General features: G+C 67.1%; 103 protein-coding genes (1 of these 103 running past the window's edge). 61 read left to right on the plus strand and 42 right to left on the minus strand.

Going from position 1 to position 115,343, the window contains the following annotated elements; genetic code table 11:
• Positions 1-12: 12 nt before the first annotated feature.
• The 5 genes from NC7_RS13270 to NC7_RS13290 form a co-directional block, all read right to left on the minus strand.
• A complete protein-coding gene (locus tag NC7_RS13270) occupies positions 13-1,152 on the minus strand; it encodes a low temperature requirement protein A (RefSeq protein ID WP_067982768.1) in 1,140 nt (379 codons plus the stop codon).
• 133 nt (positions 1,153-1,285) lie between these two features.
• Complete coding sequence (locus NC7_RS13275) at positions 1,286-2,380, minus strand: Zn-dependent alcohol dehydrogenase (protein WP_067982771.1); 1,095 nt, start codon at positions 2,378-2,380, stop codon at positions 1,286-1,288.
• Entirely contained in the window at positions 2,377-3,951 is a 1,575-nt protein-coding gene (locus tag NC7_RS13280; RefSeq protein ID WP_084458467.1) for a class I adenylate-forming enzyme family protein, read from the minus strand. Before NC7_RS13280 ends, NC7_RS13275 begins: the two co-directional genes overlap by 4 nt.
• A 52-nt stretch (positions 3,952-4,003) precedes the next feature.
• Positions 4,004-5,164 (minus strand): CaiB/BaiF CoA transferase family protein, encoded by a 1,161-nt coding sequence (locus NC7_RS13285; protein WP_084458468.1) that lies wholly within the window; start codon positions 5,162-5,164, stop codon positions 4,004-4,006.
• 37 nt (positions 5,165-5,201) lie between these two features.
• On the minus strand, positions 5,202-6,650 hold the full coding sequence (locus NC7_RS13290) for an aldehyde dehydrogenase family protein (protein WP_157101983.1): 1,449 nt from the start codon (positions 6,648-6,650) through the stop codon (positions 5,202-5,204).
• A 284-nt stretch (positions 6,651-6,934) separates the two neighbouring features.
• Here NC7_RS13290 and NC7_RS13295 point away from each other — a divergent pair, with 284 nt between their 5' ends.
• Positions 6,935-7,588, plus strand: a complete 654-nt coding sequence (locus NC7_RS13295; RefSeq protein ID WP_218017648.1) for a TetR/AcrR family transcriptional regulator — start codon at positions 6,935-6,937, stop codon at positions 7,586-7,588.
• Between the two features lie 24 nt (positions 7,589-7,612).
• Here the strand turns inward: NC7_RS13295 and NC7_RS13300 are convergent, their stop codons facing one another.
• Positions 7,613-8,890, minus strand: coding sequence for an MFS transporter (locus NC7_RS13300; protein ID WP_067982784.1), 1,278 nt, complete (start codon positions 8,888-8,890; stop codon positions 7,613-7,615).
• 506 nt (positions 8,891-9,396) lie between these two features.
• Here NC7_RS13300 and NC7_RS13305 point away from each other — a divergent pair.
• The 3 genes from NC7_RS13305 (at position 9,397) to NC7_RS13315 (ending at position 12,404) form a co-directional block, all read left to right on the plus strand.
• Entirely contained in the window at positions 9,397-10,239 is an 843-nt protein-coding gene (locus NC7_RS13305; RefSeq protein WP_067982787.1) for an N-acyl homoserine lactonase family protein, read from the plus strand.
• A gap of 152 nt (positions 10,240-10,391) precedes the next feature.
• Complete coding sequence (locus NC7_RS13310; protein ID WP_201449880.1) at positions 10,392-11,411, plus strand: SDR family oxidoreductase; 1,020 nt, start codon at positions 10,392-10,394, stop codon at positions 11,409-11,411.
• A 57-nt stretch (positions 11,412-11,468) separates the two neighbouring features.
• A complete protein-coding gene (locus tag NC7_RS13315; RefSeq protein ID WP_067982791.1) occupies positions 11,469-12,404 on the plus strand; it encodes an alpha/beta hydrolase in 936 nt (311 codons plus the stop codon).
• 48 nt (positions 12,405-12,452) lie between these two features.
• Here NC7_RS13315 and NC7_RS13320 read toward each other — a convergent pair whose 3' ends face one another.
• A complete protein-coding gene (locus tag NC7_RS13320; RefSeq protein ID WP_067982794.1) occupies positions 12,453-13,394 on the minus strand; it encodes a LysR family transcriptional regulator in 942 nt (313 codons plus the stop codon).
• 78 nt (positions 13,395-13,472) lie between these two features.
• On the minus strand, positions 13,473-14,828 hold the full coding sequence (locus NC7_RS13325) for a phenylacetate--CoA ligase family protein (RefSeq protein WP_067982797.1): 1,356 nt from the start codon (positions 14,826-14,828) through the stop codon (positions 13,473-13,475).
• 344 nt (positions 14,829-15,172) lie between these two features.
• Between NC7_RS13325 and NC7_RS13330 the strand changes: the two genes are divergently transcribed.
• From NC7_RS13330 to NC7_RS13360, 7 genes are all read left to right on the plus strand, one after another.
• Positions 15,173-16,318 (plus strand): acyl-CoA dehydrogenase family protein, encoded by a 1,146-nt coding sequence (locus tag NC7_RS13330; protein WP_067982800.1) that lies wholly within the window; start codon positions 15,173-15,175, stop codon positions 16,316-16,318.
• 36 nt (positions 16,319-16,354) lie between these two features.
• Positions 16,355-16,858, plus strand: a complete 504-nt coding sequence (locus NC7_RS13335; RefSeq protein ID WP_067488624.1) for a MaoC family dehydratase — start codon at positions 16,355-16,357, stop codon at positions 16,856-16,858.
• A gap of 4 nt (positions 16,859-16,862) precedes the next feature.
• Positions 16,863-18,068 (plus strand): thiolase family protein, encoded by a 1,206-nt coding sequence (locus NC7_RS13340; protein ID WP_067982803.1) that lies wholly within the window; start codon positions 16,863-16,865, stop codon positions 18,066-18,068.
• A gap of 18 nt (positions 18,069-18,086) precedes the next feature.
• Positions 18,087-18,506 carry a Zn-ribbon domain-containing OB-fold protein gene (locus NC7_RS13345; RefSeq protein ID WP_067982806.1) on the plus strand — a complete coding sequence of 140 codons (420 nt, stop codon included), beginning with the start codon at positions 18,087-18,089 and terminating at the stop codon, positions 18,504-18,506.
• Between the two features lie 9 nt (positions 18,507-18,515).
• Positions 18,516-19,694 (plus strand): CaiB/BaiF CoA transferase family protein, encoded by a 1,179-nt coding sequence (locus NC7_RS13350; RefSeq protein WP_067982808.1) that lies wholly within the window; start codon positions 18,516-18,518, stop codon positions 19,692-19,694.
• Positions 19,687-20,841 carry a CaiB/BaiF CoA transferase family protein gene (locus tag NC7_RS13355; RefSeq protein ID WP_067982811.1) on the plus strand — a complete coding sequence of 385 codons (1,155 nt, stop codon included), beginning with the start codon at positions 19,687-19,689 and terminating at the stop codon, positions 20,839-20,841. Before NC7_RS13350 ends, NC7_RS13355 begins: the two co-directional genes overlap by 8 nt.
• A gap of 297 nt (positions 20,842-21,138) precedes the next feature.
• The gene (locus NC7_RS13360; protein WP_328821109.1) at positions 21,139-22,191 is read left to right on the plus strand and encodes an FAD-dependent monooxygenase; all 1,053 of its coding nucleotides are present in this window, start codon (positions 21,139-21,141) and stop codon (positions 22,189-22,191) included.
• 44 nt (positions 22,192-22,235) lie between these two features.
• Here the strand turns inward: NC7_RS13360 and NC7_RS13365 are convergent, their stop codons facing one another.
• The gene (locus NC7_RS13365) at positions 22,236-23,444 is read right to left on the minus strand and encodes a CaiB/BaiF CoA transferase family protein (protein ID WP_067982816.1); all 1,209 of its coding nucleotides are present in this window, start codon (positions 23,442-23,444) and stop codon (positions 22,236-22,238) included.
• 316 nt (positions 23,445-23,760) lie between these two features.
• Here NC7_RS13365 and NC7_RS13370 point away from each other — a divergent pair, with 316 nt between their 5' ends.
• The gene (locus tag NC7_RS13370; RefSeq protein ID WP_067982818.1) at positions 23,761-24,675 is read left to right on the plus strand and encodes an alpha/beta hydrolase; all 915 of its coding nucleotides are present in this window, start codon (positions 23,761-23,763) and stop codon (positions 24,673-24,675) included.
• A gap of 67 nt (positions 24,676-24,742) precedes the next feature.
• Here NC7_RS13370 and NC7_RS13375 read toward each other — a convergent pair whose 3' ends face one another.
• The gene (locus NC7_RS13375) at positions 24,743-24,931 is read right to left on the minus strand and encodes a hypothetical protein (RefSeq protein WP_067982821.1); all 189 of its coding nucleotides are present in this window, start codon (positions 24,929-24,931) and stop codon (positions 24,743-24,745) included.
• Positions 24,932-25,047: 116 nt separating this feature from the next.
• Positions 25,048-25,545 carry a putative quinol monooxygenase gene (locus tag NC7_RS28545; RefSeq protein WP_084458471.1) on the minus strand — a complete coding sequence of 166 codons (498 nt, stop codon included), beginning with the start codon at positions 25,543-25,545 and terminating at the stop codon, positions 25,048-25,050.
• A 434-nt stretch (positions 25,546-25,979) separates the two neighbouring features.
• On the opposite strand from NC7_RS28545, the gene NC7_RS13385 reads away from it, so the two are divergent.
• The 5 genes from NC7_RS13385 (at position 25,980) to NC7_RS13400 (ending at position 30,330) form a co-directional block, all read left to right on the plus strand.
• Positions 25,980-27,533, plus strand: a complete 1,554-nt coding sequence (locus tag NC7_RS13385; RefSeq protein ID WP_067982827.1) for an aldehyde dehydrogenase family protein — start codon at positions 25,980-25,982, stop codon at positions 27,531-27,533.
• A 68-nt stretch (positions 27,534-27,601) separates the two neighbouring features.
• On the plus strand, positions 27,602-27,769 hold the full coding sequence (locus NC7_RS29110; RefSeq protein ID WP_157101985.1) for a hypothetical protein: 168 nt from the start codon (positions 27,602-27,604) through the stop codon (positions 27,767-27,769).
• On the plus strand, positions 27,766-29,256 hold the full coding sequence (locus NC7_RS13390; RefSeq protein ID WP_067982830.1) for an aldehyde dehydrogenase family protein: 1,491 nt from the start codon (positions 27,766-27,768) through the stop codon (positions 29,254-29,256). The genes NC7_RS29110 and NC7_RS13390 overlap by 4 nt, the downstream gene beginning before the upstream one ends.
• Positions 29,257-29,302: 46 nt before the next feature.
• Positions 29,303-29,743 carry a nuclear transport factor 2 family protein gene (locus NC7_RS13395; RefSeq protein ID WP_067982834.1) on the plus strand — a complete coding sequence of 147 codons (441 nt, stop codon included), beginning with the start codon at positions 29,303-29,305 and terminating at the stop codon, positions 29,741-29,743.
• A 221-nt stretch (positions 29,744-29,964) separates the two neighbouring features.
• Entirely contained in the window at positions 29,965-30,330 is a 366-nt protein-coding gene (locus NC7_RS13400) for a nuclear transport factor 2 family protein (RefSeq protein WP_159372865.1), read from the plus strand.
• Positions 30,331-30,373: 43 nt separating this feature from the next.
• On the opposite strand, the gene NC7_RS13405 is transcribed toward NC7_RS13400, so the two are convergent.
• On the minus strand, positions 30,374-31,471 hold the full coding sequence (locus tag NC7_RS13405) for a PucR family transcriptional regulator (RefSeq protein ID WP_159372866.1): 1,098 nt from the start codon (positions 31,469-31,471) through the stop codon (positions 30,374-30,376).
• A 249-nt stretch (positions 31,472-31,720) separates the two neighbouring features.
• Between NC7_RS13405 and NC7_RS13410 the strand changes: the two genes are divergently transcribed.
• From NC7_RS13410 to NC7_RS13425, 4 genes are all read left to right on the plus strand, one after another.
• Positions 31,721-32,434, plus strand: a complete 714-nt coding sequence (locus tag NC7_RS13410; protein WP_067982841.1) for a GntR family transcriptional regulator — start codon at positions 31,721-31,723, stop codon at positions 32,432-32,434.
• A 130-nt stretch (positions 32,435-32,564) separates the two neighbouring features.
• A complete protein-coding gene (locus NC7_RS13415) occupies positions 32,565-34,064 on the plus strand; it encodes an aldehyde dehydrogenase (RefSeq protein ID WP_067982845.1) in 1,500 nt (499 codons plus the stop codon).
• A 275-nt stretch (positions 34,065-34,339) separates the two neighbouring features.
• Positions 34,340-35,476: a lactonase family protein gene (locus NC7_RS13420; RefSeq protein ID WP_157101986.1), complete on the plus strand. Its 1,137-nt coding sequence runs from the start codon at positions 34,340-34,342 to the stop codon at positions 35,474-35,476.
• Between the two features lie 53 nt (positions 35,477-35,529).
• Entirely contained in the window at positions 35,530-36,423 is an 894-nt protein-coding gene (locus NC7_RS13425) for an HpcH/HpaI aldolase/citrate lyase family protein (protein WP_067982851.1), read from the plus strand.
• Positions 36,424-36,478: 55 nt separating this feature from the next.
• Here NC7_RS13425 and NC7_RS13430 read toward each other — a convergent pair whose 3' ends face one another.
• Genes NC7_RS13430 through NC7_RS13450 form a run of 5 tightly spaced genes read right to left on the minus strand, consistent with a single transcriptional unit; the run spans position 36,479 to position 40,615 of the window.
• Positions 36,479-36,931: a MaoC family dehydratase gene (locus NC7_RS13430; protein ID WP_067982854.1), complete on the minus strand. Its 453-nt coding sequence runs from the start codon at positions 36,929-36,931 to the stop codon at positions 36,479-36,481.
• A gap of 12 nt (positions 36,932-36,943) precedes the next feature.
• The gene (locus NC7_RS13435; RefSeq protein WP_067982857.1) at positions 36,944-37,816 is read right to left on the minus strand and encodes an HTD2 family dehydratase; all 873 of its coding nucleotides are present in this window, start codon (positions 37,814-37,816) and stop codon (positions 36,944-36,946) included.
• Positions 37,813-38,559: a 3-oxoacyl-ACP reductase FabG gene (fabG, locus tag NC7_RS13440; protein ID WP_067488557.1), complete on the minus strand. Its 747-nt coding sequence runs from the start codon at positions 38,557-38,559 to the stop codon at positions 37,813-37,815. The genes NC7_RS13435 and fabG overlap by 4 nt, the downstream gene beginning before the upstream one ends.
• Positions 38,556-39,455 carry an HpcH/HpaI aldolase/citrate lyase family protein gene (locus tag NC7_RS13445; protein WP_236573422.1) on the minus strand — a complete coding sequence of 300 codons (900 nt, stop codon included), beginning with the start codon at positions 39,453-39,455 and terminating at the stop codon, positions 38,556-38,558. The genes fabG and NC7_RS13445 overlap by 4 nt, the downstream gene beginning before the upstream one ends.
• On the minus strand, positions 39,452-40,615 hold the full coding sequence (locus NC7_RS13450) for an acyl-CoA dehydrogenase family protein (RefSeq protein ID WP_067488555.1): 1,164 nt from the start codon (positions 40,613-40,615) through the stop codon (positions 39,452-39,454). Before NC7_RS13450 ends, NC7_RS13445 begins: the two co-directional genes overlap by 4 nt.
• 130 nt (positions 40,616-40,745) lie before the next feature.
• On the opposite strand from NC7_RS13450, the gene NC7_RS13455 reads away from it, so the two are divergent.
• The 10 genes from NC7_RS13455 (at position 40,746) to NC7_RS29115 (ending at position 50,906) form a co-directional block, all read left to right on the plus strand.
• Positions 40,746-41,207: a MaoC family dehydratase gene (locus NC7_RS13455; RefSeq protein WP_067982860.1), complete on the plus strand. Its 462-nt coding sequence runs from the start codon at positions 40,746-40,748 to the stop codon at positions 41,205-41,207.
• A 38-nt stretch (positions 41,208-41,245) separates the two neighbouring features.
• Complete coding sequence (locus NC7_RS13460; RefSeq protein WP_067982863.1) at positions 41,246-43,201, plus strand: AMP-binding protein; 1,956 nt, start codon at positions 41,246-41,248, stop codon at positions 43,199-43,201.
• 2 nt (positions 43,202-43,203) lie between these two features.
• Entirely contained in the window at positions 43,204-44,373 is a 1,170-nt protein-coding gene (locus tag NC7_RS13465) for an acyl-CoA dehydrogenase family protein (protein WP_067982866.1), read from the plus strand.
• A 14-nt stretch (positions 44,374-44,387) separates the two neighbouring features.
• Positions 44,388-45,545, plus strand: a complete 1,158-nt coding sequence (locus NC7_RS13470) for a CaiB/BaiF CoA transferase family protein (protein WP_067982870.1) — start codon at positions 44,388-44,390, stop codon at positions 45,543-45,545.
• 11 nt (positions 45,546-45,556) lie between these two features.
• Positions 45,557-46,348 carry an enoyl-CoA hydratase/isomerase family protein gene (locus NC7_RS13475; protein ID WP_157102025.1) on the plus strand — a complete coding sequence of 264 codons (792 nt, stop codon included), beginning with the start codon at positions 45,557-45,559 and terminating at the stop codon, positions 46,346-46,348.
• Positions 46,345-47,520, plus strand: coding sequence for a CaiB/BaiF CoA transferase family protein (locus NC7_RS13480; RefSeq protein ID WP_067982873.1), 1,176 nt, complete (start codon positions 46,345-46,347; stop codon positions 47,518-47,520). Before NC7_RS13475 ends, NC7_RS13480 begins: the two co-directional genes overlap by 4 nt.
• Complete coding sequence (locus NC7_RS13485; protein ID WP_067982876.1) at positions 47,520-48,176, plus strand: GntR family transcriptional regulator; 657 nt, start codon at positions 47,520-47,522, stop codon at positions 48,174-48,176. Before NC7_RS13480 ends, NC7_RS13485 begins: the two co-directional genes overlap by 1 nt.
• A gap of 36 nt (positions 48,177-48,212) precedes the next feature.
• On the plus strand, positions 48,213-49,361 hold the full coding sequence (locus NC7_RS13490) for an acyl-CoA dehydrogenase family protein (RefSeq protein ID WP_067982880.1): 1,149 nt from the start codon (positions 48,213-48,215) through the stop codon (positions 49,359-49,361).
• A 13-nt stretch (positions 49,362-49,374) separates the two neighbouring features.
• Positions 49,375-50,592, plus strand: coding sequence for an acetyl-CoA C-acetyltransferase (locus NC7_RS13495; protein WP_201449881.1), 1,218 nt, complete (start codon positions 49,375-49,377; stop codon positions 50,590-50,592).
• Between the two features lie 95 nt (positions 50,593-50,687).
• Entirely contained in the window at positions 50,688-50,906 is a 219-nt protein-coding gene (locus NC7_RS29115) for a hypothetical protein (RefSeq protein ID WP_157101987.1), read from the plus strand.
• Positions 50,907-50,962: 56 nt separating this feature from the next.
• Here the strand turns inward: NC7_RS29115 and NC7_RS13500 are convergent, their stop codons facing one another.
• A complete protein-coding gene (locus NC7_RS13500) occupies positions 50,963-52,357 on the minus strand; it encodes an MmgE/PrpD family protein (protein WP_067982884.1) in 1,395 nt (464 codons plus the stop codon).
• Positions 52,358-52,383: 26 nt separating this feature from the next.
• On the minus strand, positions 52,384-53,865 hold the full coding sequence (locus NC7_RS13505; RefSeq protein WP_067982886.1) for an aldehyde dehydrogenase: 1,482 nt from the start codon (positions 53,863-53,865) through the stop codon (positions 52,384-52,386).
• Between the two features lie 278 nt (positions 53,866-54,143).
• Between NC7_RS13505 and NC7_RS13510 the strand changes: the two genes are divergently transcribed.
• Positions 54,144-55,316 (plus strand): CaiB/BaiF CoA transferase family protein, encoded by a 1,173-nt coding sequence (locus tag NC7_RS13510; RefSeq protein WP_067982888.1) that lies wholly within the window; start codon positions 54,144-54,146, stop codon positions 55,314-55,316.
• Positions 55,316-56,041: a nitroreductase gene (locus NC7_RS13515; protein WP_084458472.1), complete on the plus strand. Its 726-nt coding sequence runs from the start codon at positions 55,316-55,318 to the stop codon at positions 56,039-56,041. Before NC7_RS13510 ends, NC7_RS13515 begins: the two co-directional genes overlap by 1 nt.
• Positions 56,042-56,156: 115 nt before the next feature.
• Here NC7_RS13515 and NC7_RS13520 read toward each other — a convergent pair whose 3' ends face one another.
• From NC7_RS13520 to NC7_RS13530, 4 genes are all read right to left on the minus strand, one after another.
• Positions 56,157-57,371 (minus strand): CoA transferase, encoded by a 1,215-nt coding sequence (locus tag NC7_RS13520; RefSeq protein ID WP_067982894.1) that lies wholly within the window; start codon positions 57,369-57,371, stop codon positions 56,157-56,159.
• A 98-nt stretch (positions 57,372-57,469) separates the two neighbouring features.
• Positions 57,470-58,606 (minus strand): lactonase family protein, encoded by a 1,137-nt coding sequence (locus NC7_RS13525; RefSeq protein ID WP_084458473.1) that lies wholly within the window; start codon positions 58,604-58,606, stop codon positions 57,470-57,472.
• 134 nt (positions 58,607-58,740) lie between these two features.
• The gene (locus NC7_RS29120; RefSeq protein ID WP_157101988.1) at positions 58,741-59,001 is read right to left on the minus strand and encodes a hypothetical protein; all 261 of its coding nucleotides are present in this window, start codon (positions 58,999-59,001) and stop codon (positions 58,741-58,743) included.
• Between the two features lie 61 nt (positions 59,002-59,062).
• Entirely contained in the window at positions 59,063-59,941 is an 879-nt protein-coding gene (locus NC7_RS13530; protein ID WP_067982901.1) for a helix-turn-helix transcriptional regulator, read from the minus strand.
• Between the two features lie 196 nt (positions 59,942-60,137).
• On the opposite strand from NC7_RS13530, the gene NC7_RS13535 reads away from it, so the two are divergent.
• Positions 60,138-61,739, plus strand: coding sequence for a sigma-54-dependent Fis family transcriptional regulator (locus tag NC7_RS13535; protein ID WP_067982905.1), 1,602 nt, complete (start codon positions 60,138-60,140; stop codon positions 61,737-61,739).
• A 154-nt stretch (positions 61,740-61,893) separates the two neighbouring features.
• Here the strand turns inward: NC7_RS13535 and NC7_RS13540 are convergent, their stop codons facing one another.
• Complete coding sequence (locus NC7_RS13540; RefSeq protein ID WP_067982908.1) at positions 61,894-63,321, minus strand: MmgE/PrpD family protein; 1,428 nt, start codon at positions 63,319-63,321, stop codon at positions 61,894-61,896.
• 103 nt (positions 63,322-63,424) lie between these two features.
• The gene (locus tag NC7_RS13545) at positions 63,425-64,465 is read right to left on the minus strand and encodes a helix-turn-helix transcriptional regulator (protein ID WP_084458474.1); all 1,041 of its coding nucleotides are present in this window, start codon (positions 64,463-64,465) and stop codon (positions 63,425-63,427) included.
• A 256-nt stretch (positions 64,466-64,721) separates the two neighbouring features.
• On the opposite strand from NC7_RS13545, the gene NC7_RS13550 reads away from it, so the two are divergent.
• From NC7_RS13550 to NC7_RS13585, 8 genes are all read left to right on the plus strand, one after another.
• Positions 64,722-65,741: an ABC transporter permease gene (locus NC7_RS13550; protein WP_067982912.1), complete on the plus strand. Its 1,020-nt coding sequence runs from the start codon at positions 64,722-64,724 to the stop codon at positions 65,739-65,741.
• A gap of 42 nt (positions 65,742-65,783) precedes the next feature.
• Positions 65,784-66,854: a sugar ABC transporter substrate-binding protein gene (locus NC7_RS13555; RefSeq protein ID WP_067982914.1), complete on the plus strand. Its 1,071-nt coding sequence runs from the start codon at positions 65,784-65,786 to the stop codon at positions 66,852-66,854.
• A 6-nt stretch (positions 66,855-66,860) separates the two neighbouring features.
• Positions 66,861-69,029 (plus strand): ABC transporter permease, encoded by a 2,169-nt coding sequence (locus NC7_RS13560; protein ID WP_084458475.1) that lies wholly within the window; start codon positions 66,861-66,863, stop codon positions 69,027-69,029.
• Positions 69,026-70,108, plus strand: a complete 1,083-nt coding sequence (locus tag NC7_RS13565) for a hypothetical protein (RefSeq protein ID WP_067982918.1) — start codon at positions 69,026-69,028, stop codon at positions 70,106-70,108. Before NC7_RS13560 ends, NC7_RS13565 begins: the two co-directional genes overlap by 4 nt.
• 5 nt (positions 70,109-70,113) lie before the next feature.
• On the plus strand, positions 70,114-71,619 hold the full coding sequence (locus NC7_RS13570; protein WP_067983681.1) for a sugar ABC transporter ATP-binding protein: 1,506 nt from the start codon (positions 70,114-70,116) through the stop codon (positions 71,617-71,619).
• A gap of 51 nt (positions 71,620-71,670) precedes the next feature.
• A complete protein-coding gene (locus tag NC7_RS13575) occupies positions 71,671-72,630 on the plus strand; it encodes an alpha/beta hydrolase (RefSeq protein ID WP_236573425.1) in 960 nt (319 codons plus the stop codon).
• Positions 72,631-72,721: 91 nt separating this feature from the next.
• Complete coding sequence (locus NC7_RS13580; RefSeq protein ID WP_067982920.1) at positions 72,722-73,249, plus strand: cupin domain-containing protein; 528 nt, start codon at positions 72,722-72,724, stop codon at positions 73,247-73,249.
• A gap of 170 nt (positions 73,250-73,419) precedes the next feature.
• Complete coding sequence (locus NC7_RS13585; protein ID WP_067982923.1) at positions 73,420-74,775, plus strand: MFS transporter; 1,356 nt, start codon at positions 73,420-73,422, stop codon at positions 74,773-74,775.
• 24 nt (positions 74,776-74,799) lie between these two features.
• Here NC7_RS13585 and NC7_RS13590 read toward each other — a convergent pair whose 3' ends face one another.
• The 5 genes from NC7_RS13590 to NC7_RS13610 all read right to left on the minus strand — a co-directional run bounded on the left by NC7_RS13590 (position 74,800) and on the right by NC7_RS13610 (position 80,732).
• Positions 74,800-78,087, minus strand: a complete 3,288-nt coding sequence (locus NC7_RS13590) for a serine/threonine-protein kinase (RefSeq protein WP_067982924.1) — start codon at positions 78,085-78,087, stop codon at positions 74,800-74,802.
• 92 nt (positions 78,088-78,179) lie between these two features.
• The gene (locus tag NC7_RS13595) at positions 78,180-78,404 is read right to left on the minus strand and encodes a WhiB family transcriptional regulator (protein ID WP_236573427.1); all 225 of its coding nucleotides are present in this window, start codon (positions 78,402-78,404) and stop codon (positions 78,180-78,182) included.
• A 62-nt stretch (positions 78,405-78,466) separates the two neighbouring features.
• Positions 78,467-78,676, minus strand: coding sequence for a hypothetical protein (locus NC7_RS13600; RefSeq protein ID WP_067982928.1), 210 nt, complete (start codon positions 78,674-78,676; stop codon positions 78,467-78,469).
• Between the two features lie 24 nt (positions 78,677-78,700).
• The gene (locus NC7_RS13605; RefSeq protein WP_067982930.1) at positions 78,701-79,819 is read right to left on the minus strand and encodes an NDMA-dependent alcohol dehydrogenase; all 1,119 of its coding nucleotides are present in this window, start codon (positions 79,817-79,819) and stop codon (positions 78,701-78,703) included.
• Positions 79,820-79,910: 91 nt separating this feature from the next.
• Positions 79,911-80,732, minus strand: a complete 822-nt coding sequence (locus NC7_RS13610; protein ID WP_067982932.1) for an acyl-CoA thioesterase domain-containing protein — start codon at positions 80,730-80,732, stop codon at positions 79,911-79,913.
• Between the two features lie 242 nt (positions 80,733-80,974).
• On the opposite strand from NC7_RS13610, the gene NC7_RS13615 reads away from it, so the two are divergent.
• Together NC7_RS13615 and NC7_RS13620 are read left to right on the plus strand one after the other, a co-directional pair.
• Positions 80,975-81,694 (plus strand): GntR family transcriptional regulator, encoded by a 720-nt coding sequence (locus tag NC7_RS13615; RefSeq protein WP_067983685.1) that lies wholly within the window; start codon positions 80,975-80,977, stop codon positions 81,692-81,694.
• A gap of 106 nt (positions 81,695-81,800) precedes the next feature.
• On the plus strand, positions 81,801-82,172 hold the full coding sequence (locus NC7_RS13620; protein WP_067982934.1) for a hypothetical protein: 372 nt from the start codon (positions 81,801-81,803) through the stop codon (positions 82,170-82,172).
• 75 nt (positions 82,173-82,247) lie between these two features.
• Here NC7_RS13620 and NC7_RS13625 read toward each other — a convergent pair whose 3' ends face one another.
• Positions 82,248-83,351 (minus strand): lactonase family protein, encoded by a 1,104-nt coding sequence (locus NC7_RS13625; protein WP_067982936.1) that lies wholly within the window; start codon positions 83,349-83,351, stop codon positions 82,248-82,250.
• A gap of 287 nt (positions 83,352-83,638) precedes the next feature.
• Between NC7_RS13625 and NC7_RS13630 the strand changes: the two genes are divergently transcribed.
• The 9 genes from NC7_RS13630 (at position 83,639) to NC7_RS13670 (ending at position 92,360) form a co-directional block, all read left to right on the plus strand.
• Positions 83,639-84,772 (plus strand): lactonase family protein, encoded by a 1,134-nt coding sequence (locus tag NC7_RS13630; protein ID WP_067982938.1) that lies wholly within the window; start codon positions 83,639-83,641, stop codon positions 84,770-84,772.
• A gap of 127 nt (positions 84,773-84,899) precedes the next feature.
• Entirely contained in the window at positions 84,900-87,215 is a 2,316-nt protein-coding gene (locus NC7_RS13635; protein WP_067982939.1) for a sensor histidine kinase, read from the plus strand.
• Between the two features lie 12 nt (positions 87,216-87,227).
• Positions 87,228-87,659, plus strand: a complete 432-nt coding sequence (locus tag NC7_RS13640) for a roadblock/LC7 domain-containing protein (RefSeq protein WP_157101989.1) — start codon at positions 87,228-87,230, stop codon at positions 87,657-87,659.
• Positions 87,656-88,039: a DUF742 domain-containing protein gene (locus tag NC7_RS13645; protein WP_067982944.1), complete on the plus strand. Its 384-nt coding sequence runs from the start codon at positions 87,656-87,658 to the stop codon at positions 88,037-88,039. Before NC7_RS13640 ends, NC7_RS13645 begins: the two co-directional genes overlap by 4 nt.
• Positions 88,020-88,628 (plus strand): GTP-binding protein, encoded by a 609-nt coding sequence (locus NC7_RS13650; protein ID WP_067982946.1) that lies wholly within the window; start codon positions 88,020-88,022, stop codon positions 88,626-88,628. Before NC7_RS13645 ends, NC7_RS13650 begins: the two co-directional genes overlap by 20 nt.
• 102 nt (positions 88,629-88,730) lie before the next feature.
• Positions 88,731-89,153, plus strand: a complete 423-nt coding sequence (locus NC7_RS13655) for an ester cyclase (RefSeq protein ID WP_067982948.1) — start codon at positions 88,731-88,733, stop codon at positions 89,151-89,153.
• Between the two features lie 121 nt (positions 89,154-89,274).
• Positions 89,275-90,432: a lactonase family protein gene (locus NC7_RS13660; RefSeq protein WP_084458478.1), complete on the plus strand. Its 1,158-nt coding sequence runs from the start codon at positions 89,275-89,277 to the stop codon at positions 90,430-90,432.
• A gap of 117 nt (positions 90,433-90,549) precedes the next feature.
• Positions 90,550-90,978 (plus strand): MarR family winged helix-turn-helix transcriptional regulator, encoded by a 429-nt coding sequence (locus NC7_RS13665; protein WP_067982952.1) that lies wholly within the window; start codon positions 90,550-90,552, stop codon positions 90,976-90,978.
• Positions 90,975-92,360 (plus strand): MFS transporter, encoded by a 1,386-nt coding sequence (locus tag NC7_RS13670; RefSeq protein ID WP_067982954.1) that lies wholly within the window; start codon positions 90,975-90,977, stop codon positions 92,358-92,360. Before NC7_RS13665 ends, NC7_RS13670 begins: the two co-directional genes overlap by 4 nt.
• 64 nt (positions 92,361-92,424) lie before the next feature.
• Here NC7_RS13670 and NC7_RS13675 read toward each other — a convergent pair whose 3' ends face one another.
• From NC7_RS13675 to NC7_RS13710, 8 genes are all read right to left on the minus strand, one after another.
• On the minus strand, positions 92,425-93,261 hold the full coding sequence (locus NC7_RS13675) for an SDR family NAD(P)-dependent oxidoreductase (RefSeq protein ID WP_157101990.1): 837 nt from the start codon (positions 93,259-93,261) through the stop codon (positions 92,425-92,427).
• On the minus strand, positions 93,258-94,721 hold the full coding sequence (locus tag NC7_RS13680) for an aldehyde dehydrogenase family protein (RefSeq protein WP_067982957.1): 1,464 nt from the start codon (positions 94,719-94,721) through the stop codon (positions 93,258-93,260). The genes NC7_RS13675 and NC7_RS13680 overlap by 4 nt, the downstream gene beginning before the upstream one ends.
• 45 nt (positions 94,722-94,766) lie before the next feature.
• On the minus strand, positions 94,767-95,525 hold the full coding sequence (locus tag NC7_RS13685) for an SDR family NAD(P)-dependent oxidoreductase (protein ID WP_067982959.1): 759 nt from the start codon (positions 95,523-95,525) through the stop codon (positions 94,767-94,769).
• Positions 95,526-95,562: 37 nt separating this feature from the next.
• On the minus strand, positions 95,563-95,823 hold the full coding sequence (locus tag NC7_RS13690) for a hypothetical protein (protein ID WP_067982961.1): 261 nt from the start codon (positions 95,821-95,823) through the stop codon (positions 95,563-95,565).
• 18 nt (positions 95,824-95,841) lie between these two features.
• Entirely contained in the window at positions 95,842-97,758 is a 1,917-nt protein-coding gene (locus tag NC7_RS13695) for a hydantoinase B/oxoprolinase family protein (protein WP_067982964.1), read from the minus strand.
• A gap of 9 nt (positions 97,759-97,767) precedes the next feature.
• Positions 97,768-99,834 (minus strand): hydantoinase/oxoprolinase family protein, encoded by a 2,067-nt coding sequence (locus tag NC7_RS13700; protein ID WP_067982965.1) that lies wholly within the window; start codon positions 99,832-99,834, stop codon positions 97,768-97,770.
• 131 nt (positions 99,835-99,965) lie between these two features.
• On the minus strand, positions 99,966-101,060 hold the full coding sequence (locus NC7_RS13705; protein ID WP_067982968.1) for a LuxR C-terminal-related transcriptional regulator: 1,095 nt from the start codon (positions 101,058-101,060) through the stop codon (positions 99,966-99,968).
• Positions 101,061-101,086: 26 nt separating this feature from the next.
• Positions 101,087-102,067 carry an AraC family transcriptional regulator gene (locus NC7_RS13710; RefSeq protein WP_236573429.1) on the minus strand — a complete coding sequence of 327 codons (981 nt, stop codon included), beginning with the start codon at positions 102,065-102,067 and terminating at the stop codon, positions 101,087-101,089.
• 190 nt (positions 102,068-102,257) lie between these two features.
• Between NC7_RS13710 and NC7_RS13715 the strand changes: the two genes are divergently transcribed.
• The 5 genes from NC7_RS13715 to NC7_RS13735 are packed head-to-tail and all read left to right on the plus strand — an operon-like array spanning position 102,258 to position 109,037.
• Positions 102,258-102,467, plus strand: a complete 210-nt coding sequence (locus NC7_RS13715; RefSeq protein ID WP_067982972.1) for a hypothetical protein — start codon at positions 102,258-102,260, stop codon at positions 102,465-102,467.
• A gap of 25 nt (positions 102,468-102,492) precedes the next feature.
• Positions 102,493-104,535 (plus strand): hydantoinase/oxoprolinase family protein, encoded by a 2,043-nt coding sequence (locus tag NC7_RS13720; protein WP_067982974.1) that lies wholly within the window; start codon positions 102,493-102,495, stop codon positions 104,533-104,535.
• 1 nt (position 104,536) lies between these two features.
• Complete coding sequence (locus NC7_RS13725; protein ID WP_067982977.1) at positions 104,537-106,483, plus strand: hydantoinase B/oxoprolinase family protein; 1,947 nt, start codon at positions 104,537-104,539, stop codon at positions 106,481-106,483.
• Positions 106,484-106,511: 28 nt separating this feature from the next.
• Complete coding sequence (locus NC7_RS13730) at positions 106,512-107,528, plus strand: zinc-binding dehydrogenase (RefSeq protein ID WP_067982979.1); 1,017 nt, start codon at positions 106,512-106,514, stop codon at positions 107,526-107,528.
• A gap of 33 nt (positions 107,529-107,561) precedes the next feature.
• Positions 107,562-109,037, plus strand: a complete 1,476-nt coding sequence (locus NC7_RS13735) for an aldehyde dehydrogenase family protein (protein ID WP_067982981.1) — start codon at positions 107,562-107,564, stop codon at positions 109,035-109,037.
• A 64-nt stretch (positions 109,038-109,101) separates the two neighbouring features.
• Here the strand turns inward: NC7_RS13735 and NC7_RS13740 are convergent, their stop codons facing one another.
• Both NC7_RS13740 and NC7_RS13745 read right to left on the minus strand, forming a co-directional pair.
• Positions 109,102-110,412 (minus strand): MFS transporter, encoded by a 1,311-nt coding sequence (locus NC7_RS13740; RefSeq protein WP_067982983.1) that lies wholly within the window; start codon positions 110,410-110,412, stop codon positions 109,102-109,104.
• A gap of 77 nt (positions 110,413-110,489) precedes the next feature.
• Positions 110,490-111,188: a DUF8020 domain-containing protein gene (locus tag NC7_RS13745; RefSeq protein WP_067982985.1), complete on the minus strand. Its 699-nt coding sequence runs from the start codon at positions 111,186-111,188 to the stop codon at positions 110,490-110,492.
• Between the two features lie 420 nt (positions 111,189-111,608).
• Here NC7_RS13745 and dctP point away from each other — a divergent pair, with 420 nt between their 5' ends.
• Genes dctP through NC7_RS13760 form a run of 3 tightly spaced genes read left to right on the plus strand, consistent with a single transcriptional unit; the run spans position 111,609 to position 114,597 of the window.
• Positions 111,609-112,661 carry a TRAP transporter substrate-binding protein DctP gene (gene dctP, locus NC7_RS13750; RefSeq protein ID WP_067982987.1) on the plus strand — a complete coding sequence of 351 codons (1,053 nt, stop codon included), beginning with the start codon at positions 111,609-111,611 and terminating at the stop codon, positions 112,659-112,661.
• Positions 112,658-113,317 (plus strand): TRAP transporter small permease, encoded by a 660-nt coding sequence (locus NC7_RS13755; protein ID WP_067982990.1) that lies wholly within the window; start codon positions 112,658-112,660, stop codon positions 113,315-113,317. The genes dctP and NC7_RS13755 overlap by 4 nt, the downstream gene beginning before the upstream one ends.
• Positions 113,314-114,597, plus strand: coding sequence for a TRAP transporter large permease (locus NC7_RS13760; RefSeq protein ID WP_067982991.1), 1,284 nt, complete (start codon positions 113,314-113,316; stop codon positions 114,595-114,597). Before NC7_RS13755 ends, NC7_RS13760 begins: the two co-directional genes overlap by 4 nt.
• 4 nt (positions 114,598-114,601) lie before the next feature.
• Here the strand turns inward: NC7_RS13760 and NC7_RS13765 are convergent, their stop codons facing one another.
• Positions 114,602-115,343 carry the 3' portion of an SDR family oxidoreductase gene (locus NC7_RS13765; RefSeq protein ID WP_067983687.1) on the minus strand. It continues 122 nt past the right edge of the window, so 742 of the gene's 864 nt are visible here — the last part of the coding sequence; its start codon lies off the right edge, out of view; the stop codon is at positions 114,602-114,604.

Here is a 115,343-nt window from a genome sequence, read left to right on the forward strand (position 1 = left end):
CGGGGCTGTGATTCATGGGGAGGTGGTTCTCGCAGACGAGCGTGACAGTCGAACGGCCAGGCCGCCGAGGCCGAGCACGAGCAGCACCACCACTGACCACGGCGGCAGGTGGTAGGCCACGATCGAGGCCGCGACCAGCACAGCCGCGCCGACCACGCGCGGCGCCCAATCGCGTCGCGTCTCCCGGTAGAAATAGAAGGCCTGCGAGAGCAGGTAGACAGCAGGGCCGGTCAGGACGAGCACGCCCGCGACACCGGCGGGGGCCGTGTGGGCGTGGCCGAGCAGCATTTCCGCGCCCGCGGCGAACATCACCAGCCCCGCCACCACCCCGTAGATCGCGCTGAGCCCGAGATGCACGGCGGCGATCGGGTCGGCGGTGCGCGTGATGTGCCGGACCACCTGACGCTCGGCCCGCGCGAAGTACATCTGCCACAGACACACCAGCGCCACGAAACAGCCGAAAGCCATGGTCAGCACCAGGGCGTCGGCATGGTGTTCGGTGATGACCCGGCCCAGCGTCAACACGGTCTCGCCGAGCATGATGATGAGGAACAGCCGCATTCGCTCCACGATGTGTTCGGCGTCGAAGGCCAGTTCGCGCGAATGGATCCGCCGCCCGGGGATCGGGTGCGCCGCCCACGTGCCGATCAAGTCGATCGCGGCCGCGGCTGCCCAGAACCACAGGCGGCTCTCGGGTTCCACCGCCGCGCCGATCAGCCACAGGGGAGTGGAGACCGCGAACCACACCAACACCCGCAGGAAGTGCTCACGCAGAGCTTCGCCGGGCGCGGTCACCGCGGCGTAGACGCAGGGCCCGATCAACGCGGCCAACATGGGCACCACGAACAGCCACGGACTGTCGTCGAACGCGTGCGCGATTCCGGCGTTGGCGAACAGACCGAACGCCATCGCCACCACGGTGATGATCTGGGTGGTCTTGCGTTCGACGTCGAGCATGGTGATCTCGAACGTGGTGAACGTCCAGATACCGACCACCGCGATCAACGCGACCAGCGTCTCGGCCGCGCCCCGCCAGCTCAGATGCGACACCAGGTGATGAGTGAGCTGGCCCAACGCCAGGACGAAGACCAGGTCGAAGAACAGTTCGAGCGGCGACACCGCGCGTGCGAGCGGAAGACGCGGTGCGCTCATGGCTTCCTCCGTAGCTGTTCTCCAGCGGTGCCCAGCGAAGTGTCAGCATACCGATCGGTGCGGTCCGGAGCCGCTTGTCGGCACGCCGGTGGGCGCGCGTATCGCGGAACCGGTCGCGCTCCGACCGCGACCTTCAAGAGAGGACGACCGCTCGGGCGCCGTTCTCCCCGACGCAGTAGTCCACCGCCTTGGCGATGTCGTCGAAACCGAATGTCTCGGTGACCAATTCGTCCAGCAGCAACGCGCCGCGTTCGTAGAGCTCGACCAACTGTGGGATGTCGCGCTTGACATAGGCAGAGCCGTAGAGGCAGCCCTTGACCGTCTTGCCGGACATGACCACATTGTTGAACACTTCGACCACGCCCACACCGGGCCCCGCGCCGACGAGAACCGCGGTGCCACCGCGCCGGGCCATCGCCACCGCCTGATCGACGGTCTCCTGGCGTCCCGCGACTTCGATCACGACGTCGGCACCGCGGCGGCCGGTGAGCCGCTGCACCTGTTTGACGACGTCCGGGCCTGCGGTGAGGGTGTGGGTCGCACCGAGTCGGGTGGCGAGTGCGAGCCGGTCGGTGTGGACATCGATGGCGATGATGGTGGTGGCGCCTGCGATCCGGGCACCCTGTACTGCGTTCAAGCCGACCCCACCGCAACCGATGACCGCGACGGCGTCGCCTACCCGGACGCCGCCCGTCTTGACTGCGGCGCCGAATCCGGTGAGCACGCCACATCCGAGCAGGGCAGCGGAGGCGATCGGCACCCGGTCGGAGATCCGGATGGCCGCGCCAGCAGGCACGACGGTGCGTTGGGAGAATGTGCCGAGCCCGCAGAACTGGCGCACCGGTGTGCCGTCGAGACTCATCCGGGTGCTGCCGTCGGGCAGCGTGTGGGCGCCGAGCATGGTTCGCGGGCGGCCGCACAGGTGCTGTTCGGCGCGCTGACAGTAGTAGCAGGTGCCGCAATTCGCGAGCCACGACAACACGACATGATCGCCGACGGCCAGATCGTCCACGCCCGCCCCGACCTCGGCGACGACACCGGCACCCTCGTGGCCGAGCACCAATGGCACGGGTGCGGGGAGCTTCCCGGAGAACACCCCCACGTCGGAATGGCAGACACCGGTGGCGGCGACATCGACGACCACCTCGCCGGGACCGGGTGACGCGACCTCGATCTCGGCCAGCCGCAGTGGCGCACCAGCCTGTTCGAACAGCGCTGCTCGTGTCATGTGTTCGTCTCCGTTGTCATGGGCTGTGCGTAGGTGTCGCGCAGCACGTTCTTGAGGACCTTGCCGTTGGCGTTACGTGGCAATTCGCCGACGACGTAGAAGTGTTTGGGCACTTTGTATTTGGCGAGACGTTCACCGAGCCAGCCGCGCAGTTCCTCGGTGTCGATGCAGCTGCCTTCGGTCGCGACGACGAGTGCGGCACCCACTTCGACGTAACGCTGATCCGGCACGCCGATCACGGCGGCGTCGGCGACATCGCGGTGTCCGGTGAGCACCATCTCGATCTCGGCGGGGTAGACGTTCTCACCGCCGCTGCGGTACATGTCCTTGGCCCGTCCGGCGATGGTCAGAAAGCCCTCGGCATCGACGCTGCCGAGGTCACCGGAGTGGCACCAGCCATCGATGAAGGTGGCGCGGTCGGCGTCGGGCCGGTTCCAGTAGCCGATGCTCACACCGCCGCTGCGCACACAGATCTCACCGACCTCGCCGACAGCGGTGCGTGAGCCGTCCGGTCGGACGACCTTGATCTCGGTCATGGCCTGTGGGGTGCCGATACTGCTCTCGTGGCCTCTGGCCTGATCGAACTCGAGGCTGGTGCTGACCGCGCCGCCTTCGGTGAGACTGTAGGACTGCACCAGTTCGACACCGGGAAGGCGGTTTTCGAGTTCGTCATAGACCCACGGCATCACGATGTCACCGCCGGTGACGATGCGCCGCAGCGTCTGCGGTACGCGTTCGACGATGTCCTCGTCGCCACGCAGCAGATCGAACAGCATGAAGGGGTAGAGCAAAACATCGGTGGCACCGTGCCGGTCGGCGACGTCCAGGAAGTTCTCGAGCGTGAAGTTGCCCGACGGGAAGGTGATGGCGGTGCCGTGGGAGGTCAGCGCCGGCAGCAACAGGACCTCGAAGCCGCCCGCGTGGAACAGCGGCCCACTGGTCTGGCTCACGGTGTCGCTGCCGATGCGCCAGCGTTGCGCCTGGATCGATCCGATCCACAGGGCGTTGCCGTGGGAGAACAACGCGCCCTTGGGTCGTCCGGTGGTGCCCGATGAATACATCAGCGACACCGGGTCTTCGGCGCTCACGACCGGGAAACCACTGGCATCGGAGTCCTCGGCGGCGAATTCGGCAAGTGCGACAGCTCCATCGAGGGAACCGGAATCGCTTCGCGCGACATAGGTTGTCACCGCGATGTCGTCGCGGATACCGGCCAATGTGGCGCCGAATTCGGGATCGAACACGAGCACGCCGGGATCGGAATCATCGAGCGCGAAAAGCAATTCCGGTGCGGTGAGCCGCCAGTTGAGGCGTACCGCGATCGCGCCGACCCGACCGATGGCCAGATAGAGGGCGATGTAATCGGTGCAGTTGCGCAGCAGCAGACCCACCCGGTCACCTTTGCGCACCCCTGCCTGTTGCAGCGCGCGCGCGTAGCGCAGCTCGGCGGCGCGCAGTTCGAGCCAGCTCAACGCGGGCTCGTCACCGAGGGCCACCGCGGGCCGGTTCGGATCGACGGCGGGCATCTGCGCGGCGATGGCGTCGGTGATGTAGTTCAGGCTCATCCCCATCGGATGCTCCGGCGAGTGAGGCGGCAGTGACTCATTCGTTGTTCCTTGTCTCTCAGTGGACCGCGCCCGCGGCACGGAGGGCGTCGAGCTCGGGTGGATCGAAACCCCAGTCGAGGAGTGCGCCAGTGGTATTCGTCCCCGCCGGTACCGACGGACCTTGGACCCGGCCGGGAGTACGGCTGAACCGCGGCGCAGGCGCGGGCTGCAGCACACCGTCGACCGGGACGAAACTGTGTCGTGCCAGGGCATGCTCGTGCTTCAGCGCTTCGTCGAGGTCGAGAACCGGTGTGGTGCAGGCTTCCCGCCCGGCGAAGGCGGTTTCCCATTGCGCGCGGGTGCGGGAGAAGAACACCTCCGCGAACCGGTCACGCATCGACGTCCAGCCCGCGCGATCCCATTGGGTATCGGCGAGTTCGGGCTCCAGTCCGAGGACGTCGAGGAGTTCGGCGAAGAACTTGGACTCGATGGCGCCGACCGCCATCCATCCACCGTCGGCGGTTTCGTACACGCGGTAGAACGGTGCGCCGCCGTCGAGCATGTTCGTACCGCGCTCGAGCTCGAGCATCCCTGCCTGACGTTGGCCGTAGAAGACGCCGCCGAGCAGTGCGATGCCGTCGACCATCGCGGCGTCGACCACCTGTCCGCGTCCGCTGCCGCGAGCCTCCCACAGCGCCGACAGCAGCCCCATGGCCAGCATCAGGCCACCGCCGGCGTAGTCGCCGAGCAGGTTGAGCGGGATCGCAGGGGCGCCACCGCGCGGGCCCATCGCGGCGAGCAGGCCGGTCAGGGACAGATAGTTGAGATCGTGTCCGGCCGTCTGACTGAGCGGTCCGTCCTGACCCCACCCCGTCGCCCGGCCGTAGACCAGGCGGGGATTGCGCGCCCAGCATGCCTGCGGCCCCACGCCCAGTCGTTCGGTGACACCCGGCCGGTTGCCCTCGATGAGGGCGTCGGCCTGTTCGACCAGGCGCAGAACGGTTTTCACGCCGTCGGGGTGTTTGAGATCGATGGCCACCGATCGTCGTCCGCGATCGTTGACGAAGGCCGGTTGACGGCCGTTGCTCGCGCCCAGGTCGGTGCGCAGGGCACCGACGGCATCCGGTCGGTCGACGCGCAGGACCTCGGCGCCGAGGTCGCTGAGCAGCATCCCGCACCACGGCCCCGGCCCGAGCCCGGCCAGCTCGATGATCTTGAGTCCGGTCAACGGTCCCATGGGTTGCCTTTCGGTCGAAGTCGCTCGATCCATGACTTCACGACCCGACGAGAATCTGTTGGAGCTCGGTGAACCCGAGGATTCCCTCTGGGCCCGATTCCCGGCCCCATCCGGACGCGCCGACACCGCCGAACGGCGCGCTCATCACGGGACCGAAGGTGTTGACGGCGACCGCGCCGGCCCGGATCCGACGCGCCACCTCGACGCCGAGGTCGGTGTCGGCGGTGAACACCGCACCCGACAATCCGAAGACGGTCGCATTGGCCAGGCGAACGGCGTCGTCGAGATCGCGGTACACCTGCACCGCGGTCACCGGGCCGAACACTTCGCGCTGGACCAGCGCGGAGTCCTCGGACACGTGGGTGAACAAGGTCGGCTCGTAGAACCACCCGGCATCGAGGTGCGGTGGCCGTTTGCCGCCGGTGACCAGCTGCGCACCGTCGGCCGTGGCTTCGGCGACAAAGCCCTCGGTGCGGTGCCGCGCGGCCTCGTTGATCAACGGACCGAGATGGGTTCTCGGGTCGAGCGGATCGCCGATGGTCAAGCGCTCCCAGCCTGTCCGGAGCTTGTCGATCAGTTCGTCGTGTCTGCGCTCGGACACCAGGATCCGCGACAGCAGCGCGCACACCTGGCCCGCGCCGTTCGTCGCGCCGGGAACCAAGGCCCGCAGCGCCCGGTCGAGCGGCGCGTCGTCGAGGATCAGCGCGGGCGACTTGCCGCCGAGTTCGAGCTGGGTCCGGGCATAGCGGTCGTGGGTCGCGGCCAGCACGTCCTGGGCGGCGACATGCCCGCCGGTCAGTGACACCAGGTCGACCCTGGGATCACGAGTCAATGCCTTACCGATCTCCACCGGACCGCAGACGATGTTGACCACGCCTGGCGGGAAGCCCGCGCTCACCGCGCACTCGGCGACCAGCGCCATCGTCAGATGCGATTCGGGCGCGCCCTTGACGACGACGGGACAGCCGGCCAGCAGGGCGGGCACCACTTTGGACGCGATCGTGACGACGGGCCCGTTGTAGGGCAGGATCGCCACCACCACGCCCACCGGTTCCCGGCGCAACAGCACCTGCCCCAGCTCGGACGGCCGATGCTGTTCGCTCAACATCTCCTCGGCTTTGTCGAGCGCGGACCGCCATGCCGCCGTGGTGCCGAACCGGTGCAGTGCGCGCCCATGACGCAGCGGCATCCCCGCTTCGACGGCCCACACCACGTCCAGTTCGTTCGATCGCGCGTCGACGAGGTCGAACCAGCGAGCCGTCGCGGCCATCCGTTCGGGCAGGGGAGTGCGGGCCCAGGTCTCGCGCGCGGCGTCGGCGGCGTCGACGGCCGCGATCGCGTCGGCTACGGAGGGCTGTCGGACAACGGCGACGGGCTCACCGGTGGCAGGCGCGATGACGGTCCAACTGTCGCCCATGGCGGGACCGAGTGCGCCGCCCACCAGCACATCATCGGCATGGGCGACCTCCACTCCGGAGATTTTCACTATTCCACCTTCAGTCGACGATCTGTGTTCTGCCCAGGCTGCGGCCGGGCTGTTCTCGCGCCCTGGCAGAAATTCTATTCGGCTGTAGAATATATATAAGGTTGTTGAAGTGCAATGGGTTGCCGGGCTCCCGGGTGACCCGGGACCGGACGGCGCGGGCACGGGCGGGGCTACTGCTGTTCCGGCTGCGTGAGCGGCTTCCCGGGACGGGGCTTCGGGTTCGTTAGAATCGCCGCGGTGTCGGGACGGCCATGGCCTCAGGCGCACGGAGTTCGACAGGGAGGATGACGATGGGTGCGCCAAGCGCAGATAGCGATTCGGTCCACAGTGCCGAACCCACGACGCGGGCGATGCGAAAGCGTGCCGATCGCGTTCGGCTGATCGAACACACCGCGGCACGCTTGTTCGCCGAATATGGTTACGAGGCAACGAATTTCGAGGCCATCGGGGCGGCGCTGGACATGCGCGGCTCCAGCCTCTACTACTACTTCCCCTCGAAGGAAGAACTCTTCCTGCGCTGTATGGAGCACGCGGCCGCCGAGGTGTTTCCCCGACTGCGGGTGATCGCCGAGTCGGTAGGGGCGCCGTTGGACCGGCTCCGCGCGATGTTCCGCGAGGAAGCTGTCATCACGCTGGTGGAATACCCGGAGTTCATTCCGCTCTTCCTCAAGGTGCAGGTTCCGGTCGACTCGCTCGAACAGCGGCGCGACGAGCTGCGGCGCGAGCAGACCGCGATCTTCCGCCGAGTGGTCGACGAGCTCGTCACCGCACCACAGGCTATCCCGGCCGATCGCCTGCACGTGACATTGAATCTCGCCCTGGGTGGGCTGGCCCTGATCGGCGAATGGTTCAAGCCCGGCAGTGATCTCGGGGTCGAAGAATTCGCCGACCAGGTGTCGCAGACTCTGATCAGGATGTTTGTGGCCGATGGCGGCTAGCGGGTTTCATCGGCCTGTCTGGCGCTAGTCCGCAACAGCCGCTCGCGATGTCTGCGTCGCGGGCTCGGGTTCACTCGGCGGACGTACCCGCATCAGGACCAGCGCGACGAGCGCGGCGATCGTCAGGGGAACGATGACCGCGAGGTACATCGAGCGCGGCGTCAGCACGCTCGACGCGTAGCCGGCGACGATCGGCGACAGAATCGCACCGGCCCGGCCGACTCCCATCATCACGCCGTAACCCTTGGCCCGAGCGAGCACCGGATAGACGGCGGTGGACGTCGCGGTGTATCCGGTGAGCGCCGCGAAGACCGCCGCGCCGAGCACGGCCGCCATGGTCAAGGCGATGGGGCCGCGCAGTGTCACCGCGAACACGGCGATCGCGACCGCTGCCACCAGCGAGGTGACGGCGGCGATCCGCGCGCCGGCGAATTTCAGGCCGACCGCACCGAAAAGGGTGCCACCGATGACCGCGCCCAAGCCGATCATGATGCCTGCCATCGCACCGCTGCCTGCATCCCCGCTGGCGTTCTTGATCAACTGCGGAGTCCAGGTGCCGACGAAGTAGTAAGCGGCCGTCAGCATCGAATAGCCACCGGCCAGCAGGATCGTCCGCGTCCGCAGCGTCTGGCCCAACAGCCGGGTTTCGGCGATGGTGGCCCCGTGTCGCGTCGGCTCGCCGGTGGCCTTGCGCTGGAGGAACTCGTCGGATTCACGGAGGAAGACCGCCGTGACGACCAGAGAGACGGCACCGAAGGCCGCGCCGATCCAGAACATGCCCTGCCACGCGCCACCGACCCACGTGAGCAGCCCGGCTCCGGCGAAACCGGCCAGCATCGTACCGAGCGGATAACCGATCATGACCACACCCAGCGCGATACTGCGCCGATTCGCCGGCGCGCTCTCCTGGCCGAGCACGATGATCACCACGCTGATCGTGCCGATGGCGATACCGGTGACGAACCGGGTGAGCAACAACGTCTCGAAGTTGGTCGACAGGGCCGAGGTCGCCAGTCCGATCGTGTTGACCGCCAAACCGATCAACAGAACTTTGCGACGCCCGTAGACGTCGGCGAAGCGGGCGAGCCCGATCGCGCCGACGGCCATGCCTGCCAGGGCGGCGCTGACCAGGTATCCCTTCTGGGCGTTGGACGCGAATCCCTCCGGGAGGTACGGCATCGCGAAGCCCATCACCAGGACGTCGTATCCGTCGAGCATGTTCAGGAACGCGCAGAACAGGACGACAGCTATTTGATTGGGGCGCATGCCGATCGTGGCTACCCAGGACTTTTGTGAATTCATCGGATCTCTCTTGTTCTGCGCGAAGGAACGCTGCTCCTCGGGGCGCCGTCGCGGGCTGTCGGGGCCGGCGACGGGTGTGGGGGGAGTGGCGGTGCGGAATGGGGGCACCGGGGCCATCGGGGAGGGGACCGCAGGAGCTTTTCCCAGCAGCAGGATACGAGAAGATGCATGAAACATAATGCATTTTCGTCGAACGGTCCTGCGAGGAGATCTCTCGGATGTGCGCCGGATCGCTAGCCCACCGCGCCATGCTGCCGCGCTCGGGGCAACCTGCACGGGGGCTGCATTGTGAACTATCGATGCAGGTGACGCCATAAATCTAGTCATCTGTTGAATCTCGACGCATCTGACGATAGTATTCACACCACCCTGTGATCCACGGCACACACGGGCGGTCGGGGCAACTCGACTCTCCTTCGATCCACTACCTGTGAACGCACGCGATATTTAATGCTGAGAAGTCTTCTGAATTCTCGGCGCCGCACTTGCAAGACATTGGAGTCCCCATGGCAGCAACAAAGACGATCCGACGTGTATGGGCGCTCGACGCCCCTCGCCTCACTGTCGACTGCGGCATCTTGATGCTCGGCTCGGGCGGCGTGCAGGAGACGATCCCCGCGCCCACATTCCTCATCGAGCACGACGAGGGGCTGATGGTGTTCGACGCGGGCCTGGCGACCACCGGCGCCGGCGATCCCGCTGCCGCCTACGGCGAAATGGCCGCAGCGTTCCAGATCGATTTCCCCGCACACTACCGGCTCGACCGGCAGATCGAGGCCATCGGCTACACCACCCGCGACGTCCGTCGGATCGTGTTGTCGCACATGCACTTCGATCACACCGGTGGGCTCGACCTTTTCCCGCACGCACAGGGATTCATCGGCGCGGGCGAGCTGCGGTACGCCAAGACCCCGTCGAACCTCGACGCCGCCTTCTTCCGGGAGGAGGACATCGCGGCCGCCCAGAAGATCGCCTGGAACGAGGTGCCCGCCGGATACGATCACGACCTGTTCGGCGACGGCAGCGTCACCCTCCTCTCCTTGCACGGGCACACCCCCGGCACCCTCGGCCTGAAGTTGCGCATGCCCGACGAGAGCACACTCGTCCTCACCAGCGACGCCGCGCACAAATGGGACAACGTCGACCTGACCATCGGCATGCCGTTCGACGTCGACCGGCCGAGCAAGAACAACTCGCTGCAGAAGATCAAACTGCTCTCCACCCAACCCGGAACCACCGTGTGGATCAGCCACGATCCCACGGACTGGTCCGAGCTGCGAGCAGGAGGTTCGGAGATCACCAGCGCCGCGACGCTGCGAGCTCGCACGGCGGGCTCGGTATCTGTGTGAAGAGGCCGACGCCGTCCTGTGCACCGTTCGGGAGGCCGCTGCGGAAATTCTCGGCCCGCTGATTCGGCGTCGCCGAATCGGGTAGGCGCACCGTGGCCTCAGCTAAGCATAATGCGTAATTCTCGCTGAACGCCGAACTGAAGGGATCACGGATGTCAAGGATCAAGCTTCGACCACTCGAGCAGCAGGTTGCCGTCGTTGCCGGCGGATCGAGCGGTATCGGTCGAGAGACCGCGCTTCGGCTTGCCGCCGCAGGGACGAAGGTGGTGGTGGCGGCGCGCAACGAAGCGGGGCTGTCGACGCTGGTGCGTGAGATCGAGGACGGCGGTGGGGAGGCGGTGTATGTCGTCTGCGATGTGAGCGACCGGGCTCAGGTCGAGTCCGTCGCCGAGGCGGCCGTCGCGAAGTTCGGTCGTATCGATACCTGGGTCGCTGTCGCGGCCGTGGTGGTCTACGCGGACTTCGAACACACCACACCCGAGGAGTTCCGTCGGTTGATGGAAGTCAACTTCATGGGACAGGTGCACGGCTTCCAAGTGGCGCTGCCGCACCTGCGCCGGGCAGGCGGCGGTGCGCTGGTGTCGGTGGGGTCGGGTGAGACGGTGATCTCCATGCCGCTCAACAGCGCCTACGCCGCGTCCAAGCACGCCGTCGAAGGAATGCTCGACGCTCTGCGGCGGGAACTGCAAGCCTCGGGTACACCGATTTCGGTCACCAGTATCAAACCGGCCGCTATCAATACGCCGTTCTTCGACAACGGCCGCAACAAGATGGACGTGAAGCCGAAGGGCGCCCCGCCGTTCTACGACCCGGCGGTGGTCGCCGAGTGCGTCCTGTTCGCCGCCACCCACCCGGTCCGCGATCTCTACGCGGGCGGCGCGGCCAAGCTCATGAAGCTGACGCAGCACCTCACCCCGCGAGTGGCCGATGTCGTGCTGGCCAAGTTCGGGATTCCGATGGAACAAACCAAGGACGCGGCGACCGACACCGACGGCAATCTCTACGAGCCGAGCGGGGACGCACGCGTCCAAGGGGACTTCGGAAAACAAGCGCTGCCGTTCAGCCCCTACACCTGGCTGGCGACCCATCCCACCGCGCGCCGCCTGCTCTTGGCGGGCGCGGTAGGCGGGCTGGGAACACGATGGGCCGCCCGCGCGCGGTCCGTTGCCTAACAACCGACGCCAGTCGCGGACAGATCCACGAATCCCACCTGACGAGAGAGGAAGCTCATGACAACCGACAACATCGAACACGTTCGTATCAAGGCCCTGGCTTGGGACCTCGCGGCAGATATCTACTATCCGCCGGGATTCGACGCCGGACGGAAATACACCACGATCATCAGTGCCCACCCGACCGGCAGCTGTAAAGAACAGACCTCGGGCAATATCTACGCCACCGCGCTGGCCGAGCGGGGATTCGTGGCGATCGCCTTCGACGCGAGCTTCCAAGGTGACAGCGGGGGCGAACCGCGCCTGATCGAGGACCCCGGGTTCCGTGCGGAGGACTTCAGCTACGTCATCGACTATCTGGTCACCCAGCCCTGGGTGGACGAGAACCGGATCGGTGTACTGGCCATCTGCGGTGGCGGTGGCTACGCCGTCAGCGCCACCATGACCGAACGACGCATCAAAGCCCTCGGCACGGTGACGGGCGCGAATGTCGGGCGGCGAATGCTCGAGGGCTTCACCGAGTACGACCCGCTCGGCGCGCTCCAGGCGATGGCCGCGCAGCGCACCGCCGAGGCTCGCGGCAAGGACGAGCAGGTCAACGATCTGTTGCCACCGTCCCCGGAAGCGGCCGAGCAGGCGGGTCTGACGGATGTCGACCTGGTCGAGGCAACCGAGTACTACAAGACCGACCGCGGGCGTAAACCCAATGGCCGCACCAGCTTTCTGTTCTCCCGGCAGGCACGCCTCGTCGGATGGGATGCCTACACCCGCGCGGAGATCCTGCTCACCCAGCCGTTGTGCCTCGTCGTCGGCGACAAGCCCGGCGCGTTCGGCGCCTACCGCGACGCGTTCGAGCTCTACCAGCGCGCCGCGTCCAAGGACAAGGAACTCGTCGTCTTGGAGGGCGTGACGCACTACGACCTCTACGACCAGCCCGAAGCGGTATCGCAGGCGCTGGACCGCCTCGTGCCCTTCTTCACCAAACATCTCTGACGGACCGTCCGCACGGTGAGTCGGGTCGGCGAGCCTTCCCGGCCCGACTCACCGGCCCGGCGTCGGTTCGTCCCCATCGATCGGGCGGGTCAGCAGCTGTTCGATGAGAACCTTTGCGGCCGGGCTGAATTCGCGACCGCGGGCAGTGGCGAGATGGATCCGTCGTTCCGCCCAGGGTTCGGCGAGTTCCAGCACGGCGACGCGGCCGGTCCATTCGTGGCCGACCAGGCATTCCGGTTGCACGGTGACGCCGAGCCCGGCATGGACCAGGCTGATGGCGGCACCGCCGCTGCGTAGCACGTGCTTCGGGGTGTATTCCTCACCGATTCGGTGCGCTGCGGCGCGCAGCGCACCGACCAGTGCGCGCGGCGCGATCAGGTTCTCGGGCAGCAGGTCCCGGATCGTCACGCTCGATTGCCCGCTGAGCGGGTGCTCCAGGGGAACAACAGCGACGATGCGGTCGCGCCGGTACGGTGTCACCTCCACGCCGTCCAGATCCAGGCCATACGCCGAGACGAAGACGCCGAGGTCGGCCTCACCGCGCGCCACCTCCTGCACGATATCGGCGTTCTCCACCTCGTGCACCACCAGGTCGACCAGCGGGTATTCGCGGCTGAACTCGCCCAGCTCACGAGCCAGGAACGGCACGATCACCGACCGGGCCGAAACGATGCGCAACTCGCCCTGCACGCCCTCGGTGAGCGAGGCGAATTCGGTGCGCATGTCGTCGAGGCTGTCGAAGATCATCCGGGCGTGCCGGGCCAGGATCGCCCCGGCCGGGCTCGGCACCACCCCTTTCGGGGTCCGCTCCAGCAGTTTGACGCCCGCGATGTTCTCGAGCACCTGAATGCGTTTGGTCGCGGTGGACGCGGCGATGTTCTCGCGGATCGCGGCCAGGCCGATCTGCTGTTCTTCGATCGCGGAGAGGAACAGGCGCAAAGTGAACAGGTCGACCTGCCTGATCAGGTGCAACCGGTTGAGCGTGCCCATCTCACCTCCGCTGTCGGGCCGGACCGGTGACTCCGATCATAGTGCGATTCCATGCGGAGAATATTTGATATCACGCATTCAGGCAGTCGGCACCCGCTCGATGAGTGCGACCTTGACATGGTCGGGCCGCTTCAGGGTGCCGTCGGGCACGAGCTCGACTGTCGTCTTCACGTTGAGCGCCGAGCGCACCCGGCCTTCGATGGTGGCGCGCAGGTCGTCGCGCTGTTCGGTTGTCAGGTGCAATGCGTACTCCACCACCAAGGGTAGTGGGCGTTGGGTGGAGTGGCCCTCGAAGTCGGCGCGGATGCGCATCTCCCCGGTCGTCGCGGGCGCCAGTTCCATGACCAGCTCCTTGACCGCGGACGGGAACAGGTTGATGCCACGCACGATCAACATGTCATCCGTCCGCCCGACGCAGCGCACCTTGTAACCCGTTCGGCCGCAAGCACAATCGGTGCCGGTGACAACCACATGGTCACGGGTGCGGAAGCGCAGCAGGGGAGAGGCCTGGCGCCGCAACGCCGTGTAAACGAGTTCACCGCTGGCGCCCTCGACGGGCGCCACCTGGTCGCCGGTCTCGGGGTCGATGAGTTCGGCGATCATCAGATCCGGTGACAGGAAGTGCATGCCGTCGCCGACCTCACACTCGCCCCAGTAGGTGCACGCGATGTCGGTGCCGCCCAGCATTTCCCGTGCCGTGGCGCCCCAGAGCGATTCGAGCTTCTCGCGCACCGCGGGCAGCCCACCGCCGGGTTCGCCACCCACACTGATCGCGCGCACGCCCAGTTCGGCGGCGGCGCGACCGACGATCTGCGGTGCCTGCTCGGCCAGGTGGGTGAGGAAGTAGGGGGTGCCGATCAGGGCGTTGGGACGCTGATCGGCCTGCACGCGCAGCAGCCGTTCGGCGCCCGCTTCCGCGCCGATCGGGATGTCCACGATGCCCATGTACTGCAGGATCTGCACGACCGGCAGACCACCGACGAAGCCTTTGCTCATGCCGAAGCCGTGCAGCAGGCGATCGCCGGGCCGGAATCCGTTGGCGTAGAGGGCACGTGCGCCCAGCTCACTCCAGGTGCGGATGTCGCTTTCCGTCAGACCGACATACGACGGTGAGCCCGTGGTCCCCGACGACGCCTGAATCTGCACGATGTCGGCATCGGACGCGGCGACGTGCGTGCCAAGCGGTGGGGCGGAGGCGAGGCTGTCGCGCAGTTCCTGCTTCTCGGTGAACGGCAGACCGGCCAGGTCGTCGACGGTTTCGATGCTGTCGACGTCGACGCCGTGTTCGGCGAACTTCGCCTGATAGAAGGCGCTGTGCGCGGCCAGGTAGGTGAGCTGCTCGCGGAGCCGCTCGTCCTGCACTCGGCGCGCCTCCTGCGCCGACAAGGTCTCGACAGCACTCCAGTACCGCGCCGAGAAAGGAACACTTCTCATGATGACTCCCGAATGGCCGTTGCAACGTCGTCGCGCTACCGTCATGGTCCGGTGACGATTCTTCCCGACCATAGTTCGGCCTTTACCGCTATTCAATTCGCCGTCTTCGAATCACCGATTCGGTATTTTTCACTTGCTAACTTCCGGTCCGACGCTCAGCCTTGAGATGTTTAGCGCTGGACGCGCTGACCTGCTGGTTTTCTGACTGGCACGATGTCCTGACCGGGATTCGGAGCTGTCGAAAAGGCGATTCGAAGATCATCACTTGGCGCATCGGCCGAGCGGAATTAACGTACTTCTCGGCGAACAATTCATCCGAACTCATCGCATACGGAGCACAAAGAATGAATTCGAACTTCCTGGACGATGCGCAGGCCGACTGGCTCGACACCGTGAACAAATTCATGGACAACGAGATCACCGTCGAATATGTGCGCAAGTGCGACAGCGGCCGGGAGTACCCGTACGAGGCCTACGAGAAGATCGCCGCCCAGGGCTGGCTCGGCATCCTCATCGACGAGGCAGACGGCGGCTCCGGCGGCGACATCTTCGACTACTCGCTGATGGCCGAAGGCCTCGGCAAGTTCGGTTTCGACTTCGCCTGCTCGGTGCTGGTCCCCACCTTCACCGCGATGAACATTCTCAAATACGGCACCGACGAGCAGAAGGCGCGCTACGTCAAGCCGTTCATCGACGGGCAGATCCGCTTCTCGGTCTCGATCTCCGAGCCCGACGCCGGCTCGGACGCCTCCAACACCAAGACCCGCGCGCGTCGCGACGAGAACGGTGACTGGATCGTCACCGGGCAGAAGCTGTGGTGCTCGGGTGCGGCGGCCAAGGACACCGTCATCGCGATGCTGGTGCGCACCGACGCCGACGACAAGCACGGCGGCCTGTCGGTCCTGTTGATCCCCAACGACACTCCCGGCCTGGACATCCGCAAGCTGCCGACGCTGTCGCGCCACGCCACCGGCACCACCGAGATCTTCCTCGACGAGGTTCGCGTCCCCGCCGATGCATTGCTCGGCCAGGTCGGCCAGGGCTGGAAGATCATCACCGACCACCTCGAACTCGAGCGCTGTGCCGTCGCCGCCGCCTACGTGGGCAACGCCCAGGAAGCGGTGCGCGCGGCCAACAAGTACGCCCACGAGCGGATCCAGTTCGGCAAGCCCATCTACGAATTCCAGGTGCTCAAGCACATGCTCGCCGAGAACCAGACCCGCGTCGACGCCGCGCGCCTGCTCTGCTACCGCGCCGCCAAGATGAAGGCCGCCGGTCTGCCCGCCGCCCGCGAGACCTCGATGGCCAAGCTCTACGGCTCCGAGACGCTCAAACAGTGCGCCCTCGACGGCATGCAGATCCTCGGCGGCTACGCCAACCTGCCCGAGGCCGATATGGAGCGCTACCTGCGCGAGAGCGTGCAGTCCACCATCGGCGGCGGCACCTCGCAGATCCAGCGCACCATCATCGCCAAGTCGATGCGCCTGTAATCCACCCTTCCGCAAGAACTTTCGAGGAGAACTTCGATGGCCACCATCAACAACCGCATCGACATGCCGCTCGACGAGATCGAGGTCGGCACCGTCTTCCGCTCCGGCGGACGCACCATCACCGAGGCCGACGTGGTGAATTACTGTGCGCTGACGGGCAACTGGATCGAGATCCACTCCAACGTCCACTACGCCGCGCAGACCCGTTTCGGTGAGCGCCTGGTACAGGGGTCGCTGACCTACTCCCTGATGACCGGCCTGATCCAGTTCGGCCCGTCGATCCAGGCGAACTACGGCATCGACAACCTGCGCTACCTCAAGCCGGTGCTCATCAACGACACGATCTACGTCACCGCAGAGGTGATCGCCAAGAAGGACAAGGACGAGAAGTTCGGCGTCATCACCTTCCTGATGAAGGCGCTCAACCAGCACGGCGACGTGGTCCAGCGCAGCGAGTGGAGCCTGCTCATGCTGCGCAAGCGCGAGGATCTCGAAGCCCTCGTCGGCGCCTCGCTGCCGACCGAAAAGGTGCGGGGCTGATCCGATGACCGCACAACCCGTCGCAGCGATCGTCGGCATGGGCGACGCCTATGCCACCCGCGCCGATCGTAAGGACCCGCTGCAACTGGCCGTCGAGGCCACCGTCGCAGCGCTCGCCGACGCGGGGATCACGAAGAACCAGGTGGACGCCCTGTTCACCGGACGCTCGCCGTGGGCCGACAAGCGCTCGCAGTGGAACAACATCTTCGCCTCGCACATGCAGATGCCGCTGACGTTCACCAGCGAGCTCACCTTGCACGGCGCCGGACTCACCGCCACGCTCGCGCAGGCATCGCAGATGATCGCCGCGGGCAAGGCCGAGTACGTGCTCTGCCTGCAGAGCGATGCGACGGAGTTGTTCGTCGACGCGGTGGCCATGGGCGCGGAGGCAGACGCGGATCCACAGTTCGAAGTGATGTACGGACCGACGATCCCGTCCCTCTACGCCCAGGCCGCGCGCCGATACTTCCACGAATTCGACATCACCGAAGCCGATCTGGCCGAGGTCGCCGTCGCCGATCAGCGCTGGGGTGCCCATCATCCGCACGCGGCCAAGGCCAAGCACGGCGAGATCGATGTCGCCACCGTGCTCGCCTCGCCGTATGTGGCGACGCCGCTGCGCCGGTGGATGTGTTCGACCTGGGGTGGTGGTACCGGCGGCGCGCTGGTCGTCACCGCGGCCGACAATGTGCGTCCCCAGCAGAAGCCGGTCTACCTGCACGGGTACGGGTCGGCCACCACGCACGAGTACCTGTCGGACCGGATGAACATGCGCACATGCAAATTCGCCGACTTCGGCACCCTGCCCAACCTGACCCATACCGCCACGATCGAGGCAGCGCGGCAGGCCTATGCGATGGCCGGGCTCGGCCCCTCCGATATCGACATGGTGCAGATGTCGGTGAACTTCGCGCACATGGGCCCGATCCTCATGGAGGACTTGGGCTTCGCGAAGAAGGGCCGCGGCATCGACGTCTATCGCGAGGGCCGCACCGGCATCGACGGCGACCTACCCACCGACACCAACGGTGGCTGGCTGTCCTTCGGCCAGCCCGGCATCTCCTGCAACATGGACACCATCGTCGAGACCGTGCGCCAGCTGCGCGGGCAGGCGCTGGGGCTGGCGCCCACCCGCAAGCCGGAGACCGCGCTGGTCCAAGGAGCGGGCGGCATGCTGGCGGCGGGCAGCGTCCTGGTGCTGGCGGCCTGAGCGGAATCGGAGAAGAACATGAGCGAGACCACACACAGCGACTGGCCGCAGCCGTACCAGTTGCTCGATGCCGCACCCTACTGGGCGGCGCTGGACGAGCGGCGCCTGACCTTTCAACGCTGCGCCAACTGTGTCGAAGCCGTCTGGCCCGCACATTCGTACTGCCCCTACTGCGCTTCGTCCGCACTGAACTGGGAGGAGTCGACCGGGCGCGGCACGGTCTACTCCTTCAGCACGGTGATGCGTGGCCCGACGCCGGTATGGGCATCGATCACGCCCTACACTGTCGGGTTCGTGCAGATGGCCGAGGGCTACATGCTCTTCGCCCAGATCGAAGGTGACCCCGCGGCCATCGCGATCGATCAGGACGTCACCGTCCGGTTCGTCGAACGCGGTGCTCGGACCATCCCCGTCTTCACCGCCGCGAAGCCCGGATAGAGGTACGTCATGAACCAGCAGAGCGAACTTCCGCTGTCCGGAATCGTCGTGGTCGAACTCGGTGACAGCGCCTCCGCGCCGTTCACCGGCAAGATCCTGGCCGAACTCGGGGCCGAGGTATGGAAAGTCGAACGACCGACCGGTGATTCGTCGCGCGGGTGGGGTCCGAGCATGTGGAAAGGCAGCGGCGCGGCATTCCACGCGCTCAACCGAGGCAAACAGTCCATCAGTATCGACATCAAGGACCGCGAGCAGCTCGCGCTGCTGCACCAATTGATCGCCGAACGCGCCGACGTGTTCCTGCACAATCTGCGACCCGGCTCCGCGGCGAAGTACGGTCTGGACGCCGAAAGCCTCCGGGTCACCAAACCCGAACTCGTGCATTGCGAGGTCGGCGCGTTCGGGCACACCGGGCCGATGAACAGCCTGCCCGGCTACGACCCACTGATGCAGGCGTTCTCCGGCATCATGAGCATCACCGGCGAACACGACGGCCCACCGGTCCGCGCGGGAGTGTCGATCATCGACTTCGGCACCGGAATGTGGGCGGCCATCGGCATCCTCGCCGCACTCCATCGGCGCCGAACCAAACTGGACGGTGCCGCGGTGAACGCCTCGCTGCTGGAAACAGCGATCGCATGGATGTCGATCGGCGTCGCGGGCTACAACGCCGACGGCGCCCCCGGTGAACGCCACGGCTCGGGAGTCGCGTTCATCGTCCCGCACCGCGCCTACTCGGCCGCCGACGGTGATCTGATCATCAGCTGCGGCAACGACGGACTGTTCGCTCGCCTGAGCCAGGCGCTGGACCGACCCGAATGGGCGAGCGACGACCGGTTCGCGACGAACACCGCTCGGCTGGCCAACCGCGCCGAGATCGACCGTTCGATCGCAGACCGGCTGGCGCAGCACCCACGCGAGCACTGGCAGAAACGGTTGCAGGACTTCGGTGTTCCCGTCGCGCCGGTGCAGACGACTGCCGAGATGGTGGCCCACGAACAGACCAAGGCGCTCGGCATCATCGGTGCGCCCACCGGGGACGAGATCGGGGTCGTCGGACTGCCGCTGTCGTTCGACGGCAAACGACCGCCCCCCTTGCCTGCCGCGCAGAATATCGGCGGCGCCGACGACCGGTTGCACGGTGTTCTCGGACAGCGACGCGGCACCGACGGCAACAGCGATGGCTGAGCGCAGCGGCCCGCTGACGGGCATTCGCATCGTCGAACTCGGCGGGGTCGGACCGACCCCCTTCGCCGCGATGCTGCTGTCGGACCTGGGCGCCGATGTCATCCGGTTGGACCGGCCGCCGGGCTACGACGGCGGTGCATCGGTAGATGCGAAGTTCAACCTGCTCAATCGGGGCAGGCGCAGCGCTGTGTTCGACCTGAAGAAGCCCGCTGCGGTCGAGGCCGTGCTGCGGCTCGTCGGCGCGGCTCATGTGGTGCTCGAGGGGTTTCGGCCCGGGGTCGCGGAGAAACTCGGCCTCGGCCCCGAGGAATGTATGGCCGTGAATCCGGCTCTGGTATACGGCCGGATGACCGGGTGGGGCCAGCACGGGCCGCTCGCGCGTGACCCCGGACACGACCTCAACTACATCTCGCTGACCGGCGTGCTGCATGCGGTCGGCCGCGCGGGTGAACCGCCCGTCATCCCGCTCAATCTGGCGGGTGACTTCGGCGGTGGATCGCTGTACCTGGCGCTAGGGGTGGTCTCCGCGCTGCTGGAGAGTCGTTCGTCCGGCCGAGGGCAAGTCGTCGACGCTGCCATGGTCGACGGCTCGGCCTCGCTCATGACGCTGTTCTACGGCCTGTTCGCCGCCGGTTACTGGAGCGACGAGCGCGGCGTGAACCGGCTCGACTCGGGCGCACCCTGGTACAACGTCTACGAAACCGCTGATGGCGGCTGGATCAGTGTGGGCGCCAACGAATCCCGCTTCTGGCGCAATATGCTGCGGATCATGGGGATCGACGAAGCGGAGCTGCCCGGCCAGCACGACAGAGCGCAATGGCCCGCGATGCGGGAAAGATTCGCTGCCGTGTTCCGCACCAGAACCCGCGACGAATGGTGTGCTCTCGCAGCCGGCCAGGAAGCCTGCCTGACTCCGGTACTCTCGCTCACCGAGGCACCGAGCAACCCACACCTGCGGGCCCGCGGCACCTTCGTCGAGGTCGAGGGAGTCGTCCAGCCCGCTCCGGCACCGCGTTTCAGCCGCACACCCGGTGCGATCCAGCGACCGCCTGCCGAACCCGGTGAGCACACCGACGAGGTGCTGGGGGACTGGGGTTTCAGCCCGGACGAACTCACCACTCTTCGAGAACAGGGTGCGATCGGCTGACTACTGCGTGCCGAAATGACGTGGGCTGGGCGGATTTCCGCCCAGCCCACGTGCTGCGCGACTTGGACGTCACCGCGGTGACGCCGGTCAGGAACCGGGTTCGCGGTCTTCCTAGGAGCAATTCCTCCCCTGCAACGGGTGATCGGCGGGTGTCACCATCGAGTCGGACAGCAGCACGGCCGAGTGCTGTGGGCCGAACGCACCTACCGCATCTCGGGGAAGGGTCGCGCGGCGTGAATCGAGGAGACCGTCATTTCTACGAACAGTTCCGGGCAGACGTCGCGGCACGCGGCGGCATTGATCGTCGGTGGCTCACTGGGTGGGTTGACAACGGCGCTCGCGTTGGCGGCTCGCGGTACAGCGGTGACCGTGCTCGAGCGGACATCCGGACGCACCCAACGTGGTGTGGCGATTCTGGTATCGGGTGCCGGTCTGCGCCGGGCGCTCGGTCGGCATGCGCGCGAGATCGTCGGCACGGCGCTCGGTCCCGCCTCGATGCGCCAGGCCGTGTACCCGCATTCCTGGTGGGACGTGTACTCGGCGCTACGTGCCGCCGCTGATGCGGAACCGCTCGTCACGGTGGTCGAGAACGTGCACATCGTCGAGGTCGGACAGGACGACAGCACCGCCTGGGCCAGGGAAGCGGACGGCTCCACGTGGACCGGCGACGTCCTTCTCGGGGCGGACGGGTATCGCAGCGTGGTGCGCCGCTGGGTGGATCAGGCACGCCCCGTCGCCGACTACGCGGGCTACGTCGTGTGGCTCGGCCAATCCGAACTGCCCGAGTCCTACCTCGACCGGGCAGGCGGCCCCGACTTCTTCTCCGGCGAGGACGACATGCTGGCCGTGTACCCACTGATCGACCGCGACGGGGGCGTCACTCGCTACGGGTGGGGCTGGTTCGATCCGCACCACACGTCGCTGTTCCAGCGGATCGGGGCGATCGAGGGCACGGAGGTCAAGCACACGCCGCGCGTGGACGCGATCCCCGCCGAGGTGTACGACGACATGGTGCGCACCGCCGAAAAACGGTGGTCGGAGCCCTGGCGTACGGGAGTTGTCGAAGCGTTCCAGGCGAGGGAGGTGGTGGCCACGCCGATCACCGAGTATTTGCCGCAGCGGGTGGTCAACGGCCGCATCGGTGTGCTCGGTGACGCCGCGCACGCCCAAACACCCATGACCGGTGCGGGATTCGAAGAGGCGGTAGCGGACGCGGCGGCGCTGGCCGAGGCGCTCGACGGCGTCGAGGTCGAAGAAGGCCTGGCGCGCTACGAATCCGCCCGGCTGGTGGGAATGCGCAACCGGGTGTCGGCGGGACAGTCGTTCAGTCGATCCTTCGCGGGCGTCTGAAACTCGCTCGACGCTGTCGTCGATCAGGTCGACAGCTCATTCGGTCAGATCCGGAGGGTCTCCGGCGTGTACGCCGCACCGGTCGACACCAAATGCTCGATCTCGTCTTCCCCGAACCCGTACTCGCTGAGGACCTGTACCGAATGTTCGCCGAGCCTTGGTGCGGGGTACCGCAATGCAGGGGCGTCTTCGCTCCACTGTTGTGGGATACCCAGCGACCGCAGCAGACCTTCGGTCGGGTGTTCCTCCTGGATGAAGAATCCGACATCCTTCATGTGTGGATCGTCGAGAAGCGTTTCAGGAGTATTCATCTCGATGGCGGGGATGTCCGCTTCGGCCAGGATCTGCACCCACTCCGCCGTCGTTTTGGTTTCGAGAACTTCGGCGAGGAAGCGGTAGAGCAGCCCGATGTTCTCGGTGCGACCGCCGATATCGGCGAAACGGGGGTCCTGGGCCATCTCGGGCCTGCCTGCCAGGACGAAGAATCGGTGCCAGTGCTTGTCGTTGTAGACGTTGACGCCGAGGTAGCCGTCGCGGGTGCGGTACGGGCGGCGGTCGGCGTTCATCATCCGGGCGTAGCCGGAGGTGCCGATCGACGGGATGAAGGTGTGACCGTAGAGGTGGTCACCCATGGCGAACTGGGCAAATGTCTCGAACATCGGGACCTGCACCTCCTGGCCGCGTCCCGAGCGCTCACGGCGGTAGAGGGCGGTGGTGATGGCGTTGGCCGCGGCCATGCCGACGACGCGGTCGGCGATCGCGGTGGCGATATAGGTCGGCTCACCGGTTTTGCGGCTCTGCAGGACCGGCATGCCGACGGCGGCCTGGATCAGGTCGTCGTAGGCGGGCCGGTCGGCGTAGGGGCCGTTCTGTCCGAAACCGAAAGCGCCGCAATAGATCAGGCGTGGATTGCGTTCACGGACCTGCTCGTAGGCCAAGCCGAGGCGTGCCATCGACTTCGGCCGCAGACTGTAGAGCAGCACATCCGCCGAGGCCGACATGCGCTGGAGCGCGGCATTGCCGTCGGCGGACTTGAGATCGAGCACCACGCTGCGCTTGTTGCGATTGAGGTGCAAGAAGATCGCGCCCATGCCGGGATTGCGGCGTGGACCGACACCACGGGTGGTGTCGCCGACCGTCGACTCGATCTTCACGACATCGGCGCCCATGTCGGCCAGCAGCAAGGTCGCGAACGGGCCCATGAAGTTCGAGGTCAGATCGAGGATGCGCACGCCGTCGAGCGGTCCGGTCATGTTCGTCTCTTTTCGTGATGGGGGAACACGGCCGGGGCAGCTCACCGGCAGCGATCGTGAATCGTGCCGGGAGAACCCGAGGCCCGGTCACCGGCTGTCCTCATCGTAGGTCGCTGAACTGCTCGAACCCAGTGACATGTTCCGAAGCGGGAATTCGCGATGGTCGAATCGCTGTGGATCGCCTGCGAACAGGAGTTCTTACCAGGTTCGAGGGTTCCTGGGAAGAATCTTTCCCATTGTCGGTCGCCTCTGCCGGAGAGAAGGTTGTTGCATCGGCTTCGAGCCGGAACAGATCTCATCGAAAGGATCGTGCCTGATGCGCACAAGCGTCACCTTCCCGAGCAACGGCTTGCGCCTGGCGGGCATCCTGTTCACCCCCGAAAACCGCGGCGGCGAGCGTCTGCCCGCCGTGGTGGTGTCGCACCCCGGCGGTGGTGTCAAGGAGCAGACCGCCAGCGTCTACGCCCAGCGTCTGGCCGACAAGGGATACGCCGCGCTCGTGTTCGACGCCGCCTACCAGGGCGAGAGCGAAGGCGAGCCGCGCTTCCTGGAAGACCCCTTCCAGCGCAGCGAGGATGTCAAGTCCGCGGTCACCTTCCTTACCACCCGCGACGACATCGACCCCGCCCGCATCGGTGCCCTCGGCATCTGCGCCTCCGGCGGCTACGTGCCCTTCGCCGCGCAGACCGACCACCGCATCAAGGCCGTCGCGACCGTGAGCGGTCTCGACATCGGCGACTACCTGAGCAACGGTCTCGGGCGCACCCAGGACCCCTCGGTGCTGCAGGAGATGCTGGACGCCGCCGGTGCGCTGCGCACCGCCGAGGCCGAAGGTGCCGAACCGAACTACCAGATCTGGGCGCCGCCGAGCGCGGAAGGCCTCGAGCAGGCTCCGGATCTCTTCCGCGAGGCCCACGACTACTACCGCACCCCTCGCGGACAGCACGAGCGCTCGGAGAACAAGTGGCCGTTGCAGAGCATCGACCGCATCGCCCAGTTCGATGCCTACGCCAAGATCGCCATGATCTCCCCGCGTCCGCTGCTGATGATCGTCGGCTCCAAGGCCGACACCGCCTACTTCAGCGAGGAGGCCGTCGCCAAGGCCGCCGAGCCGAAGGAACTGTTCGTGGTCGACGGTGCCAGCCATGTCGACCTCTACGACCTCGACCAGTACGTCACCCCCACCGTGGCCAAGCTCGACGAGTTCTTCGGTAAGGGCCTGACCGGCTGATCCCGGTCACCGTACACACAAGCCTCTATCCCGCACGGGTGATCCCTTGCGGGACAGAGGCTTTCGTCTATCGGTCAGGTGTCTTCACCAGGATCGGTCCGTCACCGAAAATGGTTCCGGTATCGACAGAGGCCAGCGCAGAGCGGCTCAGAGTGCCGTCGCCGTTGACGTCGAAGACATGGATTTTCGTCGTCACCGTAGTGGGCAGGCAGTCGGCGACGTAGAGGTGGCGCTCGTCGTCTCTGAGTTTCGCCAACCCGGGAAGGATCCCGCGGGCGCCCTGAACGGTGAGCCGGGGAGTGGTGTCAGGGCACCGTCGGAACCGATCGAGAAGCCTTCAACCGGACCCTACCAATATCGTCATCGTTGTCGTCAGACGCCCAGGAAATCGTGGTACCGGAAGGTGATTTCGCCGTCCAGCATCTCGAGGAGTTCGGCGATCACGCCGGACTCGTCGCGCCACGCGAGGTAGGCCTCGAAATCTGAACGCTTGTCCCACTTCTCGACGAACAGGATGTGGGCGGGGTCATCCTGATTGCGCGCGACCTCGACGCTGATGTTGCCGGGGAAGCTGCGGGTGCCCGGCAGGTTCTTGACGAACCACTCGCGCAGATCATCGAATCGGCCCTCTCGAGCCGACATGTCGATTGTCACCTGAATAGCCATGGAAATGCGGACTCCTGTCAAGTAATGGGATTGTTCGGCGGAATTCCGGCGGCGAACGAGACGACCGTAACCTGCATCACATCCGATGCCAATTGACGCTTCGGAAATCGGTGATTCGAGTTGGGTGAAGAGCGCGCGCATCCAAGGTTTCGGCGTGGGCGAAGCGGTGGTTCGGAAAAAGTCAATTGCTCCGATCGCGGACATCGATAGGATCGAGGCCGCACTCCTCGGAAATCTCCCTCCCGGTGTCTGCTCGCGACGCGACGGCGACTTTCGCGATCGACAGCGCGACAATTCGGCTGATCAGCGCCGCCGACTCAACAGGAGAGGTGCAGCGTGAACGTCCCCGTCTGGTCGCCGATGTGCCGATCGGCTAGCCGGCAAGCCGCGTCCGTTGACTGGATCGCTGCTCCTCGTGCACCGGGCTCCTGTTTTCCGCAGCATTGATGCTGGTAGCCGGTCCATAGCAGTTCACCCGAAGTGAGTGTCCAAGAATCTGGACACTCATGTGATCTGCATTTCCCTAGCGTCGGAACAGTGCCGCTACGCATCGGCAACATTTGCTCGGCGGACGACCGAACCATTCACCCATTCCCGCCCGGCCGGATATTCCGGCAACTCGATACATAAGGTGAGAAATGACTGCCACCCTCCCCGAAACCGCCGCTGTCGACCGTGACGGTGTGCCGCACTACCGGCTGTTCATCGATGGTGCGTGGGTCGATACCGACACCGCGATTCCGGTGATCGACCCGGCCACCGAAGAGGTCGTGGTCACCGTCGCGCAGGCCGACACCAGCCACGTCGACGCGGCGGTCGCCGCTGCCAAGCGGACCCACGAGTCCGGTGTCTGGCGCAATACCCCGCCCGCCGAGCGGGCAGCCGTGATCGACCGCGTAGTCGCCGCGCTGAGCGGCAAGATGGACGAGTTGGCGGTGCTGAGCGCCAGGGAGACCGGCATGCCGGTGCGGTTGGCGGGCGCGATCGGTGTCGGCTTCCCGCTGATGCACCTTGGTCACTACGCGGAGCTGACCCGCACCTACGAGTGGGAACGCTCGGGACCTGTTGCCGGGCAAGTGCTTTCGGCGAGCTTCATCCGCAAGGAGTCGGTCGGTGTGTGCGCGGGCATCGTGCCGTGGAACTTCCCGGCGGTCATCGCCGTGTGGAAGTCCGTTCCGGCGCTGGCGGCGGGCAACACCGTGGTCCTCAAGACCGACGAGAAGACCCCGATCTTCGCCCTCGAGCTGGCCCAGCTGCTGAAGGACGCGGGATTGCCCGACGGCGCGCTCAACATCGTCGTCGGTGACGGCCCGACGGTCGGTGCCCATCTGGTGAAGCACCCCGACGTGCGGCTGGTGTCGTTCACCGGCTCCACCGCCACCGGTCGTCAGGTGATGGCCGACGCCTCGGGCACCGTCAAGCGCGTGCTGCTCGAACTCGGTGGCAAGGGCCCGAACATCGTGCTCGACGACGCCGATCTGACTGCGGCGGTGGACGGTTCGATCTATGCCTTCCTGCTGCACGCGGGTCAGGCGTGTGAGTCCGGCACCCGGCTGCTGCTGCCCGCGTCGATCCACGACGAGTTCGTCGCCCGTCTGGTCGAACGGCTGAAGACCTTGAAGATCGGCAGTCCGCTGGATCCGGCCACCGACATCGGCGCGGTGATGAACAAGACCCAGCACGAGCGGATCCTCGGCTACATCGAGAAGGGCAAGGCCGAGGGCGCCACCGTCGTCGCCGGTGGCGGCGTGCCGACCGGCGCAGGCTTCGAGAAGGGCTTCTGGGTGGAGCCGACGGTGTTCACCGGCGTCACCAATGACATGACCATCGCCCGCGAGGAGATCTTCGGCCCCGTGCTCTCGGTGCTGAAGTACGAGTCGGAGGACGAGGCGATCAAGATCGCCAACGACACCGAGTACGGCTTGGCCGCCGCGGTGTGGAGCCGCGACAACCAGCGCGCGCTCGAGGTCGCCCGTCAGATCGAGGCCGGTTCGGTGTGGATCAACGACTACCACAACATCTCCCAGTACCTGCCGTTCGGCGGCTTCAAACAGTCCGGCACCGGCCGTGAGCTCGGTCCGGACGCACTCGACGAGTTCACCCAGGACAAGGGCATCACCCTCGACCTGTCCGGTGACGTCAGCCGTCGCGCCTACGGCTTGGTGCTCGGCACCCCACCGTCCGCCGAGTAGCACGCTTGCCCCGGAACCCGCGCGCCCGACTGCAGGGCTCGTGGTCGAAAGATCCAACGGAGAATCTCATGATCAAAGGTCAGTTCACTGATTTCGGCCCCGTCACGCTGGCCATGGTCGCCGATCCGGACGGCTACCTGGTCGAGTTGGTCTCGGGTGACCCGAACGCGGTGCAGAGTCCGCCGCCGGGCACCAAGATCCCGCACCCGGTTCCCTACATCCACGATCACGCATGAGCTCGGGCGTGGCAGTGGAAGAAGTGGTGCGGTCGGTGTTGGGTTCCGACGTCGGGCACCTGCTCATCGATGGTGAGTGGGTGCCCGCCGCGGGGGGTTCGACATTCGAGGTGATCGACCCTGGCACCGAAGAAGTCGTCGGCCGGGTCGCCGAGGCAGGCGCCGCTGATGTCGACGCGGCGGTCGCCGCGGCCCGGCGCGCCTTCGACGAGGAACGCTGGCTGCGTCTGTCCTCGGCCCAGCGCGGTGTGGTGCTGTGGCGGGTGGCCGACCTGCTCGAGGCGAAGTCCGAGGAGATGGCTCGGCTGGAGAGTCTCGACGTCGGAATGCCTGTCTCCCAGGCGAAATTGATGGTGGCCGAGGCGGTCAACCAGTTCCGCTACTACGCGGGCTGGGCGGACAAGATCCAGGGCACCACCGTCGAGATCGGGACCGCCGAACGTCGGCTGCAGGGCGCGACCTACCGCGAACCTGTCGGCGTCGCGGCCATGATCGTGCCGTGGAACGCGCCCTTGATCGCCATGTCGATGAAGCTGGCGCCCGCGCTGGCGGCGGGGTGCGCGTGTGTGCTCAAGCCCTCGGAGGAAGCACCCCTCTCAGCGCTGGCCCTCGGTCGGATTCTGCTCGAGGCGGGCGTTCCGGCGGGTGTCGTCAACGTCGTCACCGGTTTCAGGGCGACGGGCGCGGCGCTCGCCGAGCATCTGGGCATCGACAAGATCAGCTTCACCGGCTCCACCGAGGTGGGCCGCAAGATCGTCGCCGCGGCCACGGGCAATCTGAAGAAGGTGTCGCTGGAATTGGGCGGCAAGTCGCCGGTGATCGTGCTGCCCGACGCCGACATCGCCGCCGCAGCGGCTGGTATCGCGATCGGTGTGTTCTGGAACTCGGGCCAGATCTGCACCTCGGGCACGCGGTTGTTCGCGCACGCCGACGTCTACGACGAGCTGGTCGAGGGCATCGCGGAGCAGGGCCGGAGTATGAAAGTCGGCTACGGCACCGATCCGGACGCGCTGCTCGGCCCGCTGGTCTCCCAGCGTCAACTCGACCGTGTCGCCGGGTACGTCGAGGACGGCCGAGCAGCGGGTGCACGCGTCGTCAGTGGCGGAAAGCGCTTGGCGGGGCGCGGTTTCTACTACGCGCCGACCGTCATGGCCGACGCGACCGCGGACATGCGGATCGTCCGCGAGGAGATCTTCGGTCCGGTGATCGCGGCGATGTCGTTCACCGATGTCGACGCCGCGATCGCCTCGGCCAACGACACCGAATACGGCCTGGCGGGCAGCGTGTGGACGCGCGATGTCTCGCTGGCTCATCGCGTCGCCCGTCGGCTGCGCGGTGGCCGCATCGGCGTGAACATCCACCGCGCCGGTGGTGTTCAGATGCCGGTCGGCGGCTTCAAGCAGTCCGGGTGGGGCAGAGAGAACGGTCCCGACGCGCTCGAGGGATACCTCGAGACCAAATCGGTCGTCACCTTGCTCGACCGCTGACGGCGCGAGAACACTTCGATCCCGACTCTGGAAAGTTCGATCAACTATGGCAGACCTCAACGACGACCTGGCACAGAAGATCCAGTGGGTCGTCGACCTCGAGCAGATAAAGACTCTGATGGCGAAGTACTGCCACGGAATCGACAAGAAGGACGAGCATACCTTCATGAGTATCTGGGCCGACGATGCCGACTATCTGCTTCCGCGCGGTGAGGGGCACGGCATCGACGGGGTTCGCGAATTGGTGCGGAAAGTGTGGCGGGAAGTGCCGCAGTGTCATCACCACATCACCAATCCAGTTATCGACGTGCAGGGCGAGGTGGCGACAGCGGCCACCGACGTCTTCTACTTCCGCCTCACCGCCGACGGCACCCGGGTACTGCTCTCGGGGGCATACGCGTTCGAGTTCGTCAAACGCGACGAGCGGTGGCAGACCCGAAGCTTGCGATTCGCGAGTTTTGTCGCGGACAGCCCGGTCTTCGGATAGCACGGGCTACTCATAACCCCGAGGGGCCCCTGCGAGAGCAATCGCGGGGCCCTTCTGCACGATCAGATCCCGCAGGATATTCGGACTGTCCAATTTCTGGACAGATTGCGGCGGTGGGTGACCGTAGTCTCCTGGAATCGCTCTGGGGTCAAGAGATTTGAGCGATATGGACCGGCGATGACGGCCCCCCGTTCCGCCGATGAGAGATGGGTCAGCAGCACATGAGCAAGACTTCTGATGTAGACGAGATCGCCGCGGCGTCCATGGCGGTCGTCGACCGGCACATCGCCGCGATGAGCACGCGCGACATCGACACGATCGCCGCGGACTACTCCGAGGACACGGTCATCATCACCACGCTGGCGCCGGAGCCGTTGATCGGAAAGGCCGCTATGAAAGCGTTCCTCGCGACGCTGATGGCCGCGGGAGCCCAAGAGCTCGACACTGCGGCGGCCCCCACGTTCACGCGTAAGGAGGCGGTGGGCGAGTACGTGTATCTCGCCTTCGATCTGGGCAACGGCAAGACCGCGACCGAGACGTACCACATCAAGAACGACCGGGTCGTCTTCGAGACCGCGACCTTCTGAGTGTGGGCGCAGCGTCGGCGCCCGATGTGGCGCCGACGCCCGATCAGGCGCGCATGGCGGTGTATTCGGTGTGATGATCGCGAATGACCAAGGCCGAGCGCAGGTTCCAGAGCCCGGTGGGGTCGGTGGTGTCGAAGCCGGTGAGCCGGAAGATCCGCTTGAGCCGGTAGTCGACGCTGTTGGGGTGCAGGTGCAGTCGGCGGGCCGTGCGACGCCGGTCGAGTCCGGTCTCCACGTAGGTCCGCAGAGTCTCGATCAGGTCGGGGTAGTCCTCGAGTGGGTCGAGCAAGGTCGACAGGGCGTCGCGTCCGGGGCCGGGGCGGGTGAGCTGGTATTCCACCGCGATGTCACTGAAGCGATGCAGACGCTCTGTCATCCCGAGTCGGGTGACGACGTCAAGGGCGGCGTGCACCTGTTCGGCCACCGTCGGCACGTCGGCGGTCGGCGCACACATCATCACCCCGGTGGGGATATTGCCCTCCGCGGTACGGAGTGCCTCGATGAAGCCGGTGAGGGCCGTGAACTCGCCGAACGCTGTGTCGGGAACGAGAACCGTCGCGCCTGCGGCGCCGAGCAGCGCGAGCGCACTCGGGCCGAAGCGGCGACGCAGCTCCGAATACAGCCGCGCCACGATCGGTTCGGCCAGGCTACGCGGCGCGTCGTGTGGTCTGCCGCGCCGTGCGGGCAAGTGGACGGCGATGACCGCGTAGGTGTCGGCGACAGCTATCTGGTTGCACTGTCCGAGTACTTTCGACGAATCGCCGCGCAGCAGTGCGGCGGCGACTTCCTGTGCTGCTTCGACGCTGTCGGCGGTCGGGTGGCCCTCCTGCCCGTAGACGCGAGCGACGATCCCGGTGGCCACGCGGACCGTCCGCAGTATCTGCCCGGAACCGGCGGCGAAGGGGGATCCGGCGGGCGCGGCGTCGACGACCAACTCGATCGCTCCGATGACGATCGACAACGTTGTATCGAGGTCGACGCCCAGTCGGACGCACGTGGCCACCGCCCGTTCCAGACCTGCCACCGCCTCGCCGTCATCACCGAGCTTGCTGGCCGAGGCGAAAGATCGGGAGGCCAGGACGAGTAGCTGTTCACGCACCTCGCCGGAAGCGCTGTGCGTGGTCACTGCGGAGTCGACCATCCGGGTGATTGTCTGGTTCACCTCGTGAACTCCCATCCTGCGTTTCTTCGACCCCGGCCCGCTGGAGCTTGCCGGGTGTTCGCCTGGATATAGGGCGACGTTCGGCGAGCCTAAGCCGGGCTCGCGACATCGGGTGTCCAGCAATTTGGACACCCTCAACTGGACAAATGCTCAGAACTTTGGTGTCACGCGTGGGGTTGATGTCACATATGAGGCATAATGCATGAACAGGCGACCGAAAGGACCCCGATGGAAACCACCCTGCAGCGTTTGCCCCGCAGTGCGAACAAGCAGCGCCATCAGCTGTCGGAGGATGTCGCGACCTACGTTCGTGAACTGATCATCTCGGGCCGGGTGCGGCCCGGTGAGTTCCTGCGGATCGAACCGATCGCCGAGGCAGTCGGTGTCAGCAACACCCCGGTCCGCGAAGGTCTGCTGCTGCTCAGTGGCGAAGGTTTCGTCGAGCTGGTGCCGCGACGCGGATTCATGGTGTCGCAGTTCAGCAAACAGGATGTGCGCGACCTGTTCTGGGCGCAGGCGACGATGGCCGGTGAACTGGCGAGCCGGGCCGCCAAGTCGATCTCCCAGCGTGAACTCGATCATCTCGCCGAGGTGGTCGAAGCGCATGCGCGGGCGGCCGAGAACGGGTCCGACGACGCGCTCGTCACCTACGGTCACGAGTTCCATCGCTCGATCAACCTGGCGGCGGACTCGCGCCGGTTGTCGATGCTGTTGGCGACAGTCGTCAGGCAACTGCCGAATCGCTTCTACATCAGTATCGAGGGGCATGGTGAGGACGTGTTGCGCGATCACCCGCTGATCCTCGAGGCGCTGCAGAAGCGTCGCCCCAAGGCCGCCAATTCGCTGATGCGCGACCACATCATGTCCAGTGCCGACGAACTGGTCGCCATGCTGGAGAAGCAGGGTCTCTGGGCCGAAGAGGCCCGCAAGTCCACGGCCTGATCCCGAAGGAATCAGCGCAAGGATCCTTCGCCTACTCACGTTGTGCCTGGTCAACAGCCTGGTGTACCGATGCTAAATATAGTATATATTTAACTACGTTACATGCGTCACAGCGGTGAGAGGACTTTCAATGACGAAGTCGGTTGCGGCGGGTGTGCTGCCCGCGCACCCCGAGGCGTCCTATATCGATGGCAACTGGGTGCCGGTGTCGTCGTCGGAGACCTTCGAGGTCGTCAACTGCAGTACCGAGGAGGTCGTCACCGCCGTCGGCGCGGCGAGCGTCGAAGACGTGGATGCCGCGGTGCGGGCGGCGCGCAAGGCCTTCGACACAGGTCCGTGGCCGTTGCTGTCGCCCGCCGAGCGCGCCGGTTACCTGCGCGCGATCGCGGCCGAATTGACCAGGCGCGGTGACGATTTCGCCCGGCTCTGGTCGATCGAGTCGGGCATCGTGTATTCGCTGGCCAAGACGAGGCTTCCGCTGTTCCTGTCGGGTGCGTTCAATGCCTATGCCGACCTGGCCGAAACGTTCCCGTTCCGGGAGTCGCACACGCCTGCGGCCGGGGGCTCCGGTCTGCTGGTGCGTGAACCGGTCGGCGTGGTCGCGGCCATCGTCCCCTGGAACGGGCCCGCCGGCCTGATGGCCTACAAGTGCGCCCCCGCACTGCTCGCCGGATGCTCGATCGTGCTGAAGCCACCGCAGGAGGCTCCGACCTCGGCTTACCTGTTCGCCGAGATCTGCGACCAGGTCGGACTGCCGCCGGGCGTGATCAATGTGGTGACGGCAGACCGGCAGGTATCGGAGACGCTGGTTCGCCACCCCGGCGTCGACAAGGTGACATTCACCGGCTCCACGGTGGCCGGCCGCACGATCGGCGCGATTTGTGCCGACCGCATGGCGCGCTGCACTCTCGAGCTCGGCGGCAAATCGCCCGCTCTGGTGCTCGACGACTACGACATCGGGACGGCGGCAACGGTGCTCGCCGGTGGCATCAGCTACTTGGCGGGCCAGGTCTGTCACAGCCTGACACGCGTCATCGTTTCCGAGAAGCGTCACGACGAACTCGTCGACGCGCTCGGTGCCGCGATGAGCGCCGTTCGCGTGGGTGACCCGTTCGAGGAAGGTGTGACGATGGGACCGCTCGCGTCCGCCCGCCAACGCGAACGCGTCGAAAGCTTCATCGCCGCAGGCAAGGCCGACGGGGCGCGTCTGGTGACCGGCGGTGGCCGCCCGGCCGGGCTCGATCGGGGCTTCTTCGTCGAGCCGACGGTCTTCGCCGGTGTAGACAACCGATCGGTGATCGCGACCGAGGAGATCTTCGGGCCCGTCCTGGCTGTCATCGCGGCGAAGGACGAGGACGACGCCGTCGCGCTGGCCAACGACAACCCGTACGGTCTCAACGCCGCGGTCTTCACCAACGACACCGACCGGGCCTATCGGGTGGCGCGCAAATTGCGCACCGGCACCGTCGGTCAGAACGGTCCGCGTACCGATTTCTCGATCGCCTTCGGCGGTTTCAAGCTGTCGGGCGTCGGTCGAGAAGGCGGATCGGAAGGTCTGCTGCCCTTCCTGGAAACCAAAACGCTGGTGCTCGAGAACGAACCGGCCGATATCCCGGGGCTCGGCAACTGATTTCTCCTGTTCGGCACCGTAACTTCACCGGAAAGGCCTCGTCGACTTCGGTCGGCGGGGCCTTTCACGCTGCTCGGCGATATCCGGAACTCGTATTCTCCGAAAACTATCCGCTGTCCATATTCTTGGACATCGCGTGCACAGAAAGCTGCTTAACGTCGATCGGGAAAAGGGCGACAGACAAACACTGTCGCCCGATTCGTTCCCGCGCAGATCGCGCATGTCTATTCGATCGGGGAGCAGCGGTGCTCATCGGTCGGTCGGAGGTTGTACCCATGTTCTCCACTCAGCGTTTTCGTCCCCGGCGTGCGGCCGCCGGTCTCGCTGTGTCGCTCGCGCTCGTCTCGGGAAGCTGGCTGAATTCCTCGGTCGCCCTGGCGGATTCCGGTACCAGGTTTCTGGTGATCGGCGGGACGGCGTCACCGAGTATCAGTGTGCTCGGCCTCGACGACGCGGGCAGGTTGTCGACGGTGCCCGGCTCACCGTTCGCGTCCGGGACCGGTTCGCTCGCGGTGACGGTCACGCCGGACGGCCGCTACGTCTACTCGACGAACACGGTGTCGGGCACTGTGAACGGATTCCGCCTCGGCGGCGACGGCGTTCTCACCCCGATACCCGAGGCGAACCTCGAGTTGGGCGCTCCCGGCGTCGGTGCCGTGGTCGCGCCCGACGGGAAGCGGCTGTATGTGACGAGCGGTTCGGTGACGAACGAGATCCGCACCTATTCGATTACCGCCACCGGCGGGCTGGTGTTCACCGGCACGGTTCAGGTACCCGGGGTGAGCGGGCTCAGTCAGATGGCGATCTCACCGGACGGCCGTTTCGTTTTCGCCGTCGGCTGGCTGCAGGCGACGACTTTCAGTTTCGCCGTCGGCCCCGACGGCGCGCTGACCCTCGTCGATTCCATCGGGTCGGGGCTGATGTCGACCCTGCCCGGTGTGACGCCGGACGGCAGGTTCCTCTACGTCAGCGATGAGGCGAGCGGCACTATCTCGGGCTATGCGATCGGCACCGACGGGCAACTGAACCCCGTGCCGGGGTCACCCTTCAGCACCGGGCTGATGTCGTTGCCGCACGCCGCCCAGTTCACCGCGGACAGCCGCCGGATGTACATCGCCGAGGCGATGGCCGGAAAGATCGGCGGCTACGAGATCGCGGAGAACGGAGCGTTGATCCCGCTGCCCGGGGCGCCGTATCCGACACCGGCGGGCACCCTGCCCGGCCGCGTCGTGGTCGACTCGGAATCGCAGCGGCTCTTCCTGATCGACACCCTCACTGTCGGTATCACCGCGCGTGTACATCCGTACGCGATGGCGCCCGACGGGCGGCTGACCCGGACGGGCGAGGAGTCCGTCGACACCGGGCTGATCTTCGCCGACGGCGCGAACGCGGTGGTGGCCGTGCAGCAATGATATTACATATATTATATTGAGGAGACTCGCACAGCTGCCAAGGGAGGCACACGATGAAACCGTACCGCTCGATGCTCTTCGTCCCCGGTCACAAGGGGTCCTGGGCCGACAAGGGTGTCGCCTCCGGGGCCGACGCGCTGATCCTCGACCTCGAGGACTCGGTGCCCGCCGCGGACAAGGTCGAGGCGCGCGGCACGGTCGCGGCCACGATCGACCGTCTCACCGCCGAGGGTGTGCGTCCCGACCTGTGGGTGCGGGCCAATCCGGAGGTGAGCGGTCTGCTCGGCGGCGACCTGGAAGCCATCGTGCGGCCTGGCCTGGCCGGGCTGTTCCTGGCGAAGGTGTTCACCGCCGACGAGATCGTCCGGCTGGACGCGGTGCTGAGCCACATCGAGCAGCGTGAGGGCATCGAGGTCGGAACGGTCCAGCTGATCGTGTCGTTCGAGACCGCGGTGTCGATGGCGCACTGCGAGGACATCGCGGGCGCCAGCCCCCGCGTGGCCTCGCTGCTCGGCGCCACCGGACCCAACGCCGACGTGGGTCGTGAACTCGGCTTCGAGTTCACCCCCGCCGGCCTGGAGACGCTGTACCTGCGCAGCCGGATCATCCTGGCGGCCAAGGCGAACGGACTGCACCACCCGGTGACCGGGGTGTGGCAGGACATCAAGGACCTCGAGGGCGCGCGGCGCTTCTGCCTGGACAACCGGCAGCTCGGCTATCGCGGTCTGGTGGCGATCCACCCCTCGCACGTGGCGATCGCCAACGAAGTGTTCTCGCCGTCGCCGGAGACTGTCGACTACTGCAGGCGCATGATCGCGGCCTTCAACGAAGCCGAGGCAGCCGGTAGCGCGGCGGTCGACTTCGAAGGCCAGCACATCGATCTCGCCCACGTGAAGACGGCCGAGGGTGTCATCGCCCTGGCCGACGCCGTGGCAGCCAACGCCTGACAGGCAGACGAAAGCGGGGGTGGCCGTGGCCACCCCCGCTTTTTCGTGCGGCCGATCAGCTCACGATCAGCAGGACTGTCTCCGCGACACAGGCCGGCTTGGCCTCGCCACCGTCGAGTACGTACTTCGCCGTCACCACCGCTCCCGCGGCGGTTTCGGTAACGTCGGTGATCGTGACCGTGGCCCGCAGGTTCGACCCGGCGCGCAGCGGAGCGGGGAAACGAACCTTGTTGACGCCGTAGTTCACCCGTGCCGAACCGAAGCTGAAGTCGATCAGTTCCGGCCGGAAGTGCGAGATCAGCGACAACGTGAGATACCCGTGCGCGATGGTGCTCCCGTAGGGGCCGGTCGCGGCGCGCACCGGGTCGACATGAATCCACTGTTCGTCGTCGGTGACAACGGCGAACGCGGAGATCCGTGTCTGGTCGACGAGGAACGGTTCGCTCGGGCCGATCGGTTCACCGACTGCGGCGCGGACCTCGTCGAGAGTGGTGAAAACGCGGGTCACGATGTCTCCTGGCTAATCGGTGGTGAGGTCGACGGTGGCATTCGGACCGGCGGATTCCCCACCGGGACCGAACAATTCGAGTGCGACACCGTCGGGGACCTCGGTGGCGAGCAGACGGGCCCGCTGACCGCAGAACAGCGGTGCCCGGCCGCGATGACGCAACCCCCGCACCGGCGCCCCGTGCATCAGCCGGTGGATCTCGGCCAACGCGATCGCCTGCAAGGGCCCGTGGACGACCAGCCCCGGGTACCCCTCCACGCCGGTGGCGTAGGGCCAGTCGTAATGGATGCGGTGTGCGTTCGCGGTCGCCGCGGAGAACCGGGCCAGCAGCGAGGGATCGGTGCGCAGTTCCCACGCGTCATCCGCGATTCGGTGCAGTGGGGGACCGGGCAGGGTGTCCTCGGCGGACGGGATTTCCGCAGCGCGGTCCGGTTCGGGCGCTGCCTCCCGATAGATCAGGTTCTGCGATTCCTCGATCGCGAGTTGCCCTGTGTCGTCGAACAACCGGATCTGCACATCGACAACGACCAGTGCCCCGGAGCGCCCGTTCTTCTCGGTCACCGACACCACTTCGGCCTCACGGCGAACCGTGCTGCCGACGAGAAGTGGTGCGTGGAAACGGATCTCGCCACCGGCGAACATGCGGCGCGGCAGATCCACCGGGGGCAGGAACGAACCGCGCCGCGGGTGGCCGTCGGGGCCGAGCACGCCGGAGGCGGCCCAGCGGGGCAGGGCTACCCAGTGCCACAGCGGTGGCAAGGTGTCGCCGGGGCCCGGAACGGGCAGACCGTCGTCGAGCAGTGCGGCCAGCGCTGCCACCGGCGCGGGATCGAGGAGCTCGGTGGAGGTCTCGAGGTGGGGTTGCCAGGCGGGGGTGGTGCTCACATGAACCGCCCGCCGGTCACCTCGAGCACCGTGCCCGTCATATACGAGGACATGTCGGAGGCGAGAAACAATGCCACCGTGGCGATCTCGTCGATCTCACCGGCCCGGCCGAGCGGGATCTCGGCCATCTTCTGATCCCACACCTTCTGCGGCATGGCCTCGGTCATGGCGGTGCGGATCAGGCCGGGCTGGATGGCGTTGACCCGCACACCCAGGTGCGCGAGCTCTTTCGCGGCAGCCTTGGAGAGGCCGACGATGCCCGCCTTGGCGGCGGAGTAGTTGGTCTGACCGGGCAGACCGATCTTGCCCGACAGCGACGACATGTTGACGATGGCGCCGCTGCCGCGTTCGCGCATCACCGCACCGGCCAGTCGGGTGCCGTTCCAGGTTCCCTTGAGATGGACGGCGATGACCTGGTCGAACTGGTCCTCGGTCATCTTGCGCATGGTCGCGTCGCGGGTGATACCCGCGTTGTTGACCATCACGTCGACGGGGGAGAAGGATTCGGCGGCCGCGTCGATCAGGGCCTGGACGTCGTCGGCGACGGTGACATCGCAGCGAACACCGCGGGCGACGGTCGCGCCGCCGAGCTTGTCCGCGGCGGCCTGGGCGGCGTCGCCATCGATGTCACCGATGACCACGCGCGCGCCCTCGGCGACGAATCGTTCGGCGATGGCGTAGCCGATGCCCTGGGCGGCGCCGGTGACGACGGCGGTCTTGTCGGCCAGAAGTGGTCCGGTCATGGCTTTTCCTCACTGTCGGTGGTGGCGTCGAGCTGCGCCAGGATGCGGCGGGCACGGTCGAGTACGGGCTTGTCGACCATGGCACCGTCGACCACGGCGACACCCGAGGTGTCGGTGATCGCGGCGGCAATCTTGCGGGCCCAGGCCTGTTCGGCATCGGTCGGGCGAAACGCGGTCGCTACCGGGTGGAGCTGGCGCGGGTGGATGCACAGTTTGCCGGTGAAACCGAGCCGTTTGCCGTAGCGAGCATCATCTTCGACCAGGGCGGCATCGTCGACGACGCCGGTGACGCCGTCGATCGGGCCGGGCAGGCCTGCGGCCGCGGAAGCGAGGACCAGCGCGTGCCTGGTCCCGGCGAGTGCTTCGCGGTCGGTGGGATCGACACCGAGTTCGGCGGCCAGATCGAAGGTCCCGACCGCGAGCCGGTCCACGCCCGGCGTGGCCGCGACGGCCGCGGAATGCGACACCCCTGCGGCCGTCTCGATCAAGGCGATCAGCAGGGGTCGGCTGCTGGCGACTTTCGGGCGGTAGGGTGCGCTGGCCCGAGCCTCGGTGAGGGCATCGATGACACCGTCGAGGTTGCCGATATCGGCCTTGGGTAGCACGACCGCGCAGCACAGCGGTGCCAGCGCGGCGAGATCGTGCACGTGCCAGGCGGTTCCGACAGCATTGATACGGACCGCGCACGCATTGCCTGCTTCGATCCAGGCGACGGCGTGTTCACGGGCGGCGTCCTTCGCATCGGGTGCCACGGCGTCTTCGAGATCGAGGACGACCAGACCCGGACCCGCCGCAGCGGCCTTGGCGAAGCGTTCGGGCCGGTCGGCCGGAACGAACAGCAGGGTCGACGCGTCGCGGATCCGGGTCGCCAGATCCGTTGTGGTTCCGGCGCTCACGCGCGCTTCTTCGCTTCGCGCACGAGCCCGCCGCCGATGATCAGGCGCTGGATCTCGCTGGTGCCCTCGTACAGCCGCAGCAGGCGCACGTCGCGGTAGATGTGCTCGACGGTCACCTCACGCATGTACCCGCTGCCGCCGTGGATCTGCACCGCGTTGTCGGCGACGCGGCCGACCATCTCGGTGCAGAACAGCTTGGCCACCGAGGGCGAGATGCGGCGGTCCTCGCCGGAGACGTACTTGGCGGCGGCGTCGCGCACGAGCGCGCGGCCTGCCATCACGCCGGTCTGCATGTCGGCGATCATCGCCTGGACCAGCTGGAAGTCGCCGATGGGCGTACCACCCTGGGTGACGGTGGCGGCGTAGGCGACGGATTCGTCGAGGGCGCGCTGCGCGGTACCGACCGACAGTGCGGCGATGTGCACGCGACCACGCGAGAGCGAGGCCATCGCGGCCTTGTAGCCGACATCCTCCGAGCCACCGACCAGGGCGTCGGCGGGCACTCGGACGTCGGTGAACGTGACGTCGGCGGTCCAGGCACCTTCCTGACCCATCTTCGCGTCCTTGGGTCCGACGATGACACCCGGTGTATCGGCGGGTACCAGGAACACCGCGATCCCGGGCCCGTCGGGACCCGGCTCGGCCGTGCGGGCGAAGGTGACGAACAGGTCGGCCAGCGGCGCGTTGGTGATGAACCGCTTCTGGCCGTCGATCACCCAGTCGTCACCGTCGCGGCGGGCACGGGTGCGCAGACCGGCGGGATTGGAACCCGCGCCGGGCTCGGTGAGCGCGAAGGAGGCCAGCACCTCGCCCGAGGCGATCCGCTCGAGCCACTGCTTCTTCTGTTCGTCGGTGCCGTAGTTGACCAGCACCTGACCGGCGATGCCGTTGTTGGTGCCGAACAGCGAACGCAGCGCCAGCGAGGTGTAGCCGAACTCCATGGCCAGCTCGACATCCTGGGTGAGATCGACGCCGAGGCCGCCCCACTGCTGCGGGATGGCGTACCCGAACAGGCCCATCTCGGCAGCGGCCTGCCGGATGTCGTCGGGAATCGCGTTGGTCTCCAGGATCTCCTGCTCGCGCGGGACGACCTTGGTACGGATGAACGTGCGGACGTGAGCCAGGATCGGCTCGAAGTCCTCGGCACTGAGTTCGGACACTCACGGCTCCTCTGTGGTTGAGGCTGATACTAGATATAATATACAATGATATAATATATGATGAGCCGAACGGTGAGGTAGCATCCGTTCGACACCGTCTAGTACATAATATATTCCGAGAGGACGCGACATGGCTGGCCTGTATTTCGAGGAGTTCGAGCCGGGAATGGTCATCGACCACCCCACCCGCCGCACGGTGACCGAGGCCGACAACACCTTCTTCAGTGTGATGACGCTGAACCTGGCCCCGCTGCACCTGGACGCGGAGTACAGCAAGAACTCGATCTACGGCCAGCGCCTGGTGAACAGCTTGTTCATCCTCGGCCTGGTCTCGGGTATCACCGTGCCGGAGACCACGCAGGGCACCACCCTCGGCAACCTGGGCTTCGAGCAGATCAAGTTCCCCAAGCCGGTGTTCCACGGTGACACCATCCACGTGCAGACCAAGATCGAGAACAAGCGGGAATCCAAGAGCCGCAACGACTCCGGCATCGTGACCTTCCGTCACCTCGGGATCAACCAGCGCGACGAGGTGGTGTGCGACGCCCTGCGTGTCGGCCTGATGATGAAGCGTCCGGCCGAGCAGGCCTGATCCGCCACACGACGAACCAGCAACGAGGAGGACACGTCATGGTGGACGTTCAGCCTGCCGAGCAGCCGGCCTGGGTGCCCGACGAACAGATCCGTGAGCGCAGCCGTCTGCTCGCGGCGATGCGCGCCTGGGGATTCGGTGACGACGCGGCAGCGGTCGCCGCGCTCAACGAGCGAGCCATCGCCGAGCCCGAATGGTTCTGGCGGGCCGCGACAACCGACCTGGGCGTGGACTTCTCGGTCCCGTTCGACCGCGTCGTCGACGAGTCGGCCGGGAAACCGTTCCCCCGGTGGTTCACCGGCGGCGGCGTCAATATCGCGCAGCTGGCCGCGCACCGGCATGCACGAGGTTCCGCCGCCGATCGCCTAGCGGTGGTTTACGAGGGCGACGAGGGCGAACGGCGCACGCTGACCTTCGCCGAACTCGACGACCAGGTGCGGCGTTTCGCCGCCAACCTCACCGAGCTGGGTGTCCGGCGCGGTGACCGGGTGGTGCTGTTCATGCCGGTGGTGCCCGAAGCCGCGGTGGCCTTCCTCGCGATCGCGATGATCGGGGCCGTCTCGGTACCCACCTTCAGTGGTTACGCGCCTGATGCGCTCGCCACCCGCCTGCAGGATTCCGAAGCGGTGCTGCTGGTGACCGCGGACGGGACGACGCGGCGCGGCAAGCGGGTCGAACTGAAGGCGACCGCCGACGCGGCGCTGGAATCGGCGCCGACCGTGGCCAAGGTCGTCGTCGTGCGGCATCTGGGCACCGAGGTGCCGATGCGCGCGGGTCGCGACGTGTACTACGACGAACTGGACGCGGACCCGGCCCCGGTGCCGACCGCCGAGACCGAGTCCAACGATCCGCTGACCATCGTCTACACCTCGGGTACCACCGGTCGCCCCAAGGGCATCGTGCACTCCCACGGTGGTTTCGCGGTGAAGACGGCGGTCGACTTCGGCTACGGCTTCGACGTGCACGAAGGCGACGTCGTCTCGTGGATCACCGACCTCGGCTGGCTGGTCGGCCCCATGCTGATGACCGGCCCGCTGCAACTCGGCGCGACGATCGTGATGATCGAGGGCTTGCCGACGCACCCCACCGCGCACCGCATGTGGGAGATCATCGAACGCAACGGTGTCACCGTCGCCGGTATCGCGCCCACCGCGGCGCGTGCGCTGAAGGCGGCGGGGGAGGAGGTGACCCATGCGATGCCGAGCCTGCGCACCTTCGTGTCCACCGGCGAGGCCTGGGACGAACCCACCTGGTGGTGGCTGTTCTCCGAGGTCGGCGGCGGCACCCGGCCGATCGTGAACTACAGCGGTGGCACCGAGGTCGGCGGCGGCATCCTGATCGGGTACCCGTTCCTGCCCGCCGCCCCGGCCGCCTTCACCGGTGCACTGCCCGGCGTGGACGCGTCGGTGTTCGGTGAGGACGGCAATCCGGTCGTCGGTGAGATCGGTGAACTGGTGGTCCGCAACACCTTCCCCGGCATGACCCATGCCTTCTGGCAGGACCGCGACCGGTATCTCGACACCTACTGGAACCAGTGGGACGGCGTGTGGGTGCACGGCGACCTGGCCAGCATCGACGACCAGGGCATGTGGCGCATCCACGGCCGCTCCGACGACACCATCAAACTGTCGGGCCGCCGGGTCGGTCCCGCGGAGATCGAGGCGGCGCTGCTGCGCGACAACCGGATCGCCGAGGTCGCCGTGATCGGCGTGCCCGACGAGCTGCGTGGCCAGCGCGCGGTCGCGTTCGCCGTGCTGCGTTCCACCGGTCAGGCTCCGGAAGATTTGCAGGACACCGCGATCGGTAACGCGGGACGCTCGTTCGCTCCCTCGGTCGTCGTGGTGGAGAGCTTGCCCAAGACCAAGAACGGAAAAATCATGCGCCGGGCCATTCGGTCCCGGTATCTCGGGGCACCGACCGGAGACATGTCCTCCCTCGACCCCGCCACCCCACTCGAAGCGATCCCCGTGTCCACGGGCGACGAACAGGAGTAGCAATGACTGCCGCTACAGCGACCGACGACAACGTCGAAGTCGTCCGACAGGCCACGCGTGAGCTCGCGCGCAAGTTCGACAACAGCTACTGGCTCGACAAGGACAACAAACACGAATACCCCTGGGAATTCGTGAAAGCCTTCGCCGCTGGTGGTTGGCTCGGTGCGATGATCCCCGAGGAGTACGGCGGCATCGGCCTGGGTCTGAAGGAGACCGCCGTGATGCTCGGTGAGATCTCGGCCTCCGGCGCCGGGATGAGCGGCGGTTCGGCGATTCACTTCTACGCCTTCCCACCCGCGCCGATCGTGAAGTACGGCTCGGAGGAGATGAAACGCGAGTACCTGCCCAAGCTGGCCTCCGGTGAGCTGCTGATGGCATTCGGCGTCACCGAACCCACTGCGGGCGTTGACACTTCGCGTATCAAGACCAAGGCAACCAAGGTCGACGGCGGTTGGGTGATCAACGGGCAGAAGGTGTTCATCACCAACGCCCAGAACGCGCACAAGATCCTGCTGCTGGCCCGCACCTCGCCGCGGCGTGAGGACAAGCCGCTGTGGGGCATGTCGCTGTTCCTCGCCGATATGGACCGCTCGAGGGTCACGGTCCGCGAGATCGACAAGCTCGGCCGCGCCGCCATCGACACCAACGAACTGTTCATCGACAACCTCGAGGTGTCCGAAGACCGGCTCGTCGGCGAGGTCGACAAGGGCTTCTACTACCTGCTCGACGGACTGAACCCTGAGCGCATCGTGGTGGGTATGGAAGGTGTCGGCCTTGGTCGCGCCGCCCTGGAGATCGGCGCCGAATACGCCAAGAACCGGGTGGTGTTCGACCGCCCGATCGGCCAGAACCAGGCCGTGGCACACCCGCTGGCCGATTCCTGGATCCGCCTGGAAGCCGCCGAGGGCATGATCATGCGCGCGGCGGAACTGTTCGACGCGGGCCTGCCGTGTGGTCCCGAGGCCGCGGCGGCCAAGTACCTCGGGGCCGAAGCCGGTTTCGAGGCGTGTGATCGCGCGTTCTCCACGCTCGGCGGGTACGCCTACGCGAAGGAGTACCACATCGAGCGGCTGTGGCGGGAGGTGCGTCTGCTGCGTAACGCGCCGTTCTCCCAGGAGATGGTGCGCAACTACATCTCCCAGCAGGTGCTCGGCCTACCGCGTTCCTACTAGGAGGGGAAATACCGATGACGGGACCGTTGGCGGGTGTGCGTGTCGTCGTGCTGGCAGGCATGGGGCCGGTGCCCTATGTGTCGATGCTGCTGGCCGACATGGGCGCCGACGTCGTTCGGGTGGTGCGGCCGCCGCACCGCTCGGCGCGTGAGCTGAGCCAGACCGTCGGCCTGACCGAGGAGACCGATGTGGTCAACCGAGGTGTCGGGTCGGTGGCGGTGGATCTGAAGGACCCCGAAGGGCGTGAAGGTGTTCTGCGCCTTGCCGATTCGGCCGATGTGTTCATCGAGGGCTATCGCCCCGGTGTCGCCGAGCGGCTGGGTCTCGGCCCCGAGGTCGCCACCGCGCGCAACCCCCGCCTGGTCTATGTCCGGCTCACCGGATACGGCCAGACCGGTCCCCGGGCCAAGGACGCCGGGCACGACATCAACTATGTCGCGCAGTCCGGCGCCTTGCACGCCCTCGCCTCCGAAGGCGGAGCGCCGCGACCGCCGATAAACCTTCTGGGTGACTACGCCGGTGGTGGGGCGATCGGCGCGTTCGGCATCGCCTGCGCGCTGGTCGAAGCCGGGCGTACGGGTCGTGGTCAGGTCATCGATGCGGCGATGGTCGACGGAGTCGCCGTGTTGACGGCCAAGTTGCAGGGCTTGCGTGCCGCCGGGCTGTACTCCGACGAGCCGGGAACCAACTTCCTCGACTCCGGCGCCCCGTTCTACGACACCTACCGGTGTGCGGACGGGCGGTATCTGGCGGTCGGAGCGCTCGAGCCCGACTTCTACCGTGAGTTCCTGAACCGCCTCGATGTCGACACCACCAGCTGGCCGGGCCAGGACGACCGCGAACAGTGGCCGAGACTGCGCGAACTCATCGCCGCGGCGGTGTCGAAGCGGACGCGCGACGAGTGGTGGCAGGTTTACCGGGGCACCGATGCCTGCGTGTCGCCGGTACTCACCTTCGACGAGGCCGCCGAGGATCCCCACAACGTGGAACGTGGTGTGTTCCAGCGGGTTTCGGGAGTACTGCACCCCGCGCCCGCGCCGCGCTTCGATCGGACCCCGGCCCGCACCCCGTCGTGTCCGCCCACCGGACTCGGCGACCTCGACGACATCCTGGCCCGGTGGACGACCGCCGCGGTCACCACCGGCGCCGACGCGGTGTCGATCAGCGAATGAAAGGACAACAAGTGCCCGGTTACGAGGAGTTCTCGTCGTTGACGATCGACCGGCCCGCCGACGGCGTGCTGCGGATCGTGCTCGACGGCCCGAACCTGAATTCCGTCGGTGCCGAGGCACACCGGCATCTCGCCGACATCTGGCCGGTGATCGCGCTCGACGAATCGGTGCGCGCCGTCGTCATCCGAGGTGCGGGGGAGCGGGCCTTCTCCGCCGGTGGCAGTTTCGATCTGGTCGAGGCCATGATCGGTGACTACGCGTCGCGGACACGGGTGATGCGGGAGGCGCGGGATCTGGTGCGCAACATCATCGAGGTGCCCCAGCCGATCATCTCCGCCATCAACGGTCCCGCCGCGGGCGCCGGGCTGGTTGCGGCGCTGCTCGCCGACATCTCGGTGGCGGGTCGCCGCGCCAAGATCGTCGACGGACACGTGCGCCTCGGTGTGGCCGCAGGCGATCACGCGGCGATCTGCTGGCCGCTGCTGACCTCGATGGCCAAGGCCAAGTACCACCTGCTGACCAACGAGGTGCTCACCGGCGAGGAGGCCGAGCGCATCGGCATGGTGTCGTTGTGCGTCGACGACGACCAGGTCCAGGACCGCGCAATGGAGATCGCGCAGAAGCTGGCGGCTGGTTCGCGGGCCGGTATCCAGGGCACCAAGATGGCGCTCAACGGCTGGTACCGCCAGGCGATGCCGATCTTCGACGCCTCGCTCGGCCTCGAGTTCTACCACTTCGGCGGCCCTGATGTCGTCGAGGGCGTGGGCTCACACCGTGAGAAGCGGGAGCCCAAGTTCTCATGAGCACCGAACCCACGCGTGCTCCGCTGTCCGGGGTGACGGTGATCGGGCTCGAACAAGCCATCGCCGCCCCGCTGTGCACCCGGCACCTCGCCGATCTCGGCGCCCGGGTGATCAAGGTCGAGCAGCCGGGATATGGTGACTCGACCCGGCATTACGACACGGTTGTCGGCGGCCTGTCGGCGCATTTCACCTGGCTCAACCACGGTAAGGAATCCGCGGCGCTCGATCTGCGGGACGCCGATGACCTCGCGGTCCTCGAAGCGATGCTCGCGGGGGCCGATGTGCTGGTCAGCAATCTGGGCCCCGGCGCGCTGGACCGGCTCGGTCTCGGTGTCGAGGAGCTGACGCGCCGCTACCCCCGATTGATCATCGTCGACATCTCCGGCTACGGCCGCGGCGGTCCACTCGACCACAAGCGCGCCTACGACCTGCTGATCCAGGCCGAGGCGGGTTCGTGCGCGATCACCGGCACACCCGGATATCCGGCCAAACCCGGTATCCCCGTGGCCGACATCGGCACGGCCCTGTACTCGTATTCGGCGGTCCTGGCCGCGCTCTACGACCGTGAGCGCACAGGCCGCGGCGCGGTCGTGCCGGTCGCGATGCTCGACGTGGTCTCGGAGATGATGGGCTTCGCGCTCAACCAGGTGCTGCACGCGGGCACCGAGCCGGTGCCGGTCGGAATGGGTTCGCCGATGATCGCCCCGTACGGCGCGTATCCGACCTCGGACGGGCAGACCGCGGTTCTCGGCACGACCAGTGATCGGGAGTGGCGGCGGATGACCGAACTCATGGGCTGCCCCGAACTCGCCGAAGATCCGCGCTATCTGCACAACGACGACCGGGTCGCGCGTCGCGGCGAAGTCGACGCCATCGTCGAACAGTGGTGCGCGACAAGGACGCTCGCCGAAGTTCAGGACGCCGCCGACAAGGCGGGTATCGGGAACGCACGGCTCAACGGCGTGCGCGAGCTCGCCGAGCATCCCCAGCTGCGGGAACGCGGCCGGTGGCGCGAGATCGGCACCCCGTCCGGCCCGGTACCGGCCTTGCTGCCGCCGGGCACGGCACGGGACTGGCCGGTGACCAACGGTTCGGTGCCCGCGCTCGGTGCGCACACCGACGCGATCCGGGCCGAGTTCGCTCCCCGGGTCCCTCAGCCGAGCGAGACCTGATGGACCTGCCGCGCGTCACGCCGCCGACCAGCCTCAAAACCAGCGCCGTCCAGGAGATCCGGCGCCGGATCTTCGCGGGCGAACTGCGTCCGGGCGACAAGATCGACCAGGACGAGATCGCGGATTCGCTCGGCATCAGCAAGCTACCGGTGCGCGAGGCGCTGATCGCCCTGGAACTGGAGAGCATCGTCGACATGCCGCCCCGGCGTGGCGCTTTCGTCGCTCCGATGACACGCGACGATGTGCGCGACCACTACTGGTTGCTCGGCGTGGTGTCCGGGCTGGCCGCCGCCCGCGCGGCCGAGCGTATCGGCGTGTCCTCGCTCGACGCGCTGGGCGTGATCCTGGATCGGATGACGACCGCGTCGAGCCGGGACCGCGAAATGCTGAACTTCGAATTCCACCGGATGATCAACCGCGCGAGCGGATCCCGGCGCCTGCTCACCGAACTCAAGGTGCTCGGCAGCGCCGGTCCGCACGGCTTCTACGAGACGCACGACGACTGGTCCGACATCGCCGACCGCGATCACCGCGAGATCCTCGCGGCACTGCTGGCCCGCGACGCCGATACGGCTCGCGCGGTCACCGAGGAGCACTTTCTGCACGGTGGCGACCGTGCGGTGCACATGCTCGAAACTCGCGGTTTCTGGAAATGATATAATATTTTATGCGTGAACTAGGAAAGGGTAGGCATGAGCCTCACAGCCGATGAGCAGCAGATGGTCGATCTGGTCGCCGACTTCGTCGACCAGCGGGTCAAGAACCGCGTGCGCGAGTTCGAGGAAGACGATGTCTACCCCGAGGAGTTCATCGAGGAGATGAAGAAGCTCGGCTTCTTCGGCCTGCTCGCGCCCGCCGAATTCGGTGGCGTCGACGTGAGTACCGCCTGCTTCGCCGGTGTCACCGAGCAATTGGCGCGCGGCTGGATGAGCCTGGCGGGCGCCATCGGTGGCCACTCGGTGATCACCTACCTCATCAAGACTTTCGGCACGCCGGAGCAGAAGTCGAAGTACCTGCCGAAGATGGCCGAGGGCGCGATCCGCGCCACCATGGCGCTGACCGAGCCCGCGGGCGGCAGCGACCTGCAGGCCATGCGCACCGTCGCCGTGCGCGACGGCGACCAGTGGTCAATCACCGGCTCCAAGACCTGGATCTCCAACGCCGCGCACTCGGGGCTGATCGGTCTGCTGTGTATCACCGATCGCGACGCCACGCCCGCCCACAAGGGCATGAGCGTGATCCTGGTGGAACCCGGCGACGGAATGATCATCTCCAAGAAGCTGCCCAAGCTCGGCTACCGCGGCGTGGAAGCCTGCGAGCTGGTGTTCGACGGCCGCAAGGTCGGCGACGACGCCATCCTCGGCGGCGTGCCGCACCTGGGCTGGAGCCACATGATGCGCGGCCTCGAGGTCGGGCGCATCCAGGTCGCCTCACGCGCGCTCGGTGTCGGCCAGGCCGCACTCGATGCCGCGGTGCGCTACGCGCAGGAACGTGAGTCCTTCGGCAAGCCGATCTGGAAGCACCAATCCGTCGGCAATCTGCTGGCCGACATGGCGACCAAGCAACGCGCCGCTCGCCTGCTGACCCTCGACGCCGCCCAGAAACTGGACGCCGGCGTGCGTGCCGATATGGAAGCGGGCATGGCCAAGCTGTTCGCGTCCGAGACCGCGATGCAGATCGCGCTCGATGCGATCCGCGTGCACGGCGGCTACGGCTACTCCAAGGAATACGACGTGGAGCGTTACTTCCGCGACGCGCCGCTGATGATCGTCGGTGAGGGCACCAACGAGATCCAGCGCAATGTCATTGCCGCACAGCTCATCGCGCGCAACGCGATCTGATCGGAGTCGATGGATGTCAACCCTGCGCCGGGCCGCGATCGTCGCGCCCACCCGCACCCCCGTCGGTACTTTCGGCGGTTCCCTGCGTGACGTACCGGTCGAGGACCTGGGCGCCACCGTGGTGAACGCGGTGATCGAGCGTTCCGGGATCGACCCCGAACGCATCGACGATGTCGTGTTCGCCCAGTCCTACGCCAACTCCGAAGTGCCGTGCGTCGGCCGCTGGCTGGCGCTGCACGCCGGGCTGCCGATCACCGTGCCCGGCATGCAGCTCGACCGCCGCTGCGGCGGTGGCCTGCAGGCCCTGGCCACCTCGGCGATGATGGTGCAGACCGGCGCCGCCGATGTGGTGCTCGCCGGTGGTGTCGAGTCGATGAGCCGCATCGAGTACTACTCGACCAGCACGCGCTGGGGTGCCCGCGCGGGCACCGTGCAGCTGTTCGACCGACTCGACCGCGGCCGCGAACGCTCCCAGCCGGTGGCCCGGTTCGGCAAGATCTCCGGAATGATCGAGACGGCCGAAAACCTCGCGCAGGACTACGGTCTGATGCGTGAAGAGGCCGACGCCTTCGCCGCACGTAGTCACCAGAAGGCGGCCGCTGCCTGGGCGGAAGGACGATTCACCGACGAAGTGGTTCCGGTGACCGTGCCGCAGCGTAAGGGCGAGCCGGTGGTGTTCGCCGCCGACGAGGGGATCCGCCCGGATTCCACGCCACAGACCCTGTCGAAGCTGCGCACGATCATGCCCGACGGCACCGTCACCGCGGGAAACTCGAGCCAGCAGAACGATGCCGCCGCCGGGCTCCTCGTGGTCGCCGAAGAACAGCTCGACGCGCTCGGCCTCGAGCCGATCGGCTACCTGACCGGCTGGGCCGCCGCGGGCTGCGAGCCCTCCCGCATGGGTATCGGCCCGGTGCCCGCCGTCGCGAAACTCGCCGCGCGCCAGGGCACCGATACCGTCTCGCTGCTCGATTCGATGGATCTCGTCGAGGTCAACGAGGCGTTCGCCGTGCAGGTCCTCGCGGTGCTGGAGGGCTGGGGCTGGCGCGATCACGACCGGCTCAATGTCAACGGTTCGGGCATCTCGCTCGGCCACCCCATCGGCGCCACGGGCGTGCGCATGGTCACCACCCTGCTGCACGAACTGCGCCGACGTGGTGGTGGCCGTGGTCTTGCCACCATGTGCATCGGTGGCGGCCAAGGTATGGCCGCCACTTTCGAGACCGCCTGATCACCGTTCAGGCACCGACCGTGCCCCGGCGAACCGAACAGGCCCGCCGGGGCACAGTCATTGTGGAACGACGAGTACAAGCAGGTCGACACCCGATGAAATCCGACAAGCGATCACCATGCCCACACGAACCCGATGTTCGACTGATGGTCCAGTTCGCCACCATTCGTATGGAATTCGTGGCATGTCTGACGGCCGCGCTGGTCTTCGTCCAGGATGTGGCCGGCCGCCATCTCTGTGACATCACGGTAGCGGCCGCGCACTACGCAGACCTGCCACGTCTGCCGAACGAACGCTTGTACTTGATGCCCTGATAGGTGAAAAGCCTGGCCCGACTCGAATCCGAGTCGGGCCAGGCTTTTGCGGTGCGTCAGACGCGCAACAGCGCGGCGAACTCACCGACCGGGGTGGCCGGATCCCCGGAGTTGATCGCTGTCAGCAAGGCCTCGCTGCGTTCGGCACCCAGATCGGCGACGGTGAGGTCGCGGAACTTGGCGTCCAGGTCGGTCTGCGTCATCGGGTTCTCGGCGGTGCCGCGTGGGTTGTCGACGAAGACGTGCTCGGTGGAGCCGTCGCGGTAGGTGACCGTGATATCGGCGATCCAGCGTCCCGCGTATTCGGCGTCGAGCTCGGGGTCGACCTCGATCTTCACCCGGCGTGCCATCTCGGCGACCTCACTGCCCTCGCTGAGATCGAGACGCCCGGCCATGTAGTCGTGATGAGCGCGGAAGCCGTTGCCGCGGCCCAGGATCGCCAAGGCGAACTGGAACGGCAGGCTGTACTGCAGGTGCTCGATGATCTGTGGGGCATAGGCGTTGGCGTTCTGGTTACCGATGATCACGTCACCGCCGGACTGGATGCCGAGCCGAACGGACTCGACCTCGGCTGCCCGCGTGGTGAGCTGCTGGGCGCCGTCGATGTAGGCGTGGTTGATGCCGCAGCAGCAGTAGGGCTTGATCCACACCCGTGTGATCTCGAAAGAGGCTGCCGGGTCGAACAATGTGGCGGCGTCCTCGGCGACCGGGCGTCCGACGAAGGTGCGGTAGAAGCCCTTGCCGCCGCTGAGGAACGTGGTCGGGCCGGTGATGCCCGCCGCCGCCATCTCCGCGGCGCGAATGCCGTTGCGGGTACCGATCCCCGAATGCAGCCGCTTCACCGAGCCGCCGGTCGAGGTGTACTCGGTGGTTCCCGAGCTGTGGCTCATCGCGATCGACAGCGCGTGGATGGTGCGCTCGGCATCGAATCCACGCATCTTCGCGACGACGGCGGCGGCACCGAACGCCGACAACACCCCGTGCGGATGGAACCCGCGCTCGAGCAGTTGCGGCGCGGCCAGCATGCCGATCCGGGTGTAGACCTCGTACCCGGCGACGATGCCGGTGATGACCTCCGCCATCGAGGCGCCGAGCTCCTCACCGACAGCGACAGCCGCGGAGACCACCGCACTGCCGGGGTGGCTGGAGCTGGATCGGTGTGCGTCGTCGTACTCGAAGCCGTGACCGTACGTCGCGTTGACGAAAGCGGCATCGGCGGCACTCATTTCGTCACCTGACGCGGTGACGTGGGCGGAGCCGGGGGCATGTGAGGTCTTGGTCAGCTCGAGCACCGCCCGGCTCCACGACAGCGACGCGCAGCCGATCTGCACCGCCAGCTGGTCTTGCATGAGCCGACGAGCCCCGGCCAGCGCGTCGGCCGGGATCGAGTCGTACTCCAGATCGGTGACCAGCCGGGCGACGGCGGCTTCCAACGGGGGTGGGGAAGGCATGGAGAACCTTTCAGGAAGGGAGGGCGTCAGGCCAGTGTGTCGAGCAGGGGCTGCGGCAGGCCGTAGGACTTGCATTCGATGTAGGCGTCGAAGCCTTCGAGTCCGGCTTCACGGCCGATGCCGCTGTTCTTGAAGCCTCCGAGCGGGGCGAAGAAGCCGGCGGGGGTCCCGTTGACTTCGACAGTGCCGGTGCGGATGTGGCGTGCGACCGCCAGCGCGTGGGCGGGGTCGGCGGCGAAGACCGAGCCGTTGAGGCCGTAGTCGGAGTTGTTGGCGATATCGATCGCCTCGGCTTCGGTGTCGAAGGTGTGCACGGTCAGTACCGGACCGAACACCTCCTCCTGGGCGATCCGCGCGTTGGGGTCGACGTCGCCGAAGATCGTCGGTTCGACGTACCACCCTCGGTCCAAACCCTCGGGCCTGCCACCGCCGACGAGCACCTGGGTGCCCTCGGACCTGGCCTGCGCGATATAGGCCTCCACCCGTTCGCGCTGAGCGCTGGTCACCAACGGGCCGAGCTCGGTCGCCGGATCGAGCGGGTCACCGATCGGCATCGAGCCGACCATGTCGCGCAATCGGTCGTAGAGCTCGTCGCGCAGCGAACGGGCCACCACGATGCGGGTCTTGTTGCTGCACACCTGGCCGGTGTTGCGCAGCGACAGCGCCCGGATCACCGGCACCACGGCATCGAGGTCGGCGTCGTCGAGCAGCACCGCGGCAGACTTCCCACCGAGCTCGAGGGTGACCCGGCGCAGATCCTGCCCGCAGATGGCGGCGATCCGGCGGCCCGCGGCCGTCGAGCCGGTGAACGAGACCTTGTCGATGCCGCAATGGCGGACCAGGTGCTCACTGACCTCGCGTCCGGCGACGACGATGTTCACCACGCCGTCGGGCAGACCGGCCTGTTCGAAGATCTCGGCGAGCAGATACGCCGACATCGCGGTCTCCGGCGACGGCTTCAGCACAGCGGTGCATCCTGCCAGCAGCGCGGGCGCCAGCTTGATGATCGCGATCTGCAGCGGTGCGTTCCACGGCACCACCGCGGCCACGACCCCGACGGGTTCGCGCGTGACGAGTGCGTTGCCGGTGACCGAGCGGCGGATATCGGACCACTGGTACTGCGGAGCGAGCTCGAGGAACGCATCGAGCAGCATCCGGGTCCCCATCGACTGCATCCGTGTCGACAGCGTGATCGGACACCCCATCTCGGCGCTGATCAGGCGAGCGACCTCGTCCTGGCGGTCCGCGAGGATCTCGCTCACCCGGGTGAGCACCGCTATCCGCTCGGCGAGTTCCATCCGGGGCCACGGGCCGCGATCGAAGGCGGCGCGGGCGGCACCGACAGCAGCGTCGATGTCGGCCTCGCTGCCCTCGGCGATGCGGGCGAGGGGTTCCTCGGTGGCGGGGGAGACCACCTCGAACGTGCGCTGGGTTGCCGGATTCACCCACCCGCCGCCGATGAACAGCTTGTCGAACTGTCCCTGCCACAACTCTGTCTGAACACTCATGGGTAGACCTGTCGTCCTCGTCGGCGATTGTGTCCGGGTGGGAAATCCCTGGTCAGCGGTGGTTCAGCGCGCGGCGACCCGTCGGTGCCATGTGACCCGGCTCATGTAAAGTATATGATATAACTTAGCGCACAGGCCAGGGCTGCTGTGCTCGCCGCCACTGTGTCTATTCTGTCGGTTGCCGTCGTGCACCGATCGACCTTCGCTGGGTGTGGCCCACGACACCGCGATGCCGCGATAATATATAATATGAGCACGTGACTAGAGGGAGACAGGCTATGCAGCACAGGCCGCTCGACGGAATCCGGATTCTGGAGATCGGGGGCTACATCTCGCTCCCGTTCGCCACCTCCATGTTGTGCGCCCTCGGTGCCGAAGTCGTGAAGGTGGAGCGGCCCGTTGTGGGCGAGGACTTCCGCCGTCACCAGAACGATGCCAGCCCGTACTTCCGTCAGTACAACACCGGCAAGCGCAGCCTGGCCGTCGACCTGAAGCAGCCCGAGGGCGTCGCTCTGGTCAAGGCGCTGATTCCGCGCTTCGACGTGGTGCTCGAGAACATGCGCCCCGGCAAGGTGGCCGCGATGGGCCTGGGCCCCGAGGTCTGTCGCGAGCTACGCCCGGACATCGTCTACGGCTCGGTCACCGGTTTCGGTGCGGGCGGTCCGCTCGCCGCCCGGCCGGCCTACGACACCATCGGGCAAGCCTTCGGTGGCCTGTATTCACTGCTCGGCGACGAGGGCCGTCCCCAGCTCACCGGCGGGTTGAGCGCCGATCTGGTCACCGGGCTGAGCACGGCCGCGGGTGTGCTCGCCGCGCTGGTCGGCCGGTACCGCACCGGGGAACCGCAGCACGTGGAGACTTCGATCATGGAGGCCGTCAGTGTGCTTGTCACCGACGGCATCACCCAGGCTTTCGAACTCGGCGTCGACCCGACTCGGCGCAGCAGGCACCCGCAGGCGCAGAATTTCTGTGCGCCGACCGCCACGGGCGAGTACATCGCTGTGCATCTTTCGTCGTCGCAGAAGTTCTGGCAGGCGCTGTGCCGGGCGATGGATCGCGCCGATCTGGCTGTCGACCCGCGCTTCGCCGAGTACCGCCCGCGCGAGGCGAACTATTTCGAGCTCGCCCAGATCGTCGAGGCCGAATTCGAGCAGCGCTCGTTCGCGGAGTGGGAGAAGCGGCTCACCGCCGAAGACGTGCCGTTCGCCCCGGTGCTGTCGATGACCGGTTACGTCGAGCACGAGCAGGTCGGGTGGCTGCGCATGATCGAGCCGCAGGACGACGGGCTCGCATTGGTGCGTCCGCCGTGGCGCTTCGCCGGTGAACGGCCCGAACGCCCCGGTGTCGCGCCGCGGGTGGGTGCGGATACGCGCGCGGTCGCCGGTGAGGTGTACCCGGCGGAGAAAGTCGACGAACTCGTGGCTGCGGGCGTACTTTCCGCGGACGGCTGATGATTACGCCGCCGTACGCCACGGAACGCACTGTGGGAGAAGACAAGTCGGGTGCGTTGGCCGAACTTCTCACCAGCCGGTGGAGCTGCCGGGCGTTCGAATCACGCGAGGTGCCTCGGCCGGTGATCGAGCGTCTGCTCAGTCTCTCGCAGCGCTGCGCGTCGTGGTGCAATACCCAGCCCTGGCAGGTGATCGTCACCAGCGGCCAGGGTACCGAGCGGTTCCGTGCGGCTTTGGCCGAGTATGCCGCGACTCGGGGTGGTGAGCTGGGTGACGAGTTCGATTTTCCGCCACCGGCGGACTATCGCGGCGTGTACCGCGAGCGCCGGCGCGAGACCGGCTGGCAACTGTACGAGGCGGTGGGCGTAGAACGCGGTGACCGGGCGGCGTCGGCACGGCAGGCGTTCGAGAACTTCCGTCTCTTCGGGGCGCCGCATGTCGCGATCGTCACCACGGCCGCCGACCAGGGTGTGTACGGCGCCGTGGACTGCGGCCTCTACCTCGGCACCTTCCTGCTGGCCGCGACCAGCCTCGGCATCGCTACTGTTCCGCAGGCCGCCCTCGCGGGCCGGTCGGCGTTCGTCCGGGAGTACTTCGACATCCCTGCGGATCGAAAGATCTTGGCGGGCATATCGTTCGGCTACCCCGATGCCGATCACCCCGCCAACAGTTATCGCACCAGGCGCGCACCGTTGGACGAGGTCGTGACCTGGTGTAGCGAGTAGCCTTCCGATCTCGCCGGGCACGAGGCACGTATTCCAGCAATTGGGCCGGTATCGAAGACAATGTCGTCTTCGATACCGGCCCAATTGCTGTAGCCGAAGATGTTACGCCGCAATGTTATTCGGTGACGCCGAGAACACCTGCGGAATGCAGCTTTCCGAGTTCGCTGTCGCTGAGGCCGAGGATTTCGGCGAAGACCTGATCGGTGTCGGCGCCGAGGGCCGCGGCCGGGCGCACCGGGCCGTATTCGCTGTTCTCGCGGATCGGGCTGTGTGCCGAGATGACCTGCCCGATACCGGGCTGGTCGACTTCGGTCAGCACTCGGCTGCCGATTCCCGCCTCGAAATCGGCCACAACGTCGCTCATCTGGCGGTAGCGGCTCCACAGCACGCCGGCTTCGGTGAGCGCCGCGCCCACGGCATCGAGAGGCAGCCGGGCGAACCACGGTCGCATCACCGCCGCGATCGTCTCGCGGTGGATATACCTGTGCGCCTCGTCGGCGAAGTCCACACCCAGCGTCTGCTCGAGCGAGGCGATCACCTTCGCCGTATCCGTCGCCGTGCACAACGCCTGCCACTGACGCGGCGTGAGCGCTACCACCATGACTCGTCCCTCGTCGGCGGTGACGAAGTCGGCGCCGAACGAGCCGTACATGTAGTTGCCGTGGCGCGGGCGGTCACCGCGTTCCCGGACCTCGCTGAGCCACCCCAGGTTGGCGACGCCGGCCAGGGCGACATCGGCCAGCGCGATCTGCAGGTGCGCGCCCTCGCCGGACCGTTCCCGGCGGTGCAGGGCGGCGAGCAGTGCGGTGGTCGCGGTCATCCCGGCGACCAGATCCCACGCGGGCAGCACATGATTCACTGGCGTACGAGAATCGGCGGGCCCGGTGAGATCGGTGACGCCGACCTCGGTGTTGACCGTGTAGTCCACCGCGGGACCGCCACCGGCCTGACCACCGATGTGCACTTTGATCACATCGGCTCGCCGATCGGCGAGGGCCTCGTAGGAGAACCACGGTCGCCCGACCGCGTTGTCCACGACGATTCCCGCATCCTTGCCCGGTGCGGTCGCCAGCGCCAGGACGAGTTCCCGACCCTGCTCGCTGCGCACGTCGACGGCGATCGACTGCTTTCCGCGATTGAGCGAATTCCAGTACAGGCTCTCGCCGTTGCTCTTGGCGACCGGCCACCGGCGGTAGTCGGGCCCGCCGCCGAGCGGGTCGACCCGGATGACCCGCGCGCCGAGCTGGGCGAGGGTCATCCCCGCCGACGGTCCCGCCACGAAACTGGCGAACTCGACGACGCGCAGACCCGCCAGCGGCTGCCCGCTCACCCGTGTACCACCAGGGAACCCTCGAAATGACCCGGCATCTGCATCGCGCTACTCCTTCAACCGCTGCGGACTGTTTGAAATATAATATATCCGAAGGGTCAAGGCGTGAGCACCATGATCGGTCCGTCGCCCAGGACGGTGCCGGTGTCCACCGACGGCAAGGTGGAAAGGGTCAACGTTCCGTCGGGGCGCACGTCGTAGGTATGTACCCGGGTGGTGATTCCGGTGGTCAGCACGTCGGCGGCGTAGACGTGCCGCTCGTCGTCGCTGAGCACAAGCGTGCCGGGGCCGGAACCGGGAGGCGCGGGATAGGGCGAACCCGGGAGGGCGGCCAGGGCGCCGTCCTCGCCGATCGAGTACCCGGCCACCCCACCGCCGGCGACCACGGGCACGTAGACCCGCGCGCCGTCGGCGGTGACCTCGGCTCCATGCGGCATCAATGCGCTGGCATACGGCGACCCGGGCGTGGGTGTGAGTTGGCCGTCCGGGCCGATGGAGTAGCCGGAGATGTTGCCGCCCAACTCGTTGCTCACATAGACGAAACGGCCGTCCGGGGTGTAGCCGGGATTCACCGGCAGCGCACCGCCGGACACCGGAGCGCCGATCGGAGTGAGTGTGCCGTCGGGCCCGATCGAGAAACTGGAGATCAGGCTGTCGAAGGGGCTGACGAAGCGCAGGAATCGGCCGTCCGGGTCGATCCGGATCATCGGGATGGTGCTGAACCCCGGTACGGAGATCGAAGCGATCTGCGTCAGCGCGCCGGACGGGTCGACCGAGTAGGTCCTGATGTGCCCGGGCACTCCGCCGACGGCGACGAACAGCAGACTGCCGTCCGTGGACAGGGTCGAGGTGATCGGAACGCCGCCACCGATATCTACCGCGGCCCCGGGGATCGGGCGAAGAGCGCCCGCATAGTCGATCTGAAATCCGGTGACCCGCTGTTCACCCGCCTGGGTGACGTAGACGTGGCGCCCGTTCGGTGCGAGGGCCAGGGACATGACGCCGAGACCGACGGGTGTCTGGCCGACTTTCGTCAGGCCGCCGCCCGATTCCACGCGCAGTACGGTCACGTCACCGCTGACTGTGCCACCCACGAGGAGGAATTGGGTGTCGTCGACGGGCTCGGCCGCTGCCGGGGACATCGCCCCCGTGCTCAACAGGGCGATCGCTACTGTGATTGCCGCCTTCTTGGTCCGTGCGGCGAAACCTGTGGTCCCCTTGCTGGATGTCGTCATCGACGTTCCTTCCGGCGCGTGAGCGCTTTTCCCGACTGGCCGCGGGATTCCGCGGTGCCCCGGGCGCTACCTCCCGGGTCGTTCGAATGTAGGAACGTCCGAGCGCGAGGAGTGTCCAGGAATTCGGACAGGGTTCACGGGGAGCCCGTCATCCGGCGCATCGAGACGGGGGCGCGCCAGCCGCAGGGGAGACCGCAGGTGGCTATCACCTCGTGCTGGATGGAACCGTCGCCGAAGTGCTTCACCACTCTCGAAGCCGAGGCCGGGTAACCGCACGCGCCGCATCTGCCGAAGTAGTCGAGCAGTTCGTGGACGGTGATGCGGACAGGCGTCGGCGGTTCTTGCTCAGCGAAGGGCTGGGGATCGCGGCCCGAGGCCGAGGGATAATTACGCATAATATATTAAAAACCGTCACAGTGTTGTGACCGGAGGGCGGGTCCGGTTCGTTCGAAAGGGCTAGTTGGGGTGGTCCGCCGGGTCCCGTTCCGGGGCCGGGGCCGACCATGAGGTGAGGATCCGCAGCTTCTCATGAGAGGTCGTGCCGGGCTCGGCCGACCAGAGGACGAGCTGCTGTTCCGAATCACCCGACGAGCTGAAAGTGTCCCAGTTCAGGGTCATCTCGCCGACATCCGGATGGTTGAGTGTCTTCGAGCCGAACTCCTGCCGAGCCACATTGCGAGCCGCCCACCACTGCCGGAACTGCTCGTCGGCGATGGACAGCTCACCGACCAGCGCGGTGAGCTGGGGGTCGGTCGGATTGGCCGCGGCATCCATGCGGAGGATGGCGACGCACGTGCGCGCGACGCTCTCCCAGTCGTCGTAGAGGGTGCGCATCGCCGGATCGGTGAAGACCATCCGCACATAGTTGCGCTGTCGCGGAGTCATCTGGCCGAAGTCGGTGATCAACGCCGCCGCCAGGTGGTTCCAGGCGAGGATGTCGAGGTAGCGCCCGAACACCAGGGCTGGGGTTTCGGTGAGCTGGTCGAGCAGTCGCTGCAGCTGAGGGCGCACAGTCTTCTGGCCTCGTTTGGCCGGTCGGCGATCGGAACGGCGAACCAAGTTCTCCGCGTAGTCGCGCTGGGCGTCGTCGAGGCGCAGAACGCGCACCAACGCGTCGAGGACCGGCTCCGACGGTGCGAGACGGCCCTGCTCGATCCGGGTGTAATAGTCGTGGCTGATCGCGGCCAGGTCCGCCACCTCCTCGCGGCGCAAACCTGCGACCCGGCGCGCGGCGGCGCTGTGGACACTCAGACCCACCTCCTCCGGGCTGAGCTCGGCACGCCGCGCTTTCAGGAATCCGCCCAGCTCGCGAAGGTGAGGTGCTCTCTCGGTCATTTCTCCACGATATGCCCGTCGGCGACGCTCTGCCTGGGAGAAATCCTTCCCAGGTCGACCGGAAAATGCCCGGCATCACGGCAAAAGCCGAGGAACCAAGCAGATATTGTGTATAAAATACAAGTGTGCTCGGTCACAGGGGTCCGAGCGTCGACCGCATGTGCAGGCGGTCGGGACAAGGTGGTGTTGAGTATCCATGACTGTGATGCAGGTTTACCGGGATTCGACTCGACCGGACATCGAGTCGGCGTGGGCGCGATCGCGGCTCAACGGCATCCGTGAAGACGCGATGCCACCGTTCGACCTCGCGACCAGAAACGCCGACAGCTTCCTCGCACGCGCTGCGAGTCCGGTCCTGCGACGGGTCGCGAGCGAACTCGAAGGTACGCCAGTGGCACTGGTGCTCGCCGATCAAGCCGGCCGGGTGGTCGACATCCACGGCGCCGCTCGATCGATCCGGCGGGCCGTCGCCGACATCGGCATCGTGCCGGGCGTGGAGCTCGGTGAAGACCGCATCGGTACCAACGCGCTCGGTACCCCGCTCGAGACCAGGCGCAGCCTGCTGGTGCGGGCCGACGAGCACTACCTGGCGCTGTTTCGCGGATTCACGTGTTACGGACATCCGATCTTCCATCCGGTCACCCGCCGCCTGGAAGGCGTGCTGGGAATCGGCGCGAAGACCAGTGCCGATCACCGGTTGTCGGCGCTGTTGGCCCGCCGCATGGTCCGCGACATCCAAGAGCGACTCCAGCGCGACTCACCCCGTGCGCACTCCAGGTTGATGAGTGCCTTCCAGGCCGCCGCCGGGCGCCGGGGCCGGGCGGTGGTTGTGATCGGTGACGGGCTGGTCATGGCCACCCCGGCCGCGGTCGACCTGTTGGAACCGGCCGACCACGCCGCTTTGCGTGCGTGCGCCGAAGCTGTGCCCGCCGGCGGGCAGGACAGCCAGGAACTCGTGCTCACCTCCGGGCGTGCGGTGCGATTGGTCTGCCAGTCGATCGAGGGAGCTGACGGCGTGCTCGTCGACATCACCCAGGAATCCGGTGTCCGACGGGCCAGAGTGGTCTCGGACCGGATGCCGCTGTGGCCGCTGCTGGTGGTCGGCGAGGCGGGAACCGGCCGAACCACCGAGGCTCTCGGCCTGGTCGGCCCTGCGGCCCGCACGCTCGACGCGACCGATATCGTGCTCATCGGTGACACCGCGTGGGCCGCGCAGCTCGGGGAGACGCTGGACAACGATGGTCCGCCGGTGGTCATCGAGAACATCCAGCTGCTTTCCGAGCAACTCACCGCGCTGCTCGCGCAGCGACTTCGGGAGACGTCGCGCGAGGTCGTGCTCACCTCGACGCCGGGCGAGCACCTCGACGCGGTGCACGCTCCACTGCCCGCCCTGTGTAATGACCGCCGCGAACTGATCCCGTTGCGCCGACGCAGGCACGAGGTGCCGGGCCTGGCCCAGCAGATGCTGACCGAGGTCACCGGCCACACCAGGACCCGGTTCACCGCCGAGACGATGCGGGTGCTGGCCTCGCAACCGTGGCGCGGCAATCTCGCCGAACTGCGCCGCGTCGTGGAGTTGGTGGCGAGTACCCGATCGGCAGGCGACATCATCCCCGCCGACTTGCCCGCCTCGCACCGCGGGGGCCAGGTACCCGGATCGCCGATTCGTGAAGCCGAGCGGGAAGTCATCATGGCTGCTCTCGAGGCCGCGGGTGGCAACAAGTTGCAGGCCGCGCGTGCACTGGGCGTGAGCCGATCGACGCTCTACAACCGGATCAGAGCACTACGCATCGCGTGAACGACAGACGAGGGGCATGTCCAGGATTCTGGACATGCCCCTTCTACTGTCATGGCTACTGTCGACAGCACCGGTCGATGAATCGGCGGCCGGTACGCGAAAGCCCCGCACGCGTAGGGGGCGGGCGGGGCTTTCGTAGCGTGATTTCTCAGACCTACTTGCTGTTCGGTGCGAGCAGACGCATCACAGTACCGAAATCGTCGACCTTGTCCACGCCGAGTACGGTCTCGACGACCTGATCGATCCTGTTCTCGGACAGCACCTCTCGGGCGTTGATCCGGAACTTCGAGACCAGTTCCTCGGTGGTCATCCTCGTGCTCGGGTCGGGCGAGGGGCTGCCCTTGGGGTAGGTCCGCTCCGCGACGAAAGTGGTGCCCCTGGCGTCGACTTCGACCTTGGTCGGGCGTGCCGAAGGGTGGGCGGACAGTGCCTTGAAGTAGTCCGGGTGCGGCGCGAAGGTGACCTTGTCCATCAGGCCGAGCACCGAGTCGCTGAAGACGAGTTCCGGTGCGTGCCAAGCCCTGCTCGGGGTGACCCGGTGCGCGCCGACCGACAGACCGTGCGCGATGTCGAATTGCGCGTCGTGGGTCTTCTCGATGACCCGGCTCTGCCACAACGGGTGCATGACCGCGGCTTCGCCCCAGCAGCGGATGGCGTCGATCTCCTCGGGCCGGATGTCGTTGGTCTCGAGGATCTCGGTCAGCGCGTGCAGCGGCGCGTGCAGGATCCGGCAGTGCGGGTAGGGCTTGTAGGACTGTTCGGCCAGGAACCGCCATTCGGTGCCGAGCGCGTCGGTGAGGTTCTGCGGTTCCCACCGGCGGGTGCCGATGTACTTGCGGAAACCGACCTCGGCGTCGTCGAGGATCTCCAGGTCACCGGTGTGACCGAGCTCGGCCATGAAGACCGCGGTCAGGCTGGCCTGGGTCAGCGTGCCCGCGAGCAGGTACTTGAGGGTGGAACTGGGAGCGTGCTTGATCCACGGCCGCATCGAGTTCACCGGGGCGGTGGCGGCGGCGATGCCCAGCGCGTTGGCCAGGGTCTCGGTGGATTGCCCCGCCAATTTGCCCGCGGCCGCGGTACCGCCGAAGACGGTGACGCTGTAGCCGATCACGGGCGACAGATCCATCGAATCGTTCTGGACGTCACGCAGGTAATCCATCGACTTGTAGAAGCGGTAGGACATCTCGTGTGAGAGCGCGACGGCGGCGAGCACCTCTCGACCGGATCGGCCACGGCTCTCGGCCATGGCCATCGTGGTCGGCAGGACGTAGGGCGAGACGTGGCCCGGGGGCAGCACCGCGTCGAAGTCCAGGGCATTGATCAGTTCGCCGTTGGCGAAGGAGGCGCCGAAGATCGACACCCGGTCGTCGGTGCCGATGATGGTGGCGTCGCCGTCGGTGCCGCCGGTGAGCTTGCCGTACTGGATGCCGATCTTGCCCTTGGGTTCCTCGACGGCGCCGAGCGCGCAGCCCATCGCGTCGAGCAGCAAGCGCTTGGCTTCGTCGACGGCTTCGGGAGGAAGGGTGTCGTAGTTCGCGCCGGTGGTGAACCGGGCCAGTTGCTCGACGATGGTGTCGGCCATGGACTGTCCTCTCACGGGGGTGCGAGGACAGCAGACCTGCCCGCACCATTGCTTGCACTATATATTATGTAAGCATTGCGAATGGGTTTCCGGCAACGCCGACTCAGTGGACGGTACTGCCGCGCAGCCAGTACGCGACAGCTTCGGCGCGATTCGCCGCACCGAGTTTGCGCAGGATATGGGTGATGTGAGTCTTGACCGTCGCCTCGGAAATCGCCAGGTCGCGCGCGATCTGGCGATTCGCTCGCCCCGCCGCCAGCAATTCGACCACTTCGACTTCGCGCGACGAGAGCGCCTGACCCTGAGGCGGGCAACCACCGGCCGCGTGGCCGGTCAGCCGATCCAGTCCGCTGCGCAGGGTGGTCACGCCGTCGAGCAAGCTCGCACCGGCCAGTGCGTGGCCCAGCCCGGCGGCGAAGACCGCGAGCATCGCCCGCGCGGTGGCGTCGGCTTCGCGCCGTTGGAAGTAGTAGTCGCCGTGCACCAGCCCGACGACGGAACCGTGCAGGGTCAGCGGCGCGACAGCATAGGAACTGCAGTGCGTCATCTCCACCAGCGGTCGGACGACACGGGGATTGTGCTGAACGTCGAAGACCAGTCCCGGTCGGGCCCGCTGCACGATGTCGCTCTCGACCAGGTGGCCGTCCAGGGTCGGTGAGGACTCGCGTCCGGCCGCCAGGATCGCCTCGGCCCAAGGCTTGTCGTCGACGACGAACATGGTGTGCAGGTGCCAACGCTGGCCTTCGGTCCTCGACACGAGTGCGCGGTCGAAACCCATCGCGCCCATCGCCTCCGCGGCCCGGCTCAGCAAGTCGTCGACGCCGCGTGCGCCGTGTAATCGCGTGATCGCCTGTGCGGCCATCCGCAGGTGCGTGGCCGAACTCGCGGCGTCGACCGCGGCGAGTTCGATCTCGGCGGCGCGAATGCGAGCCAGTAGCGCGGTCGTTCGCTGGATGTCCGCGTGATCGGTGATGCCGGAAAGTGCGGCCACGGCCTCGTCCCACAACTGGGTGAGCAGCCGCTTGGCCGCGTCGGGGGAGTGGGTGCCGGGCGGCTGGATCCGGCGTCCGAGGATTTCCGACGCTTCGGTGGCGACGGCGATGAGCTCGGCCTCGACTGTCACGCCGCCGTGGGGTGCCCTCATGTCGATCACCACGTGTCTACTCCAGTCCTCATACCACTACTGCACAGAATATGCAATATATAACGCGAGAGCGCGGTGTGCGTCCGAATCGTGTCCGAGACTCCGGCTCCACATCAGCCGCTGGTCGCAGCCCTGTCAACCCTTCGGTTGATCGCAGGTCGATCTTCTTGTGAGGTACGACACCGCATATTTAATATTTCGCACAGTCTGCGAGAGTGATCTGAGTCTCAGAGGAGAAACCCATGCGGGGAGCATCATGACGACGTCCACTGCGGCGGCCACCACGCCCCGCCCCAGCCTGCGCGAGCAGCTCGGCCGCTCGGAACAGGCCTATTTCGTTCTCGGTATCACCGTCGTGCTGTGTGTCGTCGGTGCCGCGACGACACCGGGGTTCCTGACAACCGGAAACTTTGCCAGTCTGTTGCGGCTGTCGGCGGCCTTCGGAATTCTGGCCGTCGGCGTCGCCATCGTCATCCTGGGCAAAGGCATCGACCTGTCGATCGCCGGTGTCGCGCTCGGCTGCGCCCAGGCCACGCTCGCGCTGATGTCGAGCGGCATGCCCGAGTGGCAGGCGATCGCGATCGCCGCGGCGGTCGCGCTGAGCGTCGGCCTCGTCAACGGCGTGCTCGTGGCCTATGTCGAAGTGCCGTCACTGTTCGTCACGCTGGCCACCGGTCTGCTCGTCATCGGCGGGGTGGACATGCTGCTGCTCGACAGCAACTACTACGCGCTGCCCGGCGGTTCATGGATCGCGGAGCTGAGCAACGGCTCGATCCTCGGTGTGCCACGGCCGATCATCATCGCGGCGGCCGTCTTCGTGCTGGCCTGGCTCTTCGTCACCTACACCTCGGCGGGCCGGTTGATCCGGGCGATGGGCGACAACTTCGCCACCGCCCGTGCCACCGGTGCCCCCGTTCGCCCGTTGCAGGTGCTCACCTACGTGATCTCCGCGCTGCTCGCCCTGCTCGCCGGATACCTGACGGTGTCGATCCAGGGCAGCGTGCAGACCACCGTCACCTCCTTCGACCCGCTGCTGTTCACCGCGCTCACCGCGACCGTGATCGGTGGTATCTCGCTGGCCGGTGGTCGCGGCTCGATTCTCGGGGTGCTCGCCGGCTCGCTGTTCATCGGTGTGCTCAACAACCTGCTCGTGCTGCACGGCCTCACCTCCGCTGTGCAGGACCTGATCCGCGGCGGTGTGCTCATCGCGGCCATCGCACTCGACTCGTGGCTGCATCCGCGCGACGAGGAAACCGCCAAGAGCGGCGAACTGTAAAGCCACCCTCGAAACCCCTTCGCTCACAAGGAGTCTTCAACGATGAAGAAGATGATCGCCCTCGCTCTCGCCTCGGTCTCGGCCGTCGTACTCGCAGGCTGTTCCACCGGCGCTCGAACCTCGTCCACCGGACCGGCGGGAGGTGAGGGTCAGACCTTCGGTGAGAACGTGCAACTGTTCGACGCGACGCAGAAGGTGCACGAGTCGATGCAGGGCAAGCGGGTCGCCTTCGTCCCGATCCTGTACAAGGGCTACAACCTGACGATGAACTGGGGCGCCTCGATGGAGCGTGCCTTCGGCAATCTCGGCGCCGACTTCCAGATCCACGACCCCAACTTCGACACCGACAAGATGACCAGGATCATCAGCGACCTGATCGCCCGCAAGGCCGTCGATGTGCTGATCCTGCACAACCCCGACGTCGGTGTGCTGTCCAAGCAGATCGAGGACGCCCAGCGCGCGGGTATCTACACGGTGGTGGTCAACATGATCTCGAGCCGTCTCGGCGACGCCTACATCGGTGTCGACAACCTCGCCGCCGCCGAGGACATCGCCCAGCGCGCCGTGCAGGACTGCGAAAAGCGCGGGGCCCCCAAGCGATTGGCGATCATCGACGGTCCTGGCAACGACGCGGCCTCGCTGCTGTGGTCCAAAGGCGTGCGCAACGTGCTCGACCCGGCAGGCTTCGAGGTGGTGACCACCGCGCACACCCAGTGGCAGAACTCGCTCGCGCAGCAGGCCGCCGAGTCGATCATCCAGCAGCAGAAGAACAACTTCTGCGGATTCCTGGTGACCTACGACCTCAACTCCGTGGCCGTCGGTGACGCCGTGCAGAGCGCGGTCTCGCGCGGGGTGATCCCCGCCGATTCCCTCGGCACGTACACGATGGCCGCCGACACCGTGTGGTGTGACGCGCTGCGCGCGGGCAAGGTGACGGCCTCGGCCTCCTACGATGTCCAGGGCGTCGGCACCGCCGCGGTGGTCACGACCCAGCAGTTGATCCAGACCGGAGCCCCGGCGGGCAGCAGCCACACCGTCGCGTTCGTGCCGCACACCATCGTGGATCGCGCGAACGTCGACAACACCACCATCGCCTGCTACAAGGGGCAGTGAGCGGCGATGAAACTGCAATCACGCTCGCGGGGAGTCGATGCCTTCCCCCTGACCGGCGGGAAGTGGCGTGATCGGCTCGCCCCGGCCAGAGCATTGTCCGACCTGTTCGAAAAGCGCTGGATGGAGGGCGCGGTCCCGCTGGCCCTCGCTCTGCTGCTCAGCTTGTTGTTCGTCTTCTTCACCCCGGTCGGCCCGGCCGACACCCCGATCATCATGGACGAGGTGTCGGAGAAGGGGCTGCTCGCCATCGGGCTCACCGTGGTGCTTGTCTGCGGCGGTATCGACCTGTCGATCGGTTCGATGGTCGGGTTGACGGCGATCGGCGCGATGGTCGCTTCCCGCGCCTGGGATTGGCCGATGGCCCTTGTCGCGCCGGGCGCGGTGGTGTTCGGTGCGCTGCTGGGCAGTGTGAACGGTTACTTCATCGCCTACCGCAAGATGCGGCCGTTCATCACGACGCTGGTCACGCTTGTCGCCTTCGGCGGTGCCGCCGCCGCGCTGCAGTCGGCGTTCAGTTTCGACTTGAGCATGCCCAAGCCCGATATCGTCTGGGACTTCCTCGGCGAGGGCAGCATCGCGCTGATCCCGACCGGGTGGCTCTTCTTCGGGTGCGTGCTGATCGTCGTGCACGTCGGCCTCACCCGGTCGCGGTGGGGTTGGTGGGTCGCCGCGGTCGGCAGCGATCGGCGTTCGGCGCGGCGCAACGGTATTCCCGTGGACCGGGTGACGTTCTTCGTCTACGTCCTCTCCGGTGCGCTGGCCGGGTTGGCCGCTCTGCTCACCTCGGCTCGGGTCGGGCGCACCGACCCGGACGTCGGCCAGGGCTGGGAGATCATCGCCCTGACCGCCGTGGTGCTCGGTGGCGTCAGCCTCAAGGGCGGTCGCGGATCGGTGCTGCGGGCGACCGTCGGCATCATCGTGGTGCAGGTGATCCAGCAGGCCACCGTGGCCTTGCGACTCGAAGGGTCCTACTACACGGTCATTCTCGCCACCGCACTGCTCGTCTTCGCGGTGCTCGACCTGCAGTGGGGCAAATACCGGCAGCGCACCGCCGACAAGCTCAAGATCGATCCGGGCCGGATCACCCTCGGCCCGCTCATCGATGTCACCGAGCCGGGCACGGTGTGGACGATCAACAACAGGACCACCGACGCACCCCCGATCGGTCTCGGCAAGATCGAAGGCGCCGAGGACTGCGCGGTCGACCCGGAGGGCCATGTCTACTGCGGTGATCGTCGCGGCTGGGTGTGGCGTTTCCGTGCCGACAACCCGGACGAGGGCGAGATCTTCGCTCGCACAGGCGGTTTCCCACTCGGCCACGGGTGGGATCGGGACGGGCAACTCCTCGTCGCGGTCGGCGGCATGGGTATCTACCGGATCTCCCCGGACGGTGAGTCCGAACCGATCGCGACGAAGGTCAAGCGCAGTCGGTTTTCCCTGCTCGACGATTCCGCCTTACGCGCGGTCGACGACCTGGACGTGGCGCCGGACGGTTCGATCTACGTGTCGGACTTCTCGACGCGAACCAACGCCGCCGAATACCTGGTGGAGCTGGTGGAATCGCGGGCCAACGGGCGTGTGGTCCGGATCGATCCCGACGGCGGAACCGAGGTCGTCGTCTCGAACAGCGTGTTCCCCAACGGCATCTGCACCTCGCACGACGGCCAGTCGATCCTCATCGCCAGCACCGGGCTGTGCCGGGTGGACCGGCTCTGGATCGCCGGACCCAAGCAGGGGCAGCTGGAGCCGGTGCTGGAGAACCTGCCCGGCAACCCCGACAATCTCAATCGCTCCTCCGACGGCAACTACTGGCTGCCGTTCGTGTCGATGCGTACGCCGATGTCGGACCTGCTCAACCGCTACCCGGCCGTCCGCAGGCGGATGACCAAGGAGGTCCCGCTCGACAGCTGGGTGGTGCCGCAGCTCAACGTGTCGTGCGTGATGAAGTTCAACGATAGCGGCGAGGTCCTTCAGGTGCTGTGGGATTCGTCGCTGGCGAACTATCCGATGGTGACCGCGGTCAAGGAGCGGGCAGGACAGTTGTATCTGTGCGGTGTCAGCAACAACCGCATCGGTCGACTCACCCTCGACCCGAGCGAGGTCGGAACGATCGATCCGGCCGCGGTTCCCGGGCTGATCGTGCCCGGCCGATCGATGGTGGAGGTGCGGCGGTGAATCGGACGATCAACGCCATGAAGGAATGGCTGAACCCCGACTGGGCCCGGCATCGCACGGTGCCGCCGTTCGAGGCGGGTCTGCGGCCCAATCGCCGCCTCGACGAGGGCGTGACTCTGCTGCCCGATGCCGAGTTCGAACCCGACGACGTGCGTATCCGTGACAACGGAGAAGTCGTCTTCTCCAGTGGTGACAGCATTTTCACGCTCGCCGACGGCACCGTCACGCGACTGGTGACGCTCGGTGGGCAGGTCGGCAGTCTGTTGGTCGCCGATGATCGTATAGTCGCCGCCGTCGAGGGCGTCGGCCTCGTGACAGTCGACGGGAGCGGAGTGGCCACCGACCTGTGCACCGATCCCGAGCTGGCCGCGTGCGTCACCGATCTGACGTTGCTGCCGGACGGTGTCGTGTTGGCGACCATCGGCTCCCGCGAGATACCGGATTGGTCCGCCGCGCTGGTCGCCGACGACCGGAGTGGGCGCATCGTGCGCGTCGACGGATCGCACGCCGAGGTGGTCGCCGAGGGTCTCGGCTGGCCGGGGGGCATCGAAAGTACCGGCGAGGGTGAGGTTCTGGTATCGCTGGGCTTCGACCACCGCATCGAACGCCGCACCGTGGCCGCACCGAGCAAGCCCGGAACCGCGGTGGCGTCGAATCTGCCGGTGTATCCGGGCCGGATGGCCGCCACCACGGACGGCTGGTGGGTCGCCGCGCCGTACGCGCGCAATCGCTTCACCGAATTGCTGCTCGACGAACCGGCATTGCTACGCGAGATGACCACGACGATTCGTCAGGACCAATGGTTCGTCCCACGCCTGCGGTGCCCGGATCCCTACACCGACACTCTGCAGCTGGGCCAGCTACGCGTACACGGCGTGATCAAACCGTGGGCGCCCGCGCGCTCCTACGGTCTGGCTTTCCGCATCGATCAGCGGGGACGCATCGCCGAAAGTGTGCATTCGCGCGCGGACAGCGACCGCCACGGGGTCACCGGCGTGGTGTCACGTGACGGGCGGATCGTGGTGGCGGCGCGCGGTTTCCGCAACCTGCTCGAGCCGCAGACAGACAACGAAAGGTGAGCACCATGCGCGACACCGCCGTCGCCGAGCCCGTGATCCGGCTCAGCCGGATCAGCAAGCATTACAACGGAACCTACGCGCTGCGTGACGTCGACTTCGAGGTCGCTCCGGGCGAGATCCACGCCCTGCTCGGTGAGAACGGCGCGGGCAAATCCACCCTCGTGAAGGTGATCTCGGGCGCGATCGAACACGACGCGGGCACCCTGCTCGTCACCGGACGTATGCGCAACTTCAGCACCCCGAAGGAATCGGCCGAGGCCGGGGTCGCGATGGTGTACCAGGAAGGGTCGCTCGTCGAGTCGATGACCGTGGCGCAGAACCTGTTCCTCGGTGACGAGAAGGTCTTCAACAATCTCTCCCAGCTCAATGTGGTCGCGCGAGAACTGTTGGAGTCACACAATTTCCACATCCGGCCGGAGGTGCCCGCGGGCGCGCTCGGTATCGCCCAGAAGCAGATGGTGGAGATCGCCCGCGCGGTGCACCGCGACGCCAAGGTCGTCATCCTCGACGAACCGACCGCCTCGGTGACACCGGAGGAACGCCTGCAGCTGTTCCTGTCGATGCGCAGGCTCAAGAAACAGGGCATCGGGGTCGTGTTCATCACCCATATGCTCGACGAGGCACTGGAAGAGGCCGACCGCATCACGGTGTTGCGTGACGGCGAGGTGCAGGGCACGCTGGACAAACCGGCCTTCGACCGCGCCGAGGTGGTGCGGATGATGGTGGGGCGCAGCGTGGAATACCAACGGGTGCCACCGAATCGCGAACCCGACCCGGCACCGGTGCTGGAGGTCGAGGACATCACCCTCCTTCCGATCGTGCGCAACATGTCGTTCTCCGCGCATGCGGGGGAGATCGTCGGCATCTACGGGCTCGTCGGCGCCGGGCGCAGCGAAACCGCGATGATCGTCGCCGGGCTGACCAAACGGCGGCGTCTGCGCGGCGGCACCGTGCGGCTCGCGGGGCGCACGGTGCGTTTCCGGACACCGCGCCATGCCCGTCGAGCCGGCCTGGTCTACATCACCGAGGACCGTAAGGCCTCGGGCTTCCTCGGCCACTTCTCGATCGCCGACAACATCTACTTCGGGCACCTGTGCAGCGCGCCGCGCCTGCCATTGTTGGTGCGACCGGGGGAGCGTAAGAGCGTGGCCCAGCGCTTCGTCGAGCGCTTCCATGTGCGCACGTTGCGACCCGACCGGGCCAAGTTGGAGGAGCTCAGTGGCGGCAACCAGCAGAAGGTCGTGCTGGCCAAAGGCCTGACCCGTCAGCCACTGGTGGCGATCATCGACGAGCCGACCCGTGGTGTCGACCTCGGCACCATCACCGAGATCCACGCGATGATCCGCGCCCTGGCCGACGCCGGTGTGGCGGTGATCGTGATCTCGTCCTACCTGCCGGAGATCCGGGCGCTCTCGGACCGGATCCTGGTAGCCAAGCAGGGCAGTATCGTGGCCGAGTTCGATCCGGCCGAGGCCGACGACGCGAAGCTGATGTTCGCGGCGGTGCACTGAGGGGGAAGGATCCTTCCCAGGAACAGAGTCGTCCTGCCAGGGTCTTTCCGGATGACGAAGACTGATGTCATCCGGAAAGACTCCCGACGAGCCGAGGACATCATCGTGCAGCACATCGACTTCCCGAACGCCACGGTCACCATGGCGGGCGATCTGTACCTGCCCGAGAACTTCTCCGCCGACCAGTACTACCCGGCGATCGTGTGTGTTCACCCTGGTGGCGGAGTGAAGGAACAGACCGCGGGGCTGTATGCGGCCAAGCTCGCCGCCGAAGGCTTCGTCACCCTCGCCTTCGACGCCTCCCATCAGGGCGAGAGCGGCGGCATTCCGCGCCGACTGGAAGACCCCTTCGCCCGGGTCGAGGACATTCGCGCCGCCGTCGACTACGTATCGACCCTCGACTTCGTCGATGCGGCCCGCATCGGTGCGTTCGGTGTGTGCGCCGGCGGCGGTTACGCGATCGACGCCACCAAATCCGACCGCCGGATCAAGGCCGTCGGCGCGGTGAGCCCGGTCGACATCGGCGCCACCTTCCGGCGCGGCTGGGACGGCTCCTTGCCGCTCGAAGCGCAGATCGCCACACTGGACGCCGTCGCGGGTCAGCGCGCGATCGAAGCCGCTGGTGGCGAGATCGCCGAGATCACCTACGTGCCCGAAATCCTCGACGACACCACCCACGCCGACATGGTCGAAGCGCACGAGTACTACCGCACCCCGCGCGCACAGCACCCGAACTCCGAGAACCGGATGCTGTTCACCGCCAGTGTCACCCGGATCTTCGACTACGACGCCTTCGCCGGTGCCGAGTTCCTGACCCAACCGATGTTGCTGGTCGCCGGGTCGACGGCCGGTTCGCTGTGGCAGGCGCAGGCCCTGCACAAGCGCCTGCCGGAGAACACCGACCTGGTGCTGGTCGAAGGAGCGGGTCACGTGGGGCTCTACGATCGGCCCGAGTACGTCGAGCAGGCCATGGCCGCCCTGTCTCCTTTCTTCACAGCCGAGTTGCTGTGAACTGACGCCGCCCTTCTCAAGACGTGATATGTAATATATTATCCATCGCTGTGACAGGCGTCACGTTCAATACTTCCGAAGGGTGGCATTCATGGCAGGCGAACATCTCGACCGGACCGCGCGACGCGTAATCGCGGGCATCGACGCCGACGGTAGATCGACCATCGCCGTCGATGAGGACACTGCTACCCGCATCGCCCTGCCCGCGTTCACGGTGAACGATGTCTGGCGGGTCGACGCGTTGCCCGCCGCCATGGCGGACGGTGACACGCTCGGTTCCGAGGTGGAACTGGATCCGCCCGCCGCCGGCGTGGTGGTGCGCCTGGCGACCTTCCCGCCCGACAGTGAGATCGATCCGGCTGTCTACGCGGAATCGATCGGTGACCTGCACGGCGAGGACGCCAAGGCCGATGATGACGCGATCGTCGGCCTGCATGCCACCGAGACCGTCGACATCGCCACCATCATCGACGGCGAGATCTACGCGATCTACGAAACGGGGGAGACCCTGCTTCGCGCGGGCGACACCGTGATCAACCGCGGGATCAAGCACGCCTGGAGCAATCGGACCGACAAGCCGGTGACCATGGTGGCGGTCATGCTGCCAGGTAAACGCTGACGGCCGAACAGCGCCGGCCAAAGGCCTGGGAACCGCCGACGGGGCCCAGGCCTTTGTTGTGTTCACGCATGGGCCGGTCGGCAAAAAATATTCCGGATCATATATTATGCGATATTGTGATCCACGTCGCACGGCGGTGTCGCTGTGGCAGAACGTCGAAGGAGTACGAAATGGATGGTCGGGCCCCGCGCAAACGAAGTGGCCTTGTCGTGGTCATGCTCTGTTTTCTGACGATCGTGGCCGACGGCTACGACCTCATCGTCTACGGCGCCACCGTGCCGAGCCTCCTGGACGAGCCGGGGTGGGGGATGTCGGCGAGCACCGCGGGCTTGATCGGCAGCTGGACCCTGGTCGGTCTGATGGTCGGCTTCCTGCTCGCCGGCCCGCTGGCCGACCGCATCGGACGCCGCAAGGTGATGATGGCCGGTGTCGTCTGGTTCTCCACCGGGTGCGCGATCTGCGCGGTCGCCACGTCGCCTGAATTTCTCGGCGCCGCACGGTTCTTCACCGGCATCGGCCTCGGCGGCGTCGTCCCGTCGGCGGTCGCCCTGACGATGGAATTCGCGCCGCGCAATCGCAGGCAGATCTACAACGGCATGATGCTGACCGGTTACTCCTTCGGCGGCATCATCGCCGCCCTGGTCGCGATCGCCTTGCTTCCCGACAACAGCTGGCGCGTGCTCTACGGTGTGGGTGCGTTGTGCGTGATCGTGGTGCCCGCCATGTACTTCTGGTTGCCGGAATCGGTGAACTCGCTGGTCGCCCGCGGGAAGGACGCCGAGGCGGCCGAGCTGGCCGAGGCCTACGGCCTCGACATCGCCGCGATTCGCGCCGAACAGCGAATCCAGGTCGACACCGCCGCGAGCACCGACAGCAGGAGCGGGCTGCGCATGCTCCTCACCCGCCGGTACCTGCCCTCGCTGCTGCTGTTCGTCCTGGTCTGCGTCTGCGCCCAGGTGATCACCTACGGTCTGAACACGTGGTTGCCGGTGCTGATGCGCGAAGCGGGGTACCCGCTCGGCTCCTCGCTGCAATTTCTGCTGGTCCTGCAGGTCGGCGCCATCATCGGCATGATCGGCGGTTCGATGCTCGCCGACCGGTACGGGTCACGGCGGATCCTGGTTCTGTTCTTCGTCATCGGCGCGGTGTCGCTGCTCGCGCTGAGCCGCAAACTGGACACCGCGGTGTTGATGGTCGCGGTAGCGGGTGCGGGGCTCGGGTCCATCGGCAGCAGCTCGCTGGCCTACGGTTACGTCGCCGCCAAATACCCCGCCTCGTGCCGGGGTTCGGCTGTCGGCGCCAGTATGGGCCTCGGCCGCGTCGGTTCCATCCTCGGTCCGTCCATCGGTGGCTGGGTCGTCGGCTCCTCGCTGGGCAGCCACTGGAACTTCTACGCCTTCGCGATCCCCGCGCTGATCGCCGCCGTCATCGTGATCCTGATGCCCGCTTCGACGGTCGACGACGAGGTCGCACAGGTACGGGCCCCTGAGTCGGACCCGGGCGGGGTCGTCGAGCCGGCCCGCTAGCTTCGGAGTTCTGTGTCGGGAAAGCTAAATCGTCATCGCGTCGGCGGGCAGGCGGGTCAAACCGAGCCGGGTGCACTGCCGTATCAACGGTGTGAGAGTGTGTTCGGCCTCGTCCCGGCGCCCGGCCCGCCGCAGCGTGGAACCGAGCAACAATCCGGCGCGCAACCTCGCCAGTGGGCGGCGGTTCGCGTGCATGCTCGCGAGGAGGAGTTCGGCTCGTGCCAGCGCGCGTTCGTGTTCGCCGGCTTCCGACAGCAATCGGATGGCGGAATCCTCGTCGAACTCGTCGATGGCGGCGACGATTCCGTCGTCGTGCCGGACCGTGCGTGGTGCCAGCAGGGCGTCGGTGATTCGCGGGTCCAGCTCGAAGCCCGCGCGGACCTGTTCGTTGTGGAGACGAGCGGTCAGCCGAGGCAGCTCGAGGCGCTCGGCGACCGACAGGCCTTCTGTCAGGAGTTCACGCGCGCCCTCGCGATCGCCGCGCAGAGACCGGGCCCGCGCTCCTGTTCCATAGGTGGCCAGCATGAAGTCCACACCGCCGCCGCCTTCGGTCGACAGTTCCCTGCTCTTCGTGAGCAGATCCACGGCAGCGTCGAGATCGCCTGCCTCATAACGCAGTTCACCGAGTAGTGCCCCGGCCAGACGGGTGGCGTGTGCCGCCGGGCCCATTGTGGTCCGTGCGGTATCGAGTGCGACGGTGAACAGCTCCTCGGCGCCGGCGATGTCGAGCTGTTCGTGGGCGGCGAGACCGGCGAAGCAGCGACCGTAGACGGACAGGAAGGGGCCGGTCGCCTCGTGGTACGGCACCGCCCAGAGTTGCCGTCGCCGCGCCTCGTCGAAGTCGAAGCGATGGATCGCGGCGAAGGTGGCGATATTGGCGGCCACGCCCGGAATTCGGGGAGAGAAGTCATCGGGACGGGCCAGCGCCTGCCTGATCAGCCCGTCCAGTGCCGATACCCGGTCGGCGAACATCTCGCGGACACCGATCGCGACATCGGCCTCGGCCCGTAGATCGGCACGGTCGGCTTCGTCGACCCCGGCCAGGGACGCCTCGAAACTGTCCAGGCAGGCCTCGGCGGCCGCTGGCCTGCGTAGAACCAGGTTCACCCACACCCCGAACAGCTGGATCCGTGGTCTCGGGCGGCACACGCTCGCGGGAAGTTTGGCCAGAATCCCCTGCAGCGTCACCATTCTGGACCGTTCCAGCAGATAACCCGCGCCCTCCTCGACGAACTCGGCCGCGCGGCCGGGGTCTTCGGCGGCGAGTGCGTGTTCGACCGCATCGTTGAGCAGATGATGATGGGCGAACCACTGCGCGGCCCGCCGCCGCAACCCGGCGACCTGTCCCGGCCGGTTCTGGGCCAGCCTGCGGCACAGGTACCCGGCGAAGAGTTGGTGGTAGCGGTACCACTCGCTGCCGGGGGCGGTCGGCAGGAGGAACAGTCCCCGTTCGGCGAGGTCGGCGAGGACGTCGGCGGCATCGGCGCGGCCGGTCAACGCGGCCGCCAGACCGCCGCAGATCCGCTCGCAGATCGAGGTCGTCATGAGGAAGTCGAGCGTTTCCGGGTCGAGGGCATCGAGCACGTTCTCGGCCAGGAACGCACCGATGTCGGGATGGGTGGCGAGGCTGCCGAGTAGCCGTCCCGTGTCCTCGCCCGAACGCAACGACAGCACCGCGAGTTGCAACGCGGCGATCCACCCGTCGGTGGCCTGGGTCAGCGCCAGAACTTCTTCCGCGTCCAGGTGCACATCGTCGGCGTCATCGAGGAAGGTGCGGACTTCATCTGCGTCGAAACGCAAAGTGGCGGCGTCGATCTCGGTGAGCTCAGCGTGCATGCGCAACCGGCTGACCGGCAGGTTCGGGCGCGCGGTGGTGGTGACGACGAGCGGAAGATGATGGCAACCGTGCTCGAGCAGGAACCGGACGGCCGCCACCGAGTCGGCGCCGGTGACCCGCTGCCAGTCGTCGAGGACCAGGGTGACCCGCTGGTCGCGGGTATGCAGACCGTCGACGAGCTCGGTGAGGACGGCACGGGCCGGATCGTCGGGGTCGGCCTCGAGCAGGCGATCGAGATCGTCGGCGAGGTCGGGAACCGCAGGACGGACAGCCTCGACGAGGTGGGCGAGAAACCAGGCGACGTTGTCGTCGTCCTCGTCGACGGTGAGCCAGGCGACGGCGGCGCCGTGTTCCACGAGCTCGTCGTGCCATTGTGCGGCGAGCGTGGTCTTCCCGAAACCGCTGGGTGCGTGAATGGTGGTGAGCCTGGTGCGTTCACACGCACGCAGCCGCTCGAGCAGCCGCTTACGGGCCAGCGTCGCACGCGCCGGTGTCGGCGGGCGGTACTTGGTGGCCGGAGTCGGTGGGGCAGTGGTTCGTTCCTTCGATCGCGGTGCCGGCCCCGCCACCCGTGGTGGCGGGCTCGGAACCCGAAGTACATCAACGGGTGCGCCCGTAGCCCGTTGCGCCGCACACAGTTCCGCGCCGAAACCGGCGGCATCGGCGGGCCGGTCGGCTGGGTCGGGAGCCATCGCGTGCTCGATCACCGACCGGACCGCCGCAGGCACATCCCGGCCGGTGAGATCGGGGCTCGGTTGCCGGGAAATTCGCAGGAATTGGGACACGACCTGCTCGCCTACGCGACGTTCGTAGGCGACATGCCCGGTGAGGGCGCAGAAGAGTGTGGCGCCGAGACTGTACACATCCGCGGCAGGGGTGGCCGCAGCGCCGCGCAGCACTTCGGGTGCGGCGAACGCGGGGGAGGCGCTCACCACACCCGTGGTGGTGTGGAATCCGCCCTTGACCCTGGCGATGCCGAAATCGGTGAGCTCCGGCTCGTTGTAGTCACTGATCAGAATGTTGGCCGGCTTCACATCGCGATGCAGGATGCCCGCCCTGTGCGCCGACTCCAGCGCACCAGCCATCTTCACACCGAGCCGCAGCGTCGCCGCCCAGTCGAGCGGACCGCCGGTGTGGATGCGTTGCTCGAGCGACCCACGCGCGTGATACGGCATCACCAGATAGGGGTGCCCGCGATGGGTCGTGCCCGCGTGGAAGACGGCGACGATGTTCGGATGGCCCGAGAGCCTGCCCATCGCCTGCTGCTCACGCACGAAACGCTGCAATCCCTCCGGGTCCAGCTCAGCGGTCAGTACCTTCACGGCGACAACCCGATCCAGATCCGGCTGGGCGCACCGGTACACGACTCCGAAGCCGCCGCGCCCGATCTCCTCGGCGTCTTCGAAGCCCGCCGCGGCCAGCTCCGCGGGAATTCCCGAAGCGGAGCTGCGCTGCGTCGACTCGATGTCGGCCATCTCGGCTCGATTCGGTACTGCTCGGGTCGCGGTGCGGGGGTGCGCTCGCCTCTACCGAGAGTAGCCCTGTCGATGCCGGTGTTCGACCGGCATCACACCCGTTTCGACCAGTAGTGCACCCAGCGGTACTTCGCTCGCTCTCTCGGCGTCATTCCGCCCCAGATGCCGTGCGGCTCGTTGGTGGTGACCGCGTGGTCCCGGCAATGGGTCAACACCGGGCATCCCGCGCAGACCTTCTTGGCGGCAAGCACCTTTCGCGATTCCTGGGCCGTGTCGTAGAAGTCGTTCACGTCGTAGGCGCGGCAGGTGGCATACATCTGCCAGTCCCACGCTTCCGCACGGGGCGGAGGAAGGCGCAAAGACTTCTCGCCCGCGGGCCTCATGCCGGTTCACCCACGGTGACGCTCAGCGCGCGCCGGTGAGCGGCCGCGGCGAGCTCACGTTCCCGCGCGCTGTCGGGTCCGCCGAGACCGGCCAGGTGGTCGTGCAACCGTGCCTTCGCCGCGTACCAGGCGGCCAGCGCTTGCGCATCCGCGCCGGGGGCGGGACGGGTCAGGCACAACGTGGTCATTTCGATCAGCACGTTCATGATCGGTCCTTCGACTTGCCGGGATCAGTCGTAGACGACGACGCCCCGCAGGTTCCGCCCGGCGTTCATGTCGGCGAAGCCCTGCGTGATGTCGTCGAGGGAGTAGCGGGTGGTGACGAGTTCATCGAGTTTCAGCGAGCCCTGCTGATACATCGCCAGCTGTGCCGGGATGTCGGCGGTGGGCGAGCTCGCGCCGAACAGTGAGCCTTGCAGGCGCTTCTGGTACAGGGTGAGCTCGTGCAGGTTGATGTCGCCCGCGCCGACGGTGGCGTCGCCGAGCCCGACGGCGACACAGGTGCCTGCCTTACGAACAGCGCTCAGCGCCTGCCCCACATGGCGGCCGGTGGTGATACCGACCGTCACGATCGCGGAGTCGGCGCCCTGGCCGTTGGTCATCGAGCGGGCGAGTTCGGCGGCCTCCTCGATGTCGGCGACGGCATGGGTGGCGCCCAGCTTCAGCGCGGAGTTTCGCTTGAACGGCACGGGGTCGACGGCGATCACCGCGGCGGCACCCGCGTGCGCGGCACCCTGCACGGCGTTGATGCCGATACCGCCGATGCCCATGACGATCACGACGTGTCCCGGCTTGACCTCGGCCGAGTTCACCGCCGCACCCCAACCGGTGCCGACACCGCAGCCGGTGAGGCAGGCGATATCGAGCGGGATCGATGGATCGATCTTGATCGCCGAGACAGCGGAGACGGTGGTGTATTCGCAGAAGGTGCCGAGCCCGGCGAGCTGACCGACGGGTGCGCCGTCGAGCGAGAGCCGATACGACGTGGGGTCGTCGAAACGCGCGCCCGTGGCCAGGAACGCGCCGAGGTCACACAGGTTCTGGTGGCCGTGTGCGCACCACCGGCAGCGGCCGCACACCGGAAGGAAGGAGAAGACCACGTGGTCGCCTTCGGCGAAGCCCTTGGTGCCCGGCCCGACGGCCTCGACGACACCGGCGCCCTCGTGCCCGCCCGCGAGCGGCAAAATGCCCGGCGTCTGCGTACCGACAGCGAAATGGTCGTCGGAATGGCACAAGCCCGCCGCGGCCATCTTGACCCGGATCTCACCGGGGCGGGGGTCCTCGATGTCGAGTTCGACGATCTCGTAGGCACCAGGAGTCTGCCGAAGCACCGCGCCCCGGGTCAGCACGAGGTGGCCTTGTCGTCGATGTCGGCCCAGCGGATCATCGGTGCTCTCCTTCGCAGTGGTTGATTAAGCATAATATATTCTGCGAGCTTCGTCACGTGATCGGCCTGAAGCTACGCACATCGACGGCACGATACGCATCGGCGAGCGCACACAGGGTCGCCGTGCCGAAGACGCCCACTCGGTCGAAGGCGACAGCCGTGCCGACCGCGATGCCTGCCTCTTCGATCCGCTCGGTGGTGGCGAACCCGACAGCGGGTCCTACCGGCAGCCGGGCCAGGGCCAGCGAGATGTCGGCGTTGATGAATTCGAGCCCGTTGCTGCCGAGGTTGACCGCCACATTCACCACATCGGCAACGCCCGCGGCCAGTTGGAACGAAGTGACCGGCTCGCCCTCGACTACCGGAATCTGCTCGTGCCAGATCGTATTGCGAGCGTCGTTGGTCGACCGCGCCGCGTCGCCCCACCCTGTCTCCTCGGTGAAGTAGAGCCGATGCTGGGACTCGATCAGCGCGGTGTCGAGCGGGGGCGGCTCCGGCCGCGCGCCGCCTGACCAGGCCGCGCCCGGTGGGCTCTGGCCAGGAGCCAGCCACAGTGCCGATGCTCGGGCGACGTGCCTGCCGTCCTGCTCGAGCACGGCGTCGACCAAGCACAACCGCTTTCCTTCCCGGACGACGGTCGCCGAAGCGCTGCACGGGCGTAGCCGGGCGGGTCGGAAAAGGTCGACGGTCCACCGCACCGGCGTCAGGTCCGGACGTCTGATGGTGCGCATCTGCTGTTCGGCGGCACGTGCCAGTGCCGAACTCACCGCGAGCCCACGCATGTGCTCCTCGCCCCACCCGCTCGCGGCCTCGGCCTGGGGGATCAGCTCGATCCCGTGCCGACTGTTCCGTGTACGAAAGAATGCTTCGGTCACCGGTTACCTCCGAATAGACTCGCCTATAATATTAAATATATGATAAAGTCGGCAACTGAACAGTAGACCTCCCGAAGCCCTTCTGATCCCCCAGGGGCCTCGGGCGCGGCGTCGGTCACCGCGCGCACGACATATCGATGCGCTCTCATCCCTGCGGTGACCGACGCCCTTTCCATGGGGTGGTGCTGCGCGATCGAGCTTCGGGGCCGCATAATGCGTAAGTGCCGAACGACAAAGACCCTTTGGGCGCCGATTCCTCGCCGCGGGAGCTACCCCGTCGCGTGAATTCGCAGCGTCAGCAGCTGTCCGAAGACGTCGCGAGCTACGTGCGGGAACTGATCATCTCGGGTCGGGTGCGATCCGGCGAGTTCCTGCGCGCCGAACCGATCGCGGAAGCGGTCGGAGTGAGTAACACCCCCGTTCGTGAAGGTCTTCTGCTGCTCAGTGGTGAGGGATTCGTAGAACTGGTCCCTCGGCGCGGGTTCATGGTGTCGGCGTTCAGTAGGCAGGATGTGCGCGACCTGTTCTGGGCGCAGGCTACGCTCGCCGGCGAATTGGCTTCGCGCGCGGCGAAATCGATCTCCCCGCGGCAACTCGCTCACTTGGCCGATGTGGTCGCCGAGCACGAGCGGGCGGTCGCCGAGGGGGCCGATCTCGACCGCATCGTCGCGCTCGGCCACGAATTCCATCGCAGCGTGAATCTGGCGGCGGATTCCCGCAGGCTCGCGCTGTTGTTGCGTTCCATCGTCAAGCAGCTGCCCAACCGGTTCTACGGCAATATCGAGGGTCATGCCAACGAATCCCTCGATTTCCATCCTGCCATTCTCGAGGCGTTGCGAAAGCGCCGCGCGAAGACGGCGAGCAGTCTGATGCGCGATCACATCATGTCCGGTGCCGACGAGCTCATCGCCATGCTGGAGAAGCAGGGCATGTGGTCCGCGCCGGAGAAATCCACCGCCTAGATCGTCGTGTCCAGAAAGTTGGACACTCGCTCCACCGGTTCGCGCGCAGCATGGGGTGGCGCAGGACAGCACTGCGCCGAACCGGACAGGAAGGCACCGTTCAACGATGAGCAGCACCCCAGATCAGGCCACCAAAGACCTCGCGGACAACTGGGTCAAGGCCCTCACGAACATCGATCTCTTCAAGGAGATCAGCCACGAGGATTGCCTCGTATGGCACAGCTCCGATGACAAGTGGGTCACCGTAGCCGATGCTGTCGCGGCTGTGTACGAGCGTTCCGCCGGTGGTGCCATCCCGACCTTCGTCTCTGTCGGGGTCACCTACACCGAGCACGGGTTCTTTCACGAGTGCACCACCGAGGTCTCGATCGGTGGCCAGGAGATGAAGCTGCACCTGCTGCAGAACGTCGAGGTCCGCGACGGCAAGGCCGCGCGGGTCCGTGAGTACATCGGCCCGGAAATGGGCGTCCAGCCCTGATCCCGAGCGCGAGATCTTTGCGTTGAGGGGCCGGTGTCGTGACCGAGATGTCACGGCACCGGCCCTTTCTGGTCGCTAGGGGGTGAGGGCAACCACCGGCCCGTCGGACATGACCACGCCGGTGTCGACCGACGGACGTCCGGACGGCGCGAGGCTGCCGTCTTCTCGGATCGTGTAGGTGTGCACCCGTGTGGTCACCTGGGCGGTGAGTACATCGATGAGGTACAGCGTCTTGCCGTCGGGATGCAGGGCCACTTGGCCGGGCAGGGTGGCCGCAGGAGCCGCGTACGGCGAGCCGGGGAGTTCGACCAGTCGCCCGTCCGAGTGCAGGTCGAAGCCGGCGATCGACTGGCCCATGGCGTTGGGGACGTACAGGCGGGTGTTGTCGGCGGTTACCACCGCGCCGTGCGGTACGCCGTGAGTCGGATAGGGCGACCCGGGTGTCGGCGACAGCTGCCCGTTCTCGCCGATGACGAACCCGGACAAGTCGAAGCCGAATTCGTTGCTCACGTAGAGATAGCGCCCGTCACGGCTGAATCCGGGGGCGACGGGACCGAGCTTCACCTCGATGGCGCCGAGCGGGGTCATCGTGCCGTCCGGCGAGATCGCGTAATTGGACATGGTGTTGCCGAGGTATGTGACGACTCGGAGGAACCGGCCGCTCGGATCGACGGCCGCCATGCCGACCGCGCTGAACCCGTCCACCGGAACAGTCGGGGCTCCGCTGGGAACGAGTGCACCCGAGGCGGTCACCGCGAACGACTCGACGTGGCCAGGGGCTCCGCCCACCACGACGAACAGCTGTTTGCCGTCGGGGCTGAGTGCAGCGGCGGTAGGCGGCCCGCCGACGGTGATGTCAGCGCCTGGAACCGGATGCAGGGTGCCGTTGTCGTCCAGGCGGTACCCGGAGACGCCGAAGCCACCGGCGTGCGGAACGTAAACCGTGCGGCCGTCCGGGGCGAGCACCAGCGAGAGTACGCCGAAACCGGTGGGAAACGGGCTGTTCGGGACACTCGACAACGACCCGTCGTCGGCGACGCGCAAGACGCTGATACCCATCGACGCGGTACCCGCGACCATCATGAAGCGGGAATTGGCGGCCGATGCCGGACCGGGCGCGGCGGTCCAGCTGGCGACGCTGAACAACGCGGCGATGAAAGCCGCTGTGGCGCAGCGCATTATACGCCCGCGAGGGCGGTATCGGGAGGGAGGGGGGAGGGAAGTCATCGGTGATCTCCTCGACGAGACTCGAAGTCCACGTTCCGCAGAGGGCGAAGCGTGCGACAACCCGGAACGATCACATTTTATATACAATCCGGCAACTATCGTTGTGTGCCGTGACAACTGGCCGGGTATCTCGTTGCGTTATTTCAAACGGACTATCCTCAGTGAGATTGCACACTATATTGTGCATAATTCGGAGCAGGCGACGTGGCCTGCCCGGTACACGGAGGTATCGCATCCTGATGCTCAGGAACGCACTCACACCGCGACGTGTCGCCGCCGGCGTCGCCGCCGCCTTGGCGCTGTCGTTGTCCCCGGCGCTCGCGCATTCGGACCCTGCGGCCGACGCGCCTCGCTATCTGCTGGTCACCGGTACCGGCTCGTCGAACATCAGCGTGCTGCGAGTCGAGGACAACGGTTCGCTCACTCAGGTGCCCGGTTCGCCGTTCGCCAGCGACACCGGCTCGTTGACTCTCGAGATCACTCCGGACGGTCGCCGGGCCTACGCGGGGCATGTGGTCTCCGGCTCGATCATCGGTTACGACCTCGGAGCCGACGGCTCCCTGCGCGAGATCGCGAGTAGCCGGATCGATCTCGGTGCGCCGGTGATCGGGGTGACGATCACCCCGGACGGTTCCCGCTTGTTCGCGACCGTCGGCTCGCTGACAACCGAGGTCCGCTCCTTCGATATCACCGCCGCAGGCGTTCTCGTGCCCACCGGCGCGCCCGCCACCCCCGTCCCCGGGATGAGTGGGCTGAGCCTGCCTCAGGTCACCCCCGATGGGCGCAACCTGATCGTGAGTACCTTCATCGGCGCCACGGTCACCAGCTATGCCATCAACCCCGACGCATCGCTCATTCAGGTCGGACCGACTCTGGCAACAGGCGAACGCCCCGCGCTGCCCGCCATCACCCCGAACGGGCGTCACCTCTACATCAGCAACGAGGGCAGCGCTACTTTGTCCGGCTACGTGATAGCACCGGACGGCAGCCTCGCCGACGCGCCCGGTTCGCCCTACCCCACCGGTGACACCCCGCACGGTTCGGCGATCACCTCGGACGGCAAGCACATGTACGTGCCCGCTTCGAGCGGTGGCCAGGTCGACGGCTTCAGAATCGGCGCCGACGGCGCGCTGTCACCGTTGCCCGGTTCGCCCTACCCCACACCGGGTGGCACCATCCCCGGCCGGGTGGTACTGAGCCCCGACGAGGACGAGCTCTGGGTCATCGACTCTCTCACGGTGAACGGCACGGCCAGAGTGCATACCTACACCGTGGCAGCCGAAGGAAGCATCGCACCGTCGGGCCTGCCCGCCGTCGACACCGGCGTGATCTTCCACGACGGTCCCTCTGCCCACCTGACCCCCATCCGATGACGCGTGGGGTGGGCCGACCGGCCCGCCCCACTGTCGACCCGAGCTCACCCCGAGGAGAATGCCTGTGCCGTCGGCCGAAGGAGAACCGAGCGTTCCGGACGCCAGTTCCGGTAGTTCACATCGCCCGATGCGCCCGCGTTTCGGCACGAGCGTGCGAACCCGCGTGCTGGCGATCGCGCTGATCCCGAGTCTGGTTCTGCTGGCAACCGGCGCGGTCGCGGTCACTCTGGTCGGGCTACGGGCGCAGTCGGTGAAGGAGTGGTCCGACTACCGGGGCACGGTGATCGACCCACTGCTCCGGTTCGTGACATCGATCCAGACGGAGCGGCTCGCCAGCGTCACCGCACAGGATCACTCGCCCGGTGCGGACGCGGAGCTGCGCACCAGTCGTGACGACACGGATCGGGCGATCGCGGAAACCGCCCGGATCGCCTCGGCCGCACAGGGTATGGATTCCGATACCGGCGCCGAGTCCATTCAAGCGTTGTCGAATCTCATCGGGCGGATGCAGGTGATTCGCGAGTCGGTCGACAGCAGGAAGGCGACAACCGGTGACGTCGATCAATACTTCAGCGATCTCATCGCGGCCATGCTCGGTGCGGGACAGGAGTCCGCGCGGCTGAAGTCCTCCGACACCACGACGATGGACGCCGAGCTGACGTCGATCGAATTGCTTCGTGCGGCCGAAAGCCATTCGCGTGTAGTCGGCCTCGTCGCTGCGGGCGCCGCTGCCGACAGCATGTCACCACTCGAGCGCCGGGTCCTCGCGCAGCACGTCGGCGTCTACCGCAAACAGTTCGACCTCATCGATTCCCGATTGACCGAGGGAGTGCGCACCAGTGTTCGCGCCCTGGTCAGCGGAGCCGACTGGCGTGTCGGCAGTACCGGCGAAGACGCGATGGTCGAGCGGGGCGAGCTGACGATGCCGGTCGAGGAATGGTTGGCTGCCGAACGCGCGGTCGATACCCGCCTGATCACGCTGATCCGTGATCAATTCCGGGTGACTGTTGATGCGACCAGCGCGGCGGCCGATCGCTTGATCGATCAGTTGCTTCTCGTCTCGGCCATCATGCTCGTCGTCACGATCCTCGCTGTGTCCGGTTCGCTGGTGCTGGCCAATCGGCTGCTGCGCCGCTTGCGAACCCTGCGTTCGGCCAGCCTCTCGCTCGCCAACGACCGGCTGCCCGAGCTCATCGGCCGCATCCATCACGGAGAACAGATCGATGTGCCGGGCGAAACCGCCCCGGTCGATGAGGGCCGCGACGAGATCGGTCAGGTGGCCGAGGCATTCGCCATCGCGCAGCGAACCGCGATCGAGACCGCGGTGGGCGAGGCGAGCACCCGGAACGGGTTCAACAAGGTATTTCTCGATATCGCCTTCCGCAACCAGGCCCTGGTACGCAGGCAGCTCGATGTTCTCGATGTCGCCGAGGCGCGCCAGGACGACCCGGAGGACCTCGAGCTGCTGTTCCAGCTCGACCACTTGGCCACCCGTGCCCGCCGCAATTCCGAAAACCTGCTCATTCTCGGTGGTCGCACCCCGGGGCGTCGCTGGCGCAATCCGGTAGCGCTCGAGGAGATCGTGCGCAGCGCGGTGTCCGAGACCGAGGGCTACGCGCGGGTGAGCGCCATCCGGCTGCCCGCGGTGAGCGTGCTCGGCACCGCCGTCGCCGACCTCGTTCATCTGCTGGCCGAGCTGATCGATAACGCGACCGCGTTCTCGCCGCCGGACGCACCGGTGGCGGTGCACGGCAACTCGGTGGGGAGGGGAGTGGTGGTCGAGATCGACGACCAGGGCTTGGGAGTCTCCTTCGAGGAGCGCGAACGCCTGAACGCGATGTTGGCGCAAGCGCCGCAGTTCCACGAGATGGCGCTTGCGGGGCATCGCCATCTCGGGCTGTTCGTGGTCAGCAGACTCTCGGCGCGCCACGGGATTTCGGTGACCTTACAGGAGTCACCGTACGGTGGTGTGCGCGCGATCGTGCTATTGCCGTGGGCTGTGCTCGAAGCCGGCGACGACAACCCGACGGCGGCGGTCGAACCTGTGCGCTCTCATGACGCCGTGCACCGGGGGCTCGGTGTCCCCGCGTTGCCGGGTGCTTCCCGGTCCGATCCCGTTCCGGCTCCCGTCGAACCGCAGCCGATCCGGCGGGCCGACCCGGTAGCACGCAACGGACGCCATGTGGCGCGGCAGGCCCCTCTCGCCGGGCTCGATGGAGCCTCGGTCGCCGACGTGGACCGCAGGCCCGCGCTGCCGAGACGCGAACGCCTCACACACCTTTCTCCGCAGCTCGGTACCGATGTGGGAGAGGAGCATCCGTACTTCTCGGAGCCAGGTGCGACCGCACGTGTCCGCGCGCCCGAGACGGTGCGAACGGCGATGAGTTCGCTACAGAACGGCACGCGACGGGCGCGCGTCCGGCCACCCCATTCCCATCCGTAGAACGGTCAGAACATGAATGAGGACATGATGGTTCGTCAGGCACCGGCAGGCACGCTCGACTGGTTGCTCACCAATCTGGTGGCAACGGCATCAGGCGCCGAACGCGCGGTGGTTCTGTCCGCCGACGGCTTGGCGCTGGCCGGATCCGACGGAATCGAGCGAGAGGACGTCGAGCACTTGGCCGCGATGTCGTCGGCCCTGCACAGCCTGGCGCGTGGTGTGGGGACGCGGTTCGGTAAAGGTGCGCTGCATCAGACCGTGGTCGAGCTCGAGCACGGTTATCTCCTGGTCACGGAGGCAGGACACGGTGCGTGCCTGGCGTTGCTGACCGACGCCGAGGTGGATCTCGGTCTGATCGCGTACGAGATGAATGTGATCGTCGGCCAAGTGCGTGAGCATCTGTCGGCGGCACCGAGAACCTCGATGTCGACGCGCGTGCCGTGAGTGAGGGGCTCGATGACGTGTGGGGCTATGAGGACGACGACCCGGGGCCTCTGGTCCGGCCCTTCGCGCTGACCCGAGGGAGGGCGGGCACGGATCTTCCGGATCTGGACATCCTGACCCTGGTGATCTCGGTCGGCTACGACTCCGACGTCAATAAACTCGATCGCGAGTACGCCCAGATTTTTCAGCTGTGCCGCCATCATCCGATGTCGATCGTCGAAATCGCCGCTCACCTGAAATTGCTGCTGGTCACTGTGAAGGTGCTGGTGAGTGACCTCATCTCCGCAGGCTATGTGATCTTCCGATCTCCCCCGAGGGCCGAAGCCGGCCCCGACCCCGAACTACTGCAGGCGGTACTGGATGGCATACGCAACCTCTGACGGACGCGATTCGTCGGTCATGTCCACCGAATTGGCGGTGAAGATACTGGTGGCGGGCGGGTTCGGGGTGGGCAAGACGACGATGGTCGGCGCGATCAGCGAGATCACCCCGCTGCGCACCGAGGAACAGCTCACCGAGCTGAGTAGTTCCGTGGACGACCTGCGGGGTATCGAGGCCAAGCGAACAACCACCGTCGCACTGGATTTCGGCCGGATCACCATCAATTCTCGGGTGATCCTCTATCTGTTCGGTACGCCGGGACAGGATAGGTTCTGGTTCCTGTGGCCCGAACTGTCCCGTGGTGCGCTCGGCGCGGTGGTCCTGGTCGATACCCGGCGACTGGCCGACAGTTTCGCGGCAGTGGACTATTTCGAGTCCCGGCGCATCCCGTTCGTGATCGCGGTGAACTGCTTCGACGGAGCGGATCGATATGCGTCCGAGGAGATCGCCGCCGCTTTGGGGGTGCCGGCCCATGTGCCGATCATGCTCTGTGATGCGCGCGACCGAGCATCGTGTAAGGAGGTGCTGGTTTGCCTGTTCGAATACATCATGGCCAGCTCCGCCGCAGTGCGCTCGCGCGTGATCTGACTTGTGAAGAGGCACAACAACTCTGGCACGTAAGCAGGGTGCACAATATATTATGTCGGTATCCGTACTCCTGGATGCGAACTTCTTCGAAAGGTCAACCAAATGAGCGATCTGCTCGATCTGGTCAACGTGCACTACGCCGGCCTGGAAGGCGGCGATCTGGACCTGGCCGCGAGCCCGTTCACCGAGGACGTGGCAGCGCAGTTTCCGTCCGGCCCGCTCACCGGGATCGAAGCGCTGCGGGCGACGATCGCTGCCTTCATCACGGCGTTTCCCGGGATGAAGATCGAACGTCGCAACACGTGGGTCGACGGAGACACCGCGATCGCCGAGATCGTCTTCACCGGCGTGCAGACCGGCCCGCTGGCGACTGCCGACGGTGAGGTTCCGCCCTCGGGCCGCACGGTGACGTTCCCGCTCATCGATACCTTCACCCTGCGTGACGGCAAGGTGTCCGAACATCGGGTGTACTGGGACAACGTCAGCTTCCTGACTCAGCTCGGCTTGATGCCCGGTCAGGACTGAGCAAGTGTTCGGCGCAAGACCCCTTCGGCTCCTGCCGGAGGGGTCTTGCGCTTTCTGCGCCCGGGGCGGTGTGCAGAATGCTGGACATTTCGTCTGGGTTTCGCCCCATAGCCTCCCAGCTATGACCTCTGATTCAATGTGGAAGGGTGGTTCGGGGAACCGGCGCATGCGAGCGGGATGGGTACTCGTCCTCGCGGCGACGGCTCTGCCCGGTCTCACCGTGGCGGCACAACCCGCCTCGGCCGACCCGACCGGGTATCACATCTACGCCCACGGATTCCTCAGCAACGGCATCGTCGGCTACAACGCTTCCGACACGGACCGGCCGACTTCGATCCAGGGCAAGCCCATGCCAGGCGCACTGAACTGGCCCCAGGCGCCCAGCCCGGACGGCCGGTTCTTGTTCGTCGCCCCCGGGACGAACCCACAGCTGATCCCCTACGCGATCGGCGCCGACGGCGAACTCGCCGCGACAGGAACGCCGCTACCGTTGCCGGATGTCCCGGTAGACATCATCTTCGCGCCGAACAGCCGCGATGCCTTCGTCGTCGTCGGGGTCCAGAACGCGCAGGTGGTGCCGGTGCGGATCGGCGCCGACGGAACTCCTACCCTCAACGGTTCGCCCATGCCGTTCGGAGAGTCTCTCGACGGCGTCGCCTCGGGGACCGTCTCGCCGGACGGCAAGCAGTTGTACGTGGCCAGCCTGCTGCCGCGTCAGCTGCTGGTGTTCGACATCAACGCCGACGGTTCGGTGTCCCCGGTCAAGCAGCGGGTGTCGACCGGGTTGAACCCGATTTATCCTCGGGTCACCCCGGACGGTGAGCATGTCTATGTCGTCAACGAGATCAGTGGGTCGGTATCCGGGTTCGCGCGGTCCGGAGACGGCACGCTCGCCGAAATCGCGGGGTCGCCATTCCCGACGGGCATGCTTCCCCACGTGACGAGCATCACGCCCGACGGGCGCTACTTGTATGTGCCGAACATGGGGTCGGGCCACATCAGTTCCTTCGCGGTGGAGCCGAACGGTGTGCTGACTCCGTTGCCCGATGTCGCGTTCGCGCCGGACAGGCCCGGAACTTTCGCCGAATCCTCGGTTATGTCGCCTAGCGGCGGAGTCCTGTGGGCGCTGGGCACCGATCCGTTGCGGGGCGGGGAGGAGATCCTGCGGCGGTTCACCATCGGCTCCGATGGAGTGCTCGATCTGGATGAATCGGTCGCGGTCTACACCGGCACCTATGTTGCCGATGGGCGGACGTTGTCGCTGGTTCCCCGTCGCTGATCACGCGGACAGGCCCCTCCGGCATCGCTCGGAGGGGCCTTTCCTGTGTCCGGACCTATGGTCGGCATCACCCCAGTTACGCAATTAAGTTGTTTAATTTAGTTGTATGGTTGGGTGATGACCCGCGTACCGTCCACTGCCCGAGAGCTGGGTGAAGTCCTGCATCCGATCGCCCGTCGCCTGCTTGCCGGACGGACGATCTCGGCGGGAAAACTCGGCGTTCTCGGCTATTTGTCCACCCACGGCCGCGCGACGGCAACCACGCTGGCCACTGTCCAGACTGTCAGCCCGCAGGCCATCGCCACTGCCGTGCGCGAACTCGAAGCACTCGGGCTGGTCGTACGAACTCCTGACAGCGAGGACCGCCGTCGTGTCTGGGTCGAACTCACCGACGCGGGCCTCGTCCGCCTCGTCGAGGAGCGGGCGGCGGGGTTGAACTGGCTGGCGCGCGCCATCGACGAGCGACTCACCGATGAGGAACGCGGCGCTCTCGGCCGAGCACTGCCCGCGCTTCAGAAGCTGGCCGCGGCGGGTCCGACCGAATGATCGCCGCGCGCCGTCTCACTCCCGCCCTGGTCTATACCGCATTGACTTCGGCGATTGTGAGCTCTCTCGGCATGTTGTTGGTGCCCGCGATCTCGCGCGAGATGCAGGTCGACGTGAGCGCGGCGCAGTGGATGCTCACGGTCAACCTGCTGGTCGGCGCGGTCACGACTCCGGTGATGGGCAGGCTCAGCGACGGCCCACACAAGAAGCGGCTGCTGCTGTGGTCGCTGACGATCATCTTGCTCGGGTCGGTCGTGGCCGCGGTAGCCACCGATTTCGCGGTGTTCCTGATCGGGCGCGCTCTGCAAGGACTCAGCTACGGGATCGTGCCCGTGACGATCGCCCTCGCGCGGCGCTATCTCCCCGCCGACCACGTGCGTAACGGCATCTCGACATTGTCGGTCACAGTGACCACAGGTCTCGGGCTGGGCTACCCGCTCACCGGCATCTTCGCCGATGTGTTCAGCTATCGCTTCGCCTTCTGGGCGGCGGCGCTGTTCCTGCTGTCGACGGTGCTGGTGGTGTGGAAGATGGTGCCGGACGGTCCGGACGAGCAGGCTCCGCGCACCCCGTTCGACCTACGCGGTGCGCTGTTGCTCGGTGCGGGGCTCTCGGCCTTGCTGCTCGTCGCCGGCGAGGGGTCACGGTGGGGCTGGGGTTCACCGTGGACGCTCGGTTTTCTTCTCGTAGCGGTGGCGATCTTGACCATGTGGGCGCTGGTGGAACTGCGTACCGAGCACGCGCTGGTAGACCTGCGGGTGCTGCGTGCCGGAGACGCGCTCGTCGCGAACGGGACAGCGATCGGTCTCGGTGCCGCGATGTACGCCTGCCTGTCGATCGCCAGTCTGATCGCGCAGGCACCCGCGTCCACCGGCTACGGCATCGCGATGCCGTTGTTCTGGGCCGGTTTCGTCATGCTGCCGCTGTCGGTCGGCAGTTTCGCGGCCAATCGCGTCGTCCGGGTCGTCTCTGCCCGTATCCCGATGCGCGCCTTGCTGATTCCCGGTGCGGCCCTGGTCACCGCGTCGAGCATGCTGCTGTGGCTGGCCCACGACGAGCTCTGGGAGATTCTGCTCGGCATGTTCGGCTTCGGCGCGGGCATCGGCACCACCTACGCGGCGATGCCCGCGCTGATCGCGCGCAGTGTGGCCGACCGTGAGCTCGGCAGCGCGGTGAGCTTCAACCAGGTTCTGCGCACTGTCGGCGGTTCGTTCGGTAGTGCGATGTCCGGCGCGGTCCTCGCCGCCCACCTCGCCCCCGACGGCTACCCGAGCGACACCGGGATCGGCATCGCCTTGGCCGTCGGCGCCGTCGGCTGCACCGCGGTGCTCACAGTTCTCCTGGTCGCTCACCTGATGACGCGCCGTGAACGACAATCTTGACCGACAACGAGATCAGCCGCGGCTGCCACCTGGCAACCGCGGCTGACGCGGGGATGAGTTCGCCTCACGGACCTGCGTTGAACTCCGTGGCGAACTCGGTGACGATCGAGACCGTGGCGTCCTTGGTGATCGCGGTCGCGCCGCCGTCGACCGGCAGTGCGACGCCGGTGATCCAGGCCGACAGATCGCTGGCGAGGAACAATGCCGCGCCGGCGATATCGCGGGCGCGGCCCGCGCGCCCGATCAGCGTCTCGCCGCCGATGCGGTCACCGATCCCGGTGAGGAACTCCCTCTCACGCTCGCGGCTCACCCCGAACATGTCGGTGATGATCGAGGTGAGGACCGCGCCCGGGAGGATGGCGTTGGAGCGGATACCGGTGCCCTGGTTCTCCATGGCCGTTTGCCGGACCAGGGCCAGCACCGCGGCCTTCGCCATCGAGTACGCGCCGCCGTTCCATCCGGCCTGCAACGCGGCGACACTGCCGGTGGTGATGATGGAGCCAGGAACGCCCTGCGCGCGGAACTGCCTGGCCGCGTACTTGTGCGCGGCGACATGGGCTTGCAGGTTCAGCGCCAGTGTGCGGTCGAGTCCCTCCGGAGTGAGGTCATCGATCGGCGAAAGATCCACGGCCGCGCCGGCATTGCTGACCACGACATCGAGGCGGCCGAAGGTGTCCACCGCGGCGTCGATGACGGACTCCACCTGCGCCGCGACGGTGACATCCGTGCGCACGAACAGCGCCGAATCACCCAGGCGGGCGGCGGCAGCCGCTCCGCGTTCCTCCTGGATGTCGGCGAGTACCACCTTCGCCCCGTGGTCGACGAACGTTTCCGCGGTGGCCAGACCCATTCCGCTCGCCGCGCCGGTGATGACGGCGACCTTGCCGTCCAACAGGCTCACAGCGGCCACTGCAGGTGCTTGACTTCGAAGAATTCGCGGAAGCCCTCTTCGCCGCCCTCCCTGCCGATGCCGCTGTGACCGGGGCCGCCCCACGGGGCATCGGGGCGCATGCCGCCGCCGCCGTTGATCGTGACGGTGCCCGAGCGCAGACGCCGGGCGAATTCGATGGCCTGCGGGGTGGGTCCCCAGACATTGGCGTTCAGGGCGTATTTGACGTCGTTGGCCATGCGGACCGCGTCGTCGAGGTCGGTGTAAGGCATGACTACACCGACGGGAGCGAACAGTTCCTCCTGGGCGATCTCGGCGTCGTTGGGGACACCGGTGACCAGGGTCGCTTCGAGGAAGAACCCGTCGTCGAGGCCTGCCGGTCGGCCACCACCGACGGGGATGTCGGCGCCCGTGTCACGCGCACGGGCGAGGAACCCCTCCACGTCGGCGCGGTGCTCGCCGGTGATGAGCGGGCCGAGAACGGTGTCGGGTGCGAGCGGGTCACCGACGGTGAGGGTGCGCAGGAAAGCGCCGGAACGCTCGACGTATTCGTCGAAGTCGGCCTGGGGCACCAGGGTTCGGGTGGTCGCTCCGCAGGCCTGACCGCTGTTGCGGGTGAACCGCAACGCCGAGGCGGGGACCGCGCGTTCGAGGTCGGTGCCGGGCAACACGATGTTGGGTGACTTGCCGCCGAGTTCGAGAACCACCTTCTTCAGTGTCGGGGCGGCGAGGGTGAGGATCTTGCTGCCGACAGCGGGGGAGCCGGTGAAGGTGACCATGTCCACTTCGGCGGCGGTGACGACCTGCTCGGTGACCGCCGGTGGTCCGAACACCAGATTGACCGCGCCCGCGGGGAATCCGGCTTCCTCGACCAACCTGACGAACGCGGCGGTGAGCAGCACGGATTTCGGTGAGGTGACCAGCACCGTGGAACATCCGGCGGCGAGGGCGGCGCCGAGTTTGTAGGCGCTCATCATGATCGGCACGTTGTAGGCGACGATCGCGGCGACCACACCCGCGGGCTGGCGCAGCAGCAGACTGCTGGTGGTGATCGGGTCGTGGTCCAGCGGCATCGGTTGTTCGTAACCGTCGCGGGGTCCCCGGATGGCGGCGTCGGCGAACCAGCGGAAGAACTTCGCGGGCAGGTCGACGTGCAGGGTCGGTCCGCTGCCGATCGGGGTGCCGATCTCGGTGGCGGCGACCTGGACGAGTGTTTCCCGGTTCTCCTGGAGCAGGTCGGCAAGGCGGTGCAGCAGGGCGCCGCGGTCGGCCGGACCGAGACGGCTCCACTCGCCCCCGTCGAAGGCGCGGCGGGCGGCGGCGACGGCCTCGCTCACCTGGGCGGGGCCGGAGGCGGGGGTGAGCGCCACCTGGAGCCCGGTCGCGGGGTTGATCGTGGCGATGGGGTCGCCGTCACCACCGCACCAGCGACCATCGATGTAGCTGGCGGCCGCGCCGATCATGGTTGTCATGTGTGAATCCTTTTCGGGTAGAGATCAATTCGCGAAGGGGGACAGTCAGCCCGCCATATAGCCGCCGTCGACGACGAACTCGCCACCGGTGGCGTAGGCGGCACGGTCGGACAGCAGCCAGCACGCCATCTCCGCGATCTCGCGGGGCTCGGCCAGCCGGGCCGAGGGGATGCGCGCCATGATGGTGTCGCCGCTGCGGCGTTTGGCGTCCTTCATCAGGTCGGTGTCGGTGTAGCCGGGGCACACCGCGTTGATCCGGATGGTCGGCGCGTACTCGATGGCGGCGGTCTTGGTGAGCCCGATGACGCCGTGCTTGGCCGCCGAATACCCGGCGGTGGTCTTGAAGCCCGACAGCCCCGCCAGCGACGCGGTGTTCACGATCGCGCCGCCACCTTGGGCTTCCATCTGCGCCAATTCCGCACGCAGACAGAGCCATACGCCCTTGAGGTTCACCGCGATCGCGCGATCGAAGGCGTCTTCGTCCCACTCGCCGACGCGGCGGCCGCCCTGGCCGATCTGTCCGCCGCTGACCCCGGCGTTGTTGAACGCGCCGTCGAGGCGGCCGTATTCGGCGACGACCGCGTCGATCAGCGCGTTCACCTCGGCACCGTCGGTGAGGTCGGCGGGCACGGTGAGAACCTCTCCGCCCGCGGCGCGCACCTGCTCGGCGGTGGCTTCGAGGCGATCCTTCGACACATCGGTGAGCGCGAGCCGCGCGCCTTCCTCGGCCGCGAGCAGCGCGGTGGCCGTACCGATCCCGCCTGCGGCGCCGGTGATGAGAACGGCTTTTCCGTCGAGCAACATGTGAGTCCTTTCGGGGCGAAAGAGGGTGGGGGAGGGCTTATCCGACGCGGGAGGCGGGCCAGTCGTGGGCGGGTGAGCGCCACGCGGGCCAGTGGTCCTCGGGCTCGGGCCGGGTCACCGACACGTGGTGGAAGCAGCGCTGGCACTTCACGACCATGCGCGGGCCGAGGAAATTGGCGACGGGGTAACGGGCAAGCTCGGCCGCGCCGCAGGCCGGGCACGTGCCGTCGACGGGCACCCGTTCGACATACACGCGGTCGGTCTCGGGGCGGGGGAACAGGAGTCGATCGACTGACATGTCAGTGGTCCTTGTCTTTCAGAGGGTCCAGGTGAGGGGAGTGGCGACCGGCACCTGCCAGCGCCCCTCGGCACGCTCGGCCGCCAGGCGCGCACGTTGTGCGGTGGTCGCGGCTTCGTCGACTTCGCCGTCGGCGAGCACGACTCCGTAACCGGCAGCGGCGAATTCGGGGCTGACCAGCCCGGCTCGTACGTCGGCCACGACGCGATCGGCATCGCGTTCGAGCGGGTCACCCCAGCCGCCACCACCGCCGATGACGAATCGCAGGGCGTCACCGGCTTTCAGGATCAGGCCGGAGAACTTGCCCGTCTGATAGCGCGCGCCCCGGCCGAACTCACCGTGGTTGGGGTCGGGCCTGCCGTCGGCGTCGAACATGCCGAACAACGGCTCGATCCCGCGCAGATCGAGCGGATCGCCGTGCCGGGCGAGATCGAAATTCTCGATGTACCAACCGAAGGCGGGAGCGCCCGCCCCGCCGCCGTTGGACCCGGGGGCACCGACACGGATCCGGTCGGCGGTGACGGTGACCATCGTGTCGGACTCGGCGTAGATCGAATACACCGACCCGGCGCCGCCGCGGTACCGGCCCGCACCGGCGGTGTCGACGACCATCTCGTGCTGGACGACGACCAGCGGGCTCTCGATCTCGAGGTGTTCCTGAACAGAGGTGCGGCAGTTGCCGATCGGGATCACGCAGAACGAGACGCCGTCTTCCTTCCAGGTACCGCCCCAACCGCCGCCGGCGAGCGCGAACGCACCCCACGGTGTGCCCTCGTGCCCGGCGCGGGTGTCGATGCCGCCGAGGCTGACGACCACCGCGGTGCCGGTGTCGCAAGCGAAGGCCTCGTCGGTGGCCTGGCTCAGTGCCTGGGTCACCACATTGATGCCGCGCGCGCCGATATCGGCGTGGTTGGAGCAGCTCGACGGCGGCAGCACCTGCACGACGCTGCCGGACGGCAGGATGGTTTCGACCGGTCGCAGGGTGCCGCTGTTGACCGGAGTGGACGGGTCGACCATCAGCTTGACCGCCTCGATGCAGCGGGTGGCCTCACACCAGGCGGTACCGCAGTTGCCCAGCGGTTGACGCCCCGAGCCGGAGAAGTCGATCTCCATCGAATCCCCGCGGACCTTCACGGTCACGTGCACCGGGATCGCCTCGCCGCTCACACCGTCCTCGTCGAGGAAGTCCTCGGCCGTGTAGTCCCCGTCGGGGATGCTCGCGATACCGCGGCGCATGCTCGCCTCGGTGGACTCGATCGCATAGCGTCCCGCCGCCCGGATCTTGTCCAGGCCACTGCGGGCGACGAGCTCCTGCAGCTGGCGTTCGCCGACGACCAGGCACCCGTGCAGCGCGCGCAGATCGCCGAGCACCAGCTGGGGCACGCGGTTGTTCTCGAGGATGAAGTTGAAGGTCGGTCGCACCGGAACGTCGTTGGCGTACAACAGCGTCGGCGGCAGCTTGAGCTGCTCCTCGAAGTGGGTCTGGGTGCCGTTGGAGAAGCCGCCGGGGATCGCGCCGCCGAGGTCGACCAGGTGCGAGGTGGAGTGCAGCAGGAATTCCACGCGCCCGTTCACGAAGACCGGACGCAGCAGGTTCACATCCGACTGGTGGATGGTGCCGCGCCACGGATCGTTGACGAAGATGACGTCACCCGGCTGCATCGTGTCGATGTCCCAGTCGTCCATCACGAAGTTGGCGATGTGCGGTGCGGTGAAGGCGTGCTGCATGCAGCCCTCCCACAGCGCGACCGTCTCCCAGCCGTCGTCGGTGCGCATGTGGATGGCGCTGGTGCAGTCGAGGATGTCACGGCAGACCGGCGAGAAGGCGCTGCGCATCAGCGAATCCAGCATTTCGCGGGCGACTTCGACGAGGCCGTAGCGCAGGATGTCGAGCTCAACGTCGACGGCGGGGCCGGGGGTTTCGATGGTGGTCATGGTTGCTCCTCAGGCCTGCGGCTCGATGATGAGGTTGAGGTCGTCGTCCACGTGTGCGGCCCGGCCGGGCAGCACGAGGGTGGTCGCGAATTTCTCGGCGATCAGGGCGGGGCCGGGCACCGGGTGGTGCGGCGCGAGACGTTCGCGGACGTGGATCGGTACCTCGACGGGTTCGGTGGTTCCCGGCACGGTCAGCCGGGTGGTGCGCAGGAAGGACTCGCCCTGCTCGGGGGTGTGGTCGGCGGAGCCGAGTTCGCGCGGAATCACCGCGGTCACCTCGACGGTCGAGACGACCACGGGGATCTCGGGCGCCGCGAAACCGTAGGACTCCTGGTAGAACTCGTGGAATCGGGGGATCAGCTCACCGACCCGCTCGGCGGTGACAGCGCCCGCCTCGATCGGCAGCCGGTTGTCCCAGGTCTGGCCGCGGTACATCGCGAACACGGCACGCTCGAAGCGCAGACGCGAGACGTCGATGCCCTGGTCCTGTAGATCTGTGCGGATGCTGTCCTGCAAGGCCGTGAACGCGTCCTCCACCGCGTCGGCCCTATCGGCCGCGAGCGGGGTCATGATGGATTGCGCGCGGGTGACCATGAGATCGCTGCGCAGCAGACCGAGCGCGGAGAACTGTCCGGGACTACGCGGCACGATCACCTTGTCCAGCCCGAGAATCTGCCCGACCCGGTCGGCGAGCATCGGCCCCGCCGACCCGGACGGTTGCAGGGCGAACTCGCGGACGTTGAGGCCGCGGTACACCGAGATGCTGCGCACCTTCGCCGCGATGTCCTGGCAGGCGATTTCGTAAGCGGCGGAAGCGAGTTCGAGCGCCGACATGTTCCACTGCTTGCCGGTCGTGCGCAGGGCCTCGACGGCACCGTCGACATCGAGCTGGATCGCGCCGTTGGCGAACAGGTCCGGTTGCAGGATGCCGAGCGCGGCACACGCGTCGGTGAGCGTGGGTTCCACGCCGCCGCGCTGGTAGCAGACCGGGCCGGGGTTCGATCCGGCCGAGGCCGGGCCGACGGCGACAGCGCCGAGGGCACTGGGCCGGATCAGGCTGCCCGCGCCGGAACCGATGCTCTCGACGTCGACCAGCGGCATGGTCAGGGTCAAGCCGGTCTCGAGGGTCCAGGTGTCGGTGAGCGGGGTCTTGCCGCCGCGGATCGCGGCCACATCGGTGCTGGTGCCGCCGACATCGATGGTGAGCAGGTTCGGCGCGCCGCTCTCGTTGGCGAGCTTGACACTGCCGCTCACCCCGCCGACTGGCCCGGAGACGAGCTGGAACACCGGTGCGCGGCCCGCGTCGGCGAAGGTCGCCACACCGCCGTTCATCATCATGATCCACAAGGTGCCCTGGTAGTCCTGCTCGGACAGCCGGGCCATCAAGCGCTCGAGATAGCCGACGACAGCGGGGCCCACGTAGGCGTCGAGCGCCACCGTGGTGGTGCGTTCGTGCTCACGCGTCACCGGGTACAGCGCCGAAGTCTGGATATAGGCGTCGGGCAGTTCCTCGGCGACGATCTCGGCGGTGCGCTGCTCGTGAGCGGTGTTGATGTAGGAGTTCATCAGGCACACCGCCACCGAGCGGGCGCCCTGTGCGCCGAGTTCACGCGCGGCGCGGCGTACGGCGTCCTCGTCGATCGCGAGCAGTTCGGTGCCGTCGTAGCGCAGACGACCGGGGACGCCGAAGCGGGATTCGCGGCGCACGATCGGGCGTTCCTGGTGCGGGCGCAACCAGGTCGGATCGTAGAAACGATCACCGAATTCACGGTGCATGCGCCCGATGTCGAGCAGATCGCGGTGGCCACCGGTGGCGATCAGGCCGGTGGGCGCGCCCGTGCGGCTCAACAACGCGTTGATGCCGACGGTGTGCCCGTGCACGATCTCGGCGACCTCGGGCACGGCGACCTCGATCGCCGCCAGCGCCGCGAGGACGCCGACCTCCTGTTCGGGGGTGGACAGCACCTTGCCGTCGCGGACCTCACCGGTGGCTCGGTTCAACCCGATGATGTCGGTGAACGTGCCACCGACGTCGATGCCGACGATCCAGTCGGCTTCCCGTTCGCTCTGTGTCATACCGCGCCTCCGTGCCGTGTGCGGCGGCTGTGCTGCCGCTCTATGTCACACGTCACTTTTCCGCCCGGCGGGCACGGCGACATCTGGCGCGGGTAGGAGTTTCGTACGACCTTCGGCCGGTTCGCGACACATCAGGCGCGCAGCGACCCGGACGGGGCCGAGTTCCGCAACCAGATCGACACCGCTTCCGCCCGATTGGCGGCGCCGAGCTTGCGCAGTACCCGGGTGATGTGGGTCTTGACCGTGCCCTCGGAGATCGTCAGTTTGCGGGCGATGCGGGCATTGGAGTCACCCTCGGCGAGCAAGCGGACGATCTGGACCTCCCGTCGGGTGAGAACCTCGTCGTCGGCACGGCTCACCGCGATCGATCGGGTGACGGTGTGCCCTGGCGTGGACCACCGCCCCAACCCCTCGAACTGGGCGCGGATCGCCGCCATGCCCTCCAGCATCGACACGCGCGCCAGCTGCTGGCTCACCCCCTGGGCGAAGGTGGACAGCAACAGCTGGTCGACGTCATCGAGCACACGCTGCTGGTGATAGCAGTCCCCGTGCACGAGGCCGACCACCTCGCCGTCGACCAGCAACGGCGCGATCCCGTACGAGGAGGACTTGGTGATCGCCGCCAGCGGCCGGTTGACTCGCGGATTGTCTTGCACCTGGTGCACGAGTACAGCGCGTGCATCGACGACCGTGTCGTTCTCGACCAGCCCGTGGTCGAGGATCGGCGGATTCTCCCGTCCGACCGCGACGATGTCGGCCGCCCACTGCGGATCACGGACGACGTGCATCGTGTGCAACCGCCACGCGCCGTCCACCGTGGAGACCAACGCGCGGTCGAACCCCAGCCCGCAGGCCGCCTCCGGGATCCGGGTGAGCAGCGAATCCACGTTGGTCACCGCGCTCAGTTCCGACAGTGCGGCGTGCACCTTGCTCAGCCGCTGGGTCCGATTCGCAAGCCGAAGCCGCGCCTGCAGCGATTCCGCCGCCCTGATCCGGTCGAGCAGACCGATCAGTTCGGCCAGCCGTGTGGGCGAGGAGCCCGCGCCGTCGGTGGCGCGCAATGCGTGGGTGGTGACCAGGTCCCAGAGCGCGCCGAGACTCTCTCCACCGGGGTCGCGCTGGTGCTCTACCGGATCCCGATCGAGCACGGCATCGGCGTGCTCGGCGATCTCGGCGATGGTGGCGTTCAGCTCGGCGACACTGCACTGATTCGACGCGCGGCCCATGTTCGGCTCCTGTACTCCGCCCGCACTCAATCGCGGCCGGTCCGGCTCGCGGTTTCCGACGGCAGCTCGCCGAACCGTTCGCGGTACTGCTGGGCGAAGCGGCCCAGATGGAAGAAGCCCCACCGCATCGCCGCGTCGCTCACCGAAGCGGCTCGGCCGGAGGACAATTCGTCGCGCACCCGGTCCAGCCGCACCGAGCGGACGTAGGCGCTCGGCGACATGCCGACCGCGTCGCGGAACGCCAATTGCAATGCCCGGGCGGTGACCCCGGCGCGGGCGGCGAGCTCGGCGGTCGAGATGTCGGCGTCGGGGTGCGCGTGGATGTAGGCCACGGCCTCGCGTACCCGCGTGTGGCCGATGCTCGGCGCGGAACCGGTGAGGATCGGGGTCAGCTGACTCGGTGCGGTGAGCAGAATCTGCGTCATCAGCGTCGACTCGAGTTCACGGCAGGCCAACGGCATCGTCGACACCCCGCCTTCGCGGGCCAATTCGGCGTAGACGAACCGGGTCGAGGCCAACAGGGCGCGGCCCGCGGGGGTGTCGATGGGGAAGGTGAGGTCGAACAGGACCGGCTCGGTGTCCCGGCGACCGAGCAGCCGAGCCGCGTGGCGTTCGAACGGCACGCGGCGCAGATTGATGTGATAGTGCTCGGCGTCGGCGCTCCAGCGAATGGACACCGGGGCGTCGTGCACGAAGGCCACGCCGGCCTCGCCCGCGCCGAACGATCGGCGGGTGCCGTGTTGGGCCACGGTGCTCTGCCCGGCCACGGACAGATTCAGGTGATAGCACGTCTGCATCGGGGGTCCGTCGATGCGGGCATCGGTGCCGTAGGCCATCCGGCCGACCGTCAGGCTCTCGGACCGGACCGTTTCCAGGGCGAAGTCGATCCCGTGCCGCTCGTCGAGAACGAGTTCGTGGTGGGCGAAGGCGGCGGCCACGTGATCGTGCGCGGCGGCCGGATCCTCCGTGCGAAAGGCGCTCACGCACGCCGCGGGTGCTGACGACAACGGCAGACCCTCCTTTCAGGCGTGAGGGGTATCACATAATCAATATAATATACTTTCTGCAATTCCAGTCATGCTTCGCTCGACGGACAGCGCACCTTCGCCGAGCGGATTGTGACCCAGGTCTCCCGATCCTACCGTCGTCCTCACGGCATCCCGGCCGCACATTCACCGCCGTAGGAGGACCCCAGCCATGGCTGACGCACCCACACCACTCGAGGTGGATCGCGAACCCCGCGACGGCACCTGCCCACGATGTGGCGCCGCCGAACTTCGCGCGTACCCCGTCGTCGCCGAACAGGGCTGGGTGCAGGTGGTCAAGTGCCAGCACTGCCTGCACTCCGTGTCACGGGAGCCCTGGCACCGCCTCGGCCCCATCCAGCTGCTCGCAGACCTCGTCTGAGCACCGAATCACCCCAGGAGACACCATGATCGCAGTCGATGTGGGCGGCACGTTCACCGACGTCGTCGCCTGGCGCGACGGGCGGATTCACACCGCCAAGATTTCCACCGACTACGCCGAGGTCGCCGGGCCCGTTCTGCGCGGCGCGGAGGTGCTCGGCGTCGCCGACGCCGCGGTGTTCAACCACGCCAGCACGCACGGGCTCAATGCCGTGATCACCCGCCGGCTGCCCAAGATCGGCTTCCTGACCACCGAGGGCCACCGCGACATCCTCGACATGGGCCGGGTCTGGCGCCCGGCCGAAGCCATCCTCGACCCGCACTGGCGGCGCAGTTTCGGCGACGCCTCGCGGCCACTGGTGCAGCGCTACCTGCGGCGCGGCATCCACGAGCGCATCACCGCCGACGGCGGCGTGCTGTTCGCCCTCGACGAGGACCAGGCCAGGACCGAACTCGAGGTGCTGCGCCGCTGCGACGTCGCGGGCGTCGCGATCTGCCTGATCAACGCCTACGTCGATCCGGTGCACGAACTGCGGCTGCGTGAGCTGGTGCGTGAGGTGCTCGGCGACGTGCCGTGCTCGATCTCGAGCGAGGTGTCGCCGCTGGCCAAGGAATACGCCCGCGCCTCCACCACCGTCATCGACACGCTGATGAAGATCATCTACTCCGACTACACCGCGGGCCTGGAGAAGGGCCTGAGCGAGCTCGGATTCGCGGGCCAGCTCAACTTCGCCGACTGCGCGGCGACCCTCGTGCCCTCGGCGCAGGCGATGGAGCAGCCGTTCCGCATCGTCTTCTCCGGCCCTGCCGCCGGAACCGTCGCGTGCGCGCACTTCGGCGCCCTCATCGCGGAGAACGACCTGCTGTGCGCCGACGTGGGCGGCACCTCGTGCGACATCAGCGTGGTCAGCGGCGGCGAACCGTTCGTCGACACCACCTTCGAACTCGAACACGACCTCGTGGTCAATGCGCTGGCCAACCACATCTCCAGTATCGGCGCGGGCGGCGGCAGCATCGTGTCGATCGGCTCCGCGGGCGAGATCCAGGTCGGCCCCGACAGCGCGCGGGCACAGCCCGGACCGGCTTGTTACGGCCGTGGCGGCACCCAGCCGACCACGACCGACACCTGCCTGCTGATCGGGATCCTCGACGCGGACGACTTCGCGGGCGGCGAACTGCAGCTCGACGCCGAGGCGTCGCGACGGGCGTTCGAGTCACTCGACACCGAGCTGGACCTGGCGCACCGGGTTCGCTACGCCTACGAGATGGCGGTCGACAACATGGCCGAGGGCGTGTTCAACGTCGCCATCAAGAACGGTGTCGATCCCCGCGACTACAGCCTGGTTGCCTTCGGCGCCGCGGGCCCGATGCTGTTGCCCGCGGTGCTCGACACCGTGCAGTGCAAGCAGGTGATCGTGCCGCCGAATCCCGGCCTGTTCTCCGCGGTCGGGTTGCTCTCCACCGACCAGGTTTTCACGGTCGACCGCAGCGCCTACCTCATGCTCACCGGCGGCGCCGCTCCCGCGATCGACACGTTGTTCACCGAGATGGAGGATCAGCTGCGGGCGCGCACCGGTGGCGGCTCGGTGCGAATCCTGCGCAGCATGGACGCGCACCTGGCCGGACAGAGCTGGGAGACCCCGTTCGTGCCCGTGCCGAGCGGCACCATCGACGAGGCCGCCGTCGCCACCATGGTGTCGGCTTTCCACGACACCTACGAGGCCCGCTCGGGCAACCGCTTCGAGATCATGCCCGTCGAAGGCGTGACCTTCCGGGTGCGCGCGATCCTCGACACCCCCAAGGTCGAATACGCCGAGCTCCCGGCCCGTTCCGCGGGCGACGGCCCACTCACCCCTCGCCGCACCGTCACGCTGCGGTACCTGGGCGACCTCGACTCGGACGGTATCGGCGCCCAGCAGGCCCACGTCTACGACCGCACGAGCCTGCGCGCGGGCGATGTGCTCGACGGCCCCGCCGTGGTCGAGGAAGAACTGTCAACCACTCATATCGGCGCCGGCCAGCAGGCCACCGTCGGCGTGTACGGCGAAATCGTGATCCGGAGGAAGTGACATGTCCAGTCCGACCATCCCCACCGCCTCCCGGCTGCGCGATCTCACCGACGCCCAGTTCCGCGAGCGCTACTGTGCCGACAGATTCAGCGCCACCGTGATCACCAACCGGCTGCGCTACGCGGTCGAGCACATGTCCACCGGGTTCATGCGCGAGGCGTTCTCGCCGATAATCCGCGACTGGTACGACTTCGCCTGCACCATCAGCGGTCCCGCGAACAAGGGCTATCCGATGGCCGTGGTCAGCAACAGTCTGGTGGTGTTCCTCGGCACCATGGGTGACGCGGTCCGCAACGCCGTGGAGGAGTACGGGCCCGAGAACCTGCGTCCCGGCGACGTGTTGATCTGCAACGACCCGTACCGTGGGGGCAGGCACGTGAACGACGTGGCCTTCACCCGCCCGGTGTTCGTCGACGGGGAGATCGTCTCCTTCGTCACCATGTGCGCGCACCAACTCGACATGGGTGGCACGGTGCCCGGCGGCTTCTCCGCGACCAAGAGCAACGTCTACGAGAACGGCCTCGTCATTCCGCCGATGCTGCTGTGGTCGCAGGACCAACCGGTGCGCTCCACGTTCAGCCTGATCTTCGACAACACCCGTTGGGGCGGCATGCTGCTGCCCGACTTCAAGAGCATCTTCCAGCAGCTGAAGCTGGGGGAGCGCCTGATCCTGGAGAACATCGAAAGGTACGGACTCGAGGCCTATCTCGGCACGCTCGACTACTCCTGCGACACCTCCGCCGAGCGCATGCGCGACGCGATCGCGCTGGTACCCGACGGCGACTACGCGGGCTCGGCGCTGATCGACGCCGACGGCCTCGACGACACCGTCGACTACACCGTGCGGGTCCTCGTGCGCAAGCGCGGCGAGGACATGGAGATCGACCTGTCCGGCACCTCGCCCCAGGCCAGGACCTGCATCAACTGCGGCGTACTCGACGCCAAAACCGCTGTGGGCGTCGCCCTCACGATGCTGCTCGACCCGACGGTGCCGTTCACCTCCGGCACCTGGCGCAATGTCGACCTCGCGGTCCCACCGGGCACCATCGTCTCCTCGCTGCCACCCGACGGCGGCATCATGATGTTCTGGGAGGCCTCCGGCGCCGTCGGGTCCGCGATCTTCGACGCCCTCAACCCCGTCCTCGGCAAGCACGGCGTCGGTGGTGACTACGGCTCGACCAACACCCACAACGCCTCCGGCCTGCGGGCCGACGGCACCCCGTGGACCTCGGCCACCCAGTGCGGCGGCGAACACGGACCGTGGGGCGCGACCCATGTCGGCGACGGCGACAGCTACACCGTCCTGTTCACGCTCAACAACCTCGACCCCGCGACCGAGACGATCGAACGCGAGTCGCCGGTGGTGCTGTTGCGCAAGGAACACGCCATCGACACCGGCGGCGCGGGCACCTTTCGCGGCGGCGCGGCCAATCTCAAGGACGCGCTGTGGCTCACCGCCGGCGCGCACCACCTGTCACCGTTCCGCACGAAACAGCCCTCGGGCGTCGGCGCCAACGGCGGACAGGCCGGGCCCACCGGAGCGATGTGGCTGTTCCCGCCGCGTGCGGACGGCGCGGCCCCCGGCCTGCTCGGCACCGACGCGCAGGTCTACGCCGACAGTGTGCCGGTCGCCGGAGTCCTCGACCCGGAAACCAAGGCGCTGGACCCGGTGGACGGCCGCTACCACTACTTCGCCGCCGAGCAGGTGTGGTCGACGGGACCGAACACGATCCTGCGCTGCCTCACCAACGGTGGTGGCGGATGGGGCGACCCGCTGCACCGTGATCCCGAACGGGTGCTCGCCGACGTCCGCAACGAGTACGTGAGCGTCGCGGGCGCCGCACGCGACTACGGGGTCGTCGTCGAGGGCGACCCCCATCTCGACCCCGAGGGCCTGCGCATCGATCACGAGGCGACAGCGGCGCTGCGCGCCCGTCGCTGCGCCTGATTTGCTCGCACGAGACAGGAGAAAACTGATGAAGGGGATCTTGTTCCCGGGAGACGGCACCACGGTGCTGACGGACTTCCCCCAACCCGAACCGGGCTACGGCGAAGTCGTGGTGAAGATCCGCGCCTCGGGAATGTGCGGCTCCGACCTGCACTTCTACCACGGCGCTTTCGATTTCGACCACGGTGTGATCCAGGGTCACGAACCGTGCGGTGAGGTGTACGCGGTCGGCGACGGTGTCGACCCGGCGCGCTTCGCCGTCGGTGACCGGGTGATGATCCACCACTATTTCGGCTGCAACACCTGTCGCCGTTGTCGTGCGGGCTGGCCGCAGATGTGTGAGACCGCGCCGGGCAAGACCATGGCGGTGCACGTCAACGGCGGCCACACCCCCTTCGCCCTGGTGCCGACCGCGGCGCTGCTGCCGATGCCGGAAGGACTGTCGTTCAAGGCAGGCGCGGCCATCGGGTGCGGCACCGGGACGGCATGGGGTGCGATCAAGCGTGCCGGTGGCGTCGCAGACACGACCACGGTGGTCTTCGGGCAAGGGCCGGTCGGCCTTTCGGCGACGATGTTCGCCGCGTCGATGGGCGCCCGCGTGATCGCTGTCGACGTCGACGACCGCAGACTCGCCGAGAGCGAACGGTTCGGTGCCGACATCGTCGTCAACTCCCGCGAGCAGTCCGTGGCCGAGGTCGTCGCCGAACACACCGGCGGCCGCAAGGCCGACGTCGTGCTGGAGACCTCCGGCCGGGCCGGTGAGGACGCCCTGGCCGTGCTCGGCACCTTCGGCCGAGCCGTGTTCATCGGCTTGCCCGGACACGTCGAGTTCACGACCCAGTCCGTCTACAAGAACCAGTGGACGCTGATGACGTCCTGGACCATGTCGACGATCGAACAGGCACGCTGCGCCGATTACGTCGTGGCGCACGATCTTCCGGTCGACGACCTGTATTCGCACACTTGGACCCTCGAGCAGGCCGAAGCGGCCTACCGATGGTTCGACAAGCAGGACGCGGGCAAGGGCGTCTTCCTTTTCGACTGACCCCCACGTCCTTTCGTTGATTCGGAGAGATCTATGACCACCACCCACCCGGTGCCCGCGTTCGTCGGCACGGCCAAGCACAACCTGATCGGCGGACGCTGGGTGCCCGCCGCCTCGGGCGAGACCATCGACGTCGTCAACCCCGCCACCGGTGCCACCATGGGCACGATCGCCGCGAGCGGCGCCGCCGATGTGGAGGCCGCCGTCGCGGCCGCCCGCACCGCCTTCGAAGGCGAATGGAGCCGGTGGACCCCGCACCAGCGTCGCTCGCTGATCCTGCGTGTCCACGACCTGGTCCTCGAGAACTTCGAGGAACTCGCCACCATCGAGACCCTGGACATGGGCGCCCCGCTGACCCGCACCCGCGGCCTGCGTGAGTGGACCTCGCAGGTACTGCAGTTCTTCGCCTCCCAGGTCGACGCGGGCACCGCGAGCACGCCGCCGAACTCGCTGCCCGGTGACTTCCTGACGCTGCGCTACCGCGAACCGGTCGGCGTCGTCGGCGGGATCATCCCGTGGAACGGCCCGCTCATCGGCCTCTGGTGGATCTTCGGCCCGGCCCTGGCGACCGGCTGCACCGCCGTGCTCAAGCCTGCCGAGGACGCGTCGCTGTCGGTGCTGCGGGTCGCCGAATTGCTCACCGAGGCAGGCGTTCCCGACGGTGTCGTCAACGTGGTCACCGGTTACGGCAAGGACGCGGGCGCGGCGTTGGCCGAGCACCCCGGTGTGGACCGCATCGCGTTCACCGGTTCGGTCGGTACCGCCCAGACCATCGTGCGCGCTTCGGCCGGGAACATGAAGCGGCTGCAGCTCGAGCTCGGTGGCAAGTCGCCCGACATCGTCTTCGCCGATGCCGATCTGGATCTGGCGGTGCCGGGCGCGGCGATGGGCGTGTACACCAACAGCGGCCAGGTCTGCGTGGCCGGCACCCGCATCTTCGTCCAGCGCTCGATCCACGACGAATTCGTCTCGCGCATGGCCGAATTCACCCAGACGATCCGGGTGGGTGACGGCCTCGATCCGAACAGCCAACTGGGCCCGCTGATCTCACAGCGCCAACTCGACCGGGTGCTGAACTACATCGACATCGGTTCCGGCGAAGCCGAACTGGTCAGCGGCGGTAAGCGGCTCGACGGCGACCGCGCGTCGGGCTTCTTCGTCGAACCCACGGTGTTCGCCTCGGCCACCAACGAGATGACCATCGCGCAGGAGGAGATCTTCGGCCCGGTGGCGACGGTGATCCCGTTCGACGACATCGACGAGGCGCTGCGCCTGGCCAACGCCACCCCGTACGGGCTGGCCGGAGGGGTCTGGACCAGGGATCTCAGCACCGCGCACAAGGTGTCGCGCGGCATCAACGCGGGCACCGTCTGGGTGAACTGCTACGGGATCCTCGACCCGTCGGTCGGCTTCGGCGGAACGAAGATGAGCGGCTACGGCTGGAAGGGCGGCCGCGAACACGTGGAGAGCTACCTCTACCCGAAGGCCGTCTACATGAACCTGGGCTGAGCCGCCCAGCGAGAACGGCCGGGAGACGATGACGTCTCCCGGCCGTTCGCCTGTTCGTGGAGGATCAGCGTGCCACGCGCAGCCGTTCCCGATCGCGGAGCGGGTCGGCGAGGAACAACGCCGCCACGGCGGCGATCGCGCCCACCACGCCGAGGCACTGGAAGGCGGCCGTATAGCCGTCGACCTTGCTCGCCGAAGCATCGACCACGATCCCCATCGACCACGGACCGATGATGCCGCCGATCGCCTGCAGTGCGAAGAACGCGCCGATCACCCCGGCGGTCTGACGCGGCGGGCAGGTCGCGATCACCGCGGCATTGAGCAGCGGGAAGATCGCCACCACCAGGCCGTAGGCCAGCGACACCGCGATCACCGCCAGCAGCGGCGACCCGAGCACGGGCAGGCTGAGAAGCAGCACGCCGGCGATCATGACACCGACACACGGCACGACCACCCGCACCAGCCGGGTCGACAGGCCACGACTCACGCCGCGGTCGCTGAGCCACGAGCCACCGACGAGCGTGGCGATCCCGACGAAACTCGGCGCGGCGAACAGCGTGCCCGACTCCAGTCGCGAGTAACCGAGGCCCTGTTCGAAATACGAAGGCAGCCAAGTCAATACGACCGACATCAGCGCGTACGCGGTGATCGCGACGACGACCGCGGACACGAAGGTCTTCGACGTCAGCAGCCGCCGCCACGGCACGGCGGGTTCGGTGGTGGAATCGTCGGGCACGGCATGCTTGCCACCCACTTGATAGGGGCCCGGTCGCCACGTCAGTAGCCACGGGACGCACCACAGGGCGGTCGCGGCCGCGAGCACGGTGATCGCCGCGCGCCAGCCGTATTCCGCGACGACCAGCGCCAGCAGGGGCACGACGGCCATCTTGGCCAGCATGCTGCCCGTGAGAATGAGTCCACTGGGTAGTCCGCGCTTGTTCGGCGGATGCCACGAATACGCCGCGGTGTGCAGGAGAGCCGAGGTCGGCCCTTCCGTGAAGCCGAGCAGCATCCGGCTCAGCAGCAGCACGGCGAAGGTCGCCCACACCACCAGCGGCAGCATGACCAGACCCCACAGCACCGCGATGAGCGCGATCGACCAGCGCAGCGCCAGGAGCTTGTTGATCGGTCCCGCGAGGAACCCGCCGACGGTGAAAGCGAGGAAGAACAGACTGCCCGTGAACCCGATCTGCGAGGCGCTCAGATCCAGATCCTCGCGCAGCGGCTGAGCGATGAGCCCGAACACCGCCTTGTCGGAGGCGTTGAGGAGGTAGAGCACCACCAGCATTCCGGTCAGACCCCACCCGGTCATCCCGGGGCCCGGGGTCGGTGGTGGCGTGGCGGGCGAGGTTTGCTCTTGCGCGAGTTGTGTCACGTGCGTGTCCTTCGGTGGCTCGGGGTCGCTTCGCTCGGCACGAGGTGGGCGACCCCGAGGAGCCGCCCACCGGCCGTCTATTTCTGGCTGGGGAACGGGGCGTTGACCGTGTCCTGGTACTGGATGACGGCCGCGATCGCCACCGGAGCGCCGACCAGGATCGCGCCGGTCAGCACACCGATCGGGGCCAGGGCGGCGGCGCCGATGAGGCAACCGGCCAGCGGGCCCGCACCGAAGAGCAATGCCAGGGGCCCGGTGGCGACACCGGCTGTCACGCCGCCGAGCAGGCAGCCGATCGTGCCCGCGCCGACCGCTCCGACCATGGCGCCGACGGCCGCACCCATCGAGATGGTCGAGGTCATCCGCGACCAGGCGGCCTGCTCACGGTCGTACGGAGATTTCCACGGTGCCTGTTCCTGGTGGGGGAGCGCGACGGGTCGGTAGTGGGCGCGGGCGGGATCGAGCACCGGTGTCAGGCGCGCGGTGTCGCCGGTGATGGCCACGTCGATCGGAAACGCGATGTCGTCGACGTTGAACTCGAGCGGCACGCCGGCCAGGATCTCGCCGCGGTCGGACCGGATCTGGAACTGACCGTTGTCCACGATGAGCGCGCCGTGCTCGATCTCGATGACGGCCGCGGTTCCGTCCTTGTACGCGGTGTAGTTCACGCCGGGGACGATGTCGACGCTGAGGGGGTCGGCGGCAGCGACGGTCGAGGTCAGGACCAGGGCGCTGAGCGTGGCGGCACAGACGCCGGCCAGACGAGTGGGTTTCATAGTGCTCCTCGAAAAAAGGGGGGGTTGGAGTTCTGACGCGCCGGCCACCGATGTCGGGTAACGGGAGGCTTGCTGGTGGGCAGAAACTGCCGCCGGACAGCGCGAGATCTGCATCGGACCGCAAGCGGATCGGAGCAGCACGCATAATATATTCGCTGCGCAAGATTTCAGATCGGGTTTTCCGAGAACTTCGGCCGAATGCGGACTTCGGCGCCAGTTCGGTCGAATCACCAGTGACGCGTCACACCTATTGATACGATGCTTTATATATTATGTGGAACTGTGGCGTCGGCCACCCCTGATGAAGACGGAGAGCAGCGTGGGTTTCAACCATCGAGCCACCCCACCCGAGAGGGATCCGGTGGCGCCGACTACCTCGCTTCGACGGCTGCCCGGAGCTTGCTCGGGTGGTGGCAAGCCATGACGCGCCGTCCGAAAGCGGCATTGGCAGCGCTGGCCGCGATTCTGGTCGCCACCGTGGGCTGCGGCTCGGCGGAACACGGCTCCGACGGTGGCATCACGCTGGTGGTGGCCGACGGATTCTCCGGCGGGCATCCGGTCAGCAAGGGTGGCTCCGCCCCGTTTTTTGCTTATCTGCGTGAGCACGGCCCCGAGGTCGGCTTGCACCTGGACCACTACGGTGCCGGACAACTGGGCAAGACCCAGGAAATGCTCACCCTCGTCCGAACCCGCGCCGTCGACATGGGATTCGTCCTGCCTGCCTACCTGGCCGACGAGTTGCCACTGACCGGCGTGGGCGATCTTCCGGGGCTGACAGACGATCCGTGCACGACGGTTCAGGTGCTCGATCCCCTGGTGAAACCCGGCGGGATCATCTACGACAAGGAGATCGAGCAACGCGGCGTCGTGCCACTGTGGGGCGCTGCCGTTTCCGGGATCGAGGTCTTCACCGCCGACCGTCGCGCCACCCGACCCGAGGACCTCGCGGGCCTGCTGGTGCGTTCGCCCGGTGGCGTGGGCGACCGGGTCGCGAAAGGCCTTGGCGTGGCCCCGGTCTCGTTGCCGGTAGGCGACATGTACGAGGCGCTCTCACGCGGAACGATCGATGGTGCGCTGCTGCCGCGCTACGCCGTGCTCTCCTACAGCTTCCAGGAGGTACTGCGGTACGGCACGCTGCGGGCGAATCTGGGCTCGAGCAGCATCTGGTTCACCATGAACGCCGATGCCTGGGCCGAGCTCGACGACGCGCAACGACGGGTGGTGCAGGAGGCCGCCGAAGTGGCGCGCGCGGGAGCCTGCGCGTCGATCGCCGCGGCCGACGCGAAGGCCGTCGACGCGATGCGGGCGGCCGGAATCCAATTCGACGAGGTCAGCCCACAGACCCGCCCGCAGTGGGACGCCGCGCTCGCGAGCGTGCGCGCCGAATGGGTTCGCGACCTGGAATCAGCGGGCCTGGACGCCCGCGAGGTTCTCGACGCGATCGAAGCCCGGGTCGGGGGAGCGGCGAAATGAGTATCGTTCACCCCTTCCGCCACGGCACCGCCCAGCGCACCATGTTCGGTTATCGCACCGAGCAACACCCCGGACTGGATCGCGTCCAGAACGGCATCTCGGCGGTCTGTGGTGTCATCGCGGGAATCGCGATCGTCGCGATCGTCGCGCTGACGCTGGTCGACGTGGTCCTGCGTACCTTCTTCTCCGTCACTCTGGGCTGGGCGGTCGCTTTCATCGAGATGTACCTGCTCACCATCGTCGCTTTCTTCGGGCTGGTGACCGCCTACCGCAGCGGCGCCCACGTCGCCGTCACCAGCCTCTTCCACCGCCTGGGCGTGCGGATGCGGAAAGTCCTGCTGATACTGGCCTACCTCGTGCTGCTCATCGGCATGGGCGCACTGCTCATCGCCGGTATCGAAGGACTGGTGTTCGCGATCGCCATCGACGAAGGACCGATCCGCGGTTCTTCGGAACTGCTCATACCCGGGTGGTTCATGCGCGCGATCCTGCCCGTCTCGATGGTCCTCGGCATGATCGTGGTGCTCATCGATCTCATCCGCGAGCTGATCGCGCCCTGGACAGTCCTCGCCACCGACTACGACCCAGGCGACACACCTGAAACCGAAGTGGCTACAAGCCATTCCGGAACCGACATCGCGGGAGGTGCGCGATGATCGCGCTTGTCATGGCAGTGCTGCTGATCGCCCTGATCGCAGTCCGGGTGCCGGTGTCGTTCGCGATTCTCGGTGCGGGTTTGGTGGGCTTGGCGCTGCAACTGTCGGTCGGGGCCGGACTCGGTGTCCTCGAGGCGATACCGGTGGGGTCGGTGCAGTCGCTGTCCCTGTCGGCGATTCCGCTGTTCATCCTGATGGCACATCTGATGCTGATGTCGGGAATGATGGACTCGCTGTTCAACGCCGGCCGCACGATGTTCGGCCGCATCCCCGGCGGCACCGGGATCGCTTCCACCGCAGCGGGAGTCGGTTTCGCGGCCATCTCCGGTTCGTCGACCGCCGCCGCGGCGACACTCGCCGAGACGACCAGCAAACGCATGATCGACGAGGGCTACCGCCCGACCACCGCCACCGGCATCGTGGCCTCGGTCGGCACGCTCGGCGGAATGATCCCACCCAGCGTCATCCTCGTGTTCTACGCCGTCACCGCGGAAACCAGTGTGGGGGACATGATCGTCGCCGGACTGGTTCCGGGGCTGATCATCGCCGCGGCGCTGCTGGCGGCCATGCTGCTGCCCGCCCTGCGCGACCCGTCCAGGATGCCGCGCGGCGAACGGTCCTCCTGGCTGACCAAGATCAAGGCGGTCCTGGAGGCCCTGCCGATCGCGGTCGTGTTCCTGGCGGTGGTCGGGCTGATCTACTTCGGCATCGTCACGCCCACCGAGTCCGCTGCCATCGGTTGCCTGGTCGCCGCGCTGCTCGTCGCGGTACGCGGCCGTATGACCATCACCGGTCTCGTCGACGCGGTGGTCGATTCGGTCAAGTCCAGCGCGATGATCTTCGCCATCGTGATCGCGGCGCACGTGTTCGGTTACGCCTTCGCGCAGACCAAGGTCGCGGCCTCGATGGTCACCTGGATCGAGGGCCTACCGGTTCCACCGATCGCGATCATGCTCGCGTTGCTGGTCATGTATATCGTGCTCGGCTTCTTCATGGACCAGGTCGCCATCATCGCCCTCACCGTGCCCATCGTCCTTCCGCTGGTGGAGACGATCGGCTACGACGTGATCTGGTTCGGCGTGTTCGTCGTCCTCATGGGCGAGATCGGCCTGATCTCCCCACCACTCGGACTGAACGTCTTCGTCGTCGCACGGGCGACCGGCCGCGACACCGTCGAAGTGTTCCGGGGTGCCGCCCCCTACGCGCTCGCCATGGTGATCGTCGCCATCGGCTTCATCCTGTGGCCCGATGTCGTGACCTGGCTGCCGGATTCGCGATAGCGGGTTACGCTCGACCGCGCTCATCGCCCTGCGGCGGGTCGACGAAGATGTCGTATTCGAGGTCGCCGGTACCGCCGTAGGGCGAGAAGTCGGTGATCCCTTCCGCGCGCAGCACATCGACGTCGAGGAACGTATTGCCGGTGACGGTCCGCGCGTCCTTGCGCAACAGCGCGACGGCAGCATCGGCCATGATCTGCGGGGTGCGGGCTTTGGCGACAGCCTCGTCGCCACCGAGGAGGTTCTGGACCGCCGCGGTGGCGACGAGGGTCTCCGGCCACAGGCAATTGCCCGCCACGCCGTGCTCGGCGTACTCGGCGGCCCAGCCGAGCGTGAGCAGGGACATCCCGTATTTGGCGAGCATGTAGGCGGGGTGGGCGCCGAGCCAGGCCGGTGCGAGGTTCAACGGCGGCGACAGGCTGAGGATGTGGGCGTTGTCGCTGCGGCGCAGATGCGGCAGGCACGCGCTGGAAAGCAGATACGTGCCGCGCAACTGGATCTGCTGCATCAGGTCGAACCGCTTGATCGGCAGTTCCTCGGTCGGGGCGAGGGCGATCGCGGAGGCGTTGTTCACGCAGTAGTCGATGCCACCGAAACGCTCGACCGCGCGGGCGACCGCATCGGCCACCGATGCTTCGTCGCGCACGTCGCCGACGACGGCCAGCGCCTGCCCACCGGCCGCCTCGATCTCGGCGGCGGCCGTGTGGATGGTGCCGGGCAGCCGAGGATCGGGCGCACCGGTCTTGGCG

Origin of the sequence: Nocardia caishijiensis NBRC 108228, assembly GCF_001612825.1 — a bacterium.
GTDB classification, from domain to species: Bacteria; Actinomycetota; Actinomycetes; order Mycobacteriales; family Mycobacteriaceae; genus Nocardia; species Nocardia caishijiensis.

Coding starts and splice junctions, on each gene's coding strand:
- NC7_RS13715 (WP_067982972.1), top strand. CDS start 102,258: ATGGCTGACGCACCCACACCACTCGAGGTGGATCGCGAACCCCGCGAC.
- NC7_RS13555 (WP_067982914.1), top strand. CDS start 65,784: ATGAAGAAGATGATCGCCCTCGCTCTCGCCTCGGTCTCGGCCGTCGTA.
- NC7_RS13315 (WP_067982791.1), top strand. CDS start 11,469: ATGACAACCGACAACATCGAACACGTTCGTATCAAGGCCCTGGCTTGG.
- NC7_RS13660 (WP_084458478.1), top strand. CDS start 89,275: ATGACCTCTGATTCAATGTGGAAGGGTGGTTCGGGGAACCGGCGCATG.
- NC7_RS13620 (WP_067982934.1), top strand. CDS start 81,801: ATGAGCAGCACCCCAGATCAGGCCACCAAAGACCTCGCGGACAACTGG.
- NC7_RS13760 (WP_067982991.1), top strand. CDS start 113,314: ATGATCGCGCTTGTCATGGCAGTGCTGCTGATCGCCCTGATCGCAGTC.
- NC7_RS13415 (WP_067982845.1), top strand. CDS start 32,565: ATGACGAAGTCGGTTGCGGCGGGTGTGCTGCCCGCGCACCCCGAGGCG.
- NC7_RS13540 (WP_067982908.1), bottom strand. CDS start 63,321: ATGGCCGACACCATCGTCGAGCAACTGGCCCGGTTCACCACCGGCGCG.
- dctP (WP_067982987.1), top strand. CDS start 111,609: ATGACGCGCCGTCCGAAAGCGGCATTGGCAGCGCTGGCCGCGATTCTG.
- NC7_RS13320 (WP_067982794.1), bottom strand. CDS start 13,394: ATGGGCACGCTCAACCGGTTGCACCTGATCAGGCAGGTCGACCTGTTC.
- NC7_RS13680 (WP_067982957.1), bottom strand. CDS start 94,721: ATGACAACCATGATCGGCGCGGCCGCCAGCTACATCGATGGTCGCTGG.
- NC7_RS13685 (WP_067982959.1), bottom strand. CDS start 95,525: ATGTTGCTCGACGGAAAAGCCGTTCTCATCACCGGCGCCGCAGGCGGG.
- NC7_RS13460 (WP_067982863.1), top strand. CDS start 41,246: ATGGTGGACGTTCAGCCTGCCGAGCAGCCGGCCTGGGTGCCCGACGAA.
- fabG (WP_067488557.1), bottom strand. CDS start 38,559: ATGACCGGACCACTTCTGGCCGACAAGACCGCCGTCGTCACCGGCGCC.
- NC7_RS13595 (WP_236573427.1), bottom strand. CDS start 78,404: ATGTATGCCACCTGCCGCGCCTACGACGTGAACGACTTCTACGACACG.
- NC7_RS13655 (WP_067982948.1), top strand. CDS start 88,731: ATGAGCGATCTGCTCGATCTGGTCAACGTGCACTACGCCGGCCTGGAA.
- NC7_RS13690 (WP_067982961.1), bottom strand. CDS start 95,823: ATGTCAGTCGATCGACTCCTGTTCCCCCGCCCCGAGACCGACCGCGTG.
- NC7_RS13325 (WP_067982797.1), bottom strand. CDS start 14,828: ATGAGAAGTGTTCCTTTCTCGGCGCGGTACTGGAGTGCTGTCGAGACC.
- NC7_RS13510 (WP_067982888.1), top strand. CDS start 54,144: ATGCAGCACAGGCCGCTCGACGGAATCCGGATTCTGGAGATCGGGGGC.
- NC7_RS13385 (WP_067982827.1), top strand. CDS start 25,980: ATGACTGCCACCCTCCCCGAAACCGCCGCTGTCGACCGTGACGGTGTG.
- NC7_RS13585 (WP_067982923.1), top strand. CDS start 73,420: ATGGATGGTCGGGCCCCGCGCAAACGAAGTGGCCTTGTCGTGGTCATG.
- NC7_RS29115 (WP_157101987.1), top strand. CDS start 50,688: ATGAAATCCGACAAGCGATCACCATGCCCACACGAACCCGATGTTCGA.
- NC7_RS13545 (WP_084458474.1), bottom strand. CDS start 64,465: ATGAGGGCACCCCACGGCGGCGTGACAGTCGAGGCCGAGCTCATCGCC.
- NC7_RS13705 (WP_067982968.1), bottom strand. CDS start 101,060: ATGGGCCGCGCGTCGAATCAGTGCAGTGTCGCCGAGCTGAACGCCACC.
- NC7_RS13350 (WP_067982808.1), top strand. CDS start 18,516: ATGAACCAGCAGAGCGAACTTCCGCTGTCCGGAATCGTCGTGGTCGAA.
- NC7_RS13490 (WP_067982880.1), top strand. CDS start 48,213: ATGAGCCTCACAGCCGATGAGCAGCAGATGGTCGATCTGGTCGCCGAC.
- NC7_RS13335 (WP_067488624.1), top strand. CDS start 16,355: ATGGCCACCATCAACAACCGCATCGACATGCCGCTCGACGAGATCGAG.
- NC7_RS13305 (WP_067982787.1), top strand. CDS start 9,397: ATGGCAGCAACAAAGACGATCCGACGTGTATGGGCGCTCGACGCCCCT.
- NC7_RS13480 (WP_067982873.1), top strand. CDS start 46,345: ATGAGCACCGAACCCACGCGTGCTCCGCTGTCCGGGGTGACGGTGATC.
- NC7_RS13560 (WP_084458475.1), top strand. CDS start 66,861: ATGAAACTGCAATCACGCTCGCGGGGAGTCGATGCCTTCCCCCTGACC.
- NC7_RS13720 (WP_067982974.1), top strand. CDS start 102,493: ATGATCGCAGTCGATGTGGGCGGCACGTTCACCGACGTCGTCGCCTGG.
- NC7_RS13755 (WP_067982990.1), top strand. CDS start 112,658: ATGAGTATCGTTCACCCCTTCCGCCACGGCACCGCCCAGCGCACCATG.
- NC7_RS13410 (WP_067982841.1), top strand. CDS start 31,721: ATGGAAACCACCCTGCAGCGTTTGCCCCGCAGTGCGAACAAGCAGCGC.
- NC7_RS13295 (WP_218017648.1), top strand. CDS start 6,935: ATGACGATGGGTGCGCCAAGCGCAGATAGCGATTCGGTCCACAGTGCC.
- NC7_RS13280 (WP_084458467.1), bottom strand. CDS start 3,951: ATGGGGATGAGCCTGAACTACATCACCGACGCCATCGCCGCGCAGATG.
- NC7_RS29120 (WP_157101988.1), bottom strand. CDS start 59,001: ATGCGTAATTATCCCTCGGCCTCGGGCCGCGATCCCCAGCCCTTCGCT.
- NC7_RS13340 (WP_067982803.1), top strand. CDS start 16,863: ATGACCGCACAACCCGTCGCAGCGATCGTCGGCATGGGCGACGCCTAT.
- NC7_RS13500 (WP_067982884.1), bottom strand. CDS start 52,357: ATGCCTTCCCCACCCCCGTTGGAAGCCGCCGTCGCCCGGCTGGTCACC.
- NC7_RS13515 (WP_084458472.1), top strand. CDS start 55,316: ATGATTACGCCGCCGTACGCCACGGAACGCACTGTGGGAGAAGACAAG.
- NC7_RS13365 (WP_067982816.1), bottom strand. CDS start 23,444: ATGACCGGACCGCTCGACGGCGTGCGCATCCTCGATCTGACCTCGAAC.
- NC7_RS13650 (WP_067982946.1), top strand. CDS start 88,020: ATGGCATACGCAACCTCTGACGGACGCGATTCGTCGGTCATGTCCACC.
- NC7_RS13630 (WP_067982938.1), top strand. CDS start 83,639: ATGCTCAGGAACGCACTCACACCGCGACGTGTCGCCGCCGGCGTCGCC.
- NC7_RS13730 (WP_067982979.1), top strand. CDS start 106,512: ATGAAGGGGATCTTGTTCCCGGGAGACGGCACCACGGTGCTGACGGAC.
- NC7_RS13550 (WP_067982912.1), top strand. CDS start 64,722: ATGACGACGTCCACTGCGGCGGCCACCACGCCCCGCCCCAGCCTGCGC.
- NC7_RS13495 (WP_201449881.1), top strand. CDS start 49,375: ATGTCAACCCTGCGCCGGGCCGCGATCGTCGCGCCCACCCGCACCCCC.
- NC7_RS13470 (WP_067982870.1), top strand. CDS start 44,388: ATGACGGGACCGTTGGCGGGTGTGCGTGTCGTCGTGCTGGCAGGCATG.
- NC7_RS13745 (WP_067982985.1), bottom strand. CDS start 111,188: ATGAAACCCACTCGTCTGGCCGGCGTCTGTGCCGCCACGCTCAGCGCC.
- NC7_RS13640 (WP_157101989.1), top strand. CDS start 87,228: ATGAATGAGGACATGATGGTTCGTCAGGCACCGGCAGGCACGCTCGAC.
- NC7_RS13700 (WP_067982965.1), bottom strand. CDS start 99,834: ATGACACAGAGCGAACGGGAAGCCGACTGGATCGTCGGCATCGACGTC.
- NC7_RS13505 (WP_067982886.1), bottom strand. CDS start 53,865: ATGAGTGTTCAGACAGAGTTGTGGCAGGGACAGTTCGACAAGCTGTTC.
- NC7_RS13580 (WP_067982920.1), top strand. CDS start 72,722: ATGGCAGGCGAACATCTCGACCGGACCGCGCGACGCGTAATCGCGGGC.
- NC7_RS13600 (WP_067982928.1), bottom strand. CDS start 78,676: ATGAACGTGCTGATCGAAATGACCACGTTGTGCCTGACCCGTCCCGCC.
- NC7_RS13425 (WP_067982851.1), top strand. CDS start 35,530: ATGAAACCGTACCGCTCGATGCTCTTCGTCCCCGGTCACAAGGGGTCC.
- NC7_RS13355 (WP_067982811.1), top strand. CDS start 19,687: ATGGCTGAGCGCAGCGGCCCGCTGACGGGCATTCGCATCGTCGAACTC.
- NC7_RS13575 (WP_236573425.1), top strand. CDS start 71,671: ATGACGAAGACTGATGTCATCCGGAAAGACTCCCGACGAGCCGAGGAC.
- NC7_RS13395 (WP_067982834.1), top strand. CDS start 29,303: ATGGCAGACCTCAACGACGACCTGGCACAGAAGATCCAGTGGGTCGTC.
- NC7_RS13525 (WP_084458473.1), bottom strand. CDS start 58,606: ATGACGACATCCAGCAAGGGGACCACAGGTTTCGCCGCACGGACCAAG.
- NC7_RS13695 (WP_067982964.1), bottom strand. CDS start 97,758: ATGACCACCATCGAAACCCCCGGCCCCGCCGTCGACGTTGAGCTCGAC.
- NC7_RS13270 (WP_067982768.1), bottom strand. CDS start 1,152: ATGAGCGCACCGCGTCTTCCGCTCGCACGCGCGGTGTCGCCGCTCGAA.
- NC7_RS13485 (WP_067982876.1), top strand. CDS start 47,520: ATGGACCTGCCGCGCGTCACGCCGCCGACCAGCCTCAAAACCAGCGCC.
- NC7_RS13590 (WP_067982924.1), bottom strand. CDS start 78,087: ATGGCCGACATCGAGTCGACGCAGCGCAGCTCCGCTTCGGGAATTCCC.
- NC7_RS13330 (WP_067982800.1), top strand. CDS start 15,173: ATGAATTCGAACTTCCTGGACGATGCGCAGGCCGACTGGCTCGACACC.
- NC7_RS28545 (WP_084458471.1), bottom strand. CDS start 25,545: ATGTCCGCGATCGGAGCAATTGACTTTTTCCGAACCACCGCTTCGCCC.
- NC7_RS13725 (WP_067982977.1), top strand. CDS start 104,537: ATGTCCAGTCCGACCATCCCCACCGCCTCCCGGCTGCGCGATCTCACC.
- NC7_RS13400 (WP_159372865.1), top strand. CDS start 29,965: ATGAGCAAGACTTCTGATGTAGACGAGATCGCCGCGGCGTCCATGGCG.
- NC7_RS13625 (WP_067982936.1), bottom strand. CDS start 83,351: ATGCGCTGCGCCACAGCGGCTTTCATCGCCGCGTTGTTCAGCGTCGCC.
- NC7_RS13310 (WP_201449880.1), top strand. CDS start 10,392: ATGTCAAGGATCAAGCTTCGACCACTCGAGCAGCAGGTTGCCGTCGTT.
- NC7_RS13370 (WP_067982818.1), top strand. CDS start 23,761: ATGCGCACAAGCGTCACCTTCCCGAGCAACGGCTTGCGCCTGGCGGGC.
- NC7_RS13420 (WP_157101986.1), top strand. CDS start 34,340: ATGTTCTCCACTCAGCGTTTTCGTCCCCGGCGTGCGGCCGCCGGTCTC.
- NC7_RS13300 (WP_067982784.1), bottom strand. CDS start 8,890: ATGAATTCACAAAAGTCCTGGGTAGCCACGATCGGCATGCGCCCCAAT.
- NC7_RS13465 (WP_067982866.1), top strand. CDS start 43,204: ATGACTGCCGCTACAGCGACCGACGACAACGTCGAAGTCGTCCGACAG.
- NC7_RS13570 (WP_067983681.1), top strand. CDS start 70,114: ATGCGCGACACCGCCGTCGCCGAGCCCGTGATCCGGCTCAGCCGGATC.
- NC7_RS13285 (WP_084458468.1), bottom strand. CDS start 5,164: ATGGGACCGTTGACCGGACTCAAGATCATCGAGCTGGCCGGGCTCGGG.
- NC7_RS13275 (WP_067982771.1), bottom strand. CDS start 2,380: ATGACACGAGCAGCGCTGTTCGAACAGGCTGGTGCGCCACTGCGGCTG.
- NC7_RS13635 (WP_067982939.1), top strand. CDS start 84,900: ATGCGCCCGCGTTTCGGCACGAGCGTGCGAACCCGCGTGCTGGCGATC.
- NC7_RS13665 (WP_067982952.1), top strand. CDS start 90,550: ATGACCCGCGTACCGTCCACTGCCCGAGAGCTGGGTGAAGTCCTGCAT.
- NC7_RS13530 (WP_067982901.1), bottom strand. CDS start 59,941: ATGACCGAGAGAGCACCTCACCTTCGCGAGCTGGGCGGATTCCTGAAA.
- NC7_RS29110 (WP_157101985.1), top strand. CDS start 27,602: ATGATCAAAGGTCAGTTCACTGATTTCGGCCCCGTCACGCTGGCCATG.
- NC7_RS13535 (WP_067982905.1), top strand. CDS start 60,138: ATGACTGTGATGCAGGTTTACCGGGATTCGACTCGACCGGACATCGAG.
- NC7_RS13735 (WP_067982981.1), top strand. CDS start 107,562: ATGACCACCACCCACCCGGTGCCCGCGTTCGTCGGCACGGCCAAGCAC.
- NC7_RS13455 (WP_067982860.1), top strand. CDS start 40,746: ATGGCTGGCCTGTATTTCGAGGAGTTCGAGCCGGGAATGGTCATCGAC.
- NC7_RS13345 (WP_067982806.1), top strand. CDS start 18,087: ATGAGCGAGACCACACACAGCGACTGGCCGCAGCCGTACCAGTTGCTC.
- NC7_RS13670 (WP_067982954.1), top strand. CDS start 90,975: ATGATCGCCGCGCGCCGTCTCACTCCCGCCCTGGTCTATACCGCATTG.
- NC7_RS13390 (WP_067982830.1), top strand. CDS start 27,766: ATGAGCTCGGGCGTGGCAGTGGAAGAAGTGGTGCGGTCGGTGTTGGGT.
- NC7_RS13405 (WP_159372866.1), bottom strand. CDS start 31,471: ATGGTCGACTCCGCAGTGACCACGCACAGCGCTTCCGGCGAGGTGCGT.